The sequence below is a fragment of the Aequorivita sediminis genome, from assembly GCF_032080575.2.
Taxonomy (GTDB): Bacteria; Bacteroidota; Bacteroidia; order Flavobacteriales; family Flavobacteriaceae; genus Aequorivita; species Aequorivita sediminis.
Genome location: NZ_JAVLSO020000001.1, coordinates 115,343 through 230,685 on the forward strand (window position 1 = coordinate 115,343; position 115,343 = coordinate 230,685).

General features: G+C 34.1%; 117 protein-coding genes and 1 tRNA gene (2 of these 118 running past the window's edge). 61 read left to right on the forward strand and 57 right to left on the reverse strand.

The window, feature by feature from the left end:
- The 5 genes from RT250_RS00530 to dapF form a co-directional block, all read right to left on the reverse strand.
- Positions 1–136: the 5' end (the start) of a peptidoglycan-binding protein LysM gene (locus RT250_RS00530; protein WP_313111135.1), read on the reverse strand. 515 nt of this gene lie to the left of the window's left edge; the window shows 136 of its 651 coding nt (coding positions 1–136); its start codon is at positions 134–136; the stop codon falls past the left edge of the window.
- Positions 137–274: 138 nt separating this feature from the next.
- Positions 275–916: a hypothetical protein gene (locus tag RT250_RS00535; RefSeq protein WP_313111137.1), complete on the reverse strand. Its 642-nt coding sequence runs from the start codon at positions 914–916 to the stop codon at positions 275–277.
- A gap of 263 nt (positions 917–1,179) precedes the next feature.
- Positions 1,180–2,223, reverse strand: a complete 1,044-nt coding sequence (gene mltG, locus RT250_RS00540) for an endolytic transglycosylase MltG (RefSeq protein ID WP_313111140.1) — start codon at positions 2,221–2,223, stop codon at positions 1,180–1,182.
- Positions 2,224–2,309: 86 nt separating this feature from the next.
- Positions 2,310–2,837 (reverse strand): GNAT family N-acetyltransferase, encoded by a 528-nt coding sequence (locus tag RT250_RS00545; protein WP_313111142.1) that lies wholly within the window; start codon positions 2,835–2,837, stop codon positions 2,310–2,312.
- Complete coding sequence (gene dapF, locus RT250_RS00550) at positions 2,834–3,607, reverse strand: diaminopimelate epimerase (RefSeq protein ID WP_313111144.1); 774 nt, start codon at positions 3,605–3,607, stop codon at positions 2,834–2,836. Before dapF ends, RT250_RS00545 begins: the two co-directional genes overlap by 4 nt.
- A 259-nt stretch (positions 3,608–3,866) precedes the next feature.
- Here dapF and RT250_RS00555 point away from each other — a divergent pair, with 259 nt between their 5' ends.
- The 12 genes from RT250_RS00555 (at position 3,867) to RT250_RS00610 (ending at position 19,361) form a co-directional block, all read left to right on the forward strand.
- Entirely contained in the window at positions 3,867–5,255 is a 1,389-nt protein-coding gene (locus RT250_RS00555) for a trypsin-like peptidase domain-containing protein (RefSeq protein WP_313111145.1), read from the forward strand.
- A 221-nt stretch (positions 5,256–5,476) separates the two neighbouring features.
- Positions 5,477–6,925 (forward strand): glyceraldehyde-3-phosphate dehydrogenase, encoded by a 1,449-nt coding sequence (locus RT250_RS00560; RefSeq protein WP_313111147.1) that lies wholly within the window; start codon positions 5,477–5,479, stop codon positions 6,923–6,925.
- A gap of 176 nt (positions 6,926–7,101) precedes the next feature.
- Positions 7,102–8,256 carry an AsmA family protein gene (locus tag RT250_RS00565; RefSeq protein WP_313111148.1) on the forward strand — a complete coding sequence of 385 codons (1,155 nt, stop codon included), beginning with the start codon at positions 7,102–7,104 and terminating at the stop codon, positions 8,254–8,256.
- Between the two features lie 63 nt (positions 8,257–8,319).
- Positions 8,320–8,994 (forward strand): tRNA (guanosine(37)-N1)-methyltransferase TrmD, encoded by a 675-nt coding sequence (gene trmD / locus RT250_RS00570; protein ID WP_313111150.1) that lies wholly within the window; start codon positions 8,320–8,322, stop codon positions 8,992–8,994.
- 103 nt (positions 8,995–9,097) lie between these two features.
- On the forward strand, positions 9,098–9,670 hold the full coding sequence (locus RT250_RS00575) for a cob(I)yrinic acid a,c-diamide adenosyltransferase (RefSeq protein ID WP_313111152.1): 573 nt from the start codon (positions 9,098–9,100) through the stop codon (positions 9,668–9,670).
- Between the two features lie 195 nt (positions 9,671–9,865).
- Complete coding sequence (locus RT250_RS00580) at positions 9,866–10,087, forward strand: DUF2795 domain-containing protein (RefSeq protein ID WP_014782927.1); 222 nt, start codon at positions 9,866–9,868, stop codon at positions 10,085–10,087.
- 238 nt (positions 10,088–10,325) lie between these two features.
- Entirely contained in the window at positions 10,326–13,685 is a 3,360-nt protein-coding gene (secA, locus tag RT250_RS00585) for a preprotein translocase subunit SecA (RefSeq protein WP_313111162.1), read from the forward strand.
- 105 nt (positions 13,686–13,790) lie between these two features.
- A complete protein-coding gene (locus tag RT250_RS00590) occupies positions 13,791–14,267 on the forward strand; it encodes a DUF4199 domain-containing protein (RefSeq protein ID WP_313111164.1) in 477 nt (158 codons plus the stop codon).
- An 89-nt stretch (positions 14,268–14,356) separates the two neighbouring features.
- The gene (locus RT250_RS00595) at positions 14,357–15,859 is read left to right on the forward strand and encodes a helix-turn-helix domain-containing protein (protein ID WP_313111166.1); all 1,503 of its coding nucleotides are present in this window, start codon (positions 14,357–14,359) and stop codon (positions 15,857–15,859) included.
- Entirely contained in the window at positions 15,856–16,986 is a 1,131-nt protein-coding gene (locus RT250_RS00600; protein ID WP_313111168.1) for a tetratricopeptide repeat protein, read from the forward strand. The genes RT250_RS00595 and RT250_RS00600 overlap by 4 nt, the downstream gene beginning before the upstream one ends.
- Positions 16,987–17,151: 165 nt before the next feature.
- On the forward strand, positions 17,152–18,438 hold the full coding sequence (locus tag RT250_RS00605; RefSeq protein ID WP_313111170.1) for a T9SS type A sorting domain-containing protein: 1,287 nt from the start codon (positions 17,152–17,154) through the stop codon (positions 18,436–18,438).
- 389 nt (positions 18,439–18,827) lie between these two features.
- Positions 18,828–19,361, forward strand: coding sequence for a DUF2383 domain-containing protein (locus RT250_RS00610; RefSeq protein WP_313111172.1), 534 nt, complete (start codon positions 18,828–18,830; stop codon positions 19,359–19,361).
- 50 nt (positions 19,362–19,411) lie between these two features.
- Here the strand turns inward: RT250_RS00610 and RT250_RS00615 are convergent, their stop codons facing one another.
- Entirely contained in the window at positions 19,412–19,840 is a 429-nt protein-coding gene (locus RT250_RS00615) for an Ohr family peroxiredoxin (protein ID WP_313111175.1), read from the reverse strand.
- 93 nt (positions 19,841–19,933) lie between these two features.
- Here RT250_RS00615 and meaB point away from each other — a divergent pair, with 93 nt between their 5' ends.
- Positions 19,934–21,013 (forward strand): methylmalonyl Co-A mutase-associated GTPase MeaB, encoded by a 1,080-nt coding sequence (meaB, locus tag RT250_RS00620; protein ID WP_313111178.1) that lies wholly within the window; start codon positions 19,934–19,936, stop codon positions 21,011–21,013.
- Positions 21,014–21,015: 2 nt separating this feature from the next.
- On the opposite strand, the gene RT250_RS00625 is transcribed toward meaB, so the two are convergent.
- A complete protein-coding gene (locus RT250_RS00625; protein ID WP_313111180.1) occupies positions 21,016–21,957 on the reverse strand; it encodes an NAD-dependent epimerase/dehydratase family protein in 942 nt (313 codons plus the stop codon).
- 266 nt (positions 21,958–22,223) lie between these two features.
- Here RT250_RS00625 and RT250_RS00630 point away from each other — a divergent pair, with 266 nt between their 5' ends.
- Genes RT250_RS00630 through RT250_RS00640 form a run of 3 tightly spaced genes read left to right on the forward strand, consistent with a single transcriptional unit; the run spans position 22,224 to position 25,199 of the window.
- A complete protein-coding gene (locus RT250_RS00630; RefSeq protein WP_313111182.1) occupies positions 22,224–22,934 on the forward strand; it encodes a glycosyltransferase family 2 protein in 711 nt (236 codons plus the stop codon).
- Positions 22,931–23,563, forward strand: a complete 633-nt coding sequence (locus RT250_RS00635) for a lipid-A-disaccharide synthase N-terminal domain-containing protein (protein ID WP_313111184.1) — start codon at positions 22,931–22,933, stop codon at positions 23,561–23,563. The genes RT250_RS00630 and RT250_RS00635 overlap by 4 nt, the downstream gene beginning before the upstream one ends.
- On the forward strand, positions 23,553–25,199 hold the full coding sequence (locus RT250_RS00640) for an ArnT family glycosyltransferase (protein ID WP_313111186.1): 1,647 nt from the start codon (positions 23,553–23,555) through the stop codon (positions 25,197–25,199). The genes RT250_RS00635 and RT250_RS00640 overlap by 11 nt, the downstream gene beginning before the upstream one ends.
- Before the next feature lie 108 nt (positions 25,200–25,307).
- Here the strand turns inward: RT250_RS00640 and RT250_RS00645 are convergent, their stop codons facing one another.
- The 3 genes from RT250_RS00645 to RT250_RS00655 all read right to left on the reverse strand — a co-directional run bounded on the left by RT250_RS00645 (position 25,308) and on the right by RT250_RS00655 (position 27,647).
- Positions 25,308–25,874, reverse strand: coding sequence for a phosphatase PAP2 family protein (locus RT250_RS00645; RefSeq protein ID WP_313111189.1), 567 nt, complete (start codon positions 25,872–25,874; stop codon positions 25,308–25,310).
- Positions 25,875–25,966: 92 nt separating this feature from the next.
- Positions 25,967–26,197, reverse strand: a complete 231-nt coding sequence (locus tag RT250_RS00650; RefSeq protein WP_313111191.1) for a DUF8828 family protein — start codon at positions 26,195–26,197, stop codon at positions 25,967–25,969.
- A 67-nt stretch (positions 26,198–26,264) separates the two neighbouring features.
- Positions 26,265–27,647 carry an MATE family efflux transporter gene (locus tag RT250_RS00655; protein WP_313111193.1) on the reverse strand — a complete coding sequence of 461 codons (1,383 nt, stop codon included), beginning with the start codon at positions 27,645–27,647 and terminating at the stop codon, positions 26,265–26,267.
- A 99-nt stretch (positions 27,648–27,746) separates the two neighbouring features.
- On the opposite strand from RT250_RS00655, the gene RT250_RS00660 reads away from it, so the two are divergent.
- From RT250_RS00660 to RT250_RS00690, 7 genes are all read left to right on the forward strand, one after another.
- Positions 27,747–29,585, forward strand: a complete 1,839-nt coding sequence (locus RT250_RS00660; RefSeq protein ID WP_313111195.1) for an ABC transporter ATP-binding protein — start codon at positions 27,747–27,749, stop codon at positions 29,583–29,585.
- A gap of 203 nt (positions 29,586–29,788) precedes the next feature.
- A complete protein-coding gene (locus tag RT250_RS00665; protein ID WP_313111197.1) occupies positions 29,789–30,949 on the forward strand; it encodes a DUF3095 family protein in 1,161 nt (386 codons plus the stop codon).
- A gap of 228 nt (positions 30,950–31,177) precedes the next feature.
- The gene (locus RT250_RS00670) at positions 31,178–31,378 is read left to right on the forward strand and encodes a hypothetical protein (RefSeq protein ID WP_313111199.1); all 201 of its coding nucleotides are present in this window, start codon (positions 31,178–31,180) and stop codon (positions 31,376–31,378) included.
- Between the two features lie 94 nt (positions 31,379–31,472).
- Positions 31,473–31,928 (forward strand): DUF1801 domain-containing protein, encoded by a 456-nt coding sequence (locus RT250_RS00675; RefSeq protein WP_313111200.1) that lies wholly within the window; start codon positions 31,473–31,475, stop codon positions 31,926–31,928.
- 72 nt (positions 31,929–32,000) lie between these two features.
- On the forward strand, positions 32,001–32,741 hold the full coding sequence (locus RT250_RS00680) for an AAA family ATPase (protein WP_313111201.1): 741 nt from the start codon (positions 32,001–32,003) through the stop codon (positions 32,739–32,741).
- A 59-nt stretch (positions 32,742–32,800) separates the two neighbouring features.
- On the forward strand, positions 32,801–33,646 hold the full coding sequence (gene rlmF / locus RT250_RS00685; RefSeq protein ID WP_313111203.1) for a 23S rRNA (adenine(1618)-N(6))-methyltransferase RlmF: 846 nt from the start codon (positions 32,801–32,803) through the stop codon (positions 33,644–33,646).
- A gap of 40 nt (positions 33,647–33,686) precedes the next feature.
- Entirely contained in the window at positions 33,687–34,502 is an 816-nt protein-coding gene (locus tag RT250_RS00690) for a DUF1853 family protein (protein WP_313111204.1), read from the forward strand.
- Between the two features lie 35 nt (positions 34,503–34,537).
- Here RT250_RS00690 and RT250_RS00695 read toward each other — a convergent pair whose 3' ends face one another.
- The 9 genes from RT250_RS00695 to RT250_RS00735 form a co-directional block, all read right to left on the reverse strand.
- Positions 34,538–35,929, reverse strand: coding sequence for a M20/M25/M40 family metallo-hydrolase (locus tag RT250_RS00695; protein WP_313111205.1), 1,392 nt, complete (start codon positions 35,927–35,929; stop codon positions 34,538–34,540).
- An 18-nt stretch (positions 35,930–35,947) separates the two neighbouring features.
- On the reverse strand, positions 35,948–36,826 hold the full coding sequence (locus tag RT250_RS00700; RefSeq protein WP_313111207.1) for a PPK2 family polyphosphate kinase: 879 nt from the start codon (positions 36,824–36,826) through the stop codon (positions 35,948–35,950).
- Between the two features lie 71 nt (positions 36,827–36,897).
- Complete coding sequence (locus tag RT250_RS00705) at positions 36,898–38,061, reverse strand: sigma-54-dependent transcriptional regulator (RefSeq protein ID WP_313111209.1); 1,164 nt, start codon at positions 38,059–38,061, stop codon at positions 36,898–36,900.
- A gap of 2 nt (positions 38,062–38,063) precedes the next feature.
- Complete coding sequence (locus tag RT250_RS00710; RefSeq protein ID WP_313111211.1) at positions 38,064–38,984, reverse strand: DUF6268 family outer membrane beta-barrel protein; 921 nt, start codon at positions 38,982–38,984, stop codon at positions 38,064–38,066.
- 7 nt (positions 38,985–38,991) lie between these two features.
- The gene (locus tag RT250_RS00715; protein ID WP_313111213.1) at positions 38,992–39,915 is read right to left on the reverse strand and encodes a mechanosensitive ion channel family protein; all 924 of its coding nucleotides are present in this window, start codon (positions 39,913–39,915) and stop codon (positions 38,992–38,994) included.
- Positions 39,916–39,920: 5 nt separating this feature from the next.
- Positions 39,921–41,228, reverse strand: coding sequence for an ABC transporter permease (locus tag RT250_RS00720; RefSeq protein WP_313111215.1), 1,308 nt, complete (start codon positions 41,226–41,228; stop codon positions 39,921–39,923).
- 6 nt (positions 41,229–41,234) lie between these two features.
- Complete coding sequence (locus RT250_RS00725) at positions 41,235–42,161, reverse strand: ABC transporter ATP-binding protein (RefSeq protein WP_313111217.1); 927 nt, start codon at positions 42,159–42,161, stop codon at positions 41,235–41,237.
- Positions 42,162–42,436: 275 nt separating this feature from the next.
- On the reverse strand, positions 42,437–43,552 hold the full coding sequence (gene dnaJ, locus RT250_RS00730) for a molecular chaperone DnaJ (protein ID WP_313111219.1): 1,116 nt from the start codon (positions 43,550–43,552) through the stop codon (positions 42,437–42,439).
- Position 43,553: 1 nt separating this feature from the next.
- Positions 43,554–44,102 (reverse strand): nucleotide exchange factor GrpE, encoded by a 549-nt coding sequence (locus RT250_RS00735; protein WP_313111221.1) that lies wholly within the window; start codon positions 44,100–44,102, stop codon positions 43,554–43,556.
- 154 nt (positions 44,103–44,256) lie between these two features.
- Here RT250_RS00735 and RT250_RS00740 point away from each other — a divergent pair, with 154 nt between their 5' ends.
- A complete protein-coding gene (locus RT250_RS00740; protein ID WP_313111223.1) occupies positions 44,257–44,910 on the forward strand; it encodes a YceI family protein in 654 nt (217 codons plus the stop codon).
- Positions 44,911–44,969: 59 nt separating this feature from the next.
- Here the strand turns inward: RT250_RS00740 and RT250_RS00745 are convergent, their stop codons facing one another.
- From RT250_RS00745 to RT250_RS00755, 3 genes are all read right to left on the reverse strand, one after another.
- Positions 44,970–45,884 (reverse strand): TIGR01777 family oxidoreductase, encoded by a 915-nt coding sequence (locus tag RT250_RS00745; RefSeq protein WP_313111225.1) that lies wholly within the window; start codon positions 45,882–45,884, stop codon positions 44,970–44,972.
- 145 nt (positions 45,885–46,029) lie between these two features.
- Positions 46,030–46,704, reverse strand: a complete 675-nt coding sequence (gene mnmC2 / locus RT250_RS00750; RefSeq protein WP_313111227.1) for a tRNA (5-methylaminomethyl-2-thiouridine)(34)-methyltransferase MnmC2 — start codon at positions 46,702–46,704, stop codon at positions 46,030–46,032.
- Positions 46,705–46,708: 4 nt separating this feature from the next.
- On the reverse strand, positions 46,709–47,224 hold the full coding sequence (locus RT250_RS00755) for a DUF4920 domain-containing protein (RefSeq protein WP_313111228.1): 516 nt from the start codon (positions 47,222–47,224) through the stop codon (positions 46,709–46,711).
- 110 nt (positions 47,225–47,334) lie between these two features.
- Here RT250_RS00755 and RT250_RS00760 point away from each other — a divergent pair, with 110 nt between their 5' ends.
- Positions 47,335–48,405, forward strand: coding sequence for a branched-chain amino acid aminotransferase (locus RT250_RS00760; protein ID WP_313111230.1), 1,071 nt, complete (start codon positions 47,335–47,337; stop codon positions 48,403–48,405).
- Positions 48,406–48,505: 100 nt separating this feature from the next.
- Here the strand turns inward: RT250_RS00760 and RT250_RS00765 are convergent, their stop codons facing one another.
- The gene (locus RT250_RS00765) at positions 48,506–48,892 is read right to left on the reverse strand and encodes a pyrophosphohydrolase domain-containing protein (RefSeq protein ID WP_313111232.1); all 387 of its coding nucleotides are present in this window, start codon (positions 48,890–48,892) and stop codon (positions 48,506–48,508) included.
- A 142-nt stretch (positions 48,893–49,034) separates the two neighbouring features.
- Between RT250_RS00765 and RT250_RS00770 the strand changes: the two genes are divergently transcribed.
- Entirely contained in the window at positions 49,035–49,223 is a 189-nt protein-coding gene (locus RT250_RS00770) for a hypothetical protein (protein WP_313111234.1), read from the forward strand.
- 77 nt (positions 49,224–49,300) lie between these two features.
- Here the strand turns inward: RT250_RS00770 and RT250_RS00775 are convergent, their stop codons facing one another.
- Positions 49,301–51,340, reverse strand: a complete 2,040-nt coding sequence (locus tag RT250_RS00775; protein WP_313111235.1) for a dipeptidyl-peptidase 3 family protein — start codon at positions 51,338–51,340, stop codon at positions 49,301–49,303.
- 152 nt (positions 51,341–51,492) lie between these two features.
- On the opposite strand from RT250_RS00775, the gene RT250_RS00780 reads away from it, so the two are divergent.
- Positions 51,493–52,551 (forward strand): SRPBCC family protein, encoded by a 1,059-nt coding sequence (locus RT250_RS00780; protein WP_313111237.1) that lies wholly within the window; start codon positions 51,493–51,495, stop codon positions 52,549–52,551.
- A gap of 1 nt (position 52,552) precedes the next feature.
- Positions 52,553–52,933: a fluoride efflux transporter CrcB gene (gene crcB, locus RT250_RS00785; protein ID WP_313111239.1), complete on the forward strand. Its 381-nt coding sequence runs from the start codon at positions 52,553–52,555 to the stop codon at positions 52,931–52,933.
- Here crcB and RT250_RS00790 read toward each other — a convergent pair.
- The 3 genes from RT250_RS00790 to RT250_RS00800 all read right to left on the reverse strand — a co-directional run bounded on the left by RT250_RS00790 (position 52,920) and on the right by RT250_RS00800 (position 54,546).
- Positions 52,920–53,525, reverse strand: coding sequence for a DUF1684 domain-containing protein (locus RT250_RS00790; protein ID WP_313111240.1), 606 nt, complete (start codon positions 53,523–53,525; stop codon positions 52,920–52,922). The genes crcB and RT250_RS00790 overlap by 14 nt on opposite strands.
- A gap of 285 nt (positions 53,526–53,810) precedes the next feature.
- Positions 53,811–54,008, reverse strand: coding sequence for a DUF1328 domain-containing protein (locus tag RT250_RS00795; RefSeq protein WP_139855061.1), 198 nt, complete (start codon positions 54,006–54,008; stop codon positions 53,811–53,813).
- 94 nt (positions 54,009–54,102) lie between these two features.
- The gene (locus tag RT250_RS00800; protein ID WP_313111244.1) at positions 54,103–54,546 is read right to left on the reverse strand and encodes an Lrp/AsnC family transcriptional regulator; all 444 of its coding nucleotides are present in this window, start codon (positions 54,544–54,546) and stop codon (positions 54,103–54,105) included.
- A 117-nt stretch (positions 54,547–54,663) separates the two neighbouring features.
- On the opposite strand from RT250_RS00800, the gene RT250_RS00805 reads away from it, so the two are divergent.
- Positions 54,664–55,059, forward strand: coding sequence for a hypothetical protein (locus RT250_RS00805; protein WP_313111246.1), 396 nt, complete (start codon positions 54,664–54,666; stop codon positions 55,057–55,059).
- A gap of 79 nt (positions 55,060–55,138) precedes the next feature.
- Positions 55,139–55,744: a hypothetical protein gene (locus RT250_RS00810; RefSeq protein WP_313111248.1), complete on the forward strand. Its 606-nt coding sequence runs from the start codon at positions 55,139–55,141 to the stop codon at positions 55,742–55,744.
- Positions 55,745–55,825: 81 nt separating this feature from the next.
- Here RT250_RS00810 and RT250_RS00815 read toward each other — a convergent pair whose 3' ends face one another.
- Complete coding sequence (locus tag RT250_RS00815; protein WP_313112162.1) at positions 55,826–59,251, reverse strand: methylmalonyl-CoA mutase family protein; 3,426 nt, start codon at positions 59,249–59,251, stop codon at positions 55,826–55,828.
- A 155-nt stretch (positions 59,252–59,406) separates the two neighbouring features.
- On the opposite strand from RT250_RS00815, the gene RT250_RS00820 reads away from it, so the two are divergent.
- The 4 genes from RT250_RS00820 to RT250_RS00835 all read left to right on the forward strand — a co-directional run bounded on the left by RT250_RS00820 (position 59,407) and on the right by RT250_RS00835 (position 62,516).
- Positions 59,407–60,342 carry a T9SS type A sorting domain-containing protein gene (locus RT250_RS00820; RefSeq protein ID WP_313111249.1) on the forward strand — a complete coding sequence of 312 codons (936 nt, stop codon included), beginning with the start codon at positions 59,407–59,409 and terminating at the stop codon, positions 60,340–60,342.
- 164 nt (positions 60,343–60,506) lie between these two features.
- Complete coding sequence (locus RT250_RS00825) at positions 60,507–61,430, forward strand: T9SS type A sorting domain-containing protein (protein WP_313111251.1); 924 nt, start codon at positions 60,507–60,509, stop codon at positions 61,428–61,430.
- Positions 61,431–61,517: 87 nt separating this feature from the next.
- Positions 61,518–62,231 (forward strand): DUF4197 domain-containing protein, encoded by a 714-nt coding sequence (locus RT250_RS00830; protein ID WP_313111253.1) that lies wholly within the window; start codon positions 61,518–61,520, stop codon positions 62,229–62,231.
- Positions 62,232–62,351: 120 nt separating this feature from the next.
- On the forward strand, positions 62,352–62,516 hold the full coding sequence (locus RT250_RS00835; RefSeq protein WP_313112164.1) for a Lacal_2735 family protein: 165 nt from the start codon (positions 62,352–62,354) through the stop codon (positions 62,514–62,516).
- A gap of 27 nt (positions 62,517–62,543) precedes the next feature.
- On the opposite strand, the gene RT250_RS00840 is transcribed toward RT250_RS00835, so the two are convergent.
- From RT250_RS00840 to RT250_RS00900, 13 genes are all read right to left on the reverse strand, one after another.
- Positions 62,544–63,323: an ABC transporter substrate-binding protein gene (locus tag RT250_RS00840; protein ID WP_313111255.1), complete on the reverse strand. Its 780-nt coding sequence runs from the start codon at positions 63,321–63,323 to the stop codon at positions 62,544–62,546.
- The gene (pyrF, locus tag RT250_RS00845; RefSeq protein WP_313111257.1) at positions 63,310–64,131 is read right to left on the reverse strand and encodes an orotidine-5'-phosphate decarboxylase; all 822 of its coding nucleotides are present in this window, start codon (positions 64,129–64,131) and stop codon (positions 63,310–63,312) included. Before pyrF ends, RT250_RS00840 begins: the two co-directional genes overlap by 14 nt.
- Before the next feature lie 128 nt (positions 64,132–64,259).
- A complete protein-coding gene (prfA, locus tag RT250_RS00850; RefSeq protein WP_139855050.1) occupies positions 64,260–65,336 on the reverse strand; it encodes a peptide chain release factor 1 in 1,077 nt (358 codons plus the stop codon).
- A gap of 124 nt (positions 65,337–65,460) precedes the next feature.
- A complete protein-coding gene (locus RT250_RS00855) occupies positions 65,461–66,465 on the reverse strand; it encodes a DUF3078 domain-containing protein (protein ID WP_313111260.1) in 1,005 nt (334 codons plus the stop codon).
- Between the two features lie 10 nt (positions 66,466–66,475).
- A complete protein-coding gene (locus RT250_RS00860; RefSeq protein ID WP_313111262.1) occupies positions 66,476–67,654 on the reverse strand; it encodes an AIR synthase related protein in 1,179 nt (392 codons plus the stop codon).
- Positions 67,655–67,730: 76 nt separating this feature from the next.
- Complete coding sequence (locus RT250_RS00865; protein ID WP_313111264.1) at positions 67,731–69,245, reverse strand: carboxypeptidase regulatory-like domain-containing protein; 1,515 nt, start codon at positions 69,243–69,245, stop codon at positions 67,731–67,733.
- 30 nt (positions 69,246–69,275) lie between these two features.
- Entirely contained in the window at positions 69,276–70,721 is a 1,446-nt protein-coding gene (locus tag RT250_RS00870; RefSeq protein ID WP_313111266.1) for a CsgG/HfaB family protein, read from the reverse strand.
- A gap of 7 nt (positions 70,722–70,728) precedes the next feature.
- Positions 70,729–71,091, reverse strand: a complete 363-nt coding sequence (locus RT250_RS00875) for a curli assembly protein CsgF (RefSeq protein WP_313111268.1) — start codon at positions 71,089–71,091, stop codon at positions 70,729–70,731.
- 148 nt (positions 71,092–71,239) lie between these two features.
- On the reverse strand, positions 71,240–71,959 hold the full coding sequence (locus tag RT250_RS00880) for a CsgE family curli-type amyloid fiber assembly protein (RefSeq protein ID WP_313111269.1): 720 nt from the start codon (positions 71,957–71,959) through the stop codon (positions 71,240–71,242).
- 76 nt (positions 71,960–72,035) lie between these two features.
- Positions 72,036–72,548, reverse strand: a complete 513-nt coding sequence (locus tag RT250_RS00885) for a hypothetical protein (protein WP_313111270.1) — start codon at positions 72,546–72,548, stop codon at positions 72,036–72,038.
- Positions 72,549–72,735: 187 nt separating this feature from the next.
- Positions 72,736–74,013 carry a hypothetical protein gene (locus RT250_RS00890; protein ID WP_313111272.1) on the reverse strand — a complete coding sequence of 426 codons (1,278 nt, stop codon included), beginning with the start codon at positions 74,011–74,013 and terminating at the stop codon, positions 72,736–72,738.
- A gap of 546 nt (positions 74,014–74,559) precedes the next feature.
- Positions 74,560–76,746: a glutamine synthetase III family protein gene (locus RT250_RS00895; RefSeq protein WP_313111273.1), complete on the reverse strand. Its 2,187-nt coding sequence runs from the start codon at positions 76,744–76,746 to the stop codon at positions 74,560–74,562.
- 136 nt (positions 76,747–76,882) lie between these two features.
- Positions 76,883–77,836, reverse strand: coding sequence for a calcium/sodium antiporter (locus RT250_RS00900; protein ID WP_313111275.1), 954 nt, complete (start codon positions 77,834–77,836; stop codon positions 76,883–76,885).
- A gap of 150 nt (positions 77,837–77,986) precedes the next feature.
- Here RT250_RS00900 and RT250_RS00905 point away from each other — a divergent pair, with 150 nt between their 5' ends.
- Positions 77,987–78,343 (forward strand): BlaI/MecI/CopY family transcriptional regulator, encoded by a 357-nt coding sequence (locus RT250_RS00905; protein ID WP_313111277.1) that lies wholly within the window; start codon positions 77,987–77,989, stop codon positions 78,341–78,343.
- A gap of 1 nt (position 78,344) precedes the next feature.
- Positions 78,345–80,060 (forward strand): M56 family metallopeptidase, encoded by a 1,716-nt coding sequence (locus RT250_RS00910; RefSeq protein WP_313111279.1) that lies wholly within the window; start codon positions 78,345–78,347, stop codon positions 80,058–80,060.
- 210 nt (positions 80,061–80,270) lie between these two features.
- Here the strand turns inward: RT250_RS00910 and RT250_RS00920 are convergent, their stop codons facing one another.
- Positions 80,271–80,783, reverse strand: a complete 513-nt coding sequence (locus RT250_RS00920; RefSeq protein ID WP_313111282.1) for an adenine phosphoribosyltransferase — start codon at positions 80,781–80,783, stop codon at positions 80,271–80,273.
- A 73-nt stretch (positions 80,784–80,856) separates the two neighbouring features.
- Between RT250_RS00920 and RT250_RS00925 the strand changes: the two genes are divergently transcribed.
- Both RT250_RS00925 and RT250_RS00930 read left to right on the forward strand, forming a co-directional pair.
- Positions 80,857–80,930: transfer RNA gene (locus tag RT250_RS00925), tRNA-Arg, on the forward strand.
- Positions 80,931–81,116: 186 nt separating this feature from the next.
- Positions 81,117–81,275, forward strand: coding sequence for a hypothetical protein (locus RT250_RS00930; RefSeq protein WP_313111285.1), 159 nt, complete (start codon positions 81,117–81,119; stop codon positions 81,273–81,275).
- Here the strand turns inward: RT250_RS00930 and RT250_RS00935 are convergent.
- The 3 genes from RT250_RS00935 to truA form a co-directional block, all read right to left on the reverse strand.
- A complete protein-coding gene (locus tag RT250_RS00935) occupies positions 81,272–81,547 on the reverse strand; it encodes an ATP-dependent Clp protease adaptor ClpS (RefSeq protein WP_139855877.1) in 276 nt (91 codons plus the stop codon). The two genes, RT250_RS00930 and RT250_RS00935, sit on opposite strands and share 4 nt — an antisense overlap.
- 113 nt (positions 81,548–81,660) lie before the next feature.
- A complete protein-coding gene (gene prmA / locus RT250_RS00940) occupies positions 81,661–82,491 on the reverse strand; it encodes a 50S ribosomal protein L11 methyltransferase (protein ID WP_435373063.1) in 831 nt (276 codons plus the stop codon).
- A 57-nt stretch (positions 82,492–82,548) separates the two neighbouring features.
- The gene (gene truA / locus RT250_RS00945) at positions 82,549–83,301 is read right to left on the reverse strand and encodes a tRNA pseudouridine(38-40) synthase TruA (RefSeq protein ID WP_313111291.1); all 753 of its coding nucleotides are present in this window, start codon (positions 83,299–83,301) and stop codon (positions 82,549–82,551) included.
- A 149-nt stretch (positions 83,302–83,450) separates the two neighbouring features.
- Here truA and RT250_RS00950 point away from each other — a divergent pair, with 149 nt between their 5' ends.
- Positions 83,451–83,945 carry a metallophosphoesterase family protein gene (locus RT250_RS00950; RefSeq protein ID WP_313111293.1) on the forward strand — a complete coding sequence of 165 codons (495 nt, stop codon included), beginning with the start codon at positions 83,451–83,453 and terminating at the stop codon, positions 83,943–83,945.
- Between the two features lie 119 nt (positions 83,946–84,064).
- Here RT250_RS00950 and RT250_RS00955 read toward each other — a convergent pair whose 3' ends face one another.
- Positions 84,065–84,475 (reverse strand): DUF4293 domain-containing protein, encoded by a 411-nt coding sequence (locus RT250_RS00955; protein ID WP_185098462.1) that lies wholly within the window; start codon positions 84,473–84,475, stop codon positions 84,065–84,067.
- 202 nt (positions 84,476–84,677) lie between these two features.
- Between RT250_RS00955 and rho the strand changes: the two genes are divergently transcribed.
- A complete protein-coding gene (gene rho / locus RT250_RS00960) occupies positions 84,678–86,390 on the forward strand; it encodes a transcription termination factor Rho (RefSeq protein ID WP_313111297.1) in 1,713 nt (570 codons plus the stop codon).
- A 365-nt stretch (positions 86,391–86,755) separates the two neighbouring features.
- Here rho and RT250_RS00965 read toward each other — a convergent pair whose 3' ends face one another.
- Positions 86,756–87,655: a T9SS type A sorting domain-containing protein gene (locus tag RT250_RS00965; RefSeq protein WP_313111299.1), complete on the reverse strand. Its 900-nt coding sequence runs from the start codon at positions 87,653–87,655 to the stop codon at positions 86,756–86,758.
- A 160-nt stretch (positions 87,656–87,815) separates the two neighbouring features.
- Here RT250_RS00965 and RT250_RS00970 point away from each other — a divergent pair, with 160 nt between their 5' ends.
- Positions 87,816–89,573, forward strand: a complete 1,758-nt coding sequence (locus RT250_RS00970) for a M14 family metallopeptidase (protein WP_313111301.1) — start codon at positions 87,816–87,818, stop codon at positions 89,571–89,573.
- Here the strand turns inward: RT250_RS00970 and RT250_RS00975 are convergent.
- Complete coding sequence (locus RT250_RS00975) at positions 89,535–90,164, reverse strand: NUDIX hydrolase (RefSeq protein ID WP_139855869.1); 630 nt, start codon at positions 90,162–90,164, stop codon at positions 89,535–89,537. The two genes, RT250_RS00970 and RT250_RS00975, sit on opposite strands and share 39 nt — an antisense overlap.
- A 7-nt stretch (positions 90,165–90,171) precedes the next feature.
- On the opposite strand from RT250_RS00975, the gene pyrE reads away from it, so the two are divergent.
- Both pyrE and RT250_RS00985 read left to right on the forward strand, forming a co-directional pair.
- Positions 90,172–90,813, forward strand: a complete 642-nt coding sequence (pyrE, locus tag RT250_RS00980; RefSeq protein WP_313111304.1) for an orotate phosphoribosyltransferase — start codon at positions 90,172–90,174, stop codon at positions 90,811–90,813.
- A 53-nt stretch (positions 90,814–90,866) separates the two neighbouring features.
- The gene (locus RT250_RS00985; RefSeq protein ID WP_313111306.1) at positions 90,867–91,259 is read left to right on the forward strand and encodes an SRPBCC family protein; all 393 of its coding nucleotides are present in this window, start codon (positions 90,867–90,869) and stop codon (positions 91,257–91,259) included.
- A 64-nt stretch (positions 91,260–91,323) separates the two neighbouring features.
- Here RT250_RS00985 and RT250_RS00990 read toward each other — a convergent pair whose 3' ends face one another.
- The gene (locus RT250_RS00990; RefSeq protein ID WP_313111308.1) at positions 91,324–92,055 is read right to left on the reverse strand and encodes a biotin--[acetyl-CoA-carboxylase] ligase; all 732 of its coding nucleotides are present in this window, start codon (positions 92,053–92,055) and stop codon (positions 91,324–91,326) included.
- An 89-nt stretch (positions 92,056–92,144) separates the two neighbouring features.
- Between RT250_RS00990 and rsfS the strand changes: the two genes are divergently transcribed.
- The 6 genes from rsfS (at position 92,145) to RT250_RS01020 (ending at position 96,964) form a co-directional block, all read left to right on the forward strand.
- Positions 92,145–92,516 carry a ribosome silencing factor gene (rsfS, locus tag RT250_RS00995; protein WP_139855865.1) on the forward strand — a complete coding sequence of 124 codons (372 nt, stop codon included), beginning with the start codon at positions 92,145–92,147 and terminating at the stop codon, positions 92,514–92,516.
- A gap of 15 nt (positions 92,517–92,531) precedes the next feature.
- On the forward strand, positions 92,532–94,487 hold the full coding sequence (gene ftsH / locus RT250_RS01000) for an ATP-dependent zinc metalloprotease FtsH (RefSeq protein ID WP_313111311.1): 1,956 nt from the start codon (positions 92,532–92,534) through the stop codon (positions 94,485–94,487).
- Between the two features lie 115 nt (positions 94,488–94,602).
- A complete protein-coding gene (locus tag RT250_RS01005) occupies positions 94,603–95,223 on the forward strand; it encodes an LUD domain-containing protein (RefSeq protein WP_313111313.1) in 621 nt (206 codons plus the stop codon).
- Position 95,224: 1 nt separating this feature from the next.
- Positions 95,225–96,058: a phosphatidate cytidylyltransferase gene (locus RT250_RS01010; protein WP_313111315.1), complete on the forward strand. Its 834-nt coding sequence runs from the start codon at positions 95,225–95,227 to the stop codon at positions 96,056–96,058.
- On the forward strand, positions 96,048–96,698 hold the full coding sequence (locus tag RT250_RS01015) for a phosphatidylserine decarboxylase family protein (protein ID WP_313111316.1): 651 nt from the start codon (positions 96,048–96,050) through the stop codon (positions 96,696–96,698). Before RT250_RS01010 ends, RT250_RS01015 begins: the two co-directional genes overlap by 11 nt.
- Positions 96,698–96,964 (forward strand): acyl-CoA-binding protein, encoded by a 267-nt coding sequence (locus tag RT250_RS01020; RefSeq protein WP_313111318.1) that lies wholly within the window; start codon positions 96,698–96,700, stop codon positions 96,962–96,964. The genes RT250_RS01015 and RT250_RS01020 overlap by 1 nt, the downstream gene beginning before the upstream one ends.
- Position 96,965: 1 nt before the next feature.
- Here the strand turns inward: RT250_RS01020 and RT250_RS01025 are convergent, their stop codons facing one another.
- Together RT250_RS01025 and RT250_RS01030 are read right to left on the reverse strand one after the other, a co-directional pair.
- Positions 96,966–97,208, reverse strand: a complete 243-nt coding sequence (locus RT250_RS01025) for a hypothetical protein (protein ID WP_313111320.1) — start codon at positions 97,206–97,208, stop codon at positions 96,966–96,968.
- Between the two features lie 234 nt (positions 97,209–97,442).
- Positions 97,443–100,073, reverse strand: coding sequence for a valine--tRNA ligase (locus tag RT250_RS01030; RefSeq protein WP_313111322.1), 2,631 nt, complete (start codon positions 100,071–100,073; stop codon positions 97,443–97,445).
- A gap of 127 nt (positions 100,074–100,200) precedes the next feature.
- Between RT250_RS01030 and RT250_RS01035 the strand changes: the two genes are divergently transcribed.
- Entirely contained in the window at positions 100,201–100,596 is a 396-nt protein-coding gene (locus tag RT250_RS01035) for a DUF1573 domain-containing protein (RefSeq protein ID WP_313111324.1), read from the forward strand.
- A 59-nt stretch (positions 100,597–100,655) separates the two neighbouring features.
- On the opposite strand, the gene RT250_RS01040 is transcribed toward RT250_RS01035, so the two are convergent.
- The gene (locus tag RT250_RS01040; protein ID WP_313111326.1) at positions 100,656–101,981 is read right to left on the reverse strand and encodes an aspartyl protease family protein; all 1,326 of its coding nucleotides are present in this window, start codon (positions 101,979–101,981) and stop codon (positions 100,656–100,658) included.
- 115 nt (positions 101,982–102,096) lie between these two features.
- Here RT250_RS01040 and RT250_RS01045 point away from each other — a divergent pair, with 115 nt between their 5' ends.
- Both RT250_RS01045 and murB read left to right on the forward strand, forming a co-directional pair.
- A complete protein-coding gene (locus RT250_RS01045; protein ID WP_313111328.1) occupies positions 102,097–103,287 on the forward strand; it encodes a pyridoxal phosphate-dependent aminotransferase in 1,191 nt (396 codons plus the stop codon).
- Entirely contained in the window at positions 103,287–104,300 is a 1,014-nt protein-coding gene (murB, locus tag RT250_RS01050) for a UDP-N-acetylmuramate dehydrogenase (RefSeq protein WP_313111330.1), read from the forward strand. The genes RT250_RS01045 and murB overlap by 1 nt, the downstream gene beginning before the upstream one ends.
- On the opposite strand, the gene RT250_RS01055 is transcribed toward murB, so the two are convergent.
- On the reverse strand, positions 104,297–104,923 hold the full coding sequence (locus RT250_RS01055) for a fasciclin domain-containing protein (RefSeq protein WP_313111332.1): 627 nt from the start codon (positions 104,921–104,923) through the stop codon (positions 104,297–104,299). The genes murB and RT250_RS01055 overlap by 4 nt on opposite strands.
- 89 nt (positions 104,924–105,012) lie before the next feature.
- Here RT250_RS01055 and RT250_RS01060 point away from each other — a divergent pair, with 89 nt between their 5' ends.
- From RT250_RS01060 to gap, 4 genes are all read left to right on the forward strand, one after another.
- Positions 105,013–105,234: a membrane or secreted protein gene (locus RT250_RS01060; RefSeq protein ID WP_313111333.1), complete on the forward strand. Its 222-nt coding sequence runs from the start codon at positions 105,013–105,015 to the stop codon at positions 105,232–105,234.
- A 77-nt stretch (positions 105,235–105,311) separates the two neighbouring features.
- Entirely contained in the window at positions 105,312–106,406 is a 1,095-nt protein-coding gene (locus RT250_RS01065; protein WP_313111334.1) for a glycosyltransferase, read from the forward strand.
- Positions 106,397–106,963 carry an RNA polymerase sigma factor gene (locus RT250_RS01070; RefSeq protein WP_313111335.1) on the forward strand — a complete coding sequence of 189 codons (567 nt, stop codon included), beginning with the start codon at positions 106,397–106,399 and terminating at the stop codon, positions 106,961–106,963. The genes RT250_RS01065 and RT250_RS01070 overlap by 10 nt, the downstream gene beginning before the upstream one ends.
- An 81-nt stretch (positions 106,964–107,044) precedes the next feature.
- Positions 107,045–108,043 carry a type I glyceraldehyde-3-phosphate dehydrogenase gene (gap, locus tag RT250_RS01075; RefSeq protein WP_313111337.1) on the forward strand — a complete coding sequence of 333 codons (999 nt, stop codon included), beginning with the start codon at positions 107,045–107,047 and terminating at the stop codon, positions 108,041–108,043.
- Between the two features lie 34 nt (positions 108,044–108,077).
- On the opposite strand, the gene lpxK is transcribed toward gap, so the two are convergent.
- A complete protein-coding gene (gene lpxK, locus RT250_RS01080) occupies positions 108,078–109,085 on the reverse strand; it encodes a tetraacyldisaccharide 4'-kinase (RefSeq protein WP_313111339.1) in 1,008 nt (335 codons plus the stop codon).
- Positions 109,086–109,197: 112 nt separating this feature from the next.
- Between lpxK and RT250_RS01085 the strand changes: the two genes are divergently transcribed.
- The 3 genes from RT250_RS01085 (at position 109,198) to msrA (ending at position 111,879) form a co-directional block, all read left to right on the forward strand.
- A complete protein-coding gene (locus RT250_RS01085; RefSeq protein ID WP_313111340.1) occupies positions 109,198–110,313 on the forward strand; it encodes a Nif3-like dinuclear metal center hexameric protein in 1,116 nt (371 codons plus the stop codon).
- Positions 110,314–110,316: 3 nt separating this feature from the next.
- The gene (locus RT250_RS01090; RefSeq protein ID WP_313111342.1) at positions 110,317–111,099 is read left to right on the forward strand and encodes a zinc ribbon domain-containing protein; all 783 of its coding nucleotides are present in this window, start codon (positions 110,317–110,319) and stop codon (positions 111,097–111,099) included.
- Between the two features lie 108 nt (positions 111,100–111,207).
- Positions 111,208–111,879, forward strand: a complete 672-nt coding sequence (gene msrA / locus RT250_RS01095) for a peptide-methionine (S)-S-oxide reductase MsrA (protein ID WP_313111344.1) — start codon at positions 111,208–111,210, stop codon at positions 111,877–111,879.
- A gap of 17 nt (positions 111,880–111,896) precedes the next feature.
- Here msrA and RT250_RS01100 read toward each other — a convergent pair whose 3' ends face one another.
- Positions 111,897–112,715 (reverse strand): class I SAM-dependent methyltransferase, encoded by an 819-nt coding sequence (locus RT250_RS01100; protein WP_313111346.1) that lies wholly within the window; start codon positions 112,713–112,715, stop codon positions 111,897–111,899.
- Between the two features lie 156 nt (positions 112,716–112,871).
- On the opposite strand from RT250_RS01100, the gene RT250_RS01105 reads away from it, so the two are divergent.
- Together RT250_RS01105 and RT250_RS01110 are read left to right on the forward strand one after the other, a co-directional pair.
- On the forward strand, positions 112,872–113,030 hold the full coding sequence (locus RT250_RS01105) for a lmo0937 family membrane protein (protein WP_139855844.1): 159 nt from the start codon (positions 112,872–112,874) through the stop codon (positions 113,028–113,030).
- 49 nt (positions 113,031–113,079) lie between these two features.
- Complete coding sequence (locus RT250_RS01110; protein WP_313111348.1) at positions 113,080–113,211, forward strand: hypothetical protein; 132 nt, start codon at positions 113,080–113,082, stop codon at positions 113,209–113,211.
- A gap of 63 nt (positions 113,212–113,274) precedes the next feature.
- Here RT250_RS01110 and RT250_RS01115 read toward each other — a convergent pair whose 3' ends face one another.
- Positions 113,275–113,544 carry a GNAT family N-acetyltransferase gene (locus RT250_RS01115; protein ID WP_313111349.1) on the reverse strand — a complete coding sequence of 90 codons (270 nt, stop codon included), beginning with the start codon at positions 113,542–113,544 and terminating at the stop codon, positions 113,275–113,277.
- Positions 113,545–113,585: 41 nt separating this feature from the next.
- Positions 113,586–115,343 carry the 3' end of a metallophosphoesterase gene (locus RT250_RS01120; protein ID WP_313111350.1) on the reverse strand. Its footprint extends 1,899 nt past the window's final position, so 1,758 of the gene's 3,657 nt are visible here — the last part of the coding sequence; its start codon lies beyond the right edge, outside the window; the stop codon is at positions 113,586–113,588.

The window sequence follows — 115,343 nt, forward strand, 5'->3', positions numbered from 1 at the left end:
GCACATTGTAGTTCAACTCCATACCTTCAGTACTAAAAACTGAAAAATCGTAGTTGCTTTCATTTGCATTAAAACCTGTCCCTACTATTACGGTAACAACAAGTAAAGTGATAATAAAATAATATCTTTTTTTCATTCATTCTAAAATTCGGGCATATTGCTATACCTTCTTTTGAGGGCGCAAAGATAACGCTTTTTTTATTAACTTGATTTACAGTATGTTAAATTATTAAAAATAAAAAAACCAGGCTTGTCAACCTGGTTTTTCCAATAATTATAATGTCGCTTTTGCGTTATTATCTGGAAGTATTTCAGAGATATCGTAGCCTCCAAAGCGTTTCATGTACTTAGTGATAGGTACACGATTTGCATCCTTAAAGACAATCTTTCCCTTGCTGTCCAAAAATTTTTTAACATTTCCGGCACCTCCCAAATGAGCCGCAGCCACTAGACCCGATTCGGATATTCTAATACCATTAATTGTTTGGCCAACATATTGGTCAATATAATCTCTCAATACCCATTTGTTTTTAGAAATTAAAGCTTTAAAAGCTCTTTCTTGTAACAATGGGCTATTCAAAAATTGAGTGGTATTATAAATTCCTACCCAATTAAGGGTTGAACGGCCAAACTGGTATTTGCCCATATATCCTAATCTATTTACGGCTGTGTAATTTCCACTGCTTTCACTAAAGCCGAGGTCATAACTGAACCCAAGAAACGACTTCCCAAGATAGGGAATCCTATCTTGTGAATTCAAATTCACTTCATATTCGTAAGGAACATGGGCTACGTCACCTACAATATCTGTAGTGAATATAGAACTGCTATAATCCTCTTTCTTAGAGGAGAAAGCCATTGCAACAAATAATACAATAGCTAGCAGCGCAGACAATTTCATAAAACGTTTCGTCATGTTTTATTTAGTTTTAAATTATAATTATTGCGTCATCGCCGTGTGCGAGACGAAATAAACTTTTAAAAACAAGCATTGTGTTCGACAAAATTTGTTCGCCGCGTATTATGAAAATATTGTGCCAAAGAACCTTGCAATCAATTAAACCGTACCTGACAGTCAATAGATTACATACAAAAGATACAATAATTGGAGAAAACTAAAGTAGTCTTAACAAAATTTAACCCTGTTTATTAAAGTGTTTTAACAGAAGAAAGAGGCTATTATCTTTTTAAACCTTGACTATTTACCCACCGCACATACTCAATCTTATTGCGGTTGTGTTGAGCTAGGTTTTTTGCAAACTTATGGTAGCCAAAATTAGTAACATCGGCCACAAAGTAATAATAATCGTGTTGTTCCGGATTTAAAACAGCATCAATCGAAGAAATATCGGGCATTGCAATTGGCCCTGGCGGAATTCCCGCATATTTATAAGTGTTATAAGGCGATTCAAGCTCTAAATCTTTATATAATACCCGTTTAATTACCTGATCGTAATCATTTGCCTCACGTTTTAAAGCATATATAACCGTAGGATCCGCTTGAAGTAACATCCCTACTTTTAATCGATTAAGATAAACTCCTGCAACTCTAGGGCGTTCATCTACTTTTGCGGTTTCTTTTTGAACAATTGCTGCCAAAGACATTACCTGCTCCCTTGTGAGATTTTGTTTTTTAGCCTTTGCAATTCGTGATTCACTCCAAAAACGTTCGTATTCTTTTTTCATTCGTTCACGAAAAGTCTCTGCTGAAGTGTTCCAGTAAAATTCATAGGTATTTGGAATATAAAGCGAAAGCGCTGTATCATTGTTTAATCCTACTTCTTTTAAAAATTTAGGATCACGCATTGCCGTAATAAGCGAAGTACTATCGGCTTCAATTTGTCTAGAAATGTGCCCTGCCAAATTTTCTAATCGTTCCTGGTTATTGAATTTTATGTTTATAGGAATATTTTTACTTCTAAGAGTATTTACAATATCGTTATTGCTCATTCCTTTTCTAATAATAAAATGACCAGCTTTAATACTAGAAGAATATTGTTTTCTATCTGCTATTGCCAAAAAAGAATCTGGATTGTCTATTAGCGGTTCTAATTCCTCAATTACATCATGAATAGTAGCATTGGTAGGAATATATACGTGTGCTTCATTATTGTTGAATGCTGTATTTGGAGTAAAAGCTGTATTGAAAACATACCAAGCAAACCCGCCCATGCCAACGGCACCTAATAATACTATAGCTATTAATATCTTTTTAATGTACATTTTATTTTATTGAGAATTGACTAGTTATAATTGTTTAAGTGGGCAATTAGATTTAATGAACTTCAATTTGCAGTGCCAAACGAAAGTTAATCTTGAATGCGTTGATAAATATATTCACTTTTGAATTTCCTGTCGGAATAAATCCAATCTTTTTTAATTCCATTTTGTACGAAGCCTGCTTTCTCAAAAAGTTTCATACTCCCGATATTATCTTCAGTAATTCCTGCGTGAATTTGATGAAGATTTAAATGCTTAAATGCATAATTACAGATTAGCTCTAACGCTTCACAAGCGAAACCTTTTCGTTTATGTTCATCAGAAAATATAACGATTCCCACTCCTGCTCTTTGATGTTTGGGATCAAAATCGAAAAGATCTATAAAGCCGATAATGGATTCATCATCACTTTTACAAATAGTTAAACGCAATTGCTTTACATCGTAAATATCGCGGTGACTGTTTTGTAAATACTGTTTTAGGATAAATCTAGAAAAAGGTGTAGTAGTATTACTAACCTTCCAAAGCGACTCGGTGTTTTCCAAAATATATAAGAAATCTATATCGGAAGGTTCCAAAGCACGTAAATATAATTTTTTTCCTATTAGTGTCTTCATCTCCAAAATCCTTTAAAAACTTGAGTTGCTGGCCCTTCTAAATATACATTCTCATAACCTTTAACAGTTTTATCAAAACTAACTTGAAGATTTCCTCCTGGGGTGATTAATGAAATATTGTTATTTGATGTCTTTCCAGTTTCAAACATTGCTATTGCTACAGCTGTAACTCCTGTTCCACAAGATAGTGTTTCATCTTCTACGCCGCGCTCATAGGTCCTAACTGAAAAAGTGTCAGGATTTTCTTGTTCAACAAAATTTACATTTGAACCTTCTTTACCATAAATAGTATTGCGGATTTCCTTTCCTTGTGCAAAAACATTGAATGCCTTAAGGTTGGAAACCAATTGAACGTGATGTGGCGACCCTGTATTTAAATAGGTATAGTTTTCTGAAGTATTTACATATTCGATGTCATTCATTTTCAAAGAAACCCAATTCCCATCTACTGATGCTTCATGCAAACCATCTACAGCTTCAAAAGTTGTTTTTTTTGAAATAATCTCTAGAAACTTTGCAAAGTGCACTATGCATCTTCCACCGTTACCACACATTGTACTTAAGTTTCCATCACTATTATAGTACACCATTGTAAAATCTGCCGATGGATTGTTCTCTAAAAGCAATAAACCGTCTGCACCAACGCCGAAACGACGGTCACAAATTTTTGCTACAAGAGCTGTATCTTCTTTCGGGAAAAACAAATCGCGATTATCTACAATCACAAAATCATTTCCTGTTCCTTGGTATTTATAAAAGGTGAATTTCATATCCGCGCAAAGATATAAAAAGCCACTACGAGTTGTAGGATAGAAATTGAGTTAAATACAAGTTAAAACAGGTTTTATGGCACACTATTTTCAGGCTATGCTTGTTAAATTTGTTAAGCTGTGATGAAATTCGTTAGCAAAATGATTTTTCAATATATCTTACTCTTAGACAGGAAACATCTGAATTGCAGAATGATACAGCGAAAATCAAAATCTGTTTTGATTTATAAAATTAGTATTAATTAAAAATTGTTACACAATGAAACAAACATTCCGTTTATTTCTAGTAGCGCTATTTGCGGGCGCCATTACACTAGGAGGCTATAAGTATCTAGAAAACGAAGAGCGTATTTCATTTGCTCCGCAAGAAACATCAAAATTTATTCCTACCACCTATTTAGGAACTGCAGCTGAAATGAGTACCGATTTTACTGAAGCTGCCGAAAAAACAGTTCACGCCGTAGTTCACGTAAAAAATATTACAGTAAGTAGACAACCTACCAATATATTCGAGTTTTTTCAAGGTGGTGGGCAGCCACGAGCTATGGTAGGAAGTGGTAGTGGAGTAATTATTTCGCCAGATGGATATATTATTACCAACAACCACGTAATTGCTAATGCTTCAAATTTAGAAGTTACTTTAAATAATAATAAGGTGTATAAAGCACAACTAATAGGTACAGACCCTTCAACAGATATTGCACTTTTAAAAATTGATGATGAGGAGGAACTTCCCTTTATCCCCTTTGGAGATTCAAACAATATAAAGATTGGCGAATGGGTTCTAGCAGTAGGAAATCCATTTAATCTTACTTCAACCGTAACAGCTGGAATTATTAGTGCCAAAGCACGTGATCTAAATCAATTTGACGGAAATCCACAGTCGTTCATTCAAACTGATGCTGCTGTAAATCGCGGAAATAGTGGTGGTGCCTTAGTGAATACAAGAGGTGAATTAATTGGAATAAACACCGCAATAACTTCAGAAACTGGAAGTTTTGTTGGGTATTCCTTTGCTGTACCTTCAAATAATGCACGAAAGGTAATTGAAGATATTCTTGAATATGGAAATGTACAACGCGGAATTTTAGGAATCCAAGTTGGCAACATAAATCCTCAAATTGCTGAAAAATATGGAATCACCGATACAGAAGGAGTATTTGTTGGAGGCATAGAAAAAGGAAGCGGCGCAGACAAAGCTGGAATAAAAGAAGGTGACGTTATCAAGCAATTAGATGGTTTTAAAGTTTCAAAGTTTGCTGATCTTTCAGGGTATTTAGGCTCTAAAAGACCTAACGACGTGGTTGAAGTTACTGTACTTCGCAACGGAAATGAAAAAACTCTAGCTGTTAAACTTTTTAAGTTAGAGACCTTTGCAATGGATGATTTAGGTTTAGAAGTAAAGAATATTACCGCTGAAGAATTAAAGGAACGCGGACTTGAAAACGGAGTAATTGTAACTCGTGCCCTTACCCCTGAAATCGCTCAATACAAGCTTGAAGGCATAATAATTACAAAAATCAACGACGAAACCGTAAAAAATATTGATGATGTTAAGCGAATTATGATGAATCGCAACACACGTACACCTATAAAAATGACTTTCATGGATACAGCAGGAAGTATTAACACTTTTATATTTAGGTAGATTATTTTCTGAGAAAATTTAAATCAACTAACTTTAAAAGATTCTTGTTGGTTGAACGCAGTCGAGAGCGTAGAAGTTGTCTTTAACTTTTAGTTCTCGACTGTTCTTTTATAGTCTTTTAAATACTTTTCAAGTATTGGTTTTAATTTACTGTTTATATTTCTTCAAAAGGATGAAAAAGAGTACTTTTGCAACAAATTTAAACCCTTAAATCCTTCCTTATGAGTTTTGATGACGTTTATGAAAAAGAACTGTCTTTTCAAACTGATCGCCGAAAAGCTTCAGTAGAATTTATTAAAATCATTAGCGACCTTTGGTACGATAAGTCCATCGAACTGGTGCTTTTCCGTAACCAACTTATAGACCGCAATGTGAGCGAAATATTAAACCTTCACGAATATGCGGGTGAATTTGTACAAAAGCCAATTTCAATTTTTGACTCTGTTGAAATTGCTCAAGCAATAAAAACGTTAGACCTTCCACCAGCTAAATTAGACATTGGAAAACTTACTTACGAATTCCACTTGGAAGACGACAAGTATTCAAACGCACTTGCATTTGTATCAGCAAAACTTAAAAACGCTAAAGAAGCTAAAACTGTTGTTCCTAAAGACGTAGTGCTTTATGGATTTGGTCGTATTGGCCGTTTATTAGCTCGTGAGCTTATGGGTCGTACTGGACAAGGTAACCAACTTCGCTTACGTGCAATTGTAGTTCGTGGAAATGTAGATCAAACTGTGTTAGACAAGAGAGCTTCATTACTTCAAAACGACTCTGTTCACGGAGAATTCCCAGGAATTGTTCGTACAGATCTTGAAAACAGCGCGTTAATCATTAATGGTACTACGGTTCATATCATTTCAGCAAACAACCCTGAAGATATCGACTACACTAAATACGGAATTGAAGACGCATTAATTATTGATAATACAGGAGCTTTCCGTGATAAAGAAGCTTTAGGGCGCCACCTAAAAGCTAAAGGTGCTTCAAAAGTATTATTAACTGCTCCAGGAAAAGGAGTTCCAAATATCGTTCACGGTGTAAACCAAAACGAACACGATCCTAATACAACCGATATATTCTCGGCTGCTTCTTGTACTACAAATGCTATTACACCTATACTAAAAGCGGTAGAAGATTCTTTCGGTGTAGTTCGTGGTCACTTAGAAACTATTCACGCATACACAAACGACCAGAATCTTGTAGATAATATGCACAAAAAATACCGTCGTGGTCGTGCTGCTGCATTAAATATGGTTATTACTGAAACTGGCGCTGGAAGTGCTGTTGCTAAAGCCTTACCAGAATTAGCTGGTAAACTTACAAGTAACGCTATTCGTGTTCCTGTTCCCAATGGTTCACTTGTAGTATTAAATCTTGAGCTTGCTAAGCCAACTTCTGTTGAAGATATTAATTCTGTAATGAAGAAATACGCCTTAGAAGGTGATTTAGTTGAGCAAATTAAATACTCGTTAAGCAATGAGTTGGTATCTAGCGATATTGTGGGTTCTTCTGCTCCTGCCATTTACGATAGCAATGCAACTATCGCTACTGAAGATGGTAAAAACGTTGTATTATACATCTGGTATGATAACGAATACGGTTATAGCCACCAAGTAATTCGACTTGCGAAATATATTGCACAAGTTAGAAGATTTACATATTACTAGTAGCTAAATACAAGGGTAGATTTTTAAAATCCTTTAGTTTATATCTTTGCGTCCTCAGTGATTCTGTGATAAATCATCATCTCAAAATCATTAGGACGCAATTTTATTTTATGACTTCATTAACTGAGAGTTATTTGGCTTTCTCTCAAATTTGTTTGATTTATATTTAGACTTTCATGTCACTAGAAAAAAAGCGATCTTACTTCAAAAAAAAGCGATTCATAATTCCATTAGCATTTTTAATTCTAATTTTCGCTTTTCGTTTATACCTTCCTTTTTTCTTAAAAAATCATTTAAATAAAACGCTAAATAATATTTCAGGGTATTACGGTGAAGTTGAAGATGTGGATGTTTTTATATTTCGCGGGGCTTACGCAATAAAAGAACTACGCTTAAATAAAAACACTACAAAATCTCAAAAGCCCCTTCTTATCATACCTAAAACTGATATTTCTATTGAATGGAAAACGCTGTTTAAAACCAAGTTAGTAAGTGATGTTGTTCTGACTAATCCAGAAGTCGCCTTTTCACTAAAAGAAAATGAAACTACTGGAATAAACGTAAATGATTGGCCAAAAATCTTTAAGGAATTCATAATGATAGACATTAACCGTCTTGAAGTTAAACAGGGGAAATTGACTTTCTTGGAAGATTATGAGCGACCCAACATATTTTTTGAAATTAACGATATAGCTCTTTACACCGACAATTTGAGTAATGTTGTTGAAAAAAAAAGACTACTAAACTCTCCTATCCGAGCATCAGGTTTCACCCCTAGCAATGCAAAGGTATCTTTAGAAGGTTATATGAATTTTTCAAAAAAAATCCCTGACATGGATCTTTTTTTTACAGTAGACAACACTAAAACAAGTAGTTTAAACGACATCACCAATCACTACACAGGTTTAGAATTTAAGCAAGGTATTTTCAGTGTTAAAAGTGAGGTAACTATTATAAACGAAAACATAAAAGGTTATGTTAAACCAATATTTTCGAATACGCATTTAACAGGAAATACAGAAGAATTTACAGTTGAAATATGGGATGGATATTCTGAGTTTTTTAAATTTCTTTTAAAGAATCAGAACCTTGAAACATTCGAAGAAAAAGTATTTTTTGAAGGAAGCTTAAAAAATGAAAATTCTGATGCTTGGTCTAGTTTTAAAGACATTTTTAAAAATGCGTGGTTAAAAACTTTTTTTAAAAGCAACCATGAAATTAAAGATAAACCTATGAAACTCACGACGCAACAAAAACGTGAGTTACGAAAAAAAGAGCGAGATGAAGAACGCGCTAGACGTAGGAAGGAACGAGAAATCAAGAATGGTTGATTTTAAAAGCCAATTCCTTACTTTTACCCTGAAAAAATTCACACATCACTTAAGTTCATCCCAATGCGAATCGATATAATCACCGTCCTACCTGAATTGCTTCAAAGTCCTTTTGAAGCATCTATTTTAAAACGAGCCATTGAAAAAGGCTTGGTCGAAGTACACACGCATAACCTTCGTGATTATGCTACAAATAATTATAAGCAAATTGACGATTATCAATTTGGCGGTGGCGCAGGTATGGTAATGATGATTGAACCCATTGATAAATGTATATCCGAATTAAAAGCAGAAAGAGATTACGACGAAATAATCTATATGACGCCAGATGGGAAAACTTTTAATCAACAAATTGCTAATGAGCTTTCGCTAAAAGGAAACATTATTATTCTTTGCGGCCACTACAAAGGTGTAGATCAACGTGTTCGCGATCATTTTATCACCAGAGAAATTTCTGTGGGCGATTTTGTATTAAGCGGTGGCGAACTTGCTGCAGCCTTAGTTTGCGATGCAGTTATCCGGTTGCTTCCTGGAGTATTAGGCGATGAAACTAGTGCTTTGACAGATTCTTTTCAAGATAATTTATTAGCACCGCCTATCTATACCCGTCCAGCAGAATACAAAGGCTGGACTGTTCCTGAAGTGCTTACTAGTGGGCATGCTGCAAAAATTGAAGAATGGCGTGAAGAACAAGCTTACAAACGCACAAAAGAACGCAGGCCAGATTTATTAGATTAACATTTTATACAATTACAGGCTAATTTGTTTCTTACACCAAAGCACTTACTATTTAGTATAGTATTTTGTAAATTTGGTAACCACAAACAAGAATATTATTAAAATGAAAATATATACAAAAACTGGTGATGCAGGTACTACTGCTCTTTTTGGTGGCACACGCGTTCCCAAACACAATATTAGAATTGAAAGCTACGGAACTGTAGATGAACTAAATTCGTATTTAGGGTTAATTCGCACACAAGATATCGATCCTCGTAGTAAAGAAATTCTCACATTTATTCAGGATAGATTATTTACACTTGGAGCAATTTTAGCTACTGATCCTGCAAAAGCTACTTTAAAAAGTGGAAAAGAGCGGTTAAACATCCCTAAAATTGAAGAAGAAGACATAGTGCTATTGGAAACAGAAATGGACCAAATGAATGATGCACTACCCCCTATGACGCATTTCATTTTGCCAGGTGGCAACACTACAGTGTCATATTGTCACATTGCCCGTACGGTATGCCGTCGAGCTGAACGTCGAGCAACGCTTTTAAATGAAAATGAACCTGTTGATGACCGTGTACTTATGTATTTAAACCGACTATCTGACTACCTATTTGTACTGGCACGAAAGTTGTCTAAGGATAGCAACGCGGAAGAAACAAAATGGATTCCGGAAAAATTATAATAGAATTAATTAAAAACTAGAAACAGCAGAACAACAGCATTTTAGCAAAAATAACTTATTAACAATGCCATGTACAACTGCTTGATAATCAAAGTTTAAAAAACGTTCTTTAAAATATTGTAGAAATAATTTAGTTTTTACTTGACTTTCTAAACTAAAAAATTATTTTTGCAGAAAACTAAAACCTAAAGTGCTATGTACTGGACATTAGAATTAGCATCATATTTAAGCGATGCACCCTGGCCCGCAACCAAAGATGAATTGATTGATTACGCGATCAGGACTGGTGCTCCACTAGAAGTAGTGGAAAACCTTCAGGCAATTGAAGACGAAGGCGACTCTTACGACTCTATTGAAGAGATTTGGGCAGATTATCCTACCGACGACGATTACCTTTGGAACGAGGATGAGTATTAATTCCCAAAACGGATTGGGAAACATTAAAAAATAATATAAAAAGTCTCTTCAAAGGGGCTTTTTTTTTATTCAAAATTTATTGAAAATAAACCACTATTCACGAATTCAAAATATAAGTATTCGTGTATTTTTGGTGAAAAATTAATTATTGCAGATTCACAGATGTAGTATTCTGAAATAATTTAACATTGACGAAATAGTGCTCTGCATCTGCATCACTTCAAAATAAATTAATATCATGGGAATATTAGATAATGTATTAAAAATATTTGTTGGCGATAAGTCTAAAAAAGATATCGGCCAAATACAACCGTTGGTGAACGAAGTAAAAAAACATGAAGCTGCCCTTGAAAAATTATCCCACGATGAGCTACGTGCAAAATCCGAGTTCTTCAAAAAAGAAATAAAAGACGCTCAAGCCGATATTCAAAAGCAAATTGATGATCTTGAAAAAGAGTCTGAAAACGAAGAAGACATCAATAAAAAAGAAGAAATCTATAATCAAATAGATAAACTTAAAGACGATCGCTACGAGGTAGAAAAAGCGACTCTTACCAAAATACTTCCTGAAGCTTTTGCTGTAATGAAAGAAACTGCAAAACGCTTTAAAGACAATGAAACAATCACAGTTACAGCTTCACCTTTCGACCGCGAGATTTCAGCAAACAAAGACTATGTAACGCTTGATGACGATAAAGCTATTTGGAAAAACTCTTGGGATGCGGCCGGAAAACCAATTACTTGGGATATGGTGCATTACGATGTTCAGCTAATTGGTGGTATTGCACTTCACGAAGGAAAAGTTGCAGAAATGCAAACAGGGGAAGGTAAAACATTAGTTGCTACGCTACCTATGTACCTTAATGCACTTGCAGGAAACGGAGTTCACCTGGTTACTGTAAACGACTACCTTGCAAAACGTGATAGTGCGTGGATGGCACCTTTATTCAATTTCCACGGGATAACAGTGGATTGTATAGACTATCATCGTCCAAACTCAGAAGAAAGAAGAAAAGCATACTTAGCCGATATTACGTACGGAACAAACAACGAATTTGGTTTTGATTACCTACGTGATAACATGGCTCACTCACCAAACGATCTAGTTCAACGCCCACATCACTACGCAATTGTCGATGAGGTGGATTCTGTATTAATTGACGATGCTCGTACACCACTTATTATTTCAGGACCAGTTCCAGAAGGTGATCGTCACGAATTCAACGAACTGAAACCACAGATTAATAATATTGTTGAGGTTCAGAAAAAATACTTAACTGGGGTTTTAGCTGAAGCGAAAAAACTTATTAAAGAAGGAAACGAAAAAGAAGGTGGTTTCCAATTACTAAGGGTTTATCGCGGTTTACCAAAAAACAAAGCACTTATCAAATACCTTTCAGAAGAAGGTGTTAAGCAAATTCTTCAGAAAACGGAGAATCATTATATGAGTGACAACAATCGCGAAATGCCGAAGGTAGATGCCGAGCTTTATTTCGTAATTGATGAGAAAAACAACCAGATAGAACTTACCGACAAAGGTGTAGACTATCTATCAGGCGAAGGAGATTCTAATTTCTTCGTAATGCCAGAAATAGGATTAGAGATAGCTCAAATTGAAGCCAAAGGTCTTTCAAAAGAAGAAGAAGTAGCGGAAAAAGAAGAGCTTTTCCGTGAATTCTCGGTTAAGAGTGAGCGTATCCATACTATGAATCAGCTTTTAAAAGCTTACACGCTTTTCGAAAAAGACGATCAATATGTTGTGATGGATAATAAAGTTATGATTGTAGACGAACAGACCGGTCGTATAATGGATGGTCGTCGTTACAGTGATGGACTTCACCAAGCAATCGAAGCGAAAGAAGATGTGAAAATTGAAGCAATGACTCAAACATTTGCTACAGTTACACTTCAAAATTACTTTCGTATGTATCGCAAACTGTCAGGTATGACGGGTACAGCTGTTACAGAAGCAGGAGAACTTTGGGAAATCTACAAACTCGATGTGGTAGAAATTCCAACTAACCGACCAATTGCACGTTTTGACCGCGAGGATAAAATTTATAAAACTAAACGTGAAAAATACAACGCTGTTGCCGAAGAGGTTACTGCACTTTCACAAGCAGGGCGTCCGGTACTAATTGGTACTACTTCCGTAGAAATTTCAGAATTGTTAAGTAGAATGTTGAGTATTCGTAATATTCCTCATAACGTACTTAACGCGAAACTTCACAAACGTGAAGCAGATATTGTTGCTGAAGCTGGTAAAGCTGGTATTGTAACTATTGCTACAAACATGGCAGGTCGTGGTACCGACATTAAATTAAGCAAGGAAGTAAAAGATGCAGGTGGACTGGCAATTATAGGTACCGAGCGTCACGATTCACGTCGAGTTGATAGACAGTTACGCGGTCGTAGTGGTCGTCAAGGAGATCCAGGAAGTTCACAATTCTACGTTTCCTTGGAAGACAACCTAATGCGATTATTTGGAAGCGAGCGTATTGCGAAGATGATGGATAGAATGGGCTTAAAAGAAGGCGAAGTTATTCAGCATAAAATGATTTCAAAATCTATTGAGCGTGCACAGAAAAAAGTAGAAGAAAACAACTTTGGTGTTCGTAAAAGACTACTTGAATATGATGATGTTATGAATGCGCAACGTGAAGTTGTTTACAAACGTCGTTACAATGCATTATTCGGTAACAGACTTCGTGTAGATATCGCAAATATGATTTTCGATACTTCTGAAGTGATTACTGAGTCTAACAAACTGGCTCAAGATTTCAAGAATTTTGAGTTCGAGCTTATTCGTTACTTCTCAATGAGTTCCCCTATTACTGAAAAGGAATTCGAGAAAATGGATAGCAAGACAATTGCAGGTAAAGTTTACAAAGCTGCTTATGTTCACTATCAAGATAAAATGGCTCGTAATGCTGAAATGGCTTATCCGGTAATCAAGAATGTTTACGAGACTCAAAAAGATGTATACAAGCGAATTTTAGTGCCATTTACAGATGGTGTAAAAACACTAAATGTTGCTACAGATCTTGAGAAAGCATATGAAACTGAAGGAAAGCAATTAGTTAACGATTTTGAGAAAAACATAACCCTTGCTATTATAGACGATGCTTGGAAAACACATCTACGTAAAATGGATGAACTCAAGCAATCGGTGCAACTTGCGGTTCACGAACAAAAAGATCCTTTACTAATTTATAAGTTTGAAGCTTTTGAGTTGTTTAAGGAAATGATTGAAAAAGTAAATAAAGATGTTATTTCTTTCTTATTCAAAGGTGAACTACCACAAGAAAACCAACAGCAAATTCAAGAAGCACGTGAGGTTAGACGTAAGGAGAAATTAAGCGAGCAGAAAGACGAAATTCCAAATATGGACGAGCGTGCTGCCCAATCTCGTGCGGCCGGGAATACGCAATCACAACAACAACAGGTAACTGAAACTATTGTACGCGAACGCCCAAAAATCAATCGTAACGACAAGGTGACTATCAAACACGTTATGAGTGGTGAAAATAAAACGATGAAGTACAAACAAGCAATTCCGCTTTTAGACAAAGGAGATTGGGTGTTGGTAAACGAATAACCGACACTAATTCATATAACTCATTAAATCCCGAAAAGAATAGTTTCGGGATTTTTTATGTTTAGAATAAACTATCTTTAATTGAATTTTTTAAAAGAAAAAGTGATGAAAAAAATTTATATAGAAATAAAATGGGCTTTTATTTATAGCATTACACTTTTAGCATGGATGCTTTTAGAAAATACACTTGGATGGCATCAAGAAAGAATTGCAGATCAGTGGTGGCTGACATTATTATTTAGTCCTTTCACAGTTTTTATTTATTTATTAGCAATAAGAGAAAAACGAAGAAGAGTTTACGACAGAAAAATGACTTGGCCTCAAGCATTTCTTTCAGGAGCAATTTTGAGTGTTTTTATAGCCCTACTCACTCCTATTAGCAGTTATATTATAAACAATTATATTACTCCTGAGTTATTTTTTAATGCTATGGATTACTCCACAAAAAATGCAGGTATGACGCAATCGGATGCAAATGAGTACGTTTTGCTTACTACTTATCTATGGCAGTCTCCCATTGGAGCTTTAATTTTTGGGTTAGTAACTGCAGCAATTGTAGCGTTTTTTGTTAGAAAGAAGTAAAAGCCATTGTTTTTGAAAATGGTAACTTTGAGGTAAACTAGTACTAATAGGCTATTTTCTATTTTATGCGATTTTTATTGACTCTTATAATGGCATATTTTATTTCTGCTGCGACCCATGCTCAGGAAAATATTGCCATTAATGATTTGTTAAATGAAGCAAATGCTTCTACATATTCCGATCCTGAACAGGCAGGAAAAATCGCTTCGTATATAGTATCCCAAAATGAAAATAATATAATTCACGCACAAGCTAAATTGATACTGGCTAAGAGCTCTTATGTTCGTGGAACCTACAATACAGCAATAAAAAATGCTTTAGAAGCTAAAGTTCTTGCTCAAAAAACCAATGATGAAGCCATTAAGTATAAAACCCTAGTTTTCGCCATAAAATTGCTGCGAATCCTAGATTTAGAAACTGTAGCTGAAAAATATACTAACGAATTAATTGCATTAAAGAAGCAAACAAATGATAGTGAGCTTATCTTAAAAATTGATGGAAAGTTAAAACAAGACGATGCGCTTGTACTTTTAAAAAATGGCAAGTATTTGGAAGCTGAAAAAAGCTTAAGAAATGCAGCGTCTTTAATTTCTAAAACTGAAGATAGTATATCAAAAAATGAAATTAAAATTGCAAAATTTGATTTGCAATTAAAAAGTGAAAAACTAAAGCCAAATGATTTAGCTTTAAAAGGTTTTGAAAGAATAAGCACCTCCGATTTTGAAAAAATACAAGTTTTAGATATTATTGGAAGACAATATTTTCACGACAAGGAGTACCAAAAAGCTATTACTAGTTTTGAAAATGCCTTAGCGCTTTCTGTTATTCTCCCTAATATTCAATTCAAACATAAAAGCTTAGAAGGCTTATCACTGAGCTATTTAGCTTTGGAAGACACTGATAACTTCTTTAAATACAAACAACAATCAAATTTGGTTTCAACACAAATTGTAACCGATAAAAATCTAGCTACAAATACAGTCTTTAATTTTATCAATTCATATTTAAATGAAATTTCAGAAAGTAAAGTTCACCAATCTTATACATCAATTTATGTTTTAGGCGGTTTATTAATTCTACTGATCTTAATGGGTGTAAGTATAAACTATATCTACACTTCAAAAGTGAAAGAATATTTAACGATTTATAAATATATTTCTCCTAAGGAAGCTATTGAAAAACCTCAACCTAATGTTAAGAAAATTGATAAAAGCTCTATTATCCCAGAAGAAACAGAGCAAATGCTTCTTCAGAAGCTATCTAAGTTTGAAATGGGAAAAAAGTATACTAAACAAGATATGAGCATTGCATTGTTAGCTTCTCAATTTGATACAAATACTAAATATCTCTCAGAAGTGATTAATAGGCATAAAGGAAAAAACTTTAATGGATACATTAACGAACTGCGCATCAACTACATCATTGAAAAGCTTAAAACAGACCCTGTTTATTTTAACTATAAAATAAGCTATCTAGCCGAAGAATGTGGCTTTTCATCACATAGTAGTTTTACTACTGTTTTTAAATCGGTTACCGGTATTTCTCCTACCAAGTTTATGAATTACCTAAAGCATCAAAAAGAATCGGCATGAGAATAGATGGCTTTTTAAAAATCGTTTTGTGTTTTCTTTTGTTGTTAATAGGAGTAAATTCTACTGCTCAAAAAGATTTAGATAGTAGTATTACTGCTTCAAAGAATAAAATATTTGAAGATCCAAATAAAGCTATTTCAATTGGGAATGAAATTTATCTAAAAGCTACACAGCCGGAAACTAAGGTTAACGCTTTAATGCTTATAAGTAACGCATATCTTTCTAAAAGAGATAATTTAAAATCGCTACAATACGCCTTAAAAACCCGTGAATTTTTAAATGAAATAAGCAGTATAAGAACTCGAATTAACGTGCTGAATACAATAGGCATGCAACATCAGCAACTTCGTATATACGACAAGTCTATTGAATATCTGGATGAGGCATTTCAAATGTCAAAACAGATTACTAACCCAGATAGTCTTGCTTCTTTATTGGGATACAATTACACTATTCGCGGCTTCATCTATCGTGAACAAATGAGTTGCGAAATTGCTTTAAACTATTTTGACAAAGCATTTAATGAGTTTGAAAAAAAATCAGAAGACAAAACAATGATTGCCAATTTAAGTACAATCACCTACAACAAAGGAAACTGTTTTCTTCAGCTTTCACAGGTTGATTCGGCTCGAGTGAATTTCAATAAATCCATAATCTACGCCGAAGAGGTTGGCGCAAAAAGTTTATATGCTTTTGCTAAAAAAGGTTTAAGTGAAGTTTACACAGTTGAAGGAAAATATACCAAAGCCATAAAAGAATTAAAAGAAGCTGAGGAGGCTTCGAGTAATGTTGGCGATTTAATTCTAAACCAAGGTATCTATAAAAACTTATCCGATAATTATCTTGCAATAAACAATCATAAATTTTACAATTTATATTTTAAAAAATATTCAGAAGTCCAAAAGCGAATTAGTAAAAAAGAACAAACAACTATTAATTCTTCAATAAATAATCTAATTAAAGAAAGTTACTCATCCACTAAAAAAACCCTATCAAATTTAAATATTGCTAAATGGGTATTAATAGTATTTATATTAATTTCAATTATAATTTTTGGAAGTTTCGGCCTTAAAAATCATAAAAAATACAAAGAAGCTAAAAAGAAATTAGAAACTTTGAAGGCATAACCCATCAAATACTTAATTAGCGTTTAACACCTAGAAACCAACTAATTAAACGGGTCTTACCCTTTCAAATTTCGTGAATTTAAAAAGAACCACCCTTTTATTAAAGAAAAATATAGCATACATTCGACATCACTAAACTCAATTTAATTTATTTAAAATTTAAGAATGAAAAAAAATACTTTTTTAATCAAAAGTTTGTTTTTAGGAGCTGCACTTTTTTTTGCCTCTAATACACAAGCGCAAGTAGAATTAAAAATACTTACCGAAATGGGTACTCGTTTTAGCGATGTAAACGATAACGGTCAAGGTGTAACAACTGCTCAGTATTACGATTTTGCAACTGGTATATTAACTCCAATGGAACCAGAAGTACTAATGTTATCTTCTATTAATAACGATGAAAATGTTGCCGGAATTATAGACATTAACAATAATATGGAAGCTGGTTACAGAATGAATGGAGAGTGGAAAGGTGTTGGTTTTACAACACAACAAGATCCATCAAACGATCAAAATTTCCCTTATGGAATTTCTGATAATAGCCGATATATTACTGGACAAGGAAATGAAGGTACAAATTATGGAGGTTTTCTTTTCGATACTCAAACTGAAGAATTAGTTGTAAGATTTGACCCTCAAGGAGAAGCAGGTGCTTCTTATGGAGTAAATGATAATGGAATTATGGTTGGATGGGTTGATCGTCCTGACGGAGGTGGAACTCTACGTGTACCGGCCTACATAACACTAGATGGTGAATTCCATATTATTCCTGAAAATCAATCTCCAGCAGAGTCGTGGGATAACTCAATATATGGTATTAACAACAATAACGTAATGGTTGGTAGTTTTGACCTAGAGCCATTTATTTACGATTTAACAACAAATACTTTCACAAATTTTGATATTCCTCAAGGCGCATTGAGTGCAGCCTTTTCTACAATTTCTGATAATGGAGTTGCAGTAGGATATGCCGAAGTAGATTTTCAAATAAGAGATGCTATAGTTTATCATCCTACATTTGGTGAACAACCGGTATTTTTAAAAGATATTTTAGCAGACCATGGCATTACAGTAGATACACCTGATGGTTATTTAGGAACTGCAATCTCAGTATCATCTAATGGCAAGTATATTGCAGGATGGTTAAACGGTCCACCGATGTACTCTGAAGGTTGGATGGTAAATCTTGACGACTTAATACTAGGAACAACTACATTGCAAACTACAACTGTTTCTTACTACCCAAACCCAGTGAAAAATGTTTTAAACCTAAATACTAAAGAAACGATTAACTCGGTTGCTGTTTACAATGTAACAGGTCAAAAAGTTGCCAATGTAAGTGTTAGCGATAACAATACTCAAATAGATTTCTCAAGTCTTGCATCTGGTGTTTACTTCGTAGAAGTAAAAAGCAATGGAAATGTAGAAAACTTAAAAATAGTTAAAGAATAATTAGACTCCCCCTTATAGTTTTTTATTTACAAAAAGCCTCTTTTTAAATTTTAAAAAGAGGCTTTTTCTATTCCCCTTTTATAATATCCCATTATAGGAATAAAAACTTCATATATATGGCATCTTTTTTGGTACAAATAAATCAATAAAAAAGCCTTTAGCAGATTTTTTTGAGATAATATTAATTGAATAATTTATCTTTTATAAAAAAATAATATCAAGATTTACACAAAAACGAGGTTATTCTCAATACTTGTACAAGACGCTCATAAAAAACCTTAAAATAATTGATTTTTTTATAATAAATATAAGATAACATTACAAAACATTTAAGATATAAAATTTCAAATACCGCTTATTTATATTAACTTTGATTAAATCGAAAAAATATGAAACAGAAATACGCAGACTTCGATAAACTTAACCGTTTACTGGTGGCATGTTTTGAAGCAGAAAAGTTATATTACAATGCTGCACAAGATGCTCAAACCACCGAATTAAAGCGGTTTTTGAACTATATGGCTGTTGAGAGAAACAGGATGAGCCACGATATTAGCAACGAACTTCACTCCCGTGATATCGAACCTTTGAAAGAAGATTCTAACAAGGGTAATTTAGACCGTACTTGGCAAGAAATAAAAGAAGCTTTAGAAAATTTTCACGCTGAATCAATTGTAAATTCGTGTATCAGCCGAGATCGCAATAATATTAAAAGATACGACGAACTTTTAGAGCGAAGAGAATTACCAGATGGTATTCTTGAGTTACTTGAAAAACACAAGTATCAGTTAGAATGGTATATAAAACAAGCTAAACAACACACAACCAAATCTCCTTTTATTGAATCTACAAAAGAACAAGTAACCCAAAAAGAAAATAAAGGAAAAGATGACGGTAAAGTTATCAATCTGAAAGCAATATAATAAAAAAAGCCCTGTAAATCAGGGCTTTTTTTATGACTTATATTTTCGTATTATTCGTCTAACAACAAATTTAAAGTTACAGTCATGTTATCTCGAGTTGCTCTAGAATAAGGGCATACCTCGTGAGCTTTATTCACCAAGTCTTCTCCAGTTTTAACATCCACACCTGGCAAATAACAATCTAATGTCGCCCTTAACTGAAGATTGTCTTCTTTTGTCATACCAATTTCAATATTTGCAGTTACGCTCACATCGCCATCAAGTGTTACTTTCTCTCTCTCAGCTACTAATTGTAATGCTCCACCAAAGCAAGCTGCATAAGCACTTCCAAATAGCTGTTCAGGGTTAGTTCCTTTGCCACCGTCGCCACCTAGGCCTTTAGGAGTTGAAAGTTCTAAATCTATCTTTTTATCTTCCGAAGATACGTGGCCTTTTCTTCCTCCTACTGCTGTAGATGAGGCTTCATATAACTTTTTCATTTCTTTGTATTTTTGTTAATATTAAATTCCAATATACTATGTTAAACCCGTTTTTAAAAAAACATATTCATAAATTTGTCCTAAATTCACAGTGTGGCTAAAAAGATAAGAAATACAAGTGCTTTAAGGGAGAAAGAAGGCGTAACACAACCTAAAACATTGAATATGAAGGTTGTTAACAAACTTCGTACTCGAAAAAAGAAAGAATTAACAGTTGAAGATCTGGTTTCTGGAATTTTAAATAGAAATCAAACTGCCTTAAGTCAAGCAATTACCATAATTGAAAGTAAGGCTGAAAAACATCAACTTTTAGCTAAAACGCTAATTGATAGGTGTTTGCCTCACGCAAATAAATCTATCCGCATTGGAATTACAGGAGTTCCAGGGGTTGGAAAAAGCACGTTTATTGAAAGTTTCGGAAAGTTATTAATTTCCAAAGGCAAAAGAGTTGCAGCACTTACGGTTGATCCTAGTAGTAGTATTAGCAAAGGAAGTATTCTAGGTGATAAAACCCGAATGGAAGAATTGGTGAAAGAGCCTAATGCCTTTATTAGACCTTCGGCAAGTGGAAGCACTTTAGGCGGCGTAGCGAGAAAAACGCGAGAAACAATTATTTTATGTGAAGCTGCAGGATTTGATGTTATTTTAATTGAAACTGTTGGTGTTGGGCAAAGTGAAACGGCTGTACACTCTATGACCGATTTCTTTCTGTTGTTAAAACTCGCGGGTGCAGGTGATGAATTACAAGGAATTAAACGCGGTATTATGGAGATGGCAGATTCCATAGTTATTAATAAAGCTGACGGGGAAAACCTTAAGGCTGCTAAGATGGCTAAAAATGAATTTAACCGCGCTCTTCACCTCTACCCTCCCAAAGAAAGTGGATGGAATCCTAAAACTCTTTTGTCTAGCGCATTGAATAACGAAGGCATTGAGGAAATCTGGGAAGTTGTTTCTAATTATTTCGAAAAAACTCAGGACAACGGGTATTTTCAACATAAGAGAAAAGAACAAAACAAGTTCTGGCTTATGCAAACTATTGAAAGTAGGCTGAAAAGTAATTTTTATGCTAGACCTTCAATTAAAATTGAATTAGAAAAGCAATTAATCGCTATTGATGAAAATAGAACAACACCTTTTGAGGCTGCAGAAAAGTTATTAAATCTAAAATAATCTTACTTAAAATTCTTTTTAAACCATTCAACTTGGGCTTCTAAGCCTTTGCGTAAATCTGTTTGTGGATTGTAATCTAAAAGATTTCTTGCCTTATCGATATTAGCCTTAGTTCTCGATTGATCCCCTGCACGAGGTGGTTTCTTTTCAAAATTTATTTTTTCTTGAAGAATTTCTTCAACCGTCGAAATTCCTTCAGCAGTTGTACTTTCTGTTTCAGTTCCTAAATTGAAAATTTCCCCATTACAGACTTTTTCCTTACCGATAACGCTTATAATTCCGTCAACAATGTCTTGCACATAAGTAAAACTACGAAGGTGTTTTTCACTCCCATCAAATAGAGGGAACGGTTTATTATTTAATGCACAATCAATTAACCTCGTGTAAAGTTTATCAGGTCTTTCTCGAGGTCCATATACCGAAAAAAGTCTTAAAGAAGTTGCTTGTAATTTCTTTTCACGGCTTTTCGCCAAAGCTAATTGCTCTGCAGCTAATTTTGTAACACCATACCAAGATGCAGGTTTTGCTGTAGTTGTTTCAGGAAATGTAGCTTCAAGACCGTATATTGAAGACGTTGCAATATTTACAAAAAACGGTTTTTGAGGTACGCTTTCCGCAAATTCTAATAAACGTTGAGTTGCTAAAATATTATTACTAAAGTAATCTTCGAATGTGGAAGTATTTGATATACCCGGATGTGCAGCAAAATGAAATATATAATCTAAGTTTTCAGGGATTTTACTGCTTAAATCATCATTTCGTAGGTCTAGTTTTAGAACTTCAATATTTTTTTCGGCTAAGGCTTTTGCATTTAACTCTTTTAACTGCGTATCGTAATAAGGTGAAAAATTATCAACTCCAATTACATCATGACCCACAGCCTTCAATCTTTCTGCAGTATGTGAACCTATAAATCCGGCAGCTCCCGTAACAAGTATTTTCATTTATTAAATTTTCAATCTAGACTGAAGAAAATTACAAACCTCAACAAGTAAAATATTTAAATCTCTCTTTACTGCTCTAAAGGTTTGCTTACATTTTTCTTTGCCTTGCAAAATAACATCTTTTTAAACAAACACTTTTACCTTTCGCAACTTTACTTTCATTAATCAAAATAATATTTTGACTATGTTCGGTATTCATCAACCAATAAACCTATAAACTTCTCAACTAAAAACTTACATTTGCAGAAATCTTTTCAATTTATTGCATGTACGAATTTACAATCATTGTACCCGTTTATAACGAGGAAGAAAACTTAGAAAGAGTTGAAAAGGAACTATTAGCATATACCAAAATCGCTTCTAAAAAAACATCCATACTGTTTGTTAACGACGGTTCTAGTGATAATAGTCAAACTATAATTGAAGCTATATGTGAAAGAAATGATGCTTTTAATTTTATTTCTTTCAAAGATAATCGAGGTTTAAGCGCAGCAATTAAAGCTGGATTTGACACTGTTGAAAGTCCACTAGTGGGTTATATTGACAGTGATTTACAAACTGATCCAGAAGATTTCAACCTACTTCTAAAACACATTGATGCGTACGATCTTGTAACGGGAGTTCGTGCCGATAGAAAAGACAAGTTTGTAAAAAACATGTCTTCTAAAATTGCAAACGGTATCCGCCGTACATTTACTCACGATGGAATGGACGATACAGGATGTCCTTTAAAAGTGATAAAAACAGACTACGCCAAACGTATTCCTATGTTTAAAGGGCTTCATCGTTTTTTACCTGCAATGATTTTATTACAAGACGGAAAAATTATCCAAGTACCTGTTAAGCATTTTCCTAGAATGGCGGGTACAGCCAAATTTGGGCTATGGAATCGTTTAATTGGGCCTTTAATGGATTGTTTTGCATACTTATGGATGAAAAAGAAGTACATCAATTACGAGATTAAAAGTAAAGGATGAGTAGCTGGCTTATTTATAGCATTGGTTTTTTAGCTCAAATTCTTTTTAGCGGAAGATTACTACTTCAATGGATTCTTTCTGAAAAAAGCAAACGAATTATCACTCCTTCCACATTTTGGAAGCTAAGTTTGTTCGCCTCATTTTTACTTTTTGTATACGGATATCTAAGAGACGACTTTGCAATAATGTTAGGGCAAGCGCTCACTTATTACATCTATATTCGAAATCTTCAACTACAGGGGGAATGGCAGAAATCTCCTAAATCACTGCAAATATTTCTAATTATATTTCCGGTGCTTATTGTAGTATTCGCTTATAACAACGGTGAATACGACCTTAATAAACTATTTAACAATCAAAATATTCCTTTTTGGTTACTATTACTTGGTATTGTTTCGCAGGTTTTGTTCACCCTAAGGTTTATATATCAATGGTTAGTATCAGAGAAAACTAAAAAGTCTCAACTCCCACTTGGATTTTGGAGAATGAGTGTAATTGGTGCTTCACTAATTTTAATCTATGCCATTTTTAGAAAAGATCCTGTGTTATTTGTTGGCCATATAGCTGGGTTGGTAATTTATGTTCGAAATATTTTCATTTGGAAAAAACAAGTTGATAATGAAAATTGAAAGAAATTATTTAGTGCTTCTAATTATTACTTGCGCAGCCATTTTCTTTGTGAATTTAGGCTCTTTGCCTGTAAATATAATGGAAGCTCGCAACTTCATTACGGCACGTGAAATGCTTACCGATGGCAATTGGCTGCTAACCACAATAAACGGAGAGCCGCGTTATCAAAAACCTCCATTACCCACTTGGTTAACGGCTTTTTCTGCAGCGATTTTTGGAATAAAATCAGTTTGGGCTTTACGTCTTCCCGCAGCCATAATGTCGCTTATTTTAGTCTTAATCTCATACAAATTTGCACAAAAACTTACATCTAAAAAGTTGTATTCTTTTATTAGCTCGCTTGTTATGGCGACTTCATTTTATATAGTGGCATCTGCACGCGACGGCCAATGGGATATTTACACCCACGGATTTATGATGTTGTGTATATATATACTATCTCTCTTTTTTACTGAAGACTTAACTAGACATAGTGTAGGAAATCACAAATATCGAAATGCACTTTTAGCAGGACTGTTTTTCGGATTTTCGTTTTTAAGCAAAGGCCCCGTTTCATTTTATGCGTTACTTTTACCCTTTCTAATTTCGTTTGGGATAGTTTATAAGTTTAGAGATTTAAAATCAAGATGGCTTCCTTTATTACTTTTTATTGTAGTTGCAGCTATTGTTTCTAGTTGGTGGCATTGGTACACCCTTACTTTTGATCCTGTAGCAATAGAAATCACCAAAAAAGAAACTACCAACTGGATTAGTTACGAAATAAAACCGTTTTATTACTACTGGAGCTTTTTTACACAAAGTGGCGTGTGGACTATCCCAGCGTTTGTGGCATTACTATACCCGTATTTAAAAAATCGCGTATTCAATAAAAAAGCTTATCGCTTTACTTTTCTTTGGACAATGATTTCGGTTATTTTACTGTCTTTAATTCCAGAAAAAAAATCGAGATACTTATTGCCTGTTCTTATTCCAATGGCGCTAAATACTGGTTTTTATATTGAATATCTTTTCAGAAGGTTTAAAGAATTAACTGGTAAAAAAGAAACAATTCCAGTTTATTTTAACTTCGGACTTATTGCTTTAATAGGAATCATTTTTCCAATTGGCGGATATATTTTTCTGAAAGATGGCCTTGAAGGGAACTGGCTTTGGTTTGTACTTCTTTCAATAACTCTTTTGATAATTGGAGTTTTTATGTTCCGAAACCTCTTCAGAAGAAAAATATCAAATGTATTCTATTTAACGATTGCATTTATCGTTACAGTTATTTGGTTTGGATTACCGTTAAGTAATGCTATTACAATCAATCCTGAATACAAATCGTTTTCCGAATTGAATGCTTTTGGCAAAACTGATGGATTAAGTATTTATGAGTTTTCTGATATGACTCCGGAGCTTATTTGGGATTACGGTGAAAAGATGACAATATTAAAAGAAGATGATAATGTTATCATTCCAGAAGAAAGGAAGTTTGGTGTAGTGGTTTCTGGAAACAACATAGAAAACTTCAAGAATACTTTTGCCGATTACCACATAGAACTTATAGAGCGATACGATATGAATCCAAAAGGTCCTGACAGCCGCACTCACAAAAACAGATTGTATAGAGATTTGTTTATTGTATCGAAAAACTAATAAATATAAACCTGACAGGTTTTAAAAACCTATCAGGTTTCCAGAAAGTCAAAAATTGAAATTTCATTGTAAAAAATAAGGTTTCGACTGAGCTCAGCCTGACATCTTTTAGGTATTGAACTTTCGTTGTCCCCATTGCTGCAACAAATAAAAGCTCCAGCCTAATAGGCCACCAATAGCCATTCCTGTTATAACATCTAAAGGATAGTGAACGCCTAGGTAAATTCGGCTGTATCCTGTCATAATTGCCCATATTAAAAGAAGAAAAGGCAAATATTTATACCATTTTTGCAGACTCAATCCTAGAAATACGGCTGCTGCCATTGAACTAGCTGCGTGGGCTGAAAAATATCCATATCTTCCACAACCATCTGCAACGTAGCGCATAGTTTCTTTAAGCTCGGTAACTTGGCAAGGTCTAGGGCGTTTAATGCCGTATTTAAAGAGATTGGCTAGTTGGTCTGTTGCAGTAATCATTAAGGCTACACTTACAACAATTACAAGCATTCCCTTTAATCCGTAATTTTTATATATTAAGTAAAGTAAAACAGCGTACAAGGGAATAGACGACCATTTTTCAGTTACAAAACGCCAAAACCCATCCCAAGATGTATTTCCAAGATTATTTAAAAATAAAAATAGTTCGGTGTCGTATTCTAATAATTGATCGAGCATTTTTTTGATTCTTTTTTAAAAAATTAGCTACTCACTTTCACCATAGATAAAATAACAGCTTGATATTATTGGTAAGCCGCTGTAATAGCTAATTAATCTTCTTCGTACAAGGCAATCTCACGATCGTAAAACTCGGTAGCGCCTTGGATTAGGTTTTCTGCTTCAGCTTCTAATTCTTTTTGATCTTCCTTGTCAAAATCTTCCAGCCATTCTACTTCATCATTCTCAAGGTTTATGATAAACCGTGGAAATTCAGTGTGAATTACAAAAATTGCAGCAGGATAATCGCTATTGTCGCCTAGTAAGTATTTTGGGAAATCCATTTTTCAGCTATGGTTTTAGAGTTATTAGTTGTTTTTATTCAGTAAAGGGTTATTTATCATCCTACGTTTATGGATTTGTAGCCAACCGAATTAATTTCTTCGAAAGATAATTAAATCTAATGAATAACATAATTCCGCTTGCGGTTAGACCCGCGAGAAGCCCAATCCAGATTCCCATACTTTCTAATGAGGTATGCATACTTAAGTAATATGAAACTGGAAATCCAATAATCCAATAAGATATAAAGGTTAATACTGTAGGAATTTTCACATCTTGCATTCCACGTAACGCTCCAAGAGCAACCACTTGTAACGCATCAGTAAATTGAAAAATAGCGGCAATTATCAACAACTGTGAAGCTAATATTACTACTTCCTTATTATCGGCAAATTGTGCTAAATTATCGTAATCAAGAAATATTTTTGGTAAATCACCATTAAAAATTATAAAACCGGCAACGAACACCAACGATAAAATAGATGTTAAAAGGAAAATAGAAATTGCTACTCGACGTAATTCCACATAATTTTTTAGCCCTTTTTGATTTCCCACTCGTATCATCGCAGCTACACTAAATCCCATTGCTACCATAAAAGTCATAGATGCAAGATTTAATGCAATCTGATTGGCAGCCTGGGGATTTTTACCTAAAATTCCCGAAAGCCAAACGGCAGAGGTAAAAATACCTACTTCAAAAAACATTTGCATGGCCGAAGGGAAACCAAGATTTAAAAGTTTCTTAAGCATTGCTTTACTAAGTGTGAAAATCTTAATTTCGGTAACAAAAAAACGCGACTTCTCTTTTCTACTTAAGAAATACCATAAAGATGCTACCAAAACAACACGTGATGCCAAGGTGCCTATTGCAGCACCAACAACACCTAGCTCCGGCGCACCAAACTTTCCAAAAATGAACATGTAGTTTAGTAAAATGTTTACCAAGTTTGCTATAATAGTAGCATACATTGGCAGTCGTGTCATCGACATTCCATCACTAAACTGTTTAAAGGCTTGAAAAATAATCATAGGAACCAATGATGCAGCAACCAAAGTAAGATACGGCATAGCTAAGTCCACAACCTCTGGGGGTTGTTTCATCATATACATTAAAGGTTTTGAGAACATCACTAAGGCAAATAAGGCAATCCCCAAAGCAATGCATAAAAACAATCCGTGCTTAAACGAAGATTTCCCTTTCTCTCTATTTCCTTCTCCATCTGCTTCAGCAACCAATGGTGTTATTGCTGTAGAAAATCCAATGCCTAAGGACATTGCCACAAACATAAAACTATTTCCTAGTGATACAGCGGCAAGTTCGGCACTACCCAACTGTCCTACCATAATATTATCTACCAAGGCCACCACTTGATGCCCTAGCATACCCAAAATAACTGGGGTTGCCAGTTTGGTGTTATATTTGAATTCGCGAGTATAATCGGAGAGCGCCAAAATTTAAATTTTGCGCAAAGATAGTAGTTGTGTAATTTAGAATAGCTTTGTATTTTAAAAATTATGAATTCATACTTCTTAATTCAGAATTAAAAAGAAATGGCCAGACGGATCCCAAAATCTATAACCGATAAGAAAGATAAAACTAGCGTTAAAGACTCCTTTAAAGCACTAAAAACAATTCCTAGATTTTTTAAAGAAATATTTAAAAGTAGTCCGAAACTTTTCTTACTTAATATCTTCAGTAGGTTAGTTAATGCTTTTACACCTGTTGTAATTCTTTGGGTAGGTAAAATGATTATTGATGAAATTATACTTCAAGTTTCGTTAGAAGATAAAGATTTTTCGCAATTATGGAATTTGGTGCTTATTGAATTTGTAGTGGTAGTGCTTTCAGATTTATTGGGTAGACTGATAAACCTAACCGATGGACTTTTAGGAGACCTCTACTCCAACGATTCTTCCGAAAAGATAATCAGAAAAACTGCCGAACTAACTATTGCTCAATTAGAAGACCCTGAGTTTTACGATAAACTCGAACGTGCTAGAACTCAAACTAACAGCAGAGTTGAATTAATGAGCAACGCTTTAGGACAGGCTGAAAGTGTAATTTCGATATTTTCATTAATTGCAGGATTGGTATATTTTGAACCTATATTGATTCTAATACTTGTACTTAGTATTATTCCATCTTTTATAAACGAAGCAAAATTTAGCAGTACCCGCTATTCTCTTGCAAGGAGTTGGACTGCAGAAAGAAGAGAATTAGACTATTTGCGTTTTATTGGAGCTAACAACCAAACAGCTAAGGAAGTTAAACTTTTTGGACTTACTGATTTTATTGCGGAGCGATTTAAAAATCTTTCTAATGAATATTATCACCTCAACAAAAATCTTTCGTTAAAACAAAGTTTATACGGTTCGCTGTTTAACATTCTAGGGATTTTGAGTTATTATGGTGCCTATGTGTATATTATATTAAGAGTACTTACTGGAGTTATTTCCATTGGAGAACTTACATTCCTTTCTGGATCATTCAACAGGTTGCGCAACAACCTACAAGGCTTTTTCTCTCGATTTACTCGTATTTCGGAAAGTGCGTTATACCTTCAAGATTATTTCGATTTCTTAGATTTAAAAATCGAACAAACTTCCGAAGCAAAAACTCCTATTCCAAAAACCATTACACAAGGTTTTCAAATAAACGATTTACATTTTGCTTATCCTGGCAGTAAAACTGAAGTGCTAAAAGGTGTTACTTTCACTATGAATGCAGGAGAAAAAATGGCTTTTGTAGGACAAAATGGAGCAGGTAAAACAACACTTATAAAACTCTTCCTACGCTTTTACGAACCTACTCGAGGCGAAATATTATTAGATGGAATAAACGTTAATAAGTTTGATGTTGACGAATACCGAAATCGATTTGGCGTAATTTTCCAAGACTTTTTTAAATATGAATTTACCCTCCGTGAAAACATTGCTGTAGGAAATATTTCTGAAATTGATAACAACGAAACTATAGGTTATGCCGCCAGTAAAAGCTTAGCTGAACAAGTGGTGAGCGCAATGGAAGATGGTTTAGAACAACGTCTTGGACGACGTTTTTACCAAGGGCAAGAACTAAGCGGTGGACAATGGCAAAAAGTAGCCCTCGCCCGCGCCTATATGAAAGACGCCGATATTATGGTACTTGATGAACCCACCAGTGCTCTTGATGCACAGGCAGAATACGATGTTTTTGAGCGATTTATCGCCCTTACCAAAGGAAAAACTAGTATTATTATCAGCCACCGCTTTAGTACGGTACGTATGGCAGACCGAATTTTGGTGTTGCAAAACGGACAAGTATTAGAGTTGGGCACTCACGAGGAGTTAATGGCAAATCCAAAATTGTACTCTGAGCTGTTTAAATTGCAGGCGGCGGGGTATCAGTAGGGTTTATGATTGAAATTGAAATGGAAATGGAAATCGAGGATGAAGATGAAGTTGAAGTTGAAGTTGAATTTGAATTTGAAGATGAAGATGAAGATGAAGATGATGATGAAGAAGATGAAGTTTGAAAGATAAAAATGTAAATTGAGATCATATAAGGCAACCAAAATAATAATTAGCCACCTAAACAGAACCTTAAAGACTAGATGAACGATTTAAAATTCTATGCCAGATTAAAAAGCTCTAATAAATCGGTTATAGCGCTATTGGCTAGTGAATCTAGTTTTTCTAATATTCCTAGTACTTGGCAGGTGGTTGTTGTGGATATTCAAAATTCCACCCAGGCTGTTAATCGAGGCCAACACCATCAAATAAACTTGACCGCAACTGGAGCAATAATTTCAGTTTTAAACACTATTAGAAAAGACGGAAAGAATGTAGAAATCCCATATTTTTTTGGAGGTGATGGCGCCACTTTTATTGTCCCAAAGACCCTTCTAACTAAGGTTACCTCTGTTTTAGAAAATTATAGGATCCACATTAAACGCAAAACCAAGCTAATTCTTAGAGTTGGACATATTTCAGTGGAAGCGTTAAACAATCAGAAATCCACAATCAAAATAGCGAAACACCGGCTTACTGACCAATTAACGATCCCGATTGTATTAGGAAACGGTTTAAAAAAAGCTGAGGAAATTATTAAAGCTAATTTTGTAGAAAATAATGCTACAAGTTTTAAAAAAGACCTTCTCAATTTAGAAGGAATGGAATGTAGATGGAAAGAAATTAATCCGTCACGAACTAAGAGTAAAGTTATCTGCTTACTGTTGGATGCTACAGATGAAGCTACTCAGGTAGAGGTTTATAGTGAAGTTCTATCCAAAATAGACTCGCTTTTTGGCACATTTAAGAATAGACAACCTATAAAATCTCAAAGTCTTAAATTGAATTACAGCATTTACAATATTTGGGAAGAGATGAAAATTAGTCTTGTCAATAAAAGTTGGATGTACTTGTTCAAAAATTGGTTCTCAACACTTATAGGAACAACATATTTAAGATTAACTTCTACGGGAAAGCGATATTTGCAGCAAATAAGTCAGTTGTCACACACTTTTATGCTCGACGGAATGATAAATACAATTTTTACTGGGGAACAAAGTAAAATAGACGCGTTTTTAGAATACTTAAATCAACTAGAAAAAGAAAAGAAAATCATATACGGCATTCATATTACCCACGCCTCTGTAATGTCGTGTTATGTACTAGATAGAAAAACAAAACATTCTCATTTTGTAGATGGCACTGAAGGTGGTTACACCTCAGCGGCCAAAATGTTCAAAATGAAATTGAAGGGTTTAAAATGATTTTATTAATCAAATGTAAAAGCTGTGCAATTAAAACAGCTCCCAAAGGTCACTACCGCATTAAGCTTTCTAATATTTTTAGTAGTTGTTTTTGCGTTATTTCTGGGTAGAAAAAGTGAATGGATTAGATTACAAAACATCGATAATTTTCTACCAGAATTTTATTCTCATATTTCAAATTTCTGTTTAAGCTATATCCTTTATTCGGGGATTGGATATTTTTAGATTATGGCCGGGGTAAAATTTAAATATATAGTTGGCTTAGGAATCGTAATACTGGCAACCAATTTTATATTTGAACTTTTTATAAATATTTTAAATACTCCAGACATTATAGATGCATATTACGGGGTTACAGGAACTTTATTCGCCTTCTTATTTCTTTTTGTTAGTTATAAATTCGGGTTTAAAGCGAATGAGCCAGATTAATTCCCTTAAATTTATTTATAGAATACAAACGAATTAAATTACGATTCCTCGGTAAAAACTTTAATTTTAGCCCAACAAAATCAAAACTCGCATTATGCAATCTAAAGCTACCACAGCAGACCAATATATTTCTGAACTTCCGGAAGACCGTCAGGAGGTAATGAAAAAACTTAGAGAAACTGTAAAGTCTAATCTCCCTAAAGGTTTTGAGGAAACTATGCAATACGGAATGATTAGTTATGTTGTTCCCCATAGTATTTATCCAGATGGATACCACTGTAAACCTACAGATGCCTTGCCTTTTTTAAGTATTGCTTCTCAAAAAAATCACATTGCATTTTACCATTCTGGAATTTATGCAGACCCTGAAATATTGAATTGGTTTGTTCAAGAATATCCAAACCACGCCAAAGGAAAATTAGACATGGGCAAAAGCTGTGTCCGATTTAAAAATCCTACAAAAATTCCTTTTGACCTCTTAGGTGAGCTTAGCTCAAAAATTACTGTTGAGCAATGGATTGAAAAATACGAAAGTGTTTTAAAGAAGTAGAAATTACTTCTTCGCAATCTAACGCTCATTTCAAAACCTTCGCTATTTTTGCATTCTCAAACAAAGAGGCAAATGGCGATATCAGACTATATTCTCAACTCAGATGAAACTACTATTGGATTAGATGAAATCCATTTGAGTGATTCTAATAAAAATGCTTTAAATCAGTTATTAAAAGAATTTAAGCATTTGGAGATTTTAAGCAAGTACAAACTTCCTGTTGATAATAAGATATTTCTTTTTGGTCATACAGGTTGTGGCAAAACAACTACTGCCAAAGCCATTGCACAAGCTTTAGATAAAAAAATAATCATCTTAAATCTTGGAACTGTTGTCTCTTCTCGTTTGGGCGAAACTGCCAAAAACATTACAGATGTTTTTAAGAAAGCTATGCGCGAAAAAGCGGTGTTGTTTTTAGATGAATTTGATTCCATCGGAAAACTTCGAGATCACGACGACAAGGATTCTTCAGAAATGAAACGTCTTGTAAATACCGTTATTCAGTTAATTGACGAAATGCCTAATGATACCTTATTGATTGCCGCAACAAACCATCCAAAGGTTATCGATTCAGCGCTGCTAAGAAGATTTCAATTAAGACTGGAGTATGTTCTGCCAACCGACAAACAACTAGACAACTATTACGACACGTTGTTAAAACCTTTCCCTAAAGAATTTAGAAATATTAAACGCAGCTTTAATATTTCGTATGCTGAAGCAAAAGACATAACCTTCAGCGCAGTAAAAAACACCATTATAGAAAGTGAAGAGGCTAAGGAAAAAGCAGACATTCGTGAAAATATAGAACAATAAGCTAAGTAAAGAGAGAACAGTGATGATTGTAGTATCTTTACAGTTCTAAATAACTACTCGTGCATCCACAGAACCCTTTTAATAAAGATTATAATTTCAATAATCTTATAGCTAAACATCCCCCATTAAAGTCTTTCGTATTTGTAAACAAACACGGGAATCAAACAATAAAATTTGCCGACAGCCAAGCTGTAAAAGCATTAAATACCGCCCTACTTAAGGAACATTTCGGTATAAACTTTTGGAGTATTCCTGAAAATAATCTTTGTCCTCCAATTCCTGGGAGATTAGATTACCTACTGCACGTTGCAGATTTAGTTGACGAGAAGGATATTCATTTACTAGATATTGGTACTGGAGCAAATCTTATTTATCCTATCCTTGCAAGTACTTATTTTAATTGGAAATGTACCGCTAGCGAAGTGAATACAGATTCATTGAGCAATGCACAGGAAATAATCGATAAAAACGAAGCTTTAATAAACATTGAACTTCGACACCAGCAGTTTAAAAGCAATATTTTAGAACATATCATTCAGCCTACAGACGCTTTTGATGTTGTAGTTTGTAACCCACCTTTTTTCAAAAACCGCACGGATGCCGAAAAGAGCAACCTGAAAAAATTTAAAAATCTAGAACTTAATGAAGATAAAACTCAGAATTTTGGCGGATTGAGCAATGAACTTTGGTATAAAGGTGGTGAAGAAGCATTTGTTAAAAGAATGGCTGAAGAAAGTGTTCAGTTTAAAAATCAAGTAGGTTGGTTTACTTCAGTCGTTTCGCAAAAGGAAAACTTGAAAAATATTAAACGCGCTATCAATAAAACGCAACCAAGTGAAGTGAAAGTTATTGAAATGGAGCAAGGCAATAAACAAAGTCGCTTTGTCGCTTGGACGTTTAAATAAATTTGTTTTTTAAAAATTCTTTTATGTTTTGAACCCGAAAGTGTCAAATATTCTAAACTCATTCCTTAAAGCTCCCGTTTTAAAAATTAACTCGGCACAGTATCCTTTTTCAAATTTTGATTTTTTAGAGGAAAAAATTTCTGATGGTGAATTCCGTTTTCCAACAAATCTAGTTCTCGGTATGCAAGCCGAAGCCTGTTTTGAAACAATTTTAAGGATGTCTAAAAAACATGAATTGCTACTTGCAAACCTTCAAATTAATGCTTCGAATACTATCAATAACCAGAAAGAAACTTTAGGTGAACTAGATTATATCGTTAAAAACTTAATTACAAAGGAAGTAAGCCATATAGAACTAGCCTGCAAGTTCTATTTATACGATGAAAATAACGGTACTGCGGAAGAAAAAAAATGGATTGGCCCGAATAGAAAAGATACTCTTTACGACAAATTGGAAAAGGTAAAACTTAAGCAGTTCCCGTTACTTCATAGCCCTGAAACCATTAAAAAATTAAGAGACCGAAATATAGAATTTCCTACTTCGCAGAAATTATGCATAAAAGCGTTTCTATTTCTTCCCAAGGAAATTAGCAGTGACTCATTCCCTGGAAATTATTCCAACTGCCTTGTTGGGCATTGGATAAAGCACGGAGATTTTAATAAGGAGGATAAAACTGCCAAGTACGCCATCCCGATAAAAAAAGAATGGCTCTTACCAATTGAAATTATTGAAGAATGGTATTGTCATTCAGAAATTGAGAAGTTGATAAATGAACAGATTCAAAATAAAAAGTCACCTTTAATCTATAAAAAAACGCCCCATACAACGGAGCGTTTCTTTGTAGTTTGGTGGTAGCTATTTTTTAATCATCACTACTGCTTGAATCAAGTTTATTTAGCGCCGTAAGTATCCATTAAATACATCAAGCTTGCCATAGTTGCAGCACCGAGCTCTAGCTCCCGCTTATTAATTTTATCGAAAGTATCATTTTCGGAATGGTGGATATCAAAATATCTTTGTGAATCCGGTTGTAGTCCAGCAAGTACATCAATATTACCTTTCATCGGACGAATATCGGCACCACTATAACCTTCGGTAAATAAATGAATAAAATAGGGTTCAAATAAAGGTGCCCAAGACCGAATTTGTGCAACGTTAGCCGTATCAGTTTCAAGAGAAAAACCTCTTGGTGTAAACCCACCGCTATCACTTTCTATGGCAAAAACATGTTTTTCGTTATTACTTATAATTTCCTCGGCATATTTTTTACCTCCGCGTAAGCCATTTTCCTCATTCATAAACAACACAACACGAATAGTATGTCTTGGTTTGTAGTCAAGTTTTTTAAACAAGCGTAACACTTCCATACTTTGTGTCACTCCTGCCCCATCATCGTGGGAGCCATCACCATTATCCCAACTATCTAAATGTCCGCCCACAACCATATATCGATCTGGATAAACACTACCTTTAATTTCACCAATTACGTTGTACGACAAAACATCGTCCCAAATCTTACAGTTTTGTTTAAAATAGAATTTCAAATTTGGATCAAGTTTTAATAAACTGCTAAGTAATTCTGCTCCGTTTGTACTAATGGCAGCCGCTGGAATATATTTAGATTCTGGGGTATTTCCATAGCTCATAGCTCCAGTGTGAGGCGCGTCGTCCATTTTATGTGATAAAGAACGAACAATTACACCTACAGCTCCGTATTTTGACGCATGTTCGGCCCCAGAAAAACGTTGATCTGATGCTCCCCCATAAGCATACCCAGTATGAATAAACTCGGGATTCATTGGCCTGTTAAAGAAAACAATTTTCCCTTCTACTTTTTCTTTCCCTAATTCCGCCAATTCATCGAAGCTATGAACTTCAACAACTTCAGCTTTTAAACCTAAGTTTGGTGTTGGTATAGAGCCGCCCAAAGCGGTAATATGTGTTTCTGTTTTGATCCCTGAACTTCCTTCAATATATGCGTATTCTTTGAAACCGCGCGTCCATTTTGGAACCATTACAGGTTGAAGCCAAACCTTATCTAAACCAAGTTCCTTAAGTTGAGCTTCGGTGTATTTAACGGCGTATTCTGCTTCAACTGAACCAGAAAGCCTACCCCCAATTTCGTTGGATAAGTAATCTAGCCAATCGTAAGCTTTTCCATCGGTTAAGGCTGTATTATATAGCTTCTTCAACATAATTGAATCCTTGGTAGGATTTTGTGAAACTGCTATAAATGAAATAAGAAATGTAAAAATTAAAGTGGGGATAAAATTTATTTTCATTGTATTTTGTTGAGAGTATTAATCATTTTTAAGCCTTTCGCGATATTCTGAAATTTTCGCCTTTATATCATCATCCAATTCAGGCTCTTTAATATCCTTAAATTTTTCAAGTTCCTGAAGCATTATTTCTGCCACAATATATCGTGCAGCTTTTTTATCATCTGAAGGAATTATATACCAAGGTGCTTTAGGTTTTGAAGTACGGTTAATCGCTTCTTCGTAATACTTTTGGTATTCATTCCAAAGTTCGCGCTCATCTAAATCAGCTGGAGAAAACTTCCAGTTTTTATTAGGCTTGTTTAAGCGACGTAATAGGCGATATTTTTGTTCTTCTTTTGAAAGATTTAAAAAGAATTTAAAAATAATTGTTCCATTTTCCTGAATAGTTTTTTCAAAATTATTTATTTGCTGAAAACGTTTATCCCAAAAATCATCGGTGATATCATCCAAGCTACTTACATCTGGTAAATTTTCACCTAGAATATATTCTGGATGAACACGAGTAACTAAAACATTTTCGTAGTGGGTACGATTAAAGACACTAAACTTACCTCGTTCTGGTAGCGCTATATAATGACGCCATAAGTAGTCGTGGCGTTTCTCCAATGAAGTAGGTGTCTTGAAGCTATGAACGACTACTCCACGAGCGTTAAAATCTTTAAAAACTTCACGTATTAAACTATCTTTTCCAGCGGTATCCATTCCTTGAATACAAACTAAAACACCATATTTCCCGTGAGCATAAAGTGTATCTTGCAGGTCTCCAAGTTTCTTTCGAGTTTTTTTTAGTGCTTTCTTTAACTTTTTTTCAGAAGCATCCAAATCTACTTTTGTCTTTGTGTCTTCTATATTTATACTTTCAGAAACCTTAAAGTCTTCAATTTTTATGTCTTTCATATCTGATATTTTTAAAGAGAAGGACCTCAAACCTTCTAGTATTACTATTTAAATCTCGTTGAGGGCACTTTTTATTTACTGGCAAATAACTTTACATCCTCTTCGCTAATTTCTTTGCCACCAAGAATAATCAAGCGCTCGACAACATTTCGTAACTCTCGAATATTTCCTGTCCAATCAAATTCTTTTAATAGTTCAATAGCTTTTTTTGAAAATTTCTTTTGAGCCGTTCCGTGATCTGTTGATATTTTTTCTGAAAAATACTCAACTAATAAGGGAATATCGTCTCTTCTATCATTCAATGATGGAACTTTTATTAGAATAACCGCTAATCTGTGATATAAATCTTCACGGAAACTGCCTTCCGCTATTTCCTTTTTAAGGTCCTTATTGGTAGCAGCAATAACACGAACATCTACTTTGATGTCTTTATCACTTCCTACTCTTTGAACTTTATTTTCTTGTAAAGCCCTTAACACTTTAGCTTGGGCAGATAAACTCATATCGCCTACTTCATCGAGGAAAATAGTCCCTTTATTAGCAGCTTCAAACTTTCCTGCTCGATCTTTATTTGCAGATGTGAATGCACCTTTAACGTGACCGAAAAGCTCACTCTCTATCAATTCACTTGGAATGGCGGCACAGTTAACTTCTATCATAGGACCTTTATTTCTGTCACTTTTTTGATGAAGCCAATGTGCCACAAGTTCTTTTCCTGTTCCGTTTGGTCCAGTAATTAAAACGCGGGCTTCCGTTGGAGCCACTTTTTCAATCATTTCCTTTATCTTCTCAATTTCTGGAGAATCCCCAACCATTTGATAGTTTTTAGAAACTTTCTTTTTAAGACGAGTATTTTCAACTACCAACTCTTTTCTATCAAGAGCTATTCTTACAGTATTTAGTAAGCGGTTTAAATCTGGTGGTTTGGAAATATAATCAAAAGCTCCTAATCGCATGGTATTGACAGCTGTATCAAGATCACCATGTCCAGAAATCATAACCATTGGAATTTCTGGCTTTATCTTTTTTACAGCTTCTAAAACCTCAACACCGTCCATTTTCGGCATTTTGATATCACACAGTACAAGATCAAAATCTTCTTTTTTAATAATCTCTATTCCTGCAAGACCGTCTTCAGCTTCAAAAACTTCATAATCTTTATTCTCTTCAGTAAGAATTTTCACTAAAACTCTTCTGATTGCTGCTTCGTCTTCTATAATGAGTATCCTTGGCATCTTTAATATTTAAATTTTATTCCAGCCCTAAAATAAGGGGATTTTTCTGAATTTATCTGATATATCTTATTCCCATCACCATCTTCTAGTCTAAAGTTGTTATAAACCGAATGTGCGGCGTATATATAAAGCACTAAATGTTTTGTAAAAAAATGCTCATAACCCAATCCCGTTAAAATTATAGTTGTTTGAATACTTTCTGCAACTTTTGTTCTAGAACCGAGATTAGAAAATGGCACGAAATTCTGTTGTAAATTGGCATAATCGTTATCTAAAGTTGCAAAGGCTTGAATTGCATCTTTATGACTATCATTTAAATAATGTCTGATATTTGTTTTTGGAACACCGATTGTAAAAGTCCAATTGGGGTGAAATTCTTCATAATAATTCAAAATTGGCAGTGGCAACCATCTCCCTGGTGTCGTTGAGTAAGTTAGTCCAGCAATTAATCTATACGGATTTTTACCCTCCGGCACATCTTTTCTTTTATCATTTATAGCATAAACTCCAATTTCATAGGTAAAATCATCTGCAATTAAACTGCCTTTAAGATCACTCTGAACTTTAGCCCCAATCTTCATTCCCAAGCGCCATTCATCACTATACTTCCAAGTATATCCTAAGTAAAGCCCCATCCTTTCTACAGAACTAACCTGATGTGCTCCAAATGCAAGCTTATCATTGTCATCTTTAATATTTACATCAAGATAACGATACTCTGCACCAATAACAAAAAAATCACTTCTGCCCTTTTTTAAAGGAATGGGAGATTGTATCAAAATCCTATACCTCTGAATGGAATTATCGGATTTTGAAAGTGGTAAATTTAAAAACTCAACTCTAGCCAAATCGGTAGTTTGAGCTTTCACTCCCAAACCGATTAGTCCGAAAAAAACAATTAACAAATTGAGGCTATAGTTCATAAATGATTTATTCTTCTGAAGAAATCTTTAAATGTGCATTACTTCCTGTTGTTCTTGCGAACATATGTATGTCACTTTGAGGATAAGGTATCGCAATTTTATTTTCTCTGAGCTTAGCGTCGATTTTAAATCGTAATTCACTTTTTATTTTAGGTTCTGAAAAACTGTCATTAATAAAGAAATATACACCAAACTCAAGAGCCCATTCTCCAAATTCATTAAAGAAAACAAAGGGTTTTGGATTCTTCAGTACTCCTTTTTGAGCAATTACCGCTTCAATTAATATTCGCTCAACTAATCGCGTATCACTTCCAAAAGGAATTCTCACCTTAATATACTCCCGTGTTGTGGTATGATTTTGAGTATAATTTTTAAAAGTATTAATTAAGAATTTATGATTAGGAATAATCAATATTTTATCATCACGTGTTATTGCTCTGGTACTACGAAGTTTTATTTCTATGATTCTACAAACTTTATCTTCAACTTTAATGATGTCGCCAACTAAAAGCGACTTATCCATTATAATATAAATGCCCCCAATTACATCCTGAAAAAGTTCTTTTAAAGCTAAACCTAAACCAACTAATAAGGCCGCAGAAGCAGCGAGTATAGGAGTTATATTAAAGTTTGCTAAACTTAAAACCGTAAAAAAAACAATGATGTAAACGGCAGCTTTAATATATTTAAACAAGCTGATAAATTTTTGTTTATCAGTGGAGTCCATTTGCCTAGTTATAAGCGAACTTGAAATTTTTAAAGCAAAATGAGTAACTAAATAAGCAACAATAATTAACAGCAATAATCCAATTGTGACTCCCACTTGGTTGTCTCCCTCACCAAAGTAAAACCCTAGATCTAAAAATCTCTTTATAGTGCCTAGAATATCTTCTTTAACTACCGCTTCTATTTTAGTTACTTTGTTATTCACTTCTATTAGTACTTAAGCCATTTAAAAATTTCTTTATACGATGGTTTCTTTCCGTACATCAAAATCCCTACGCGGTATATTTTTGCAGCAAACCAAACCATCCCTATGAAAGTACCAAATAAAATTAATACCGAAATTACTTGCTGCCAAAGTGGTACACCAAAAGGTATACGCATAAGCATCACAACAGGAGATGTAAATGGAATATAAGAAAAAACTTGTGATACCGTACCATGTGGATTATCTATCACTGTAAAGAAGCCTACGTAAACTGCTAAAATAAGTGGCATTAAAATAGGCATCATAAATTGTTGTGTGTCGGTTTCGCTATCAACAGCAGCGCCAACAGCAGCGTATAATGAGGCGTACAATAAGTAGCCTCCAACAAAAAACAGAACAAACATTACAATAAGGTTTGTGATTGGTAGATTATTAATTTCTATTAAAATATCGTTTAAAACTTGTTGAGTCCCTCCATCTATAGTACTTTCTATTGCTTGTTGAGAAGGTGAGCCAGCTGATGGGTCTATTCCGAAAACCGATGTCACTACCGTCATTAACACCAATATTAAAATCACCCATATTAAAAACTGAGTAATTCCAGCAAGCGTGGTTCCAAATATCTTTCCTAACAGTAATAAACGAGGTTTTACTGATGAAATTATAACTTCTATAACCCTACTTGTTTTTTCTTCAATAACACTTCGCATTATCATATTACCATAAATAATGATAAACATAAATAGCAGATAACCTGCTGCTCCACCAAAAATTAGTTTTAAGCCAGAGCCGAGCTTTGACGTCTCCTCACCTTTAAAAGTTTCTTGATTTGCATTAATATTAATACGAAGGTCTTTTATTACATCAGAATCCATTCCGGCTTCTTTTAGCTTAAGCGTATTCACTTTACCTTCAAGCATGTTATTAATGCTATTCATTAAAGGTAGCGACGGAGATTCTTCAGAGAAAAAAGTTATTCCTTTTGAAATAGATTCTAGGCTTTCTAAATTCGGAATATAAAGTAAACCATAAGTTTCATCAGCTTGAGCTTGTTTTTTTGCTTCATCAAGTGAAATATTTGGCAGTAGCTTATATTGTGTTTGAGCTGTACTTATAAATTCAGTTAAAAAATATCCACTCTCGTCCAAAACTGAAATCTTGCGAACTGTATCATTATTCAAATTAGACAAATAAGCCACTAGTGCAAAAATCCCAACAAATATAATGGGACTTAAAAAAGTCATTATAACAAACGACTTATTGCGGACCTTGGTAAGGTATTCTCTCTTTATTATTAATGGAAGATGATTCATCTATAATTAGTTGTTTTGGATAGTTTCAATAAAAATGTCACTTGCTGAAGGAATTACTTCAACGAAATGAGTTAATTGACCTTGAGATGTAAGATAGTTCACAAACTCATTAGTAGATACCGAATCTGGCAACTTTACTTTATATTTAAGTTCCTCATTTATACTTTTGAATGTTGTTGGATAAATTTCGAACTTCTCCTTTAAGGAGGCTGTTGTTGCGGCGTGATTAGGAGTTATTAATCCAATTTCGAAAACGTTGTTTTTGTATTGCCTCTTAATATCCACAAGCTTTCCATCAAGGATTTTATTGGATTTATTAATTAACGCGATATGATCGCACATTTCTTCTACAGATTCCATTCGGTGTGTAGAAAAAATTACAGTTGCTCCGTCATCGCGTAATTTTAATATTTCATCTTTAATTAAATTAGCATTAATAGGGTCAAAACCACTGAAAGGCTCATCAAATATCAACAATTTTGGGTTGTGTAATACGGTAACTACAAATTGAATTTTTTGCGCCATCCCTTTTGAAAGCTCCTGGATTTTCTTATCCCACCAGTCACCGATATCTAGTCTATCAAACCAATATTTCAGTCTTTCTTTAGCTTCTTGTTTTGAAAGTCCTTTTAGTTGAGCCAAATACAATGCTTGCTCTCCTACTTTCATAGTTTTATACAACCCTCGTTCTTCAGGCAAATATCCTATATATCTTACATGGTCTGGCTTTAGTGGTTCACCATCTAAAAGTACCAAACCACTATCTGGCATTGTTATTTGATTGATAATTCGAATTAAGGTTGTTTTTCCAGCTCCATTTGGTCCTAACAACCCGAAGATGCTTCCTTTTTCTACCTCTATAGACACATCGTTAAGCGCCTTATAATCTCCGTAGTTTTTGGAAACATTATTAACTACTAAAAGTTTTTCCATAGAATTTATTTGTAAAATGTAAATATATTGATTTGAGAGCCTAACAGCACTTTTTAAAGCGAACTTTTAAGAAATTTTTAGACTATAGTTTAATCGCAATTTATGTAGACTAATTAATATAATTATCTAGCAAACAATAATGCCCTAAATGCAAAACCCACCCAAAAACCTAAGCATTTGGGTGGGAAAAAAATTGCTATGAAAAAGAAAAATTGCCGCCTCTTAGACGAAGCGACAATTCAAATATATACAAATTATTTTAATTTAACGTTTGTTTAAGAAAACATGTCTTTAACTTTTTCGAAAAATGACTTGTCTTCCTTTTCTGGGCTTGGTTCAAAATGTTGATCGTTGGCCATTTTTTCAAAAAATTCTCTTTGCTCTTTTGAAAGAGATTTTGGTGTCCAAACATTTACGTGAACTAGCAAATCACCTGTACCGTAACCATTTATACTTGGTATACCTTTACTGCGAAGTCTTAAAATCTTTCCACTTTGTGTACCCGCTTCAATTTTAATTCTAACTTTTCCAGTTACCGTTTCTATTTCTTTAGAAGTTCCTAAAGCTGCATCGGAAAAACTTATATATAAATCGAAATGTAAATTGTCACCTTCACGTTGTAAGCTTTGATGAGGTTTTTCTTCAATAGCAACCAAAAGATCGCCAGGAACACCATTCCCCGGAGCATCGTTTCCTTTTCCGGTAACCTTTAGCTGCATTCCATCTACAACACCAGCTGGAATTTTAATTGAAACTGTTTCCTCGGTCACTAACATTCCGTCAGCATCTGCATTTGCAGGTTTTGAATCTACAATTTGCCCTAAGCCACCACAAGCATTACAAGGGGCTGAGGTTTGCATACGCCCCAAAATTGTATTTTGAATACGGGTAACCTGCCCCTGTCCATTACAAGTAGGACAAGTTTTATAGGTTGTTCCCTGTGCCAGTTTCTTGCGTTTTACTTTAATTTTCTTTTCGACACCTGTAGCAATCTCTTCTAAGGTAAGTTGTACACGAATACGCAAATTACTGCCTTTTACAGTTCTACGTCCGCCACCACCAAAGCTACCGCCTCCGAAGCCACCACCGAATGCACCGCCAAATATATCGCCAAACTGGCTGAATATGTCATCCATATTCATACCTCCGCCACCGAAGCCACCACCGCCTTCGAAGGCTTGATGACCAAATTGGTCGTAACGTGAACGTTTGTTCGGATCGCTAAGCACTTCGTAAGCTTCTGCAGATTTTTTAAACATTGCTTCCGCTTCATCATCCCCAGGATTTTTATCAGGGTGATATTGAATTGCTTTTTTACGATATGCCTTTTTTATTTCGGCAGTCGTTGCATTTTTTGAGATTCCTAATATTTCGTAATAATCTTCCTTCATATTATTGTCCTATAACCACTTTTGGGTAGCGGATAATTTTCTCACCTAAAGTGTATCCCTTTTCTACCACATCAATTATTTTTCCTTTTAATTTTTTGTCTGGAGCTGGAATCTGAGTAATTGCCTCGTGTGCTTCAGAATCAAAAGTATCGCCCTGCTTAACCTCCATCATCTCTAAGCCTTTAGAACGCAGCGTTTCACGCAGTTTATTATTGATAAGTTCTACTCCCTTAAAGTGATCGTCTCCCAACTTTTCAATTTCTTTTAGTGCTCTTTCAAAATCGTCTAAAACCGGTAATAGTGATATTATCACATCTTCACTTGCTGTTTTAAACATTTCTATGCGTTCGCGAGAGGTACGTTTTTTATAATTTTCAAATTCTGCAAAAAGACGCAAGTAGCGATCTTTTTCATTTTGAAGTTGATCTTGCAATTCGGCTAAAGGGTTTATTTCATTATCCTTAGCAATCTCCTGCTCATTAATCATTTGTTCGTCTAAACCTACTTCTTCCTGAAATTCGGTTTCTTTGTTTTTATCATTTTTACTCATAGCGAGAATTCTTTCAGTTTTTCAAGAGGGAGCAAAAGTACTGCCAATTGTTGTATAATGTCAAAATGTCACAGCTTTTATTTTAATATTAATTTAAGATATAATGGTTCAATTAATAGTATTTTTGCGCTCCATTAATTATTTAAATTAAATTATGAAATCAACAACCTTAAAAATTACATTACTAGCCTTTATGGCAGCAGCAACATTTTCTTGTAAAAATGCTGAAAAAGAAACTGAAGTTGCTGTAGAAAATCCAGCCGAAGCAACTGAAGCAGCAGTAGAATATAACATAGACCCAGCAGCTTCTGAAATTAAGTGGGAAGGTGAAAAGCCTACTACAAAACACTTCGGAACTATTTCACTTAATTCTGGTGTATTCCATTTAAACAATGGAGCTGTAGAAGCTGGAAAATTCGAAATTGACATGAGTTCAATTAATGTACAAGACTTAGAAGGGGAATACAAAGAAAATTTAGAAGCTCACTTAAAGGGAACAGTTGAAGGTAAAGAAGGAGACTTTTTCAATATCAAAGAATTTCCAACTTCTAAATTTGAGTTGACTGGTATCGAAAACAACGTAGTAAAAGGTAACTTAACAATTAAAGGCAAAACTAACGCTATTGAATTCCCTGCAACTGTAACTACTGAAGGAGATAAAATGACGTTAAAGAGTGAAGCTATTGAATTAGACAGAACAAAGTGGGATATCAACTTTGGTTCTAAGTCTGTTTTCGACAACCTAGGAGACAAATTTATTAGTGACATTATGAAAATTGAAGTTTCTTTGGTAGCTAATAAAGCTTAATAAAAAAAGATTCTCATAAAACTTAAAAGAGGCCTATTTGGCCTCTTTTTTATTTCATATTATTCTTTCAATACATCTTCTAGCGCATTGTCTAGATTATAATACTTAAATTGATAGCCTAGCTTTTCTAATTTCTTAGAACTCACAAGTTGCCCTTCTAAAACTAATACAGACATTTCTCCCAAAACTAATTTCAATACAAATGCCGGTATGTTTGGCAACCAAAGAGGACTGTCCAATTTTGAAGCTATCATTCTTGTCATCTTTTTATTCTGAACGGGATTTGGGGCTACAGCATTAAACTTTCCTTCTAACTGATTATTGAGTAAAAAAAGATAAATTGCTGCAATATCTTCTATATGTATCCAAGACTGCCATTGTTCGCCACTGCCTAACGGAGCACCAACACCTAATTTAATAGGTTTTACTATTTGTGGTAACGCACCTGCTCCTTTTGCCAAAACCATCCCTGTACGAACTTTGGTAACCTCCATCCCTGCATTTTTAAATTTTGCTGTAGCAGCTTCCCAAGAAGAAACGACATTTCCTAGAAACGAATCATCGGTAACTTTGTCTTCTTCGGTGTAAAGTTTTGTTTTGGAATTGGGGTAGATATTTATTCCACTAGCTGAAATAAAGTGGACAATATTGTGCTCTATTTTTTGAAGTGTGTCATAAAGTAAGTTAATAGACTCTACCCTGCTATTGATTATAGTTTTTTTATAACTATCTGTCCACCTTTTTGCAATAGTTGCTCCGGCCAGATTTATTATAGCAGTAACACCTTCAAAAACATTAGTATCTATTTCACCTCTTTTAGGATTCCAATAAAACCCTTTGTAGTTTTCAATATTTTCAATTTTTTCTTTACTCGTGGTAAGATAATGAACAGCGATCCCATTATTATGACATTGTTTTACCAACTCACTTCCCACAAGTCCTGTAGCTCCAGTAATCAACACTTTCTTCTTCATAAATTTAAATTTAGAAATTCAAAAAGAAATTACAAAGTGTCTTAACGGAAGATTGTGAAATAAGCATAGTTATGTAATTTATTGAAGATTCTCAACTACTTTTTACTGATAAAAGCGAAAAAATGGATTAGGAATTTTCTTGTTTTTATTGTTCTAATTTAGTCGCTCTCATCATTTCTTTTTTTCCTGGAGGACCGGGAATTCGTTCAACAGAAAATCCAACAGCCTGCATTGCACGACGAGCATTTCCATTTGCGGCATAAGTAACTAATACGCCGTTTGGTTTTAAAGCATTGTACATTAATTGAAAAATTTCTTCCGTCCATAAATCTGCTTGGACACGGATTCCAAAAGCGTCGAAATAAATTAAGTCTATTTTGCTATTAAGATTAATTTCTGAAAAGAACATTTTATTTTTTAGAAGGTGAAAATTATCTGAAATCAATGATTTTTCACCCCAAGGAATATTGTGCATTTTTAAAAACCCCTCTTCTAAAGCATTTAACATTTTTGGGTAATTTAAGGTTTCAATTTCAGAAACCTCTAAAGGGTAAGCTTCAACGCCAGTGTAAGTAATATTGAAGTTGTGCTTTTCTGTTTCTAATAATGTGAGAAATGCATTTAACCCTGTGCCAAAACCAATTTCTAATATAGAAATGTCCTTAGATGAATTTTTGTCAGTCCAATATAAGAGCCCTTCTTTAATAAAAACGTGGAGAGCTTCGGCTATCGCTCCGTGCTTAGAATGGTATTGTTCATTCCATTCGGATATATGCAAAGTGTAAGATCCGTCGCCTGTTTTAAGAATTGAACGTTTCAAAACACTATTCCTTTTCTACTTCTGGAATAAGAACACCATCAGCTTCAAAAGCTAGTGTTCTTTTTACTTCGGTAATAGCTGCTATTTCTTCCTTTGATTTCCCTCCATCTTCTGCGTAGTGACGCTGATCTTCAACACTCATCTCCTCTATATAGGCTTTTCCATTAACAATGATTTCTTGTCCTGCAATATCTTTAGGCATAAAAAAACCATAATCTTTAAAACGAACCATAGCTTCATCTTCACCTAAATCAAGATTCATCCAACATCCTTTTTTCTGGCATACCTCTTTCACTGTGGTACTAAACTTTACATTAATAGTGTCTCCAGGTTTTAAAGAATTGTATTTTTCAATCATTTCAGTCTTTGTCAATACACCATCATCTGTTATTTCATTTCCAAAAGACTGAAAATTGATCGCTACCTCTTCCACTTGAGCATCAGATGACTCCTCTTTTTGTTCATTTTTACAGCTAAAAACGGCAAATGAAATTGCGAGTACTAATAATATTTTTTTCATTTTTATATAATTATTATATTATTGATTGTTATTGTATTGCAATTTTAAGGATTTTTTAAATTTTTAATGGTCTAAATTTTACCTATTTTTACCGAATAAATGAAAAATAAATGAATTCTTCTATTACTCCAAAATTAAATATAATTAAAACAGAAACTTCTAGAGTTAAAGAAGTTGATTTTGACAACCTTGTTTTTGGAAGCACATTTACCGATCACATGTTCGAATGCGATTTTAAAGACGGCGAATGGCAAAATCCAACAATTAGACCGTACGGTAATTTATCAATCTCACCTGCTGCGAAAGTCTTTCATTATGGACAAGCCGTTTTTGAAGGAATGAAAGCCTATAAAGATGAGGATGGTAGAGTTTGGTTATTTAGACCACATGAAAATTTCGATCGAATCAATAAATCGGCTAAGAGATTAGCAATACCTGAATTTCCTCGTGATATTTTTTTTGAAGCTTTGACCACGCTAATACGTATGGATAAAGAATGGATTCAACCCGGTCTTGGTAATTCATTGTACATTCGTCCATTTGTAATGGCGACTCAAGTTGGAGTTTCTGCTTCCCCATCAACTGAGTATAAGTTTATGATTTTAGCAGCTCCTGCTCAAGCATACTATACTGGTGATGTTAGAGTTGTTATCGCAGATCATTACAGTCGTGCTGCAAACGGTGGTGTAGGCGCTGCAAAAGCTGCTGGAAACTACGGGGCACAATTTTACCCAACAAACCTTGCCCGTGAAAGAGGATTTCACCAAGTAATTTGGACTGACGATAGTGAACATAAATATTTAGAAGAGGCAGGTACAATGAATGTTTTCTTTAGAGTAAATGACACTTTGATTACCGCTCCTGTCAGCGATAGAATTTTGGATGGTGTAACCCGAAAAAGTGTTATTGAAATTGCAAAACACAATAATATAGATGTGGAAATACGTCCTGTATTAGTGTCAGAAATTGTAAAAGCTGCACAAGACGGAAGTTTAAAAGAAATTTTTGGTGCGGGAACTGCAGCAGTTATAAGCCCTGTAAGTGCTATTGGCCATAAAGATGATGTTTACGAACTCACAAAACCCGAAGACAGCTACTCTACTCAATTTAAAAAAGACTTAATGAGTATCCAACACAACATTACTGAAGATCCATTTGGTTGGAGATTTGAGGTAAAGTAAAAAGAAACAACAAATTAAAAGTGCTGGCTTAGTACTTAAATATAAAATCCAAATTCCAAAGGTTCTAACCATCTGGAATTTGGATTTTTCTTTTTATAATTTATTTTTCAAGTATCTCTTTAATTTTTGGCTGAAAATAATTTGGGCCTTTTAAAACTTTGCCATCCTCTCGGTAAATAGGTCTGCCATCTGCTCCTAACTTACTCATATTACTTCGTTGAATTTCGTCAAAAACCTCTTCAATTTTATGTTGCATACCATGTTCAATTATGGTTCCACATAAAATGTAAAGCATATCACCCAAGGCATCTGCAACCTCAACTAAATCGTTATTATTTGCAGCTTCAAGGTACTCTTCATTTTCTTCTCGCATTAATTTGTAACGCAATAGATTTTTTTTAATTCCAAGATCAGCAGTTGGAGCATCTTTCATACCAAGACCAAATGCTTTGTGAAATTCTGTTACTGCAGCTATTCTGTTTTTCATTGTATTTTTTTGAGGTTAGACTTCTTCAATTATTGAAAAAAGAATTAAAATACAGGTTTTCAGAATTTACATTGATTCTTATAAATCCTGAATCTTGTTTGCACTTTAATCCTTACTTTTACAGCCATAAAACTACAAATTTATGTTCACAACTGGTCAATGGGTTTTTACGGCTTTGTTTTTTACTGTTTTTGTGATTATCATAGCTTTTAGCTATCGAAGCGATAAAAAACTTCATAAAAAATACTACAAAGGAAGTATTTGGGTTTTGATTGGTTTTATAGCTTTTGTATTACTCTTAGTTATGGTTAAAACATACTTTAAACCTTAAATTGAGTTCTATTTATTTTAAAACAAAAAGCGCTTCGGAAATTCCGAAGCGCTTTTTTTATAGGTTGAAAACTAAAATTAGTTTACAGCAGGCAAATTACTATAGTTTTTTGCATAGTATAACATCTGCTCAGCAAATGTTTTAGGCTGCTCAATTGCAAAGCTTTCAATTTCGCCATTATCATTCATTTTAGGAACAATTACAGGATTAACAAATCCGCTGTAAGGCGCAGATGTAAACTGCTTATTACGCTCTAAAATTGCTTTATGAAGGTCGTAATCTACTTTTACACCATAAGTTTCAACAAGATTTTCTACAGCTGCATAATCTCCTTCACTCTTAATTCTTTGAGTTTCGCGTAGTAACTGTCCGAATAAATCGTGTAATTTATCATAATCGTTAATATTGTAGTAAGTTTTGCCATCACGAGTAACTTTTTCAATTACGTTGTCAGCTTTTCCTTTTTCGTAAACCCAAGAAGACACCCACTGACGGTTACGCATATGTGCTTGAACAACATCATCACCAAGGTTAAGACGTATCAACTGCGTCATTAAACCATTTCTGATATAACCATCATAAGCAGCCATTCCCACTTTTTTCCAATCATCAACCAATCCTAACTCTTGTAATTTTGGAGTGTATAAGTAATATAATCCTACTAAATCTGCACGACCTTCTTCTAAAGTTGAAGCGTAATTCTTAAGTGTTTCCTTTGTTTCACCTACACCAGGATTTAATTGTCCTGAAGCGTGACCAATTACTTCGTGAAGTGCTGTGTGAAGTTTGTCGGCTGCTTGTCCGTATTCTTTTTCTAATGCTAGCTCTTCGTCATCGTGAACAAATTCTTTTAATCTTCCTGAACTACCCGCGTTATTGTAAGCTTCAATAATGTTACCCAAAGAAACTGACTTACTTCCTACCGCTGCACGAATCCAGTTGGCATTTGGAAGGTTTACACCAATTGGTGTACTTGGAGAAGCATCACCAGCTTCACCTGCTACGTTTACTACTTTATATGTAACACCTACCACATTTTTCTTTTTGTGCTCTTCCATCAATGTTGAATTATCTTCAAACCATTGTGCATTTTCAGAAAGTACAGCCATTTTTTCAGACATATCAAAATCTTTAATCTGTACTATGCTTTCGTAAGTACCTTTGTACCCTACTGGATCCTGATAAACTTCAATAAAACTGTTGATGTAATCAATATTTCCTTCCGTAGCAGCTGTCCAAGAAACGTTGTAATCGTCCCAGGTTTGAAGATCTCCTGTTTTGTAATATTCTATTAACAAACCAATAGCATCACCTTGCGCTTTATTTTCAGCTACACCTTGAGCTTTTTCAAGCCACTCGATAATTCTATCAATTTCCTCGCCATAAAGTCCACCTGACTTATAGACCAATTCTTTTACCTCTCCATTCTCTTTAACTAGTTTTGAATTTAGACCAAAAGACAATGGCTTTTGCGGGTCTGGAGACTGCTTTTTTGAATAAAAACTTTCTACATCTTTAGTAGTAACCTCAGCTCCGTAAAAGTTCACCGCGCTTTTAGCTACGTTATCAATACCTTTAGACTGATCAACTTTTGTAGCGTCTTTGTCATTAAAAATTACTTCAAATGCTTCACCTTCTAAAGTAGTGTTTGTATCGCTTAATAACTGCTTTAGATAATCTGAAGAGAATTCAGGCTTAATCTTGTTGCTTGCATAATGGTGGTGAATACCGTTACTAAACCAAATTCTTTTTAAATAAGTTTCAAAGTTGTTCCAATCATCTGAAGACTTATCACCCTCATAATTTTGATACACATTTTCTAAAGCCTTTCTGATAGTAAGGTTGTGTCTATAATTCTGATCCCAGATTATATCTCTTCCCTCTAATCCTGCTTGAGTAAGGTAATAAACTAGTTTTTGTTCTTTCAAAGAAAGTTTTTCCCATCCTGGGATTTGGTAACGCAAAACTTTGATATCTGCAAATTGCTCTACTGAATAATCAAAATCTTTAATTTCTTCAGTTTCTACTTGTGCAGTTGGTTTTTCATCTTTTTTCTCATTACAAGAAAAAAACAACAAACCACTCATTGCCATCGCAATAAATAAGGTTTTCTTCATTTTATTTAAATTTTTATTAAACACAAATGTACTAAAATATTGGTCTCTATATTAACTGGTTTATCATGAATGAAATAGCAGAGGTCTATATGTAAAAGCTTAGATGAAATTTCCGTATCTTAGCACCTACAACCAACACCAACCTTAAAAACATGAAAATAATTAAGTATTTACTTTTTCTTATTCTCCTAATAGTAATTGGCGGTGCCATTTATTTTGGAACACAGGACGGCTCTTACGACATTAAAGATTCAATGGTTATTAAGGCACCTCCAGAAGTAGTATTTAATAAAGTAAATGATTATAGAAACTGGGAATCTTGGGGGCCTTGGAAAAAAGAAGATCCTACAATTAGATTTACGTACGCCGAAAAAACTGCAGGCGAAGGTGCCTCCTACTCTTGGGATGGTGAAATGAATGGTTCAATGAAAACTACCAAGGTTATCCCTAATAAAGAGATCGAACAAGATTTAACGTTAGAAACTCCAGGAGGAGCGCGTCACCCTAAAGTATTTTGGAATTTTGAAGAAGTTCCTGAAGGCACCGAAATAACATGGAGAATGAAAGGAGAACACACGCTACTTGATAAGTTCTTTTTCTCGATAAGTGGAACCGATTTTAAAGCTCAAGTTCACGAAATGAATATTACTGGATTAGAAGGAATTGCCAAAGAGGTAGTTGAAGATATGAAGAAATATTCGATAAATGTAGATGGACTTACACAATACGGCGGTGGATATTATATGTACACAACTTCCGTAGCTAGAATGCAAGAACTAGGTGATAAAATGGAACCAATGATGACACAAGTATTAGATTTTGTTTCAAATAATAACTTAAATATGTCGGGGAAACCTTTTACCTTATACAATCAAGTTGACGAAGCAAACAATACTGTTATTTTCTCGACAGGTGTTCCAGTAAGAGAAAAAGTAATTACCCCTGAAGGAAGTCCAGTTGTTTGCGGATTTATGGAACCAATTTCTGCAGTTAAAATTTCTCTAAAGGGAAACTACAACCACTTACCAGAAGCTTATACTAAAGGTAACGAATACATTAAAAAGAATAGTTTAGAAATAGACCCTGAGGGTAAAAAATTCGAAGTTTACATTACAGATCCAAATGAAACTGCCAACCCTGCTAATTGGGTAACAGAAGTTTATATCCCGATTATAACATCTCCAAAACCTGATTTGCAAGTAGGTATTTAACATGAAACAACTTGTTTTAGTTTTTATCGGTGGTGGGTTAGGAAGCACATTTCGCTATGGACTATCTAAATTCCTGAACAATTCCGAAACAGGTATACCTTACGGTACATTTGCCGCCAATATTCTTGGAAGTTTATTAATTGGAATAATACTAGGACTCGCTTTAAAAAACCAAACCCTTTCTCAGAATACAGTTTTATTTTTAGCTACCGGGTTTTGTGGTGGATTTACTACTTTTTCAACCTTTGCTTACGAGAATCACTTATTCTTAAAAAGCGGAGATATTATGTCATTCGCTTTATATACAATCGCGAGTTTTGTAGTTGCATTTGCAATGGTTTTTATTGGGATGTGGGCTGTGAAGTTTTTTAATGTTTTCTAAAGTCTTTAACCCCAGCTTCAATTCGAATTAACAAATCGTTTTCTTTAGGAGGTATTGGGCAAGAATACTTTGGGTTATAGGCACAATAAGGATTATAGGCTTTATTAAAGTCGATTACAAAAGTATCTCCTTCAGGAATTCGCTGGTCTAAATACCTTCCTCCACCATAGGAACCGTCTCCACTTGTTAAATCGGTAAACGGCAAAAATAGATAATCCTCGTATCCAGGTTCACTATAGGGTTGTGTGTTTTTAAAAAGACTTAAAATAAAATCCTTTCCATCAATACTAAAATGGGCTTCTCCATATTTTACATATTCTGGAGTTCTAGCAGTAGTGGTCGGCATTAAAAATGGTTTTTCATCTGAGGTACGCACAAACCTAGCATTCACTATATATTTTTTATCTATTGGATAAAATTCCAATTCTTTAAAAGTTTGAAAATCTTTGGGAGTGAGAATTGTGGTTTCGGGATTAGCGAATTCACTGTTTAGTTTTATCTGTGCTTCTAGACTTTCTAAGACTAAGACTTCATTCTGAGCAAAACCTAAAATTGGAATTTGTAATAATGCAAATAATAATAAATTCTTCATAAATAGTTTTTAGTAAAAATAGAAAAGAATTCTAAAATTCGTAATTATTTATAGACAAGAAGAAAAAATATATAACATTTGAATTTCGCATCAATTAATAACTTCTAATACTCAACTTTTACAAAGCATTCATTGAATTGTATGGCACTTATATACAAGTGATAAATATAATCGCTACTGGCTAAATAAAAACACTATAGCTTGGAAATGAGAATACAGGAGAAAAATAGCCCTACTATATGCTTTATTAAATCATTTAAACAAAAAGTAGGTGAAATACCGACTTTAAGATTGTGACTCTTTTTTAAGCCTTTTATTTTTACGACTAACAATTACAGCATCTAAACAAGAAATCATCAAAGCTATTCCTGCAAACAAACAAATAATTCTGACCAATTTATCACCAGGAAATTCTAAACCTGTAAATCCTAATAGTGCGGTAACAATAGTTATAATCAAAAAATGAATAGTATAGTTTTTCATGGTATATGTTTTAATTAGAGTGTCAAAAATACTTTATACATAGCTCCACAAATCTTAATAAGATTCTAATTGTAACAATTTTAACATCAGTCAATTATTTTACAGGTTTTAACGCGTTGTTTTTTACTACATGTGAAAGTACTATCTGAGTTTTGGTTTCACCATAAAAAATAAGTTGGTCTATAAATGACTCTAAATGTTTTTGATTTTTTAATACAACTTCCATTACAAAATTTTCATTTCCTGTAATGCGATAGCAGTTTATAACCTCATCGTATGTTTTTACTATTTCAAGAAAAGGTTTTAGTTTACCCATAAAAGCGCGAAGTGTGATAATGGCCTTAAATTGATACCCAGCTTCCATAGGAGAAACATCTGTAAAATAACCAGTTATGATATTAGAGTCCTCCATTTTTTTAATACGTTCAGAAACTGCAGGAGAGCTAATACCTACCTCCCTCCCAATTTCGGTATTTGGCTGACGTGCATTTTTTTGAAGACACTTCAGTATTTTCCAGTTTAAAGAATCTATACTCATATTAAAGTTTTAATCAAATTTTACTTAATATTTAAAGCAAATATACGCTTTTACTTTAATTTCAATTATGAATTGAGGTTTCTTGTCGCTAAATTTGATACACTTTAAAAATATAAAATGTCAACTCATACTTACGGAAATAATAAACATTCAGCGATGTATCTAAAGGCAATGGAAATTTTTTCATTAGCTCGTAACATTTCTACATACCTAAGTTATGATTTAGCAGGAATTCAGAAAAACGGAAAAGAAGATCCTAATATTTATTTTAGTGGGGATATTGTGCAACAATCGGTATCGCTTGGACCTAAAATTCTAAAAGCAGAAAGCCATCCTTTTTCTGAAGAAAAGCAGAAGCATGCAGCTTCTGTGATTCACTTATCTAATTTATTGTATAAAAACTGTGAACGCTTAGAGAAAGTTAATAGTAATGGTAAGGACTTTTTACCATTACTTAGAAAAGAAATCAAGAAATTTCGAAAACTTCAACATACCTGGCAATTAACTCTTTAACATTTAGAGTTCTACTTTTCATTTTCTATATCAGAAACCTATCGTTACCTTTGTAAAAGGAAATTATTAATGCCTTTTTATGTTTGACGACGACGATTTTGATTCTATGGAGCACTACAATCACGTAAGGCAAATGCCTATTTATATAAAAGCCGAGGAAATTTCAAACCTCGTTTATCACCTAGTAAAATCTGTAGAAAACACAGATATAAAGTATAAACGCAAAGGTGAAAAGAAATTAATGGAATATAATTTGAGTTATATGATGGAAAACTCACTTATTATTCCAACCAAAATTATGGGTGCGGAAAGCATTGACACTTACGACCTTAAAATGGAAAATGCCACTATAATTCGTAAGTCAGCTCGCGAAATTATCAACGACCTACAAGGCATTGAAATGCTAGGCTTTGATGAAATTGAATACCTAGATTTACTTCGAAAAGAAGTCGAAAATTTCCGAATTTTATTTGCAGAGTGGGTGAAAACTTTTGACCCATGGGATTATACTATAGATCGCTGGGGACTTTTTAATCCCCCAGGTATAAATTACGACGATCATAGTCCTGAAGAAGATATCCCTTTTGATTCAGAAAATATTTTTGAAGATTTTTTTGATGATTACGAAGACGAAGATTGGGAAGATCTAGAGGATGAAGATAGCGAAACCGAAGAAGAGGAATAACAGCAATTTTTATTTTTAAAATATAAGCCCCGATAATCTAAAACTAAGATTGTCGGGGTTTAATATTATAAATTATTAACTCTACATATTACGTCTATACTGCCCACCAACTTTAAATAAGGCTTCGGTAATTTGACCCAACGAACAAACCTTGGTTGCCTCCATAAGTTCTTCAAATATATTTTCATTGTGAATCGCGGCGGTTTGCACTTTTTCAATTGCATCCATTGCTCTTCCTTTATACATTTTATGAAGACTTTGAAGTGTTTTAATTTGAACTTGCTTTTCTTCCTCGGTCGCGCGAATTACTTCAGCGGGTAAAACGGTTGGCGAACCTTTACTACTTAAAAAAGTATTTACACCAATAATCGGGAATTCACCGTTGTGCTTTAAAGTTTCATAATACAAGCTCTCTTCTTGAATTTTGCTGCGTTGGTACATAGTTTCCATTGCACCCAGAACTCCTCCACGCTCAGTGATACTATCAAATTCTTTTAATACAGCTTCTTCTACTAAATCGGTTAATTCTTCAATAATAAAAGATCCTTGAATTGGGTTTTCATTTTTGGCAAGCCCTAACTCTTTATTTATAATTAACTGAATTGCCATAGCACGACGTACACTTTCTTCTGTAGGTGTTGTAATAGCCTCATCGTAAGCGTTTGTATGCAGTGAATTACAATTGTCATAAATAGCGTAAAGCGCTTGTAACGTAGTACGAATATCATTAAAATCTATTTCCTGCGCGTGTAATGAACGTCCAGAAGTTTGAATGTGATACTTCAGCATTTGAGCTCTTGAGTTTGCACCGTACTTCTCCTTTAATGCTTTTGCCCAAATCTTTCTAGCTACTCGACCAATAACTGCATATTCAGGGTCGATACCATTACTAAAGAAAAATGAAAGGTTTGGACCAAACTCGTTGATATCCATACCACGGCTCAAGTAATATTCTACATAAGTAAAACCATTTGCTAGTGTAAATGCCAACTGAGTAATTGGGTTAGCTCCTGCTTCAGCAATGTGATAACCACTAATGGAAACAGAATAGAAGTTTCTTACTTTCTTTTCGATAAAATACTCCTGAACATCCCCCATCAATCTAAGTGCAAATTCTGTAGAGAATATGCAGGTATTTTGCGCTTGATCTTCTTTTAAAATATCTGCTTGAACGGTGCCGCGAACTTGCTGTAGTGTTTCGTATTTAATTTTGTTGTAAATATCAGCATCTAACACTTGATCTCCCGTTACACCAAGTAGCATCAATCCTAACCCGTTATTTCCTTCTGGCAGCTCTCCATTGTATTTAGGACGTTCAATACCTTTATCCTTGTAAATTTTGTTGATTTTCTTTTCAATATCTGCCTCAAGACCGTTTTCAACAATATACTTCTCACAATTCTGATCGATAGCAGCATTCATAAAGAACCCTAAGAGCATAGGTGCAGGACCATTAATAGTCATACTCACAGAAGTCATTGCGTGACTTAAATCAAAACCAGAGTAAAGTTTCTTGGCGTCGTCTAAACAGCAAATTGACACTCCTGCATTCCCAATTTTCCCATAAATATCTGGTCTTAAATCAGGGTCATTACCATATAAAGTAACACTATCAAAAGCAGTAGAAAGTCTTTTGGCAGGCAATCCCATGCTTACGTAGTGAAAACGTCTATTTGTACGCTCGGGTCCACCCTCACCTGCAAACATTCTTGCAGGATCTTCCCCAGTTCTTTTAAAAGGATATAAACCAGAAGTATATGGGAACTCTCCAGGAACATTTTCTTGAAGTACCCATTTTAAGATATCACCCCAAGCTTGATATTTTGGCAAGGCAACTTTTGGGATTTGCGAATGTGAAAGCGACTCGGTATGTGTTTCAATCTTAATTTCTTTGTCGCGAACTTTAAAACTATAAATTGGATTTTTATATTTATTCACTTTTTCATCCCACCCGGTGATAACTTCCCAGTTGTAAGGATCTAAATTCAATTTTTCACGATCAAATTCAGCAAGTAATAATTTTAATAAATCTTTATTTGTTTCCGAATCGTTGATAAATTCAGAAACTATCCCAGCTTTATCCAATTCTGGTGTTTTTCCAGAAATCGATTCTATAGCTTTATAGATTCCATATAGTTTTTGGGCAACTTCAGATTGCTCTGAAGCTTTTTTATCGTAAGCTCTGTTGTTTTCAGCAATTTCAGATAAGTATCGAGTTCTTGATGGTGGAATAACAAATACTTTCTCATCCATTTCTTCTGGAACTTGAAAATCACTTTTAAGATCTCCCTCAGTTTTTTCTGAGATGGTTTCCATTATTGCTTTATACAGCGTGTTCATTCCAGGGTCGTTAAACTGGGACGCTATTGTTCCATAAACAGGGAGCTCGTCTTGTGGAGTTTCCCATAGGTGATGGTTACGTACATATTGTTTTTTAACATCGCGTAGGGCATCTAACGAACCGCGCTTGTCAAACTTGTTAATTGCCACTAAATCGGCAAAATCTAACATATCAATTTTCTCAAGCTGAGTTGCCGCCCCAAATTCGGGCGTCATTACATATAGTGAAACATCACTGTGCTCTAATATTTCGGTGTCGCTTTGTCCAATACCTGAAGTTTCAAGTATAATTAAATCAAAGTTAGCAGCTTTTAAAACCTGAATAGCTTCTGCTACATATTTAGACAAGGCAAGATTACTTTGTCTTGTAGCCAAACTACGCATATAAACTCTTGGAGAGTTAATAGCATTCATTCGAATTCGATCCCCTAGTAAAGCCCCACCTGTTTTTCTTTTTGAAGGATCTACAGAAACTATTCCAATAGTTTTTTCAGGGAAATCTATTAGAAATCTTCTTACTAATTCATCAACTAATGAAGATTTACCAGCTCCTCCTGTTCCGGTAATTCCTAATACAGGAGTTGTATTTTTTTCGTTTATTTCGTGTATTTTATCAAGCGCATCTTTTGCAATTTCAGGAAAGTTTTCAGCAGCAGAAATTAAGCGAGCAATAGTACCAATCTCTTTTTTGGGAAGGTTTTCAAGTTCATTGCTTAGTTTGTCACCAATAGCAAAGTCTGATTGTTCTACTAAATCGTTAATCATTCCCTGTAACCCCATTTCTCTACCATCATCTGGCGCATAAATACGAGTGATACCGTAATCCATCAATTCTTTTATTTCAGAAGGAAGAATCACACCACCACCACCACCAAATATTTTGATATGGCTCGCTCCTTTTTCATTAAGGAGGTCGTACATATATTTAAAGTATTCATTGTGCCCTCCTTGGTAAGAAGTCATAGCTATAGCATTCGCATCTTCTTGGATGGCTGTATTTACCACTTCTTCAACACTGCGGTCGTGACCTAAGTGTATAACCTCAACACCAGTGGACTGAATAATTCGTCTCATTATGTTAATAGCGGCATCATGTCCATCAAAAAGAGATGCTGCAGTTACAATACGTACTTTATGTTTTGGGGTATATGGCTTAATATTTTGCATAATCATTTCTACTTGTAAATTATTAGGCAAATTTAATTAAAACCATACGAACTTAACAGCTATATATAATAATGATAATTTTTAAAAATATTATGGTAATAATTCAATTTATTGTATCGTAGAGTATTAATTACTTAATCTAAATATAAAATATTATGAAAAAAATCTACTTATTAGCATTTGCTTTAGGAGCATTTGCTTTTTCTACTCAAGCTCAAGTAGAATTAACCGACGATTTTGAATCTTATACAGTGGGCGATGTATCACCACAAGCAGATCATTGGCGTACTTGGTCTGGTAATAGTGGAGGTGCTGAAGATGCAGACGTAACAGACGATGAGGCTTTATCTGGAATCAAGTCATTACATATTGACGGATCTGGAATTACAGATATGATTTTATTAACACCTACTGCCCCAATGTTTGGAACATATACTATTCAATGGTACTCCTATATTCCTGCTGGCGCTTCTGGATATTTTAATATGCAAGCAGCATTATCTGCAAGCGGTTCGGCATGGACACAAGCCTTAATGGGTGGAAATGTTTATTTTAACTGTAGCGGTTCAGAAGCTGGACAAGGTGGAGTAACGGGACAAACAGATTGTTCAACTTACGATCAAGTATTTACGTTTCCTGAAGACCAATGGTTTAAAACAACTTGTGTATATGATTTAGACAATCAGGTTTGGGATATGTTTATTGATGGACAACAAGTAATATTTGCACAAGTTTTTGAATTTGGAGGTCAAGTATTTACAGAACTAGCAGGAATTGACTTCTATTCTGCAAGTCCAAATAACGACATGTATATCGATGATATAACTATGGCTAATGGGATTCTAAGTACAGAAGATTTTACTGAAGATAAATTCTCTGTATATCCTAACCCTGTAAAGGATATATTAAACATCGAATCTGCAGCTTCGGTAGATAAGGTAATTGTTTATGATGTTTTAGGAAAAGTTGTGCTTCAAGAGAAGCCAGGAAAAATTTCTCCTACAGTTAATTTGAGCAGCCTTTCTTCAGGAACATATATGGTTAAAGTAACTATCGGAAACAACTCAAAAATTGTAAAAATTGTAAAATAAGGAAGAGTTTTAAGAGTTTAATTTTAAAAAGGGTCCTTAAGCTTTAAGGGCCTTTTTTATTTCTTAAAGCTAATTTTTTTTAATAAAATCATCAAAACATCTTTTTTTTATATCATTTTATTATATCTTAGACCCTCATAAAATCAAAAAAACTTTAAAATATTATGAAAAAAATTTACTTATTAGCATTTACTTTAGGAGCATTTAGTTTATCTACATCTTATGGGCAAATTGACCAACAAGATGATTTAGAAAGCTATTCTCCTGGTCCTATCTCAGCCCAATCTGACTATTGGAAAACTTGGTCTGGCGAGGAAGGCGGCCCAGAAGACGGTATCGTTGCATTAGACCAATCTAACTCTGGGGCTCAATCCTTATTGATTGACGAAGTTGACGCTCCTGCTGGTAAAGATCAATTGTATATTATTGATAGCCAACCAGACACCGACATTTACACTGTAAGATTTAGCATGTACATCCCATCTGGAAAAGAAGGATATTTCAACTTACAGGGAGAAACACCTGCAGGTAGCCAAGGTGATGGTTCTTTCCTAAGCCCTGATATTTATTTTAACCCAGATAATATGACTCCAGGTCAAGGTCAGGTTGCTGATGGATCTGCTACTTGGGCTTTCCCTCATGATGCATGGTTCCCAGTAGAATTAATTTTAGATTTGGATAACAAAACCCTTCAAATGAATGTAGATGGATTACCAGCTATTTTAGAAGGAACTCCATTTAACGATATGGCTGTACCTTATTTTGGAGCTATTGACTTTTACGCACCTAGCGAGTTTACAACTTACTACATTGATGATGTAGTTACAGCTTTTGGCTTACTAAGCACTGAAGATTTTAAAGCTGATAAATTTTCTGTTTACCCTAATCCAGTAAAAGATTTCTTGAACATAGAAACTGTTAATGCTGTAGACCAAGTAATTATTTACGATGTATTAGGAAAAGTTGTACTTCAAGAAAACCCAAGTACTATTTCTCCAAGAATTAACATGAGCAACCTTCCATCTGGTGCTTATTTAGTTAAGGTAAAAATTGGAAACAGCTCTAAAACTGTAAAAGTTCTTAAATAAGAATTTTAAATTAAGTTAATAATTAAAAGACCCTTCAATGTGAAGGGTCTTTTTTTATCTTTGAGGTTTCTATAAAACACAAACAAAATGTATTTAAAAAAATTTTTCCTTTTTATTAGTGTATTCACGCTATTTTCTTGCGCTGAATTACAGCAAGTAGTAAACACCCTACCAACTGACACAGGTATAGGTATGGACCCTCAACTAATAGGAAACGGTCTTAGAGAAGCTTTAGACAAAGGAATAGATAAACAGGTAACAAAGCTAACGAACAAGGATGGATTTTATAAAAATCAACTCGTGAAGATTATGTTACCATCAGAATTGCAAAAGGTAGATCAAACCCTACGCGATATAGGCCTTGGAAGTCTTGCTGATGAAGGGATTAAAGCATTAAATCGCGCTGCTGAAGATGCTGTAAAAGAAGCTACACCTATATTTGTAAGCGCAGTAAAGCAAATAACCTTTACGGATGCAAAAAACATTCTTCTAGGTCCAGATAATGCAGCTACTAATTATTTAGAACAACGCACTAACACTGCTTTATATTCAAAATTTAATCCTGTAATAAAAAACTCATTTGCAAAAGTTGGAGCAGATCAAATTTGGACAAATATTATTACAAGATATAATTCAGTTCCTTTTGTCACTAAAGTAAATCCAGATTTAACCGACTACGTAACCAACGAAGCTTTAAAAGGTGTTTATACAATGATTAGTGTAGAGGAAAAAGATATTAGAAACAATATCGGTGCAAGAACCACAAAATTACTCAGACAGGTATTTGCGATGCAGGATTAATATACTTAATGAATTAACAGTATATATCACTAACTTACATTCTTTTAGGAGACTATTAACCAAGCCTTTGCAACATTTTGGCTTTATTCAAACTACCTTTGCATTTGTAAAAATGTGGCAATGACTAATATGTTTAGGAAAAAATCGAAGCTTGAAAAACTAGAAGAAAAATACACTCTTTTAATGAAGAAATCTTTTGAAGCTTCTCTAAAAGATATTGAGAAAAGTGAATCATTTCAAAGTCAAGCCGATAAAATTAAAAGCGAAATACAAAGGCTCTCATAGAACAGCCACTTCTAATTGTTTCTGATACTAGCTTTCGTGAAGTCCTTTAAAGTACTCAAACGCTTTTGTCATTCTACTACCATACCAACTAAAGTATTCACCATCTACTAACTTAACTTCAGCCTTAAATTCTTTTTGTAATTCTGAAATGTGCTTTTCTTTAAAGGGAAATGGCTCTGTGGAGAGCAAAATGGTTTCAGCCTGCTGTAATAATTCTTTTGGAACCTCAGGATAACGAGAGTTTTCATCAGTAAAGAGATTTTCAAACCTATTTAATTTTAGTAATTCATTGATGAATGTATCTCTCCCTGCAGCCATATACGGATCTTTCCATATTAGGTAAACTACTTTCTTTGTAGGAAACTTCTCAGAAAATGCTCTGAAACCATTCCATTCGGATAAAATTTTTGAACTTATTTCCAATGCAGATTGCGAAACTTCAAACACCTCCCCTAACTTAGTGATCATTTCAATACATTCCGAAATATTTGAGATATCACTTACCCAAACTGGAGCTATTTTCTCTAACTCGATTACAATTTCTTCAGTATTCTCTTCTTTGTTACAGATTACTATGTCTGGATTTAAGGCTTTAACCTTATCGTAGTGCACATTTTTTGTACCTCCTACAATAGTCTTTTCCTTCCGAAGTTTTTTAGGGTGCACACAAAACTTGGTTACCCCAACTATATTATCGCGTAAACCTAAATCTACCAATAATTCGGTTTGCGAAGGTACCAAAGAAACAATTCTGGTGGGACTTTTGCTAAGTTCTACAACTCTATTTAACTGATCAATGAATTCCATCTAAAATGGTTTTCATTTCAGTTTGCATTTTCATTGCTACTTCAGCAGCAGCATCGGCAAAATCATTTTTATTTGAAGCGTAAATTATCCCTCTTGAAGAATTAATTAATAAGCCAATGTTTTCAGACATTCCATATTTACAAACATCTTGTAGGTTTCCGCCTTGAGCTCCTACACCAGGAACCAATAGGAAGCTATTAGGAACAATTTTGCGAATGTCTGCTAGATATTCTGCTTTAGTCGCACCTACCACATACATTAAATTTTCACTGTTGTTCCAAGTTTTAGAAGTTTCCAAAACCTCTTTGTAAAGTTCTTGATGCCCAACGTTTTTTGTCTGAAAATCAAAAGCACCCTCGTTTGAAGTAAGTGCAAGTAAAATTGTGTGCTTGTCTTTAAAAGCTAAAAAAGGTTCTACAGAATCTTTACCCATATAGGGAGCAACAGTAATCGAATCGAATCCTAAGTCTTCAAAGAAAGCTTTCGCATATCTTGAAGATGTATTGCCTATATCACCGCGTTTTGCATCTGCAATAGTATAAATTTCAGGATAATTTTTGTTTAAATAAGAAATAGTCTTTTCCAGAGATTGCCATCCTTTTAAACCATAAGCCTCATAAAATGCAGTATTTGGCTTATATGCCACTGCATATTGATGTGTGGCATCAATAATAGCCTTATTAAATGCGAAAATCGGATCTTCTTCCTTTAAAAGAAATTCCGGGATTTTATCAAGATCTACATCAAGTCCAACGCAAAGAAAAGATTTCTTTCTTTTTATTTCTGAAATTAATTGCTGGGTAATCATTATGGTTCAATTTAAATCTGACAAAAGCTTTTTGGAAAGTATCGATAAATTAAATAGAAGTGAATTTAACTAACTACAATTAAAAGTTGGTTAATCCCTACTTATAAGACTCGTAACATTAAACTATTTTAAAATGTTTCGCCTGTTTCCTTTAGTTTTTCTGTATTACTCACCAATTGCAATTCGTCTATTATTTCTTGAATATCTCCATTCATAATATTGCCTAAATTGTATAGCGTAAGATTTATTCTATGGTCGGTTACACGCCCTTGCGAGTAGTTATAGGTTCTAATTTTAGCGCTACGATCCCCACTTGTTACCATAGAACCTCTTTTAAGAGCATCTTCAGCTTGTTTTTTAGCCAATTCCATATCATACAAACGCGAACGTAACACTCTAAAGGCTTTTTCTTTATTCTTATGCTGAGATTTTTGATCTTGACACTGCGCAACCAATCCTGTTGGCACGTGAGTTAAACGCACTGCAGAATAGGTAGTGTTAACAGACTGACCCCCTGGACCAGACGAACAGAAAAAATCTACCCTTACATCTTTTGGATTTATTTCAATATCAAATTCTTCAGCTTCTGGGAACACCATAACTGTAGCCGCACTTGTATGTACACGACCTTGAGTTTCAGTTTGCGGCACGCGTTGTACACGGTGTACACCAGCTTCAAACTTTAGAGTTCCATAAACATCATCACCTTCAATTTCAAATTGTATTTCTTTAAAACCTCCGCTAGTTCCTTCACTTAAATCTATTACGTTTGTTTTCCAACCTTTACCTTCACAGTATTTTGTATACATTCTGAAAAGATCTCCAGCAAAAATGCTTGCTTCATCACCGCCAGTACCCGCGCGAATTTCCATAACGGCGTTTTTAGAGTCTTCAGGGTCCTTAGGCACTAAAAGAAACTTAATTTCCTCTTCTAATTGAGGCAAACGAGTTGACGCTTCGTCTAGTTGCAATTTTGCCATTTCAACCATTTCCGCATCGCTTCCATCCGAAATGATTTCTTGAGCTTCATTAATATTATCAGTAAGCTCAAGATATTCTGATCTTTTATCCATCAAAACTCTTAAGTCTTTGTATTCTTTATTCAATTGAATATACCTCTTCTGGTCACTGATTATATCTGGTTGAATGATAAGGTCACTCACCTCATCGAAACGTTGTTTTATTATTTGAAGCCTGTCTAACATAAATATTTATAATGAATGGCAAATTTACAATTTTTTAGTCGAAATTATTTCGATTGAAAAAATGAAATTAATTCTTGAAGAAACCTGAAATTTCTAAGTCTATTTTGTAGTGTTTTAAAGTAAGTTACGAGGTTTCTTTCGATTTAGATAGCTTATCAAAATCGATAACCACTCCTACACCAAGTATTTGTTTCCACTGAACACTTGGTCCTTCAAGAATGATTTCTTCGTTTGTGATTTCATTTCTTTTGGACTCTACTTTAATATCATTATCATATCTAAGATGAGATCCCAAAGTTGCTTTAACAAACTTATTTACTTTCATATCTATATTCACCTCCCAATCAATATCAATATTGCCAAAACTATTGACGTAATCGGTATATAATCTTAAATGACTATTCAATTTAATATTTTCAAAAATATTCTCTTCGTATTTATTAGTTAAAAGTATACCTATTTCTTGTTTTATATTATTACCCTTACTCAACATATTTCCATCCATATCGTAAATAGCTGGATTTACGCCAAATGCACCTCTATTTGCCAAATGATCATCCATAACAAAAGTGGTTTTTAAGGTAAATGGAGAAGCATAGAAAGATAAATGTTCAATTTTCTTACCGTATTCCATTCCAACACCAAAAAACATATAACCAGGCGCTAAAAACCTAGATATAGCTTCATCTTTATTAGGATATTTATAACCATTGGAAAACTGAGTACTAAAGCTAAATCTTGCAGAATAAAACCAATTGCTTATAGAATCGGTTTGCAACACTACGTTGGAATTTAATTCAATTATATCTTCGGTTTTTTTTACACCATTATCTTGTTGTTTGTTTAAACCGTATTTGAGATTTAATTCAGAGTTCCAAAACCATTTTTCCTGTTTATATTTTGCTATAGACTTAGTAGAAACAATACCCGAAATAGAATTTGTCCCTCCAGAATTCCAATTAGTAAAAGATACTTGGTTTAACAATAGGCCAGCCTCATTTTTGATTCGCCACCCTAAGTCAACAGTATCATTCTTTTTTGTTTTCACCTTTAATGAATCTGTATGCGCTTTTAAACCATAAGAGTTGAGAATCAGTAAAGGGAAAATTAACCAAAAAGTATATTTCATTATAATCTATTTAATATGTAAACGTGCCGTTTTCACCGGTTATTGTAAGCTTCTTTGTTTCTGAAGCCTCTACTCTACCCACAATTTGGGCGTCTACATTAAATGACTTTGAGATTTTTATAATCTCCTCAGCAATTTCTTCTGGAACGTATAATTCCATTCTATGCCCCATATTAAAAACCTTATACATCTCTTTCCAATCGGTCTTACTTTCAGCCTGGATAAGTTTGAAAAGCGGTGGAACATTAAAAAGATTATCTTTTACAATATGAAGATTCTCTATAAAATGAAGAATTTTGGTTTGTGCTCCTCCACTACAATGTACCATACCATGAATTTCTTTATTGGTAAACTGCGATAAAATTTCTTTAATTATCGGAGCATAGGTACGGGTTGGTGACAAAACTAATTTTCCAGCATCTAATGGACTGTTTTCAACAGTATCTTGTAGTTTTTTAGAGCCAGAATAAACTAACTCGGACGGCACTGAGGAATCAAAACTTTCAGGGTATTTATCACTTAGGTATTTTTCAAATACATCGTGTCTAGCTGAAGTAAGGCCATTACTTCCCATACCTCCATTGTATTCTTTCTCGTAAGTTGCTTGCCCAAAAGAAGCCAAACCAACAATTACATCTCCTGGTTTTATATTTGCATTGTCAACTACATCGCTGCGTTTCATTCTTGCAGTTACGGTAGAATCTACAATGATAGTTCGCACTAAATCACCCACATCTGCTGTTTCACCACCAGTTGAATATATGTTTACACCAAATTGTTTTAATTCGGAAATCAATTCTTCTGTACCATTTATTATTGCAGAAATAACTTCACCTGGAATTAGGTTTTTATTTCTTCCTATGGTGGAAGAAAGCATAATATTATCTACAGACCCCACGCAAAGTAGGTCGTCTATATTCATAATAAGCGCATCTTGAGCAATCCCTTTCCAAACAGATAAATCTCCTGTTTCTTTCCAATACGCATATGCAAGTGAAGATTTTGTCCCAGCTCCATCGGCGTGCATAATTAGACAATAGTCTTTATCACCCGTAAGATAATCAGGAACTATTTTACAAAAGGCTTTAGGAAATAAACCTTTATCAACATTTTTGATAGCGTTGTGTACATCTTCTTTACCGGCTGAAACACCTCTTTGTGCGTACCTATCTGTATTTTGTGAGCTCATTTAATAAAATTTACGGCAAAAATACGCATTAAAAAAAGCCCAGCAAAGTGGGCTTTTTGAAAAATGGTTAATTAGTTTACTCCCAATCAGGCATAAATGCATTTTCAAATAGAAGCGTTCTACTTTCGCTATCACCTATTTCTAATTGATATACGTCTTTTTGAGAAATACCATCGTTGGAGGTATTCGTAAATATCACAAAGGCTTCATTTGGTGAGAATATAGGTTCTAAATCATTAGTACCATTAGGTTTTTCACCAGAAATATCTGTAGTTGTATCTGTTACTATATCGTATAGGAATATTCTAGAATTCAATCTTCGATAATCTAAAGGTTCAAAGCCATCCACGTCATAGGAGTATACGATTTTAGAATTTGTTACAGAAATATCTAATCCTCCTGCACCACCAGGAAGGCCCGTAATAAGAGTATCTAACACTGTTCCGCTAAAATCGATAGTAAAAATTGAAATATCATATCCGCTTAAATTATTTGTTTTCAACACTATTAGATCGCTATTTTCACTAACAGCTATTTCAGAAATTAAAGAACCATCGGTAGTTTGGTAGACTAATTCAAGATCTTGTCCGCTTGATCGAATTCGATATAATTTATCTAATACTGGGAAGTATATACGATCACTCGTCGGCGGCCATGATATATTTATTTCATTCAAATTAAAACCATTAGGCTTTACGTTTGAGGTAACTTTAACCTTATCCGTACCATCGCGATTCATAGTGTATATATCGGCTTGGGCACCGGTTGTTTGTAAGTATGCAATTCTATTAGCGGCAACATTTCTACGTGGTCTGTAACTATTTGTATTTTCAGATGTTAATTGAAATTCATTACCTTCTTCATCAGCTGAAAATATCACGTTATTACCATTGATGTTTCTGACAAAGAGAAATCTATTTTCAATAGGTGCGGGTTTAACTTTAAATGTACCAACAGGACTTAATACTGGAGGATTATATTCATCCGCAGCTGTTACTTGCCAAAAATATTGTGCGCCAAGTATTAGTTCTGGATATAGATATATGGTATCATTTAAATCGTCAAACATTACTACCACATCATTTTGGTCGTTTCGCAATTCTAATTCGAATGTTATAGGATCTCCTTCTGGGTCTATTGAACTCCATTGAAATAGTGCCTCTACACCATCAATAACCTCATTTTCTGCTGGCATTAACAATTCAGGAGCTGAAGGAGGTCTATTATTTGCTGTAGACACCTCCATATCGAAGATAACATTAACAGTTTTATTCGCAATAACAGTTGCTGGTTCATAACGCGCTAAATAACCATCTAAGCGAGCTAAAACTGAATATTCTCCCGCAGGTACATTTTCTAAAATAAAATAACCAGCATTATCTGTAAACACTGTGCTAGTAACTGGGCTTGTAGATATTCTTACATTTTGCAGTGGTTCGTTTGTTCCTTCGATTACTGCCTTCCCGATAATTTTACCGTAGGCGTTTTCGTCAATTCGGTCTTCGTTACAACTAACCAAAACGACAAATAACAAGCATAAGAACTTTATATATGTAAAACTTCTTCTCATATGTATGTTATATTTGATCATTAATGTTATTTTCTTAAAACAACCCAACTATTAATTATTAAGCGGTGATATTTCAAGTTGATCACCTTCTTGGTAAATCTTCTTTTTTGATCTAGACGAACCAAAGTGATAACTCAATCCTAAGCTCATTGTATAGTAAAAATCATCTCTTCTTCCGTGGGGTAAATTGTCAATTTTATCTGAGAATGTAACATCCCACTCTCCATTAAGCACAAATGATACTCTAGGAGATACGCGATATTCTAATCCCGCCCCAAATTTTAGGTTGAAGAAGCTATCCCAACGCTGCAAATGACCAATAGGACTATCATCAGCAAATAACAATATGCCTGGACCTGCATAAAAAATTGGTCCTAATCTGTCGTTAGGGAGCATATTGTACTCAACATTAAAGCCTTGACTGAGCCACCAATGATTTATTTCTGGAGTAGAGTTGAGCCTAAAGAACTGAAAATCTGTCGCTACCCTTAATTCAGGGATGATAGAATATTTATATATAAATCCAAATTTGTAATCTAATATTCCAGTTGAATAATCGCCATCAACAAGAGCCATACCAGCATTAAAATTGAACTGACTTTTATAATTATTTTCTAAATATCTTCTTTCATAAAGCCCGGTTGACTCTTCCACCTCTTTCTCAAGTAAGTATTCATCTACAATTTCTTTATTTTTTTCAACTCCTTCTTTAGTCGACCACAATTTATCTTTAATTCCTTCAATGATCAGCATTTCTACAGATTTTTCAATTGCCTCTTGAACTGCCATTTGCGCTGGTTCATTTTTTGTAAAACCTGTTTCAACCTCAAGCAAACGTTGAAAGTTTACGTATTTGAAAAGACTTACATCCACAGCCTGCGATAAAACTGTTTTAGACACATATACTGTTTTCAAAACTTCCCCAGTATTAGTAGATACCGCACGTAAGTAAACCGTTATTCTGTCTTGTCTATACTGTGTAGAACCTCCTACACCAAAATATTTTGCACCAGCACCACCAGTTAGGATATTGGAATCATATGACACCACTCCACCTTCTAACAAAACACCAGCGAATAAAAGTGGTGGTAATCGCGTAGGGGAATTATCGTTAACCCTTCTATGTTCCTCTCGGGTGGACCGAATAATCTGTCGCTCATTTAAAAGATTACTTATATTTTCACGTTCAATGGGCCTAAACCACTTGGAATCTTCTAAAGCTTTTATCAGTATAGTTGTAGCCCCTTGTGTAATTGCTGTACTGAAGGTGCTTCCATTTTCTATATTTTTATATTGCCCAGTTTGGTCTTTAAAGTTATATACGCCAGCAATTATTGCTTCTTCTGGCTCGGGAAGCGTATAAAGTGTCGTTGTTTGTTTTGTAATTTCCCCTATCCGAGCCTCTTGCGGCCCTACGGGTTGATTAAAATAAGCACCACAACTCCAAAGCATTAAAGAGAGAGCTACAATACAAAGCTTTGTAAATGTATTCTTCATAGAGAATTTAATTTGGAATGATTATTTGTGTTGCTTCACCTGTGACTATATTTAATACATTTATTACCAAACCACCAGATGAATCAAATACTTCATACTGAAAATCCCCACTAATACTAGTCCCTTCAGGTGGAACATTGTCTTTGGTAAACTGGTTTCCACCGAATCCCCCGAAGCCTCCTAACCGATCAAAAGCATCAAACTGAGAATCGTCCTTAAATGAGTTTTGAGCATTTGCTGAATTAAGCAACCAAGAGCCATTAAATGAATCTCCCCCTACAAAAGATGGATTTATAGGTTTATACACAAGCTGTTGCCCGTAACTTATGGAAGAGATAGTTATAAATAGGAAAAAAACTAAGTATTTCATCTTAATTTGATTTAATTATTTTACAATGAATAATAACATGCTTTAAAGCCAATGAAAAGATAAGAAAATTATAAAGATTTTTAACATTAAAATCCAATAATTAACAATAAAACCTTCATATAAATATAAATAGTGAAATGGTCAATTCCTAATAATATTTCTGTGTATGCTTTCTCTCTTTATATTGATGTAAAAACCAATAAACTTTTCTAATAGCAATATCAGCCATTTGTTTTAAGTACTCCGATTGTGGCCTAACAAAGAATTCTAACACCTTTTCATTTGCAACTAAAACTTCTATTTTAGTGTTATTGTTTAATGACAAAACTTCTTTAATAGTTACAATTTCCGACCCGTTTATATTATTTAATCTATAATTTTGATCAAACATTTTATAGAAATCCCTACCTGGTTTTGTTTTTGTATCTTCAGTAACGATTCCTCCAATCATAACACCATCCACTGGCTTGGTGCTAACATCTGGCGAAGGACTTACCGCCCTTTCTCTTTCGATACTATCGTTTTTTTGCAAGGCTAAATCCTCTTCCGTCGGATTAATTACATGACGATCCATACCTAATGGTGTGTCTTCGTCGTCATAAACTAGGAGTAATATAATTACGCGTTGCTCGTCGCTAACATTTATAGTTGTTGTAGATAGATTTTTTTTCTCCCCAATTTCAAGCACAAATCTGCCTCTTTGATCGTTTTTTGATGTGCTGGCATTTTTTTCTTCATTTTTAATTACAGAAAGAACATAATGTAAACTTTGGTTCGATACAGTTTTATTTACAGCCGAGCCCGTTATGCTATAAATATTTCCATATTGTTGTATATTAATTTCAGCTTCAATTTGGGAATTATACATTTGCGAATGAGCAATGCTGGGGAAAAACAGCAACAAACATATAGATAGGCTATATTGTAGAAATTTATACAAAATTTTAATTTTTTAAGCTTCGAATTATAACAGTCTGATTATTACCTTTCATAGTAACCAACATTTTATCGGACATTGAATTTTGGCTGCCAAGCCGGATTAAATTTTGATTAGCTCCAAATTGCACAACATTTGTAGCATGTATATCATTGTTATTAGGACTAATATCTGTGAAGCTATGATTATCACCGATTTGTAAAACTTCCTCGGAAATTTTGTTTGCAGAAATAAAAAGACCTACATCATTACGGTTACCAATTTGGAACAATTCCACATCACTTTGGTTTGATTTTAAAATAGAAAATGCAGCATTATCGTTTCCAATTTGTTGAACAAAAACACTATTTCTAACATTACTTGGAAGTACAGCTTGAGATGCTACAACATTATAGAGCGAAGGTTTAGCTTGAATTTTTTCTAAGGCTTTATTGTCCTTGTCTTTAAATGTTTGAGCAGAAGACACATTTACAAAACAAAAATGAGCTAAGACTATAATTATAATATTGAAAGTTTTCATCTTTATATTTTTTAATGGTCTTGTTGAAGATATTGATTTTTTTGAAAATTAACAACTAGAACAAATCCTTATTAATTTAAATTTTTATAATCTCTTTTTAAAATAAGTATAAGAGCATTGTTTAGATGCTCTTATACCATTTTTACTATAACTGATAATATATGAGCTTATTAACTCGATAAATTATTTAGTTCTGAAAAGTAACATCAACGTTACCATTACCGATTTGATCTACATGACTCCAGTTACCTAAACCTATTTGACCTACAAGGCTAAAGTTACTATTACCTAATTGATGGTTGTAGCTTGTATGACCTATACCTGCTTGTCCAACTAAGCTTATGTTATCATTACCAACTTGAAGTACATCAGAATAATTCAATAAACCTACTTGAGCAACGATACTAGTATTATCATTACCAAATTGATTCACCATAGATGTATTAAGGACTCCAGCTTGCCCAACATAGCTATAGTTGTCGTTTCCAATTTGAAAAACATCAGAGTCATTAAAGAAACCTACCTGACGAGTTGTACTTTCGTTATCATCACCGAATTGAATAGTCAAAGCATTGTTATCACTACCTAACTGATAAGTAGTAGATTCATTACCGTTTCCGTATTGACCTGTACCAGCCCAGTTATCGTTCCCAATTTGATCAACATCACTATCATTAAGATTACCAATTTGCTCAACGATAGAGGTATTGTCATCACCTATTTGATCAACATCGCTAGTATTTAAAATACCATCCTGATAAACCATTGAGCTATTGTCATCACCAAATTGATAAACATCGCTACTATTAAGGATACCATATTGTTCAACTTGTGAATCATTACCATCACCAATTTGAACTACATCACTGTCATTAAACAATCCATCCTGCATTACTGAAGAAGTATTGTTGTTACCACCTTGAAATACATCAGAGTCGTTACCCCATCCGTCTTGCATTACGGAAGACGTATTATTATTACCCCACTGCTCTACTGTCGAGCTATTAGAAAGACCAATTTGTAATACCGAACTTACGTTATCGTCACCCCACTGATCTACATAAGAGTCGTTATCATCTCCGTATTGTTCAGTTGTACTTAGGTTATCATTACCTTCTTGCCAAGTATACGCATCGTTGTCATTTCCAACTTGTAAGGTACCTGCAGTGTTGCGATCACCTTGTTGTAATGTTCTAGCATCGTTGCCGACTCCTAATTGTGCAGTACCTGCAACATTTAAATCACCTTCTTGATCTGTATCAGAATCATTAAATGCTCCCAATTGTAAGGTTAAGTTACCATTCAAATCGCCTGTTTGGTCCACATCTGATGTGTTTAACAACCCTACTTGGAGTGTTCCATTTGCATTTAAATTTCCTGTTTGAGTAACAGTACTCGTGTTAAATTGAGCAAACATTGCTGTTCCACCCATTAGCGCCATTGCGCATAAAACTACTTTTTTCATAATTTAAAGATTTAAAGATTAATATTTGGTTAAAAAAATATTCTATTTCTTGCAAGGAAAATCTTCCTTGTTGATTGATTGGAATACGCAAAAGCATTCCATCAAAATTAAATTATGGGGATGAGTGTGAAAATGAACTTAGTAAAAAGAACATTTTAAAAAGTAGGGATTTATTCTGATTTACAAAACGCTGGGGACAGGTTTGTTTTTTTGAGGAGAATTATAGTTCGAAAAAAATTTATTTCCTTTTGAACTACACAACAAATATGCAATAAAAATTATTAATAAACAAACAAATTTAATCTTTTTATGCAAATAGGGGGAAACAACTATTTTAATAGAATATCATTTGTTAAAACTTTGGATTCTTAATAAAATTAATGGTGTTTAATGACTACATTAAATATTACATGATATACTAGTTGTATGGACTTATAATAATACAGCAACAACTATTATTGATAAAACTTGAATAGCGAAAACGTACAACAAAAAACCGCCCAATAGAGATTGAGCGGTCTAGAAGGTCTTTAAGTAAAAGAAAAATTATTTTGTAAATAACAACTCTCTGTATTTAGTTAATGGCCAAAGCTCATCGTCTACTAATAGTTCTAGTTTATCACAGTGGTACCTTATTATTTGGAAATAGGGTTTTACTTCGTGACAATATGATTGAGCACGTTTTTCAGCGTTTTCAATTTTGTTGGCTTTTTTACGCTCTTCAATCATATCTGTAATGCCTTTATTAATTTTAGCAAGATGCTCACTTATTTGTTCAATAAGGTGCATCTGCTCTGTAGCAAACTTCTTGAAATCGGTACCGTATATGTTTTTTAACCCTTGAACGTTTTCTATCAATATATTTTGATATTGAATAGCCGTAGGAATAATATGGTTTCTAGCAATATCTCCAAGTACACGCGCTTCAATCTGAATACGCATAGTATATTCTTCCATTTCAATTTCATAACGAGCTTCCATCTCTACTTTGCTCATTATTCCTAAGCTTTCAAAAAGATCAATGGATTTCTTAGAAATCTTCGCCTTTAATGCTTCTGGAGTTGTTTGGTGATTGCTAAGTCCACGTTTTTTTGCTTCCTTTTCCCAGGCTTCACCATAACCGTCACCTTCAAAACGAATTCTTTTTGAGTCCTTAATATATTCTCTAAGCACATTAAAGATGGCGTCGTCCTTCTTCATCTTTTTGCTCTTTATCAATCCGTCAACTTTTGCCTTAAAGTCTATAAGTTGTTTAGCAACAATAGCATTTAATACAGTCATAGGATTTGCACAGTTGGCTGTAGAACCTACTGCACGAAATTCAAACTTATTACCTGTAAAAGCAAAGGCTGAAGTTCGGTTACGATCGGTATTATCTAGTAAAATTTCTGGAATCTTACCCACAACATTTAACTTGAGTTCTGTTTTTTCTTGTGGTGAAAGTTTTCCATTGGTCACTTTTTCAAGTTCGTCAAGTACCTCAGTTAATTGCGAACCAATAAAGGCCGAAATAATTGCTGGAGGAGCTTCATTTGCCCCTAATCTATGATCGTTACTTGCACTTGCAATGGACGCTCTAAGTAATTCTTCATGATCATTTACCGCTTTAAGCGTATTGATAAAGAAAGTTAAGAACTGAAGGTTTTTCATTGGAGTACTTCCAGGCCCCAAAAGGTTTACACCTGTATCTGTAGCTAAAGACCAATTGTTGTGTTTACCACTTCCATTTACATTGGCAAATGGCTTCTCATGAAACAATACCTTAAAGTTATGCTTTTCGGCAATTTTATGCATCAAATCCATCAACAAAGAGTTGTGATCTACTGCAAGATTTGTTTCTTCAAATATTGGGGCCAACTCAAATTGATTTGGAGCCACTTCATTGTGACGTGTTTTTACTGGAATACCTAATAACATGCATTCCGTTTCCAAGTGTCTAATAAAGTTTAATACACGGGCCGGAATTGAACCAAAGTAATGATCGTCTAATTGTTGTCCTTTTGCAGAAGAATGCCCAAGTAGCGTTCTCCCAGCCAATGAAATATCAGGACGAGAAGCTGCTAAAGCGCTATCTACTAAAAAGTATTCTTGTTCCCAACCTAGAGTTGCATTTACTTTAGTTACATTCTTATCAAAATATTTTGCCACTGCAGTTGCGGCGTTATCAATAGAAAGTAATGCTTTAAGTAAAGGAGTTTTATAATCTAGTGCTTCACCTGTATACGAAACAAAAACTGTTGGTATACACAGTGTCGTTCCATAGATAAATGCTGGGGAAGTTGGATCCCAGGCAGTGTATCCACGAGCTTCAAATGTATTTCTAATTCCCCCATTTGGGAAACTAGAAGCGTCTGGTTCTTGTTGTACTAATTGTCCGCCACCAAATTTTTCAATAGCGTGACCGTCTTCCATTGTTTCAAAAAACGCGTCGTGCTTTTCAGCTGTTGCGCCAGTTAAAGGTTGAAACCAGTGAGTATAATGTGTAGCACCTTTAGCAATAGCCCATTCTTTCATACCAGTTGAGATGTGATCGGCAATATTTCGGTCTATTTTAGCGCCAGTATTAATAGCTGCCATAACACTATTAAATGAATCTTTGGTAAGATATTGACGCATAGCATCTCTATTAAAAACATTTTTTCCAAAGATTTCGGAACGCCTTTCTGGTTCTGTTACAGAAACTGGAACTCTATCGAAGGTCTTTTTTAGTGCGTGAAATCGCAATGTTGGCATCTTGTAGTTTTTTTAGTTTGACATTGCAAAAATAAGAAAAACCGAAACACACCCCTTTATTTTTAGATTTTTTTTAAAAAAAAATATGTTTTACTGTGAAGACCCCCTAAAAAATAGGGGTTGAACCCGACAAAGACTATTTTAAAATTGTTAAAGCAATAAAAAAAGCGTAAGCCGATAAAAGCAAAATCCCTCTTTTACGGCCAAGTTCGTAGGCTTTTGGAAGAAATGCTAAAGGTAAAAGTATGCCAGCGAAACCAATCATCCAGAATATGTCGTTTGTAAGCACCTCTTCGCTCATAACTGCTATGGGTTGAATAATAGCAGTAATTCCTAAGACTGAAGCAATATTAAAAATGTTAGAACCTATAAGATTACCGAGGGATAGAGCCTTTTCTTTTTTAAGGGCTGCAATTACAGAAGCAGCAAGCTCTGGGATACTTGTACCTACCGCAATCATAGTTACAGCAATAACTCGTTCTGTTACTCCGAAACTTTGCGCTAATGAAACAGCTCCATTTACTAATAGTTCACTTCCACCGTATAGCGCTACACCTCCAATAATTAACCAAAGAATAATTTTAAAATTAGATGTGGTGGCAAGACTTTCATCAACTTCTTCATCAACTTGCACTACGCCCCTATCCTTTCGTGCTTTTCGTATTAAAATCCACAGATAAATCACTAACATAAGGAGTAAGGCAACTCCTTCGGAACGGGAGATTATATCTCCACTTTTTAATATAAAATACAGCCCAATTGAAAGGATCATCATTACAGGCCAATTAAGCTTATAGAAATCTTTATCTATGGCTAAAGGTGAAATTATTGCCGTTATTCCTAAAACAAGCCCAATATTTGCAATATTTGAACCGATTACATTTCCTAAGGAGATATCAGAAAACCCATTTAGAGCAGCTTGTAAACTCACCAACAATTCTGGAGCTGAGGTAGCAAATGAAACTACCGTCAATCCTATAACCATTTTTGACAAATTCAATTTAAAGGAAAGCGCCACGGAAGACCGCACCAAAAATTCTCCTCCAATTACTAATAGTGTTAAGCCGAGAAATACAAATAAATAATCCATAAACCTTATTAAGTTCGCGAAGATACTAATAATGAAAAAAGCACAGGTTTTGATAGTATTTTTTTAACGAATACAATAAACAACTAAAAAAGAAGTTATATAACTACAAAACTAGTTGTCTAACTATAAAGCTAGTTCTAAATTTTATCTATGGAAAACCTTACTAATAAAGAAGAAGAAGTAATGCAAGCTCTTTGGAAACTTGAAAAGGCTTTTGTAAAAGAAATTTTACAGATTTTACCGAGCACTAATCATTACAACACAATATCTACTATAGTTAGAAATCTTGAAGATAAAGGCTATGTAGCTTTTAATGCTTTTGGCAAAACGCATCAGTACTATCCTATTATTTCTAAGAAAGAATACAGCGAGGGATTTATGAATCTCGCTTCTAAACGCTACTTTAATAATAGTTATAAAAACATGGTTTCATTTTTTGCTAAAGAAGAAAAAATAAGCGCACAGGATCTTCGAGAGATATTAGAGTTAATTGAAAACAAAAAATAAAATGGAATCAATTCAATACATTTTAAAATCTGCGGGAATTCTTTCCTTATTTTATCTGGTTTATTCTTGTCTATTAAAAAAAGAAACGCACTTTACTTTCAACAGGCTTTTTCTTCTTATCGGAATTTTGGCTGCTGCAATACTTCCAATAATACAATTTACCAAAACCATAATTATAGAAACACCCGCTTTAGTATCATTTCCTTCTACTGAAACGGCTTTAGAAACTTTAAATTCCACAGCATTAAACACAAACTATTCAATTGAAAATATACTATTGTACATATATATATTAGGAGTAATAGTATTTTCATTAAGATTCATTTATCAGCTTATTTCTCTTATTATTTTATTGAAAAAACATCCTTACAAGAAAAGTAACAATTTTAAGATAATTGAAGTATCTGAATCAATTTCACCATTTTCATTTTTCAATTATATCGTTTACAATCCCACTCTACATACTGACAATGAACTTGGTATGATATTAGCCCATGAAAAAACACACGTAGAACAATTACATACAATAGATGTTTTAGCAAGTAATGTACTTATTATTTTGCAATGGTTTAATCCATTAGCATGGGGTTACAAAAAAAGCATTGTAGAAAACTTAGAGTATTTGGCAGACCGAACAACCATTACTTGTATTAATTCAAAAAAGGAATACCAATTAGCACTACTTAGCACTTCATTGGCATCACCTTTATCTGCCCCTAAAAACAACTTTTATAATTCATTCATCAAAAAACGCATCATTATGTTAAACAAAGCGAATTCAAACAGACGAAACGCCTTTAAGGCTATGGTAGTACTGCCCTTATTAACGATATTTTTATGGGGTTTTAACGTAAACGAAGTAAAAAAATACGTGGAAATTCCTTCAGAGAATAATAAGATAAAAACAGATCAAGTTAAAGAAGAAGCTATCCAACATGTTTTAGACAAGATGGATATAGCTGTTATTACAACTACTGAGCCTGTTACAAAATCTATAGCCCAAAAATCATCCAAAGCTATGACTAAAAAACAATTACCATTACAGGAAACCTACCGTGTAAAAATTGACAAGAACACAACCGATGCTTCACTTCAAGAAATTAAAGAAGAGGTTAAAAGTAAATTTGGTTTAGATTTAAGCTATGCTACCATTCGCAACAATAACAACGAAATTACTTCACTTACTCTGACATACACTGGAAACGGAAACAATGGAAATTACCAAGTAAGCCAGGATCAGGGCATTGATGAGTTTTTCTTTTTTATAGATAAAGATGGGAAAACAGGGTTTTGGTCTGAAGCAGTCGAAAAGCGCCGTAAGGAACGTATGCAAAGAAGAAGTTTAAAGAGGCAAGAACGTTCCCAAGATATAAACGAACGCAAAATGAAAATGCAAGAACGTCTACAAAAGAGAAAAATAGAAATTGAGAAACGCCGATCTAAAACAAAAAATAATCATTCTATTCCTTCAGCCACTCCAAAAAATGAGGCACAAGAAGTGCAGGGCCAAACGAAAACGGAAATACAAATAAATAAAAATAAAAAAGCAGACAATATACTTTATTTTATCGATGGTATAGCCTCTACTAAGAAGCAAGTAGAATTATTGTTGCCCGAAAACATTGACAGAGTAAATGTTTTAAAAAGTGAAAAAGCGCTTAAGAAATATGGTGGCAAAGGAATTAGTGGGGCTATAGAAATTACCACTAAAAAATAGAAATCTTATAAATTTCTTAAACCTTCTTAATAACTAGAAGGTTTTCTTATTTTTATACAATATGAAACGGAAATTTTTTAAATTTTTAGCAAAGGTTAATAAGAAACTCCTTCCTAGTTTCACCAAAAAGGGAGTGGATCTAGCTAAAGCGTCGAAGCTACAAATGGCGATTTTTGGTTACAAACTATGGGTAACCAAAAATTCGTTAAGTTAATACTTTATTAAGGATTTTACATTTTGATTTTTTAACTTCTGCGCACCTTTTAAAAACGCTATTTCAAGCAAAAAATTACACTGCACAATTTCACCTCCAAGATTTTCGATAAGTTTACAAGCTGCTCTTGCAGTTCCACCCGTAGCTAGTACATCGTCGTGTAAGAGAACGCGATCACCCTTTTTAATAGCGTCCTCGTGTATTTCGAGGGCATCCATTCCATATTCCAACTCATATGGCTCTTTAAGCGTATTAAATGGAAGCTTCCCTGGCTTTCTTATCGGAACAAAACCTGCTTTTAGTTCTTTTGCTAATAACGTTGCAAAGAAAAAACCACGGGACTCAATACCTACTACTTTATCTATCTTCTCATCTTCCAACAATGCTACTAATTGTTGTAAACAATAGGCCGTTGCATCAGGGTTTGCTAGTAGCGGGGTTATATCTTTAAAACGCACTCCAGCTTTAGGGAAATCCTCAATATTTCGAATATATTCAGTTAAATTCATTTTTTTATTGATTTTATTTGTCTTGCAATTTAAAAATAAATATATTTGCAGCCGCTAAAAGCAACAACAAAATGGCCTTGTGGCGCAACTGAATAGCGCACCTGATTACGGCTCAGGAGGTTCCAGGTTTGAATCCTGGCAAGGTCACAAAAAAACCACACTCAATTGAGTGTGGTTTTTTCGTTTTAGGAGAAAATTTTTATATTTCACTTCTATAAATTCCTTCTGTCATTAACAAAGCCCCAATCAATTAGCCGCAATATGTATCTTTTATGATTTCTTTTTAATTTATGTAATTCATTATCCGTAATTTAATACTCTAAAATAAACCTTATGACAAAAATTGTAAAAGATTCAGACGATAAAAAAGAAAGAGATTATATACTCCAAGACAATAAAAAAACCCGCTATGGCGCAGGTTTTATTTTAATAGTGCTATTCTTATTAGTAATTGAAGTTATTATTTCAGGCATTTACTTCGAGTGGTTTTAAATAATCTCAGCACTCAAACCAGCCTCCAACAACATCGTACAACGAGGTTTTAATTCCTCGTATTCTCCAGTTTTCACCGTACACTTACCTTTATAATGAACAATTATAGAGCATTGTTCTGCTTGCTCAGGTGTATGCTCGCACGCAAATATTAGACAATTTATTACATGGTCGAATGTATTTACATCATCATTGTAAAGTACTATTTCATTTTGGTTGCTCTCCATTTCAGCAACATCTACATCTTCTTGTATTTTTTCTCTTGTACTCAAATCGTGAAATAATTAAACGTTAATATTTATGTATTAGTAAAATCTTTGTCAAATAACCCAGATTAACCTTACAAAAGATATCTCAACTACTAAACTAATTAAAAATTAGTTAATTAAGAAACTACGAATTTTGCTGCAACCCATCTATTTTTCTCTTTATTCTCAACGAAGGTCAGTCCCAATTTATTGCAAGTTTCTGTAATAACTGGTAGATCTTCCACGTAAAAACCACTTAAATATAGTTCGCCTTTCGCGTCTAAACAGTTGACGTAACTAGCCATATCATTTATTAAAATGTTTCTATTAATGTTAGCAATTATAACATTGTATTTTTGGTTTTTCAGTAAATCTGCATCGCCTTGATATACCGAAATATTAGCACAGTTATTTCGTTCTACACTTTCTATAGAATTTTCATAACACCATTCATCAATATCGATAGCATCAAGTCGTGAAGCACCTCGCATTTCAGCCAAAATTGCTAAAACAGCAGTACCACACCCCATATCAAGAACAGATTTATTTTTAAAATTATTTTCTAATATAAACTGAAGCATCATATAGGTAGTTTCGTGATGTCCCGTTCCAAATGACATTTTAGGCTCGATAATAATTTCGTATGTAAACGATTTTGCCGGATGAAAAGGCGCACGAACAGTACACATTCCATTTACTTCAATAGGATCGAAGTTTTTTTCCCACTCTGCATTCCAATTTACCTGAGCTATTTCTGAATAGGTATATTCAACTTTAAATTCATCGGAATCTAAAATATTTATATCACTCAAAATATTTTCATTCCACTCATCTTTCTGAATATAAGCTGTAACACCTTCCTCTGTTTCTACAAAACTTTCAAAACCTACATAACCTAATTCGGCAGTTAGAATTTCAGCTCCTGGTTGTAAAGGAGACACTTTAAAAATATATTCTATATATATCATGGGTATATTTATTTGTCAATTAAAGATTGCCAATCGACGTTGAAAATTAATTTTATTCTATTCTAAAGGAAGAAATATTTCTTCTGGATACTTCACTTTTGTAAGATATAATCCGTGAGCTGGTGCCGAAGCCCCTGCCCTAGATCTATTTTTACTATTTAAAATTGCCTGAAAATCTTCTACACTCGTTTTCCCAAATCCAACATCCAATAAAGTTCCTACTATAGCTCGAACCATATTACGTAAAAATCGATCTGCCATAATTGTAAAAGTTAATTTATAATCAACCAATTCCCAACTTGCCTTACTAATAACACAATTAAATGTTTTTACGTCAGTTTTTGATCTCGAAAAACATTGAAAATCTATACGATTAAATAATAATTCAGCAGTTTTATTCATTAAATCTACATCAGGGATTTTGTTCAATTGATAGGCAAAATCCTGAGAAAAAGGATCTTTCCTTAATGATATAACGTACTCATACTCTCTAGCAACAGCATCAAATCGAGCGTGTGCGTTTTCTTTTACTTGAAGAATGTTTAGTACAGAGATATCCTTTGGAAGAAATGAATTTATTCTAAAAATTAATGCGTTTGAATCACTTATCCCTTCAAAATCGAAATGAGCAAATAATTGTTTTGCGTGAACACCGGCATCTGTCCTACCCGCTCCTGTGATTTTTATATCTGAACGAAGCAAGGTGGAAAGTGATTCTTCTATAACTTGCTGAACACTCACCTGCTTTGGTTGGCGCTGCCATCCAAAATAGTTTTTTCCATTGTATGCTATCTCAATAAAATATCGCAAACTTAACTGTTTTTACAATTTGCAAAATTACAACATACTGCGGAGCTTCTTACTTTCAAAATTGAAAATATTAATTTCAATGCAATCAAGCCTTAGAGCTTGATTTTATATAAATTTGAAAACTTTTACAATCAAGCAAATCACACACTTTGAAAAAAATTCTTCTTCTCAGCGACACACATAGTTATATAGATGATAAAATCTTGAAATACGTCAAACAAGCCGATGAAGTATGGCATGCTGGCGACATAGGTGACCTAGCTGTTACCGATGCTATAAAAGCATTAAAGCCTCTTCGTGCTGTTTATGGCAATATAGATGATCACGAGGCGAGAAGAGAATTTCCTTTACACAATCGATTTATGTGTGAAAAGGTTGATGTTTGGATTACTCATATTGGGGGATATCCAGGTAAATACAATCCTTCAATTAGACAAGAAATATATGCCAATCCTCCAAAAATATTTATATGCGGACATTCTCATATATTAAAAGTTATGCCTGATAAATCTACAGGTCTGCTCCATATGAATCCAGGTGCAGTGGGTAAACACGGATTCCACAAAGTAAGAACCATGCTAAGATTTGAAATAGATTGTGAAAAAATTGAAAATTTGGAAGTAATAGAATTCGAAAAGCGTTAGTCATTACTTTTACTAAGCTAATAAAAGTTTTTTACTTTAGTTTGACTTTATTCTAAAAAACAAAAAACCCCCTTAGGTGGCATCCTGAGGGGGTTTTGCACTAATATACCAAGATCGGTTTACCGTAAACGATCAACAGATTTTACGAGGTCCTCGTCCTTTTTAATGGCCTTATTGGCCAGCACTAAAAATACGATAGAAATGATAGGAAAAAGAACCCCAATACCCTTCTCTGAAACAATAGTTTCTCCGGATAAAGTTAGTAATCGATAAACGAAAACTCCTAGTAATACAAAATTTGATACTATATTTAAACGGTTTAACACAAATTGCTGTTGCCGTTTTTTAAATGATATAATCGAAATAATCGCCAATGCTATAGACAAAAATATAAGTCCAAAAATCAAAGGCTCACTGCGTTCCATAATTATTTGACCATCCGTTCCTACTACTTCAGGAAACCATAAATATAACCCACCCATTATAAGGGCTGAAACGATTAAAAAAACAGTTTGTATACGTTGTATCATTACTATTAACACAATTAAGCAGCAAAAATACATTATCTTTTTAAAAAAAATAACACTAGTTTTTAAAATATTGTTGTATTATTGCATTATCTATTCGTAACCACCTCAATAAAGGTTACTTAGTCTTCAAAAAACATTTTCAAAGTACTTACCTTCTCAAAAGGAATTAAATAGTATAAATTTTAACTACAGCATTCATTACATGTTTGAAATTTCAGAATTAAAAAGTAAAAAGCTTCCTGAATTACAGGAGATAGCCAAAGAACTTAAAGTGCCAAAATATCGCACTCAAAAAAAGTTAGATTTAGTTTATCAAATACTCGATTATCAAGCTGCAAATCCTAAAGCTGTTAAGGCTGTACTTGCTGCTGATGATTCTTCTTCAACTCCTAAAAAGGAGGAGAAAAAAACTAAATCTTCAAAAAATAGTGGCAATAAAGAAAAACAGCTAAATTCTAAAAAAGATGAAAGTAGAGGTAGCAAACCTCAAGCTAACAAGTCACATTCGCAAAAGAAACATCACGATAAGAAGAGTGACGACGATAAAAAAGATGATGTGAAGAAATCTTCTAAATCTGATAATAAAGATAGCGATAGAAAACCACAACACCAGAAGTCTTCTTCTTCAAATCGTCAAAATAAATCAGACGATAGGGATAAAAACCAACGTTCTGATAAAAACAACACAGACAACAGACAAAAACATCAGAGCCATAAACAAAAAGATGGCAATACACACGATAATCGCAACAACGGGAATAAAGATTCTCGTAATCGTTACCGTGAGCCAGATTACGAGTTTGCAGGGATAATAGAAAGCGAAGGAGTTCTAGATATAATGCAAGACGGATACGGCTTTTTACGTTCTAGCGACTATAACTACTTATCATCTCCTGATGATATTTATGTTTCACAATCACAAATTAGACTGTTCGGCTTAAAAACCGGAGATACAGTTTTAGGTGAAGTGCGTCCACCAAAAGAAGGTGAAAAGTACTTCCCTTTAATTAAAGTAAATAAAATTAATGGGTTAAACCCAAATGTAGTTCGCGATCGCGTATCATTTGAGCATTTAACGCCACTTTTTCCACAGGAAAAGTTTAAATTAGCTGAAAAGCAAAGTACAATTTCAACAAGAATAATTGATCTTTTTGCTCCTATTGGAAAGGGCCAACGTGGTATGATTGTTTCTCAACCAAAAACTGGGAAAACAATGTTGCTAAAAGATATTGCAAATGCAATAGCGGCGAACCACCCTGAAGTTTATCAAATTATTTTATTAATTGATGAACGTCCTGAAGAAGTTACTGATATGCAACGTAATGTTCGTGGCGAGGTTGTAGCATCTACTTTTGATAAAGAGGCAACAGAACACGTTCGTGTAGCAAATCTTGTAATAGATAAAGCTAAAAGACTTGTAGAATGTGGTCACGACGTTGTGATTCTATTAGATTCTATAACTCGTTTGGCTCGTGCTTATAATACAGTTCAACCTGCAAGTGGTAAAATATTAAGTGGTGGTGTAGATGCAAATGCATTACACAAACCAAAGCGTTTCTTTGGTGCTGCTCGTAATATCGAAAACGGAGGTTCCTTAAGTATTATAGCGACAGCCTTAACTGAAACCGGCTCTAAAATGGACGAGGTTATTTTCGAAGAATTTAAAGGAACAGGTAACATGGAACTTCAATTGGATAGAAAAATTTCAAATAGAAGAATTTTCCCTGCTATTGATCTTACCTCTTCAAGTACCCGTAGAGATGATATTTTACTAGATGAAAACACTATACAACGTATGTGGGTTCTTAGAAAATACCTAGCCGACATGAATCCTATAGAAGCTATGGAGTTTATTAACGATCGAATAAAGCAAACCAAGAACAATGAAGAGTTCCTAATTTCTATGAACGGATAGAACTCTTTTAAATATAAATTTAAAATCGCCATTGAAATTTGATTCAATGGCGATTTTTTTGTTTTTTAATACACACAGAATATTTATAACCTAACTTTAGATTTATTAAAATAACTGTTTGTTTATAGCTGCATATCATTTAAAGGATTTAGCAATAGTTTTAATTCTTTGTATTACATAACATCTAAACTTCGATTAAGGCATAAACCCTTCTTAACCTTAAGATGAGGCCATATCGTACACGCATTACTTAATTATACCCAATAATAGTTTATTAAATTAAAACTATATAAAAGACGCTCATAAGGATAAAAAAAAATCCCGACCATAAGGCCGGGATATTAATATTTAGAATTTTAAAATTCTTATTGCTTTACTACTTTTTGAGTAAGAGTACCTGAAGTAGTTTCAACTTTTAAAGTGTAAACACCTTGAGCAAAAGAAGAAGTATTGATAGTTCCGTTGCTGTATACAGCTCCTACGTTTTTACCTAATACATCATACATAGCTACGTTAGTAACTTCGATGCTTGAAGGAATGTTCAAGTTAAGAACATCTGTAGTAGGGTTAGGGTAAACAGCAATCATTTCAGCAAGGTTATCACCGATAGATGCAATTGGCTCATCAGTTAAGTTCCAAGCAAAACTTGGGAAAGACTCACCAATTAAACCAGAGATGTTAGTCCAATCAGTTGCGCCAGCACCAAAAAGATCAGCTGGGTCAATTAACACAGGCTCTTCGTTAGGGAAAGCAGAAACAGAACCAAACCAGTTCCAACGACCATCACCACCAGGCTCTCCAAATACACTTGGGAAAACAGATACCCAGTAAATATTACCTGCTTCTAAAACAACTTGATTTCCACCATTAGCATCAGTAATATTAACAGTAAAATCTGTATTCTGTCCATCCTCAGTAATTGTATATAATGAAGGTTCGATATCACCTAACTCTAAAACACCCGATCCAACTATTTCAGGATTTCCAGCAGGTACTGCCCCAGAGATTTCATAAATGTAAACATTGAAACCAGTTACAAAAGCCTCAATAGGAGTTGCCGTGTTAAGACCATAAACCGTAAGATCTCCAAGAGCAACGTCGCTAGTAACAGAAAAGTAATCAGCACAGTAAACACCTGTACCATCATCTCCTTTTGTAGAAATTAATCCTGTCGTGTTGTCTGCAATACGATCAACAATAAGGTTTTGACCAAAAGTCGCTGCGGTCATCAAAAGAGCCGAAGCTAAAAGAGTAATTTTTTTCATAATAAAAAGTTTTAAGTTTAATTAATAGTAGCAAATATAACCAACCAAATAAGATTTACAAATAATTTAGTGCTAATTTTTCTATTTTTACCTTATTAAATTTAAAGCAATCATAGGTCGAACATTGAATTTAACATATTTCCTCATAAATTATTAGCAGATGAAAAATCACCTCTTAACACTTAGTGTTATACTTTTTGTTTATTCCTTAAATCTAAACGGACAAACGCAACAAGATCAAGTTCAGTTAATTACAAATTACCCTAATTTAAACAAGACTTCAGCATATAATCAAAGTATTACATTTTATAAAAATTTAGCTGCCGGAGATAAGAGAGTACATATTTTTGAAATGGGAGAAACCGATAGCGGACATCCATTGCACCTTGTTATATATAATTCGGATATTAATTGGAAAACCACCGCTCCTACCTCTTTTTCTAAAATGGATAAAAACCTTTTATTAATTAATAATGGAATACACGCTGGAGAGCCTGATGGTATAGATGCTACTATGCGGCTTTTTGCCGACTTATCTAAAAACAGTATCCCTAGTCCGAGTAACACAATTGTAGCTACAATACCTATCTATAATATAGGAGGTGCACTAAATAGGAATAGTACAAGCCGAACAAATCAAAACGGCCCGGAGGAATATGGATTTCGTGGGAATGCTAGAAACTACGACTTAAATCGTGATTTCATAAAAAGTGATACTAAAAACGCAAAATCATTTGCTGAAATTTTTCACTGGCTCAATCCTGATCTATTCATCGACAATCACGTTAGCAATGGTGCCGATTACCAATACACACTCACCCACCTATTTACGCAACACAACAAACTAGGCGGTAAATTAGGCAACTATCTTGAAACTTTATTTATTCCTGAATTTGAGAATTCTTTAAAAGAAAAACAATGGGATATCACACCGTATGTGAACGTGTTCAATAGCAAACCAGAAATTGGATTTTCACAATTTATGGATTCGCCAAGATATTCTACGGGATATAGTGCGTTATTCAACACTTTAGGCATGATGGTGGAAACACATATGCTAAAACCCTATAAAGATAGAGTTGAAGGTACTTATGAAATAATGAAAAGCTTTATTACAGTGGCAGATTCGAATGCAGACAAAATTAAAACGTTAAGACAGAATGCTTTTAAAAAATACCAGATTGGAAGCTACTACCCTATTTCTTGGGAAATAGATTCAACAAAAACAACTACACTCAACTTCAAAGGTTATGAAAGCGATTTTATACCCAGTACTGTTACAGGGCAAAAACGATTAAAATACGAAAGGAATAGGCCTTTTAGCAAACCGGTAACTTATTATAATAATTTTAAAGCAAACGACTCTATTAAAATACCTACGGCATATATAATTCCAAAGGGATATTGGAATGTTGTGGAACTTTTAAAACTAAACAACATAACTTTCTCACAAATTGAAAGTGACACAATTATCACTTCCGAAGTTTATAGAATAGCCGGTTACCAGACAGTAAAAAGTCCATACGAAGGTCATTACTTACATTACAATACTAAGGTAGTTATGACGACAGAGAATGCTAGGGTGAGCAAAGGAGATGTTATGGTAAAAACCCAGCAACCGGGGGTAAGATATATAATTGAAACTTTAGAGCCTTCTGCGCAAGATTCATTTTTTAATTGGAATTTCTTTGACGCTATTCTGCAACAAAAAGAAGGATTTTCCCCATATGTATGGGAGGATTTGGCCGAGGAGTTTTTAAATAATAACCCAGATATTAAAGAAAAGTTTAAGAATAAAAAACAAACCCAACCTGAATTTGCACAAAATTGGTATTTGCAATTAGATTGGGTTCACAAACAATCCCCTTATTACGAAAAATCACATCTTCGTTATCCTATCATTAGGGTGGGTAGTTAGATATTCTTTGGGAAACAGGAGTTTTATGTTTTCATACGAGTTTTTTAAAGCATCTTGAGATTTTTCAAAATTTTTCCATTTTGCTTTTTTAATACCCTCTTCAGGCTGAGGAGTTAAAGGGCCGTCGTAATCGGTATACATTTCATACCAGTGGGTTATTTTAAGTCGGTATTTATTGTTTCTAGTAAAAACGTGATACGTTTTCATTATAAAGTCACGAATTTCAAGACCTTCTACCCCTGTTTCTTCTTCTACCTCACGGATTGCAGCTTCCCTATAACTTTCTCCTTTTTCAATTTTTCCTTTAGGCAGATCCCATTTCCCGTTACGTCTTATAAAAAGAATTTCTTTTTTACTATTATAAACTAATCCCCCGGCTGCTTCTACTACTTTTATTTTTTTCCGAAGAAAACGTTCTAATTTTTCCGCATTCTTGTGATAAAGATTAACATAGAGAAGTTCGCCGTTGTTAATCTTTTTAACCAATTTTTTAAAACGCGCTTGCTTTAAAGGTATGGTGGTATAGTGTTCGCCAATATTTTTTTCCGTAGAAAGAATAATGGGAATTTCTTTTACAAAAACTTTATACATTTGTAGTATGATATTAAATAAGGAAACGGCACAAAAAACCGCAGCATTATTATTGCAAATTAATGCAATAAAATTACAACCACAAAACCCTTTTACATGGGCTTCGGGATGGAAATCTCCCATTTATTGTGATAATAGGATAACACTTTCGTATCCAACAATTCGAAATTACATTCGTGAAAACCTCGCTAAACAAATTGAAGAAACCTATGGAAAGCCAGAAATGATTGCTGGTGTAGCAACTGGAGCAATTGGTATTGGCGCTTTAGTAGCAGACTATCTTAACGTTCCTTTTTGTTACGTTAGACCGGAAGCTAAAGGTCATGGTCGAAAAAATAAAATTGAGGGTCACCTTGAACCCAATACCAATGTTATTGTAGTTGAAGATTTAATTAGCACAGGAAAAAGTAGCCTTATGGCTGTAGAAGCTCTTAAAGAAGCAAATGCTAATGTAAAGGGAATGTTTGCTATTTTTAGTTATGGCTTTAATATTGCAGAGGAAAACTTTAAGAATGCTAATGTAGAGCTAAACACTCTTAGCAATTATGAAATGTTACTACAAGAAGCTGAAAAGTCGAAGTATATAAGCGCTGAAGAAGCAAGTTTACTTGGCGAATGGAAAACCAACCCTGAAACTTGGGGGCGATAAGTGGTAGTTGGTAGTATAGAAATAAAAATATAACAGACTTAATAATTTTAATAATGAAATTAAACAGTAAAAAAGTAACGGTTCAAAAATCAGCTTCAGAGCTGTGCGAATTTTTGGCAGATGTAAAAAACTATGAAGGTTTGATGCCAGACACCATTAGTAAATTTGAAGTAATTAGAGATAATGCTTTTGTATTTGCGCTAAAAGGTATGCCAGAAATAGCTTTAGAAATAAAAGAAGTAGACAGCCCAAATAAAGTAGTTTTAGGTGCGATTAGCGACAAACTTCCGTTTACTTTAAAAAGTGATATCGAAAAGGTTTCCGACACATCGTCTACTGCTGAATTACTTTTTGAAGGAGAATTTAATAGCATGATGGCTATGATGATAAAAAGTCCTATTTCAAAATTTATTGAAACGCTAGCTTCAAACTTAGAAAAGCTGTAGATTTATTTATAGAAATATATATTGAGAACGGGGCTAAAGCAGAATTTTAGTTCCGTTTTTATTTTTACAAAATAAGCTTCACTTCCTTTAATTGATATTTTTGAATTTTTTCGCTTTCAGTTTCTACTAAAAGTTCTCCCAAGTCGCTAACCCCTTTTATAATTCCATTAAAACGAAATCCGTTTTGATCTTCAAATACCGAAATAACATCTTTCCTAAATAGTCGATCTTCAAAAAGTTTTTTCGTTTCGGCAAAATCATCAACAGAAAGATTTTCCAAACGTTTAGTCAAGGCCTTTAATACTACTTGTAAAACTTCATCCAAAATAAATTCCCTGCCAGCTTCGAGCTTCATAGAGCTTGCTAGCGGCAAATCTGGGAAAGAAGAAACGTTCACATTTAGTCCAATTCCTATAATTGAATATTGTACATTACTGCCTTTAAGTACATTTTCAATTAAAATACCGCCAATTTTTTTTTTGGCTGACATTATGTCGTTAGGCCATTTTACAGAAAGATTCGGGATATTTAGATTATTTAAAGCATCATAAATCGCAGTTGAAACAGCCATTGAAATAATAAAATGATGCTCTGTTGTCAACCCTTTAAAATCTTTAAACACACTAAATGTAAGGCTTTGTCCTTGTTTTGAAAACCAAGAAGCTCCCATTTGTCCACGCCCGGAAGTTTGTTGTTCAGCTAGTACTACAGTATGATCTGAAAGCAAGTTTTCACGCAGTAACTCCTTCATATACGAGTTGGTTGAATGGGTGGCATTAAGTTTGATTATCTTCAAAACAATAATTTAGTTTAGTATTACTTAATTTAAGCGGTTCAAGAAACAAAAAAGTAATAACTTTGCGAAATAGAAAAGAAAGATATTTAATGCAAAAAAAACAAGCAGGAACAGATCAACTTATTGCTCAAATAATACGAGGGATTGAAGATGTTAAGGGACAGGATATAGAAATCTTAGACCTAAGAGAGATAGAAAACACAGTATGTGACTATTTTATAATTTGCAATGGTACCTCTAACACACAAGTTAATGCCATTGTAAACTCAGTTCAAAAATCAGTAAGCAAAGAATTAAAGGAAAAGCCTTGGCACGTTGAAGGTAGCGACAACGCCGAGTGGATACTTATGGACTATGTTCATGTAGTTGTACACGTATTCCAAAAGCATATCCGTGAATTTTATGATATTGAAGGACTTTGGGGCGATGCAAAATCGGTTAAAATAGAAACAACTCATTAAAAAGAAGACTGCCTTATGGCTCAAGACAATAAAAACAAGAAAAACGAATCCAAAAAACCTAGGCCAAATTATTATTGGATTTACGGTGCTATAATTTTATTATTTTTTGGATTACAAATCTTTGGTGGTGGTAGCTGGTCTCAGCCTGCCAAAACCAATCAAGCGCAATTTGAAGAATTTTTAAAGGCTGGTGATGTTGAACGCGTTGAGGTAATCAACAAAAAAATTGCTAAGGTGTACCTTACCGAAGAAGCCAAAGCAAAAGAAATACACGCTCCTAAAGGAAATGCACCCTCTTTTTTAGAGCCAGGCACCAATGATGCAACTTACCAGTTTGAATTTGGAGACTTACAGTTATTTCAAAAAGATTTTCAACAAATAAAAGCTGAAAACGATTTAACTACTAGCTTAAACTTTGATACAGACACTAACGTATGGGGTGATATTTTAATGGGAATTCTTCCATTTGTAATCATTATTGCAATTTGGATTTTCATTATGCGTAGAATGTCTTCTGGTGCTGGAGGTGGTGGTCCTGGCGGACAATTGTTCAACATAGGGAAGTCTAAGGCTAAACTATTTGACGAAAAAACCGATATCAAAACTTCCTTTAAAGATGTTGCAGGATTAGAAGGTGCAAAGGAAGAAGTTCAAGAAATTGTAGACTTCCTAAAAAACCCAGAGAAATACACGTCTCTAGGAGGTAAAATTCCTAAAGGTGCATTACTAGTTGGTCCTCCAGGTACAGGTAAAACTCTTTTAGCTAGAGCCGTTGCAGGAGAAGCTAAAGTACCTTTCTTCTCACTTTCAGGTTCAGATTTCGTTGAAATGTTTGTGGGTGTAGGTGCCTCACGTGTACGTGATTTATTTAAACAAGCTAAAGAAAAATCTCCAGCAATTATATTTATTGATGAGATTGACGCAATTGGTCGTGCACGTGGAAAAAATAATTTTTCAGGTGGAAACGACGAGCGCGAAAATACATTAAACCAGCTATTAACCGAGATGGATGGTTTTGGAACAGACTCTAATGTTATTGTACTTGCTGCGACAAACAGAGCAGATGTTCTAGATAAAGCTTTAATGAGAGCAGGTCGATTTGACAGACAGATTTATGTCGATCTTCCAGACGTTCGCGAAAGAAAAGAAATTTTTGAAGTGCATTTGCGACCTTTAAAAAAGGCAGAAGACTTAGACACAGATTTCTTATCAAAACAAACACCAGGTTTCTCTGGAGCGGATATAGCAAACGTTTGTAACGAAGCTGCTTTAATTGCTGCTAGAAAAGGTAAACCATCTGTTGGAAAACAAGATTTCCTTGATGCGGTAGATAGAATAGTTGGTGGTCTTGAAAAGAAAAATAAAATAATGACTATGGACGAGAAGCGCGCCATTGCATTCCACGAAGCTGGTCACGCCACTGTAAGTTGGATGCTAGAACACGCTGCCCCATTAGTTAAAGTAACAATTGTACCACGTGGACAATCTCTAGGTGCTGCTTGGTATTTACCAGAAGAAAGACTAATTATTCATCCAGAACAAATGTTGGATGAAATGTGTGCTGCCCTAGGTGGTCGTGCTGCAGAGAAGGTTATTTTTGACCGAATTTCTACAGGCGCTTTAAGCGATTTAGAAAAAGTTACTAAACAAGCTCGAGCAATGGTTACTATTTACGGTCTTAATGATAAGGTTGGAAACCTAACCTATTACGATAGCAGTGGTCAATCTGAATACAATTTCTCTAAGCCATACAGCGAAAAAACTGCTGAACTTATTGATCAGGAAATTTCAAAACTTATTGAAGAACAGTATGATCGTGCGGTTAGAATTCTTGAAGAAAATAAGGATAAACTTACAGAATTAGCAAATGTGCTTTTAGAAAAAGAAGTTATTTTCAAAGACAACCTTGAAAAAATATTTGGAGAGCGTCCATTTCAAAAACCAGAAGAAGTTCCGAGAGTGACAACATAATTATGTTGTCACTTTAGCGTTATTACTAATAATTACAGAACTAGTTGCTATACTTCAAAATGTATTTTATATCTTTGAAGTAAACGCATTTATAAACTCCTCAATTACTTGATTAATGAGTCTATTAAAAAGGCTTTTAAATCCAATATATAAAAAAACAGAAGCTAAGACTAAAACGTCTGAGTTGCCTGAGCACAGCACTTATTACCCTGAACAAAAACTTCCTATAGACGAGAAATTTACTTTCAATTTCAAAAATAACGGAGGTAAATTTTTATATTGTGAAAATTGGGAAGAGATAAAAGAAGCTTTTGATAACATCCTTTTAGAAAATGATTGGTACGAGCAAGATGTTTTCTGCCTTAATGAAATGCTTTCTGAAAAGTTTGACGGCTTTAACCTCAACTTTGTAAAAACTACAAATTCAACATTTTTTCTTACTACTTGTGAATCGCTTGTAGCTAAAAATGGTTCTATTCTACTTTCATCTAACCAGATTAAAGAAAAAAAATTAAGTGAGTTTCCTTTTAACATCGTAGTATTTGCAACTACTAGTCAGATTGTTGAGACTATAAGTGAAGGTTTGCGAATTATTAAAAACCAAAGCTTAGAACACATTCCAAGCAACATTACTACAATTCAGGACTTCGACACTGAAAAAGAAAAAGAAAAGGATTTTATGAGTTATGGAAGTAGCACAAAAAACCTATATTTGTTGCTATTGGAAGACTTATAAAATGAAAGAAACACTCGTAAGGACCCTTTCGGGCGTATTATACATTTCGATTATTATCATAGCAATGTTTACCTCGCGCGAATGGTTTATGGGGCTATTTTTCGTTCTTGCAGTAATTACCTTAAGCGAATACTTGAAACTTGTGCACTTAACTAGCTACTTAGCTTATTTTTTACTAGCAGCTGGTTTTTATTTTTTAAGCTATAATGTTTTCGACGATAACGCTATCTACCTTTTACTCATTCTAAGTGGTTTTGTAAATTTATTTCTCCTAAAAGACGTACTTTGGACAAGCAAAATCCCAATGTTTGAAAAGAAAAAATACATTACAGTAATATTTTATATCATTAGTGGTTTTGTATTTTTAACGCTAATTCCCGTCATGAATATCGATGGCAGGTTTATGCCAGAACTTATTGTAGCTGTTTTTATATTAGTATGGAGCAACGACACTTTTGCTTATTTAGTTGGAAAGAATTTCGGCAAACACAAGCTCTTAGAAAGAATCTCTCCTAAAAAAACTATTGAGGGTTTTATTGGAGGTATGTTAGGTGCTTTGTTAGCAGGATATATTATATTTAAAGTTCTAGAACATTATAGCCAATTAGATGCCTTAGAATATCCCCTATGGATGTGGATTGTAATGGCCTTAATTGTGGCTATATTTGGAACGATTGGCGATTTAATTCAGTCGAAATTTAAACGACAAGCCGGAGTTAAAGATAGTGGAATTATAATGCCGGGTCACGGGGGGTTATACGATAGATTAGATAGTATAATATATGCCAGCCCATTTGTATATGCATTTTTATTAATAGTTGACAATGTTTCATAAAGAAGGTTTTAAAATTATAATTATAGCTTTGGTAATTGTTATCGGGCTTAGTCTGTTGGCCAATGTGTTTATTGAACACCCAACTATTCGTGGGGGAGTAATTATATCATTAATTGTTCTGTTACTACTCATTCTACAATTCTTTAGAAATCCTAAAAGAAACTTCTCTCTAAACTCAAACCAAGTTTTATCATCGGTGGATGGAAAGGTTGTTGTAATTGAGGAGGTATTTGAAAAAGAATACTTTAAAGATAAACGTTTACAGGTTTCAGTATTCATGAGCCCCATAAACGTTCACGTAACCCGTTATCCTGTAGGAGGACAAGTTACGTATAGCAAATACCATCCAGGAAAATATTTAGTAGCCTGGCACCCGAAGGCTTCTGAAGAAAATGAACGCACCACCGTTGTTGTTAAAAATGATGTAATGGGTGAAATTCTCTTTCGACAAATTGCAGGGGCAATGGCGAAAAGAATAGTTAACTATGCCGAAGTAGGACAAGAAGTGGATCAAACAACAGATAGTGGTTTCATTAAGTTTGGTTCGAGAGTTGATATTTTCCTACCACTTCACGCCAAAATAAAAGTAGAATTAAACCAAAAAGTAAAAGGTGGAATTTCAATAATTGCTGAAAAATAATGACATCTAAAGAGTTAGATATCGCCTTTAAAAATGCCGTTAAAAGCATCAATGAACACAAAGATCCGTTTCCTGCCGATGTTTTATTACGTTTATATGCGTACTACAAACGCGCTACAAATGACGACCATCCCCCAAGTGGACGAAAGGCACATATATCCGCTTTTAAAACAAATGCGCTATTCCAAACTCGTGGCCTAACCCCTGATGAAGCTAAAGAGCTTTACATTAAAGCTGTAAAACAGTACTTTTTGTATAGAAAATAAATTATGACTGCTGGGCCTTATTGAATTTTATTTCATACGTCTCAATAGCTGAGCGAATTTTATCTACATTATCCGACGCCATTTGATGTGCCAACTCCATAGCCTCTTCCAATTCTTTATCTGGATGTTGAAACAAATCGGTAATAACATGATTAATTTTATCGAGAATACTTTCTTGACTGTTTTTAATGTCTTCTAATTTTTGAAGCATTGCTTTCATTTCATTATACTTAGCCTGATCCATAATTATCTATTTTACAGCAAGATACAAACTAAATTCATTCGAATTCAAGAAATTAACCTCGATTTAAAACTAATTGAATAATCTCTATAATATAATAAGCCTAATAGACCTACATATTTTAAGTTACAAATTCTATAAAAAAACGACCCCGAATGGGGTCGCACAATATAAATATTTATAGCTAACAAGATTTTAAATCTTCAAGGTTTTGCAAACTTAGCTTTTACCTTTATTTTATTTTAAACCGGACAGACTCGCTTTTAAGGTCTCAATCTTTGCAAGGGCATCAGCTTCCTTTTGCTTTTCTAAGGCCACAACCTTTTCAGGAGCGCCATTTACAAAACGTTCGTTCTTCAGCTTTCCTTGGACACTCTTTAAGAAACCTTTGGTATATTCTAATTCCTCAGTTAGTTTTGCGATCTCTTCTTCAACATTTATAGCACCTGCTATCGGAATAAAGTACTCATTACTCTTTGCACGGAAAGTTAGTGCTCCGTCAAGCTTTTCGGTAATATAGTTCAGTTCAGAAATATTTCCTAATTTAGAAATTACAGCGTCAAAATCTTTTGAAGCGTTATCGTTATTTAAAACTGACAGCTCAATTGTATCTTTAAAAGAAATATTCTTTTCTTTACGAATTGTTCTTATACCTGAAATTACCTCCGAAGCAAAATCGAAATCTTTAATAATCTTTTCGTCAAAAGGCTGAGCTTTTGGCCATTCTGAAACTATCAAAGCTTCAGAAGTATCACGTTTAGTTATGTGTTGCCAAATTTCTTCTGAAATAAAAGGAACAAATGGATGTAAAATTTTTAAATTATCTTCCAGCACTGAAATTACTTCCTCATAAGTTTTCTTAGCGATTTTTTCACCGTAAGGTGGTTTTACCATTTCTAAGAACCAAGAGCAGAAATCATCCCAAACCAATTTATAAGTAGCCATTAAAGCATCACTAATACGGTATTTACTATAGTGATCTTCAATCTCGGCAAGTGTTTTTTGAAATTTACTTTTATACCAATTTAATGCTATAACATCGCTTTGTGACTGTTTCTTGTCTGAGCAAACCTCCCAGCCATCAATTAATCTGTAGGCGTTCCATATTTTATTAACGAAGCCACTCCCCTGCTTACACAAATCTTCATCAAACATCAAGTCGTTTCCTGCAGGAGAACTTAAGAGCATTCCTACGCGTACGCCATCTGCACCATAAGTTTCCATTAAACCTATAGGATCTGGAGAATTTCCTAAAGACTTACTCATCTTTCTGCGCTGTTTATCGCGGACGATTCCCGTTAGATAAACATTTGTAAAAGGCTTTTCATTTCGATATTCATAACCTGCAATAATCATTCTTGCCACCCAGAAAAATAAGATTTCAGGAGCAGTAACTAAATCATTTGTAGGATAATAATAGTTAATTTCTTTATTGTCCGGCTCTAAAATCCCGTTAAAAACACTTATTGGCCATAACCAAGAAGAGAACCACGTATCTAATGCATCTGGATCTTGAGTTAAATCTGAAGTCTTTAATGCGCTGTTATTCGTTTTTTCTTGAGCAAGTTTTAAAGCTTCCTCAATGTTTTCAGCAACCACAAAGTCTTCTTTTCCATCGCCATAGAAATACGCTGGAATTTGTTGTCCCCACCACAATTGTCTTGAGATATTCCAATCGCGTACGTTTTCCATCCAATGACGGTAAGTGTTTATAAACTTCTCTGGAACTAGGTTTACATCTTTTTCAAGAACTGCATCTAAAGCAGGTTGAGCAAGTTCCTTCATTTTTAAAAACCACTGATCACTCAACTTTGGTTCTATTACAGCGCCTGTACGTTCACTTGTACCTACCTTGTGCATATGGGATTCAATTTTTGAAACCACTCCCATTTCTTCAAGCTCTTTTACAATTTCTTTGCGAACTACAAAACGATCTTTTCTTTCATAATGCAGTCCAAAACTATTTAAAGTTCCATCGTCATTAAGAATATCTACAATCTCAAGGTTGTGTTTATCGCCAAGAGCTTTATCGTTTTCATCGTGAGCAGGTGTTACTTTTAAACATCCTGTACCAAACTCTACATCTACATATTCGTCTTCAATAATTGGAATTACACGATTACAAACGGGAACAATTGCTTTTTTACCTCGTAAGTGTGCAAAGCGTTCGTCATTAGGGTTAATACAAATAGCGGTATCACCCAATATTGTTTCAGGACGTGTAGTGGCGATAGTTAATGTATCCTCACTACCATCAATTTTATAGTTTAAGTAATAGAGATTCCCTTGTTTTTCCTCATAAATAACCTCTTCATCAGAAAGTGTAGTTTTGGCTTCTGGATCCCAATTTACCATTCGGTAGCCGCGATAGATATTTCCTTTTCTATACAAGTCTACAAACACTTTTATAACAGAAGCAGACATTTCTGGATCCATTGTAAACTTAGTACGTTCCCAATCACAAGATGCACCAAGTTTTTTAAGTTGTTCAAGGATAATCCCTCCGTGTTTGTGAGTCCATTCCCATGCGTGTTCTAAAAACTCTTCTCTCGAAAGATTCGCTTTATCTATCCCTTCGGCTTTAAGTTTAGCCACTACCTTTGCTTCTGTTGCAATTGAAGCGTGGTCTGTTCCTGGCACCCAACAAGCGTTAAAGCCTTGTAATCTTGCACGACGAATTAATACATCCTGTAAAGTATTATTAAGCATATGCCCCATATGCAGTACTCCAGTAACGTTTGGAGGTGGAATAACAATAGTATAAGGCGTTCTTTCATCTACCTCGGAATGGAAGTAATTGTTCTCCATCCAGTAGTTATACCACTTATTTTCAATCTGTTTCGCGTTATATTTTGCTTCTAATGCCATACTTTGGTCTAGTATTTGTACTATGAATGGCAAAAGTAAATATATCTGTAGGATAATAAAAGGAATAAGTTATTTTGCAGAATCTTTAAAAGTTCGATACTTTTACAAATATTAAAAACCAAAAATCATGAAAAAATTAGCTCTAATGGCACTTGTTGCCTTTATCGGTTTTACCGCTCAAGCACAACAAGCAAAAATTACTTTCAATGAAGACACTGTAGATTATGGAACTATCGAAAAAGGTAGTGATGGTTTACGTGTATTTGAATTCACGAACACTGGTGATGCTCCACTTATTATAAGTGATGTAAAATCTAGTTGTGGTTGTACTGTACCAAAAAAACCTGAAGGACCAATTGCTCCAGGTGCAAGTAGCAGTATTCAAGTAAAGTACGACACTAATCGTGTGGGACCTATTAGAAAAACAATTACTGTATATTCTAACGCAAGCGAGCCTATGGTAGCCTTAAAGATAAAAGGTACTGTAAAACCAGCAGCGGCAAGTGTACTTGAAAAAAGTTAAATTAATATACTTCAATAAACCTAATCCGGCTGAAGGTAAACTTTTCAGCCGGATTTTTTTTAAAATAAACTTTTGAGTTTAAAAGTTACTTTTTGAATTTCGCCATCTCTTTTTATATGCATAGCAATTCGCTTGTCCTCTTCACTAGAAAACAAAGATATTAATTGGTATAATTTATATCTGTACGCTGGCTTGCCGTTAACGCTAACTATCTCATCATTTTCGACTATCCCGGCTAAGGCTGCAGGCGAACCCTCTCTTACGTCTACAACAATATAAACTGGTACAAGTGTAAAGTTAAATTCGGTGGTTATAGAAATACTATTTCTAGTTAAAGCCTCATTTCTACTATCAATATTTGTGTTTATAGCGGCTTGGCGTTCCTCTTTTACTAACTCCATTCCTCCGTGTTCCAAAGTCAACCCACTCATATTATAATGAAAAGGTTTGTTGAAGTTTCGGTTTTTCTTAAAACGAACAACGCTACCGTTATAATCGAAAGTTACAGTAAATCTACTTAAAAACCCACCTCCTATGGTTCCATCTCGATCTTCATAGAAGCGCGCTTTTAATATAGCAACTTCTTCGGGAAACGAGGCATTAACATCTTGTAGCCGGTAATCGCCCAATTTCAATTCTGGAACCTGCGCACGCTTACCAAAAATACTTCCACTTAAGCCTAGCCCTAAAAAATCATTAAAATAGTTTTTAGGATTTTCACTTATAAATCCCAACTCATCAAATAACCACAAAACATCGCTAGAACCAGAGTCTATTAATAAAGTTACTTCTTCTTGAATAGTTTCGGAAGCTACTTGTAGGTTGATATATGGTTTGCCGTTTACAAAATTGAGCGTAAGATCTTCACACTTTTTGCACTTTTTAAAATTATGTTTTTGAGGATCGTAAATGGTAATTACCTCGGATGCATAATTAATTTTTACTACGAAATTTTTAAAAAATTCATTTCCCAAGATACCGTGAATAGGCACCCCCATTCTAGGAGAGAAATTTAGAGAGCTATCGAATATCACGTATAGTGCATGACCGTTATCAATAGCTTCTCCTACTTTAATATTATTGTTTAAGCTCTTTAATGCTTCAACCATTCCCCCTGCCCCTAGACCTTGTAACTGAACTCGCGACGTGTTTTTCAACTGAACACTATCTGCAGCTTCTAAACTAAAAAGGATTGTAGACTTTACCCCAGTATCGAGAATGAAAGACATTGGCGTACCATTAATTTCGATTTCGATTACTGCTAGGTTATTTACTATTTTAAAAGGAATTCGGTCTTTTTTAGCCTTGTTTTCCAAAATAAATCCCGCCTGCGCCATCAATGAAGAAGAGCACAGCAACAAGATTAAAAACAATGGCTTATACAAATTGATAAGAGTATTGATGAATATCTCTTGAAGATATAAAAAAAAGGCGAATGTTAATCGTCTCAGATTAGTTTTATAAAATATATTTTGCAACTTTGCTGCTAAAAATTTTATTATGCCATCAGTATCAACAAAAGGGAAAAATATGCCGGAATCTCCAATCCGCAAACTAGTTCCTTTCGCCGAAAAAGCTTATAAAGCTAATAAAACTGTTTACCACTTAAACATTGGTCAACCTGACATTAAGTCGCCGGAAATAGCAATGAAAGCAGTTTCCGAACACAATCTAGAAATTCTTGCTTACACTCGTTCTGAAGGATCGGAAGAGTATCGCAAAAAGATTTCTGCATACTATCATAGAAACAATATTCCAGCTGAAGCTAATGATATAATTGTAACTACGGGGGGTAGTGAAGCTTTGCTTTTCGCCATGGGAAGTATCGCCGACGTTGGAGACGAAATAATTATTCCTGAGCCATTTTACGCAAATTACAATGGTTTTGCAACGGCATCTGGTATTTCAATTGTTCCTGTAATTTCTAAAATTGAAGACAACTTTGCCTTGCCTCCGATTTCAGAATTTGAAAAGCTTATTACTCCAAAAACAAAAGCTATTCTTATCTGTAATCCAGGAAACCCAACAGGATATCTTTATTCAAAAGAAGAAATTCAAACATTAGCTGAAATTGTAAAAAAACACGATTTATTTTTAGTGGCAGATGAAGTTTATAGAGAGTTTACATACGATGGATCTAAGCATTATTCAATTCTAGAAGAAGAAAGCTTGGCACAACACGGAATTATTATTGATTCGGTTTCAAAAAGATACAGCATGTGCGGTGCTCGTATAGGCTGCATGGTTTCTAGAAATAAAGAAGTTATTACTACAGCATTAAAGTTTGCTCAAGCTAGATTGAGTCCTCCTACCTTTGCACAAATTGCTAGTGAAGCTGCCTTAGAAACTCCACAGAGCTATTTTGATAATGTAATTACGGAATATCAAGATAGACGTAATACTTTAGTTAAAGCTTTAAAAGCTATTCCTGGGGTAACTGTAGGGGAACCAAAAGGTGCTTTTTATTGCATCGTTCAATTACCTATAAAAAACAGTGATGCTTTTGCACAATGGTTGCTTGAAGAATTTGACGATAATGGTGAGACCATCATGGTTGCTCCTGCCGCTGGTTTTTACTCTACTCAAGGCGTAGGATTAAATCAAGTGCGTATCGCTTATGTGCTAAATAAAGAAAGCTTAATTCGAGCAGTTGAAATTCTAAAAATTGCTTTAGAGAAATACAAGGATTAATGCGAATTGAAGAGAACAAATCGCTTAAAAATTACAACACCTTTGGTATCGATTGTACGGCTCGCTACTTTGTTTCGGTAGAAACAGTAAAAGAGTTAAAGGAAGTACTATCTCAAAATATATCAGATGAAATATTCATACTTGGTGGGGGTAGCAATATGCTACTTCCCGCCAAATTGAATTCGTTTGTTATACATTTAAACTTAAAAGGAATTGAGATTTTAGATGAAACCCAAAGTGAGGTAAGAATAAAAGTAATGGCTGGTGAAAACTGGCATGAATTTGTTCAATTCTCCATAGCTCACGAGTTTGGCGGGTTAGAAAACTTGTCATTAATTCCAGGAAATGTAGGTACAGCCCCTATTCAAAATATTGGAGCCTATGGCGTCGAACTGAAAGATACTTTCGAAAGCTGTACCGTTCTTGATATTGAAAATTTAAATGAAAAAGAGTTTTCAAATGAAGAGTGTAAATTCGGCTATCGAAATTCAATTTTCAAAAATGAAGCTAAAGGAAAATACATTATTACATCCGTAACTTTTAAGCTCACAAAAAAAGACCATAAGTTGAGTATTTCATACGGAGATATTCAGAAAGTATTAGCTGAAAAAAATATTCTGAATCCTGGTATTAAAGATGTTGCTGATGCAGTTATTGCTATTCGACAATCAAAACTTCCTGATCCTAAATTACTAGGTAATAGCGGTTCTTTTTTCAAAAACCCGATAATAGACAACGATACTTTTGAGGAATTCAGAAAAAAATATCCTGAAGCACCATTTTATAAAGTTTCACCTACAGAATTTAAAATTCCTGCGGGCTGGCTAATAGAAAAATCTGGTTTCAAAGGGAAACGTTTTGGAGATGCTGGAGTTCACAAAAAGCAAGCCTTGGTATTGGTTAATTATGGCGAAGCCACAGGCAAAGAAATTTGGCAACTTGCAATGGATATTCAGAAAAAAGTAAAAGACTTATCTGGAATTACAATAGAACCCGAAGTAAACATATTTTAATCGGCTGTAAGCACTCCACCAATAACGTAGCTTGTACCGCTAGAGCCTTCTTCTCCTCCTTGTAAAACTTTAACCTTCACCCCTTTATTATCGGAAATAATAATCTTATCATCTACTTTAGTTAATGTCAAACTTGTTCCTGACAATGTTTTTAATTTAAGTTTACCTGATTTACCAATACTTTCAGATAAAGATTCTTTAGAATGCACTCCTTCTACGATATGGGACTTTAAAAGGTCTTTTAACTTATCTAGATTTTCTTGTTTTGAATAAAACTTATTGTTTTTATCGGCTAAGGAATCTAAAGCTGTATTGGAAGGGCCAAAAACCGTGTAATTCTCATCATTTTTCGTAAGTTGAGTAGCCATTTCCGCGGTAACAATTAGACTAGCAAATCTTTTTAAATTTCTTTCATTCATAATTTGCGACATTACACTTTTTGATATCGCTACATCCTCTGCAGTTAACGCTTTCTTGGGAGCTCTATATAATTCAGACTTTTGAACTTCTTCGTTCTTCGTATTATCAGATTTCGAACTATTGTTTTCTTGGTTTTCATTTTTACAAGACGCTGCAAGAAAAATGAGTAGAAAAACAATAATTAATGAGAGTAATTTTTGCATTATGAAATTGTTTAAATGAAACCTAAAAATACCTAAAATCTGAGTGAAACAATAAGAAAGGTTGTACTTTTGCAGTCAAATATATTGTCATGAAACTATTACTTATAACATTAGTATTATTACTATTAGGTGTTGCAGGGATTGCAATAAAAATATGGGCTAAAAAAGATGGAAAATTTGCTGGAACTTGTGCTAGTCAGAATCCGTTTTTGAATAAGGAAGGAGAGTCTTGTGGGTTTTGTGGTAAAACTCCAGATCAATATGCCAACTGCTCTGAGGACACGCACAAATTGGAAGCTTCTAATAAATAATCAACTTAGAAACAAAACTCTTTAATCAACAATCTTAATTGCTACAGCAGCTTTAGGGGTTTCAATCGGATAAATTTATGGTGCTACTTTACGTTTTCGGCGCTGTTGCGTTGATTAACTGTGCTTATTATCTTCTTTTTTCAAAATTTTCATTCTTAAAACCTACCGAAAAGCTTGTTTCGGTTCAACATCCCGTTTCACTTATAGTTTGCGCCAAAAATGAAGCTGAAAATCTTAAAAAGCATATACCGCTTTGGCAACAACAGGATTATCCTGAATATCAAATCATACTTATTAATGATGCTTCTATAGATGATACTCTAGAAGTAATGGAATCGTTTGCTGAAAGTGACCCTCGAATTCAAATTGTAAACGTAAGAAACAACGAAGCTTTTTGGGGCAATAAAAAATACGCACTTACCTTAGGGTTAAAACGCTCTGTAAACACTCGTTTAATCTTTACTGATGCCGATTGCTATCCTTCTTCAAATAAATGGCTGGAGAGAATGGCGTCGAAGTTTACTGACCAAAAACAACTACTTCTTGGATACGGAGCCTATAAAAAACAACCCGGTTTATTAAATAAATTAATACGATTTGAAACATTGATGACCGCTGTTCAGTATTTTTCCTACGCTGAAGCCGGAACACCATATATGGGGGTAGGCCGCAATCTAGGCTACACTAGCACACTTTATTACGAAAACAATGGGTTTATGAGCCATATTAAAGTTCCTTCAGGGGATGATGACCTTTTTGTTAATGAAGCAGCCACAAATGACAATGTAGAAATATGTGTGGAACCGGAAGCGTTTACATATTCTATTCCGAAGACAAAATTTAGCAGTTGGATAAAACAAAAAAAGAGACACTACTCCACAGCCAAACTTTACAAAACTAAACATCGAGTTTTACTAGGAGCTTATTACCTCTTTAATCTTCTTTTCTGGTTATTAGGTGCTGCAACATTGTTTACCGAGTTATGGGTTTATGGATTGGTAATTATAATTATCAGACTTGCATTTCAGCATTTTATTATCGGATATGCAGCCAAAAAACTTAAAGAACAGGATTTAATACCGTTTATACTGTTTTTTGAATTATTTTTAATTTTCAGTCAATTAAGTATCTTTATTTCCAACAGCGGAGAAAAAAACCCGAGATGGAAATAACTTCAGAAGAAATAATCCAACAAATACAAAGTGCTAAAAAAGGAAAGCAAGGAGCTTTTAAATTCTTGCTAGATTTTTACTGGAATGATGTTTACGGCTTTCAACTTAAAAGAGTACGTAACGAACATGAAGCTGAAGACATCACCATTGAAACCTTTGCCAAGGCATTTGATAAGATTGACACCTTTGATGAGAACTACACTTTTTCAACTTGGTTGATTACTATTTCAAAAAATATTCAAATAGACAAATCAAGGAAAAAAAATGCTTCAATAAGTTCTCAAACTACCGATACATTTAACGATCACGCTCATAAAATTGTTGACCTCTCACCTACTCCCGAAGATAATTTAATTCGCGAACAAAATCTTGCAGAATTGCTGCGTTATATTAAACTGCTAAAACCTCATTATCAAGATGTGATTAATCTTAGGTATTTTCAGGAAATGAGCTATAATGAAATTTCTGAAACTCTTGACGAACCTCTTAACAATGTAAAAGTGAGATTGCTTAGAGCTAGGAAACTCTTAGCAGAAATCATAACCCAAAAACAATAGCAGAATTTCATAGTATTTTAAATTTTCTTCTTTATTCTTAACCTCTAATTAGTATTTCATTTTCGTACTTTTGCTAGTTATATGGAAACAAAGACAACTATCGGCATTAATGGTTTTGGACGCATTGGCCGAAACTTATTTAGATTATTAATTAATCATCCAACTATTAATGTTGTTGCTGTAAACGACTTAGCTGATTCTAAAACATTAAGTCATCTTTTAAAATACGATAGCATTCACGGTGTATTAAAAGAAACTATTTCATTTACTAGCGATGAAATTGCTGTAGCTGGTAAAAAGGTAAAGTTTTCTTCAGAAAAAAATATTGAGGACATCGCTTGGGGTGCTCTTGATGTTGTGATTGAATGCACAGGAAAGTTTAAAAAAAGAAATCAATTAGAATACCACATAAAGAATGGAGCAAAAAAGGTAATTCTTTCTGTACCTCCTCTTGATGATGACATTAAAACTGTTGTTCTTGGCGTAAACGATTCTATATTAAATGATGACGACATCATAATTTCAAATGCTTCTTGCACTACAAATAATGCAGCTCCAATGCTAAAAGTTATTAATGAACTTTGCGGAATTGAACAGGCATACATTACTACAGTTCACTCTTATACCACAGACCAAAGCTTACACGATCAGCCACATCGCGATTTACGCCGTGCAAGAGCTGCTGGGCAGTCTATCGTTCCAACAACTACTGGCGCCGCTAAAGCGTTGACAAAAATTTTTCCGAATCTCGCCGATGTAATTGGTGGTTGTGGAATTAGAGTTCCAGTTCCAAATGGATCTTTAACCGATATAACCCTTAACGTAAAAGAAGAAGTTACCATTGAGGAAATAAACAAGGCTTTTAAAATTGCTTCAGAAAACTCCTTAAATGGAATTCTTCAATACACCGAAGATCCTATTGTTTCAATCGATATTGTTGGCAATACCCACTCGTGTATCTTTGACGCTGAAATGACTTCGGTTATAGGGAAAATGGTGAAGATTATTGGGTGGTACGATAATGAAATCGGCTATTCTTCAAGAATCATCAATTTGATAGAAAAAATTTCAGCTAAATAGTTATACTTGTATTCGACTCAAAAGTTTAAAAATTTTAGTGAAATTCACCTAAACTCTTATTAATTCTATTTTTGAAATTTGCTTCTTTCCCATTCATAATTACCGTTTGAATTGGTAAATAATAAATCTCTGTAACATCTTTTAAAGACGCTAACCGCATAAAGTCTTTTTCAGTAGTTAAGATTAGTTTGTGAGTTTTAAGACTATCAATTTCTGAAGTTGTAAAATTATGATGATCTGGGAATGATTTTTCTTCAAACCTTAAGCCTCGCTGTTTTAAATAAGAAATTAATGGCTTAGGATTGGCAATACCTGTTACCAATAAAAATTTTTTATCGTTTAAATACTCGATGGGCTTGGATTGGTTTGCAGCTTTTATTTCTGAACCATAGCCAATTTTTGAAAAATAAACCTCTTGTTTTGAGGTAGGATTTAACTTGCGTTTTATGTGTTCGATATTCGATGACGAAATATCATTAGGACATTTAGTAACAACTATAAGGTGCGCTCTTTTAGCACCTTTTCGAGGCTCTCGAAGGTTTCCTACTGGTAAAACACAATCATCGGAATACAAACTGTCGTACGGGGTAAGTAAAATATTAAAAGACGCTTTTACTTTTCTATGTTGAAAGGCATCATCTAATAATATCAATTCTGATGTAGGTTGTAATTTTTCGATACCTGTTTGCCTGTCTTCACAAACTGCTACCGTAATTTCTGGAAATTTCTTTTTAAACTGAAGCGGCTCATCTCCAACCTCTTCAACTTTACTATTCACTAAAACTTCACGATATCCTGAAGTTTTTCTTTTATATCCTCTACTTAAAACAGCAAGTTTATGATTTTCCTTTAAAAAAGACACTAACAATTCAATCATCGGTGTTTTTCCGGTGCCTCCTGTAGAAAGATTTCCTACACATATAACGGGTAAATTATAAGCTTTACTTTTTAGCCAATCTTTATTGTATAGGAAATTACGGGCTGCAGTTATGCCACCGTATAAAATTGAAAATGGGAATAATAATTTCCGAAGTGATTTCATTCAACGAAAATACTAATTCCGGAATAAGTGCAAATCTGAAAAATCAATATTTAAGAATTAAGTGCTTTTTTGTATTTTCAATAATCCGTTATCTTTACAGAAAATAATAAAAATGAAGGTAAAAGAAGTTATTGGTTTCCTAGAAGAGCTATCTCCTCTAGCATATTCTGAAGGTTTTGACAATACCGGCTTACTTGTAGGCGATGAAAATGCAGAAGTTTCAGGAATTCTGGTAACATTAGATACACTAGAAGCGGTTGTAGATGAAGCAATCGAGAACAATTGTAACCTCATAGTAAGCTTTCATCCCATAATCTTTTCAGGTTTAAAAAAGATTACAGGTAAAACTTATGTGGAACGTGTAGTTCAAAAAGCCATTAAACACGATATCGCTATATTTTCAAATCACACGGCACTTGACAATTCCTGGAACGGTGTAAATACAATGATTTGTAAAAAATTAGGGTTAAGAAATCGCCAAGTCTTAATCCAAAAAAATGAAACGATAAAAAAACTCATCACTTTTGTTCCTATTGAAAGTGCTGAAAAAGTTCGAAATGCGTTATTTAAAGCTGGTGGTGGAAATATAGGGAATTACGACAATTGCAGTTTTAATATAAAAGGAATTGGAAGTTTTAGAGGTAATAAAGATTCAAATCCTGCACTCGGTTTAAAAGGAGAACTTCATTTCGAAGAAGAAACTCAAATAGGAATCACTTTTGCTAAGCATTTACAAAGTAAAGTTTTAAAGGCCCTTTTTGATGCACATCCATACGAAGAAATCGCCTACGAAATTACCACTCTAGAAAATTATAATCAACAGCTAGGAATGGGAATGATTGGAGAGTTTGAAACAGTAAAGTCTGAGACTGAGTTTTTAAAATTTCTCAAAACCACAATGCAAACCGACTGCGTACGTCATTCAAAATTATTAAAAAAACAAATTAAAAAGGTTGCAGTACTTGGAGGAAGCGGAAGTTTTGCTATTGACGCAGCAAAAAAAGCTGGAGCAGATGCATTTGTATCGGCAGATTTTAAATATCACGACTTTTTTAGGGCCGAAAACGCCATAATTTTGGCGGATATTGGTCATTATGAGAGTGAACAATACACAAAAGACCTTTTACATTCTTTCCTTAAGAAAAAAATCACTAATTTTGCACCCTCCTTGTCGGCAGGCAGGATTCTTATATCGCAAATAAATACCAATCCAATTAGTTATTTATAATTTATGGCAACAAAAACTGAAGTTACGGTTGAAGAGAAGTTGAGAACACTTTATGATCTACAACTTATTGATTCAAGAATTGATGAAATCAGGAATGTTCGTGGAGAGCTTCCTTTAGAAGTGGAAGATCTTGAAGACGAAGTAGCTGGAATGAACACTCGTTTAGAAAAGCTAAAGGCCGATCTTGAAGTGATTGAAGACCAAATTAAAGAAAAGAAGAATAATATTGAAGAGTCTAAAACTCTAATCAAAAAATATTCTACTCAACAAGATAATGTTCGTAACAACAGAGAATACAACTCGTTGAGCAAAGAGATTGAATACCAAGAATTGGAAATTCAACTTTCTGAAAAGAACATTAAAGAATTCCGTGCTCAAATAGAGCAAAAAAATCAAGTTATCGAAGAAACTCAAAATCGCTATAACGAGCGTTCTGAGCACTTAAAGCACAAACAAGCTAAACTTGATGAAATTTTGAAAGAAACTGAAAAAGAGGAACAAACTCTTATTAAGGAATCTGAAAAGTATGAGGCTAAAATTGAGCCTAGACTTTTTAAAGCTTACAAGAGAATTAGAAGTAACGTAAGAAACGGTCTAGCAATTGTTGCAGTTGAAAGAGGTGCTTCTGGAGGCTCTTTCTTTACTATCCCACCACAAGTGCAAGTAGAAATTGCAGGACGTAAAAAAATTATTACAGACGAGCACAGTGGTCGTATTCTAGTTGATCCTGATTTGGCTAACGAAGAGCGCGAAAAAATGGAGGCAATGTTTGCCAAATTAAAATAAGCGAATTCATTAAATATAACAAAGCCTTCACATAAAGTGAGGGCTTTTTTTGTACCTTCAATCTATGTTCTTGATGACCTATTAAACTCACTTTTGAAAATACTTACCATGAAAGGATTACCCATCTTAATTATAAGCATTCTTTTTTTCTCTTTACAAGGAGCTTGTAAACCTTCAAATGAAAAGAATAAAAAAATTGAATCTATAGCTCAAAAAGAGCAATCTCCTGTCCAAACAGAATCAATTAACGGCCTTAAAAAAGCATATTTCGCTAGTGGTTGCTTTTGGTGTGTAGAAGCAATTTATGAAAGTGTGATTGGAGTTAAGGAGGCGATTTCAGGATATAGCGGCGGCACAGTTGCTAATCCCACCTACCAAAATCATAAAGACCATGCAGAGGCAGTTGAAGTTATTTACGACCCTAAATTGATAAGTTACAGCCAACTTGTTGAGGTTTATTTTGGCTCCCAAAATATCACACAAATAAACGGTCAAGGGCCAGACCGTGGAACATCCTATCGTTCTATAATATTTTATCAAAACGAAGATGAAAAAAAGATCATTGATGATAAGATATCTCAACTCAATAAAGAATTAGACAGAGAAAAAGTTGCAGCCCAAGTTTTGCCATTTCAAAAATTCTGGAAAGCGGAAGAATATCATCAAAACTACGAACGCAATAATCCTGGCAATCCATACATACAAAACGTTTCTATTCCAAGGTTAAACAAATTCAAGGAAAAATTCCCTGAATTATTAAAAAAGGATCAAAACCACTAAACGCTATATTGTAAAGTTTAAGTTGAGTTAGGTTTTTGACAATTCTTAACTGCCTTAATCTCAAAAATAAGGGGAAACAATTTGTTAGGAAGCTCGAATAAACCTCTTGCATTTTCTATTAAGTCTGGGAAAATATTATAGGGTGAGGCATCGTGCTCTTTTAAATATTCAATATGTAAGCCAGCTTCCGTCAGTGAAGTTATCACTTCTCCTAATCCGTGATTCCAGCCGTATTCCTTACTAATCATATTAGAATTTGGATTGGCGTAAGTGCCTCTGTATTCTTCGTATATAAATTCTTTTTGTCGATAACCATATTTCATTGCAGGAGGTGAAACTCTATAATCGAACATCCAACCAATAGGATGAAATTCTACAATGAAAAAGAAACCTTCTGGTTTGAGCCGTTCCGAAATCATTTTTGCCCAAGGTTTTAAATCTGGCAACCAACCAATAGTTCCGTAACTTGTGAATACTATATCAAACTTTTCAGAAATATATTCTGAAGTTTCTAATACATTACAGCATATAAAGTTTGCGTTAAGGTTTAATCGCACACTTAATTCTTTTGCTAGTTTAATACCTTCATCTGATATATCAACCCCTGTACATTTTGCTCCCATTCGCGCTAAACTTAGAGTGTCTTGCCCAAAATGACATTGAAGATGCAGAATACTCTTCCCTGACACATCACCTAATGCGCTAACTTCATATTTGTTAAGAGAAGATTTTCCAGAGATGAAATCTTTCAAATTATAAAAGTCACTTTCAGCATGAATTTTTACTTTCCTATTCCAAGTTTTCCTATTGGTATCAAACTCTTTTTTAAACTTCACAACCTTAATTTTTTTTAAATGTAAGGAAAAGCTAAAATTTAAAATTGATAAATTTTTAATTTATTTTTTATTATATTCGTTAAAAACGGGTTAAATACATTACGAAGCAATATATTATATTGTAGTTTTATGACACTAACTTAAAAACAAATTGTTATGGGAGACATTATTTGGCTTGTTGTTGTCCTTCTAATTTTAGGATGGCTTGTGGGTTATTTCGGCTTCGGAGAAGCTGTAGGAAGTTTAATCCATATTTTATTGGTTCTAGCAGTTATTGGTATTTTATATCGTTTAGCTACAGGCCGCAAACCTTAAAACCATCAGTTTAAATCTCAATTATTAACTTTAAAACCAACAATTAATTATGAAAAAAGTATTTTTAATTTTATTTGCCGCAGGTTTAATGAGCACTAGCTTTATTAGTTGCCGAGAAAATAAAACTGTCGCAGACGACATAGAAGACGTTGCAGACGATGTAGGTGATGCAATAGATTAATTAACTCTTTAAATACAATATAGAAAGCCCTTTTAAAATATTTTATAAAAGGGCTTTCTTAATTTAAACAACTATTTTGCTCCACTCGGGATTTTTGTCAATATACTTTTTTGTGAAAGGACACAAAGGCTTCATTTTTAACCCACGCTTTTCAATATTCTTTAAAACTGCTTCAGTTAATTTACTACCTATACCCTGACCTGCTAAAGCTTTAGGTACTTCGGTATGCGTTATAGATATAACTTCCCCTTTTAAAGTGTACTCAACAAATGCTATCGAATCGCTTACTTCTGCTTCAAACCTACTTTTGTCTTTATTATCAATCACTTCCATATTTTTATAATTTAGGTAATTTAATCTTCTAAAATACTTATTTAAAATCCAAATCCAAGACCAAATGCCGCTCTTACTCCATCTTTACTGTTAAAAACTCCAACATTTGCCGACATTAAATCTGCTCCATTAATAAAAATTCCACCTCCGTAATTATTATGCCATTTAGAAGAGTAGTCGAAGTTTGGCATCCAAACCCTACCGTAGTCAAAACTACCATAAACCCCTAGTCTAATAGGCGCTAGAGGAGTTTTTAACTCTCCAAAAGAATAACGTAGATCGGTATTTTGATAGTAAGCAGATTTCCCAGTAAAACGTTGATTTCTAAATCCCCTTAACCCATCTGACCCCCCAATGCTGGCAGCGTGATAAAATTCGTAATTATCTGATATATTCAAGTGACCTTTTAAAGTAGTTGCCAACACTAATTTCCCCGATGGAATTAATTTGTGTGCAATTCCCCATTTTGAAATTAAATAACCAAATGTTTTGTCCTGATCGAGATTACTTTTAACTCCAGCCTGTAAATTAAATGACATTCCCATCGTTGGGTACGCTCTACTATCTGAACTAGTAAATTCATAAAGAATGTTTGCACCTGCATATCGTACATTGTCAAAAATATAGGCAGGCAAATTAGGAGTATTACTAACAAAGCGATGCTCCGATTGATGAACTTCTATATTCTCAAAATATCCATTTATAGTGACTTTCCTTCCAGCATGAGATTTCCACGTTAATCCGGGAGTTATGGAAAAGCCTTTAATTTTTACTCGATTGTAATCCTTCCCAAATTTTTCTTGAAGATTAATAGTTTCGTTTCCATATCCGAAAAAATTTTGAGTGAAGTTAGGGCTTTGAAACTGTATGTCTAATATAAAGTTTATTTTTTTTATCACATTGGCAAATTCCCCTTGATAGTTTAATTCATATCCGTTTGTTTCAAAGTAATATGCTCCTAAAATTTTATGCTGACTTGTAAATGGGTTCCGCTCAAACCCGTAGGTAGTATAGATATTAGACAGCCCTACTTTTATTCCATCGTCGGGATTTGCTCCTATGGTGGGTAAAATTTGATTAGTATTATTTTTTAGTTTTTTATAATCATAAACATTGATTTTATAATCATCCGTGAGTTTGATTCTTGCCTTTCTTGCTTTTGAAACATCATTAGGCATTGTTTTATGATCGTAAATATATATTTTACCACCATCTCTAACTATATAATCGTCATTGTTTTGTCCTCCAATTAACCTAATCTTAATCTCTTTACTTTGCCCTATAACTTCAAAAGTATCATCGTCATCCAATCCGTAAACCCAAATTTCCTTTGTTGTGTTTGGTGAAAATACTCTGGAGTGAAAACGATCTTTAATAGTGTCATCTTTTTTACGGAAAATGTCGACCTTAACCTCATTATTATCTAAGACTTTAATTCTTATATAGTCATCCTTATTTGTTCCTGTTAACACTCCATACTTTGATGTAAGTGTATAATACCTGTCTGCGATACTTTGAAGGTTTCCTCTTCGTTGCTGTAAGTTAAACTTAATTATATCCAAACTTTCATCTTGAATTTCCTTTGGCATTTTTGAAAAGGCTAAATCGATTACCTCATCTGTAACATTTTCAGTGATATATTGCACTTCTGCATCCAAATCATCTTTATTAACATCTACTAATAGAGCCATATCTAATGGGTAAGGTTCTAAATTCATACCTTTTACATTTTTTATATCCGGACCATATTTTTGGATCATTCTTGCTCCTGGAATAAGTGCTATAGCAGTAGATAATAA

What these genes read in the sequence shown, in the direction of transcription:
- RT250_RS00535 (WP_313111137.1), bottom strand. Translation starts at nt 916, where the DNA reads ATGACGAAACGTTTTATGAAATTGTCTGCGCTGCTAGCTATTGTATTA.
- mltG (WP_313111140.1), bottom strand. Translation starts at nt 2,223, where the DNA reads ATGTACATTAAAAAGATATTAATAGCTATAGTATTATTAGGTGCCGTT.
- RT250_RS00545 (WP_313111142.1), bottom strand. Translation starts at nt 2,837, where the DNA reads ATGAAGACACTAATAGGAAAAAAATTATATTTACGTGCTTTGGAACCT.
- dapF (WP_313111144.1), bottom strand. Translation starts at nt 3,607, where the DNA reads ATGAAATTCACCTTTTATAAATACCAAGGAACAGGAAATGATTTTGTG.
- RT250_RS00555 (WP_313111145.1), top strand. Translation starts at nt 3,867, where the DNA reads ATGAAACAAACATTCCGTTTATTTCTAGTAGCGCTATTTGCGGGCGCC.
- RT250_RS00560 (WP_313111147.1), top strand. Translation starts at nt 5,477, where the DNA reads ATGAGTTTTGATGACGTTTATGAAAAAGAACTGTCTTTTCAAACTGAT.
- RT250_RS00565 (WP_313111148.1), top strand. Translation starts at nt 7,102, where the DNA reads ATGTCACTAGAAAAAAAGCGATCTTACTTCAAAAAAAAGCGATTCATA.
- trmD (WP_313111150.1), top strand. Translation starts at nt 8,320, where the DNA reads ATGCGAATCGATATAATCACCGTCCTACCTGAATTGCTTCAAAGTCCT.
- RT250_RS00575 (WP_313111152.1), top strand. Translation starts at nt 9,098, where the DNA reads ATGAAAATATATACAAAAACTGGTGATGCAGGTACTACTGCTCTTTTT.
- RT250_RS00580 (WP_014782927.1), top strand. Translation starts at nt 9,866, where the DNA reads ATGTACTGGACATTAGAATTAGCATCATATTTAAGCGATGCACCCTGG.
- secA (WP_313111162.1), top strand. Translation starts at nt 10,326, where the DNA reads ATGGGAATATTAGATAATGTATTAAAAATATTTGTTGGCGATAAGTCT.
- RT250_RS00590 (WP_313111164.1), top strand. Translation starts at nt 13,791, where the DNA reads ATGAAAAAAATTTATATAGAAATAAAATGGGCTTTTATTTATAGCATT.
- RT250_RS00595 (WP_313111166.1), top strand. Translation starts at nt 14,357, where the DNA reads ATGGCATATTTTATTTCTGCTGCGACCCATGCTCAGGAAAATATTGCC.
- RT250_RS00600 (WP_313111168.1), top strand. Translation starts at nt 15,856, where the DNA reads ATGAGAATAGATGGCTTTTTAAAAATCGTTTTGTGTTTTCTTTTGTTG.
- RT250_RS00605 (WP_313111170.1), top strand. Translation starts at nt 17,152, where the DNA reads ATGAAAAAAAATACTTTTTTAATCAAAAGTTTGTTTTTAGGAGCTGCA.
- RT250_RS00610 (WP_313111172.1), top strand. Translation starts at nt 18,828, where the DNA reads ATGAAACAGAAATACGCAGACTTCGATAAACTTAACCGTTTACTGGTG.
- RT250_RS00615 (WP_313111175.1), bottom strand. Translation starts at nt 19,840, where the DNA reads ATGAAAAAGTTATATGAAGCCTCATCTACAGCAGTAGGAGGAAGAAAA.
- RT250_RS00625 (WP_313111180.1), bottom strand. Translation starts at nt 21,957, where the DNA reads ATGAAAATACTTGTTACGGGAGCTGCCGGATTTATAGGTTCACATACT.
- RT250_RS00630 (WP_313111182.1), top strand. Translation starts at nt 22,224, where the DNA reads ATGTACGAATTTACAATCATTGTACCCGTTTATAACGAGGAAGAAAAC.
- RT250_RS00635 (WP_313111184.1), top strand. Translation starts at nt 22,931, where the DNA reads ATGAGTAGCTGGCTTATTTATAGCATTGGTTTTTTAGCTCAAATTCTT.
- RT250_RS00640 (WP_313111186.1), top strand. Translation starts at nt 23,553, where the DNA reads ATGAAAATTGAAAGAAATTATTTAGTGCTTCTAATTATTACTTGCGCA.
- RT250_RS00645 (WP_313111189.1), bottom strand. Translation starts at nt 25,874, where the DNA reads ATGCTCGATCAATTATTAGAATACGACACCGAACTATTTTTATTTTTA.
- RT250_RS00650 (WP_313111191.1), bottom strand. Translation starts at nt 26,197, where the DNA reads ATGGATTTCCCAAAATACTTACTAGGCGACAATAGCGATTATCCTGCT.
- RT250_RS00660 (WP_313111195.1), top strand. Translation starts at nt 27,747, where the DNA reads ATGGCCAGACGGATCCCAAAATCTATAACCGATAAGAAAGATAAAACT.
- RT250_RS00665 (WP_313111197.1), top strand. Translation starts at nt 29,789, where the DNA reads ATGAACGATTTAAAATTCTATGCCAGATTAAAAAGCTCTAATAAATCG.
- RT250_RS00670 (WP_313111199.1), top strand. Translation starts at nt 31,178, where the DNA reads ATGGCCGGGGTAAAATTTAAATATATAGTTGGCTTAGGAATCGTAATA.
- RT250_RS00675 (WP_313111200.1), top strand. Translation starts at nt 31,473, where the DNA reads ATGCAATCTAAAGCTACCACAGCAGACCAATATATTTCTGAACTTCCG.
- RT250_RS00680 (WP_313111201.1), top strand. Translation starts at nt 32,001, where the DNA reads ATGGCGATATCAGACTATATTCTCAACTCAGATGAAACTACTATTGGA.
- RT250_RS00695 (WP_313111205.1), bottom strand. Translation starts at nt 35,929, where the DNA reads ATGAAAATAAATTTTATCCCCACTTTAATTTTTACATTTCTTATTTCA.
- RT250_RS00700 (WP_313111207.1), bottom strand. Translation starts at nt 36,826, where the DNA reads ATGAAAGACATAAAAATTGAAGACTTTAAGGTTTCTGAAAGTATAAAT.
- RT250_RS00705 (WP_313111209.1), bottom strand. Translation starts at nt 38,061, where the DNA reads ATGCCAAGGATACTCATTATAGAAGACGAAGCAGCAATCAGAAGAGTT.
- RT250_RS00710 (WP_313111211.1), bottom strand. Translation starts at nt 38,984, where the DNA reads ATGAACTATAGCCTCAATTTGTTAATTGTTTTTTTCGGACTAATCGGT.
- RT250_RS00720 (WP_313111215.1), bottom strand. Translation starts at nt 41,228, where the DNA reads ATGAATCATCTTCCATTAATAATAAAGAGAGAATACCTTACCAAGGTC.
- RT250_RS00725 (WP_313111217.1), bottom strand. Translation starts at nt 42,161, where the DNA reads ATGGAAAAACTTTTAGTAGTTAATAATGTTTCCAAAAACTACGGAGAT.
- dnaJ (WP_313111219.1), bottom strand. Translation starts at nt 43,552, where the DNA reads ATGAAGGAAGATTATTACGAAATATTAGGAATCTCAAAAAATGCAACG.
- RT250_RS00735 (WP_313111221.1), bottom strand. Translation starts at nt 44,102, where the DNA reads ATGAGTAAAAATGATAAAAACAAAGAAACCGAATTTCAGGAAGAAGTA.
- RT250_RS00740 (WP_313111223.1), top strand. Translation starts at nt 44,257, where the DNA reads ATGAAATCAACAACCTTAAAAATTACATTACTAGCCTTTATGGCAGCA.
- RT250_RS00745 (WP_313111225.1), bottom strand. Translation starts at nt 45,884, where the DNA reads ATGAAGAAGAAAGTGTTGATTACTGGAGCTACAGGACTTGTGGGAAGT.
- RT250_RS00755 (WP_313111228.1), bottom strand. Translation starts at nt 47,224, where the DNA reads ATGAAAAAAATATTATTAGTACTCGCAATTTCATTTGCCGTTTTTAGC.
- RT250_RS00760 (WP_313111230.1), top strand. Translation starts at nt 47,335, where the DNA reads ATGAATTCTTCTATTACTCCAAAATTAAATATAATTAAAACAGAAACT.
- RT250_RS00765 (WP_313111232.1), bottom strand. Translation starts at nt 48,892, where the DNA reads ATGAAAAACAGAATAGCTGCAGTAACAGAATTTCACAAAGCATTTGGT.
- RT250_RS00770 (WP_313111234.1), top strand. Translation starts at nt 49,035, where the DNA reads ATGTTCACAACTGGTCAATGGGTTTTTACGGCTTTGTTTTTTACTGTT.
- RT250_RS00775 (WP_313111235.1), bottom strand. Translation starts at nt 51,340, where the DNA reads ATGAAGAAAACCTTATTTATTGCGATGGCAATGAGTGGTTTGTTGTTT.
- RT250_RS00780 (WP_313111237.1), top strand. Translation starts at nt 51,493, where the DNA reads ATGAAAATAATTAAGTATTTACTTTTTCTTATTCTCCTAATAGTAATT.
- crcB (WP_313111239.1), top strand. Translation starts at nt 52,553, where the DNA reads ATGAAACAACTTGTTTTAGTTTTTATCGGTGGTGGGTTAGGAAGCACA.
- RT250_RS00790 (WP_313111240.1), bottom strand. Translation starts at nt 53,525, where the DNA reads ATGAAGAATTTATTATTATTTGCATTATTACAAATTCCAATTTTAGGT.
- RT250_RS00795 (WP_139855061.1), bottom strand. Translation starts at nt 54,008, where the DNA reads ATGAAAAACTATACTATTCATTTTTTGATTATAACTATTGTTACCGCA.
- RT250_RS00800 (WP_313111244.1), bottom strand. Translation starts at nt 54,546, where the DNA reads ATGAGTATAGATTCTTTAAACTGGAAAATACTGAAGTGTCTTCAAAAA.
- RT250_RS00805 (WP_313111246.1), top strand. Translation starts at nt 54,664, where the DNA reads ATGTCAACTCATACTTACGGAAATAATAAACATTCAGCGATGTATCTA.
- RT250_RS00810 (WP_313111248.1), top strand. Translation starts at nt 55,139, where the DNA reads ATGTTTGACGACGACGATTTTGATTCTATGGAGCACTACAATCACGTA.
- RT250_RS00815 (WP_313112162.1), bottom strand. Translation starts at nt 59,251, where the DNA reads ATGCAAAATATTAAGCCATATACCCCAAAACATAAAGTACGTATTGTA.
- RT250_RS00820 (WP_313111249.1), top strand. Translation starts at nt 59,407, where the DNA reads ATGAAAAAAATCTACTTATTAGCATTTGCTTTAGGAGCATTTGCTTTT.
- RT250_RS00825 (WP_313111251.1), top strand. Translation starts at nt 60,507, where the DNA reads ATGAAAAAAATTTACTTATTAGCATTTACTTTAGGAGCATTTAGTTTA.
- RT250_RS00830 (WP_313111253.1), top strand. Translation starts at nt 61,518, where the DNA reads ATGTATTTAAAAAAATTTTTCCTTTTTATTAGTGTATTCACGCTATTT.
- RT250_RS00835 (WP_313112164.1), top strand. Translation starts at nt 62,352, where the DNA reads ATGACTAATATGTTTAGGAAAAAATCGAAGCTTGAAAAACTAGAAGAA.
- RT250_RS00840 (WP_313111255.1), bottom strand. Translation starts at nt 63,323, where the DNA reads ATGGAATTCATTGATCAGTTAAATAGAGTTGTAGAACTTAGCAAAAGT.
- pyrF (WP_313111257.1), bottom strand. Translation starts at nt 64,131, where the DNA reads ATGATTACCCAGCAATTAATTTCAGAAATAAAAAGAAAGAAATCTTTT.
- prfA (WP_139855050.1), bottom strand. Translation starts at nt 65,336, where the DNA reads ATGTTAGACAGGCTTCAAATAATAAAACAACGTTTCGATGAGGTGAGT.
- RT250_RS00855 (WP_313111260.1), bottom strand. Translation starts at nt 66,465, where the DNA reads ATGAAATATACTTTTTGGTTAATTTTCCCTTTACTGATTCTCAACTCT.
- RT250_RS00860 (WP_313111262.1), bottom strand. Translation starts at nt 67,654, where the DNA reads ATGAGCTCACAAAATACAGATAGGTACGCACAAAGAGGTGTTTCAGCC.
- RT250_RS00865 (WP_313111264.1), bottom strand. Translation starts at nt 69,245, where the DNA reads ATGATCAAATATAACATACATATGAGAAGAAGTTTTACATATATAAAG.
- RT250_RS00870 (WP_313111266.1), bottom strand. Translation starts at nt 70,721, where the DNA reads ATGAAGAATACATTTACAAAGCTTTGTATTGTAGCTCTCTCTTTAATG.
- RT250_RS00875 (WP_313111268.1), bottom strand. Translation starts at nt 71,091, where the DNA reads ATGAAATACTTAGTTTTTTTCCTATTTATAACTATCTCTTCCATAAGT.
- RT250_RS00880 (WP_313111269.1), bottom strand. Translation starts at nt 71,959, where the DNA reads ATGTATAATTCCCAAATTGAAGCTGAAATTAATATACAACAATATGGA.
- RT250_RS00885 (WP_313111270.1), bottom strand. Translation starts at nt 72,548, where the DNA reads ATGAAAACTTTCAATATTATAATTATAGTCTTAGCTCATTTTTGTTTT.
- RT250_RS00890 (WP_313111272.1), bottom strand. Translation starts at nt 74,013, where the DNA reads ATGAAAAAAGTAGTTTTATGCGCAATGGCGCTAATGGGTGGAACAGCA.
- RT250_RS00895 (WP_313111273.1), bottom strand. Translation starts at nt 76,746, where the DNA reads ATGCCAACATTGCGATTTCACGCACTAAAAAAGACCTTCGATAGAGTT.
- RT250_RS00900 (WP_313111275.1), bottom strand. Translation starts at nt 77,836, where the DNA reads ATGGATTATTTATTTGTATTTCTCGGCTTAACACTATTAGTAATTGGA.
- RT250_RS00905 (WP_313111277.1), top strand. Translation starts at nt 77,987, where the DNA reads ATGGAAAACCTTACTAATAAAGAAGAAGAAGTAATGCAAGCTCTTTGG.
- RT250_RS00910 (WP_313111279.1), top strand. Translation starts at nt 78,345, where the DNA reads ATGGAATCAATTCAATACATTTTAAAATCTGCGGGAATTCTTTCCTTA.
- RT250_RS00920 (WP_313111282.1), bottom strand. Translation starts at nt 80,783, where the DNA reads ATGAATTTAACTGAATATATTCGAAATATTGAGGATTTCCCTAAAGCT.
- RT250_RS00930 (WP_313111285.1), top strand. Translation starts at nt 81,117, where the DNA reads ATGACAAAAATTGTAAAAGATTCAGACGATAAAAAAGAAAGAGATTAT.
- prmA (WP_435373063.1), bottom strand. Translation starts at nt 82,491, where the DNA reads ATGATATATATAGAATATATTTTTAAAGTGTCTCCTTTACAACCAGGA.
- RT250_RS00955 (WP_185098462.1), bottom strand. Translation starts at nt 84,475, where the DNA reads ATGATACAACGTATACAAACTGTTTTTTTAATCGTTTCAGCCCTTATA.
- rho (WP_313111297.1), top strand. Translation starts at nt 84,678, where the DNA reads ATGTTTGAAATTTCAGAATTAAAAAGTAAAAAGCTTCCTGAATTACAG.
- RT250_RS00965 (WP_313111299.1), bottom strand. Translation starts at nt 87,655, where the DNA reads ATGAAAAAAATTACTCTTTTAGCTTCGGCTCTTTTGATGACCGCAGCG.
- RT250_RS00970 (WP_313111301.1), top strand. Translation starts at nt 87,816, where the DNA reads ATGAAAAATCACCTCTTAACACTTAGTGTTATACTTTTTGTTTATTCC.
- RT250_RS00975 (WP_139855869.1), bottom strand. Translation starts at nt 90,164, where the DNA reads ATGTATAAAGTTTTTGTAAAAGAAATTCCCATTATTCTTTCTACGGAA.
- pyrE (WP_313111304.1), top strand. Translation starts at nt 90,172, where the DNA reads ATGATATTAAATAAGGAAACGGCACAAAAAACCGCAGCATTATTATTG.
- RT250_RS00985 (WP_313111306.1), top strand. Translation starts at nt 90,867, where the DNA reads ATGAAATTAAACAGTAAAAAAGTAACGGTTCAAAAATCAGCTTCAGAG.
- rsfS (WP_139855865.1), top strand. Translation starts at nt 92,145, where the DNA reads ATGCAAAAAAAACAAGCAGGAACAGATCAACTTATTGCTCAAATAATA.
- ftsH (WP_313111311.1), top strand. Translation starts at nt 92,532, where the DNA reads ATGGCTCAAGACAATAAAAACAAGAAAAACGAATCCAAAAAACCTAGG.
- RT250_RS01005 (WP_313111313.1), top strand. Translation starts at nt 94,603, where the DNA reads ATGAGTCTATTAAAAAGGCTTTTAAATCCAATATATAAAAAAACAGAA.
- RT250_RS01010 (WP_313111315.1), top strand. Translation starts at nt 95,225, where the DNA reads ATGAAAGAAACACTCGTAAGGACCCTTTCGGGCGTATTATACATTTCG.
- RT250_RS01015 (WP_313111316.1), top strand. Translation starts at nt 96,048, where the DNA reads ATGTTTCATAAAGAAGGTTTTAAAATTATAATTATAGCTTTGGTAATT.
- RT250_RS01020 (WP_313111318.1), top strand. Translation starts at nt 96,698, where the DNA reads ATGACATCTAAAGAGTTAGATATCGCCTTTAAAAATGCCGTTAAAAGC.
- RT250_RS01025 (WP_313111320.1), bottom strand. Translation starts at nt 97,208, where the DNA reads ATGGATCAGGCTAAGTATAATGAAATGAAAGCAATGCTTCAAAAATTA.
- RT250_RS01030 (WP_313111322.1), bottom strand. Translation starts at nt 100,073, where the DNA reads ATGGCATTAGAAGCAAAATATAACGCGAAACAGATTGAAAATAAGTGG.
- RT250_RS01035 (WP_313111324.1), top strand. Translation starts at nt 100,201, where the DNA reads ATGAAAAAATTAGCTCTAATGGCACTTGTTGCCTTTATCGGTTTTACC.
- RT250_RS01045 (WP_313111328.1), top strand. Translation starts at nt 102,097, where the DNA reads ATGCCATCAGTATCAACAAAAGGGAAAAATATGCCGGAATCTCCAATC.
- murB (WP_313111330.1), top strand. Translation starts at nt 103,287, where the DNA reads ATGCGAATTGAAGAGAACAAATCGCTTAAAAATTACAACACCTTTGGT.
- RT250_RS01055 (WP_313111332.1), bottom strand. Translation starts at nt 104,923, where the DNA reads ATGCAAAAATTACTCTCATTAATTATTGTTTTTCTACTCATTTTTCTT.
- RT250_RS01060 (WP_313111333.1), top strand. Translation starts at nt 105,013, where the DNA reads ATGAAACTATTACTTATAACATTAGTATTATTACTATTAGGTGTTGCA.
- RT250_RS01065 (WP_313111334.1), top strand. Translation starts at nt 105,312, where the DNA reads ATGGTGCTACTTTACGTTTTCGGCGCTGTTGCGTTGATTAACTGTGCT.
- RT250_RS01070 (WP_313111335.1), top strand. Translation starts at nt 106,397, where the DNA reads ATGGAAATAACTTCAGAAGAAATAATCCAACAAATACAAAGTGCTAAA.
- gap (WP_313111337.1), top strand. Translation starts at nt 107,045, where the DNA reads ATGGAAACAAAGACAACTATCGGCATTAATGGTTTTGGACGCATTGGC.
- lpxK (WP_313111339.1), bottom strand. Translation starts at nt 109,085, where the DNA reads ATGAAATCACTTCGGAAATTATTATTCCCATTTTCAATTTTATACGGT.
- RT250_RS01085 (WP_313111340.1), top strand. Translation starts at nt 109,198, where the DNA reads ATGAAGGTAAAAGAAGTTATTGGTTTCCTAGAAGAGCTATCTCCTCTA.
- RT250_RS01090 (WP_313111342.1), top strand. Translation starts at nt 110,317, where the DNA reads ATGGCAACAAAAACTGAAGTTACGGTTGAAGAGAAGTTGAGAACACTT.
- msrA (WP_313111344.1), top strand. Translation starts at nt 111,208, where the DNA reads ATGAAAGGATTACCCATCTTAATTATAAGCATTCTTTTTTTCTCTTTA.
- RT250_RS01105 (WP_139855844.1), top strand. Translation starts at nt 112,872, where the DNA reads ATGGGAGACATTATTTGGCTTGTTGTTGTCCTTCTAATTTTAGGATGG.
- RT250_RS01110 (WP_313111348.1), top strand. Translation starts at nt 113,080, where the DNA reads ATGAAAAAAGTATTTTTAATTTTATTTGCCGCAGGTTTAATGAGCACT.
- RT250_RS01115 (WP_313111349.1), bottom strand. Translation starts at nt 113,544, where the DNA reads ATGGAAGTGATTGATAATAAAGACAAAAGTAGGTTTGAAGCAGAAGTA.